This window comes from Vibrio celticus, from assembly GCF_024347335.1.
In the GTDB taxonomy this organism is placed as follows: domain Bacteria; phylum Pseudomonadota; class Gammaproteobacteria; order Enterobacterales; family Vibrionaceae; genus Vibrio; species Vibrio celticus.
This window is the reverse complement of the sequence record NZ_AP025463.1, coordinates 3,284,575-3,399,917: the sequence shown is the minus strand read 5'-3', so window position 1 is coordinate 3,399,917 and position 115,343 is coordinate 3,284,575. Positions and strand designations below refer to the sequence as shown.

General features: G+C 43.8%; 100 protein-coding genes, 16 tRNA genes and 5 pseudogenes (2 of these 121 only partly in view). 87 read left to right on the top strand and 34 right to left on the bottom strand.

Translation table 11 applies throughout. From position 1 onward, the window contains the following. Together OCV19_RS15250 and OCV19_RS15245 are read left to right on the top strand one after the other, a co-directional pair. Positions 1 to 1,014, top strand: the 3' portion of a protein-coding gene (locus OCV19_RS15250) for a nucleotide sugar dehydrogenase (RefSeq protein WP_065675997.1). Its footprint begins 150 nt before the window's first position; the window shows 1,014 of its 1,164 coding nt (coding positions 151-1,164); its start codon lies off the left edge, out of view; it ends in the stop codon at positions 1,012 to 1,014. 108 nt (positions 1,015 to 1,122) lie between these two features. Beyond that, a complete protein-coding gene (locus tag OCV19_RS15245; protein ID WP_065675998.1) occupies positions 1,123 to 1,761 on the top strand; it encodes a TetR/AcrR family transcriptional regulator in 639 nt (212 codons plus the stop codon). 61 nt (positions 1,762 to 1,822) lie between these two features. Here OCV19_RS15245 and OCV19_RS15240 read toward each other — a convergent pair whose 3' ends face one another. The 5 genes from OCV19_RS15240 to OCV19_RS15220 all read right to left on the bottom strand — a co-directional run bounded on the left by OCV19_RS15240 (position 1,823) and on the right by OCV19_RS15220 (position 6,198). Further along, the gene (locus tag OCV19_RS15240) at positions 1,823 to 2,974 is read right to left on the bottom strand and encodes a murein hydrolase activator EnvC family protein (RefSeq protein WP_065675999.1); all 1,152 of its coding nucleotides are present in this window, start codon (positions 2,972 to 2,974) and stop codon (positions 1,823 to 1,825) included. A gap of 61 nt (positions 2,975 to 3,035) precedes the next feature. After that, positions 3,036 to 3,857: a serine O-acetyltransferase gene (gene cysE, locus OCV19_RS15235; RefSeq protein WP_065676010.1), complete on the bottom strand. Its 822-nt coding sequence runs from the start codon at positions 3,855 to 3,857 to the stop codon at positions 3,036 to 3,038. Between the two features lie 47 nt (positions 3,858 to 3,904). Continuing rightward, entirely contained in the window at positions 3,905 to 4,960 is a 1,056-nt protein-coding gene (gene gpsA, locus OCV19_RS15230; protein WP_065676000.1) for an NAD(P)H-dependent glycerol-3-phosphate dehydrogenase, read from the bottom strand. Between the two features lie 178 nt (positions 4,961 to 5,138). Continuing rightward, positions 5,139 to 5,606, bottom strand: a complete 468-nt coding sequence (secB, locus tag OCV19_RS15225; RefSeq protein WP_009847959.1) for a protein-export chaperone SecB — start codon at positions 5,604 to 5,606, stop codon at positions 5,139 to 5,141. Between the two features lie 157 nt (positions 5,607 to 5,763). Then, complete coding sequence (locus OCV19_RS15220) at positions 5,764 to 6,198, bottom strand: rhodanese-like domain-containing protein (RefSeq protein ID WP_017061445.1); 435 nt, start codon at positions 6,196 to 6,198, stop codon at positions 5,764 to 5,766. Positions 6,199 to 6,448: 250 nt separating this feature from the next. Here OCV19_RS15220 and yjbE point away from each other — a divergent pair, with 250 nt between their 5' ends. The 7 genes and pseudogenes from yjbE to OCV19_RS15185 all read left to right on the top strand — a co-directional run bounded on the left by yjbE (position 6,449) and on the right by OCV19_RS15185 (position 15,046). Next, a complete protein-coding gene (gene yjbE / locus OCV19_RS15215; protein WP_065676001.1) occupies positions 6,449 to 6,664 on the top strand; it encodes an exopolysaccharide production protein YjbE in 216 nt (71 codons plus the stop codon). Positions 6,665 to 6,765: 101 nt separating this feature from the next. After that, positions 6,766 to 7,449, top strand: a complete 684-nt coding sequence (locus OCV19_RS15210) for a YjbF family lipoprotein (protein WP_065676002.1) — start codon at positions 6,766 to 6,768, stop codon at positions 7,447 to 7,449. Between the two features lie 20 nt (positions 7,450 to 7,469). Further along, positions 7,470 to 8,279: a capsule biosynthesis GfcC family protein gene (locus OCV19_RS15205; protein WP_065676003.1), complete on the top strand. Its 810-nt coding sequence runs from the start codon at positions 7,470 to 7,472 to the stop codon at positions 8,277 to 8,279. 188 nt (positions 8,280 to 8,467) lie between these two features. Continuing rightward, positions 8,468 to 10,573 (top strand): annotated as a pseudogene (locus tag OCV19_RS15200) (YjbH domain-containing protein); the annotation flags it as partial. A gap of 450 nt (positions 10,574 to 11,023) precedes the next feature. Continuing rightward, positions 11,024 to 12,160, top strand: coding sequence for a polysaccharide export protein (locus tag OCV19_RS15195; protein ID WP_065676005.1), 1,137 nt, complete (start codon positions 11,024 to 11,026; stop codon positions 12,158 to 12,160). A 101-nt stretch (positions 12,161 to 12,261) separates the two neighbouring features. Then, complete coding sequence (locus OCV19_RS15190; protein ID WP_017085171.1) at positions 12,262 to 12,702, top strand: low molecular weight protein-tyrosine-phosphatase; 441 nt, start codon at positions 12,262 to 12,264, stop codon at positions 12,700 to 12,702. A 172-nt stretch (positions 12,703 to 12,874) separates the two neighbouring features. Beyond that, complete coding sequence (locus OCV19_RS15185; RefSeq protein ID WP_065676006.1) at positions 12,875 to 15,046, top strand: polysaccharide biosynthesis tyrosine autokinase; 2,172 nt, start codon at positions 12,875 to 12,877, stop codon at positions 15,044 to 15,046. Between the two features lie 139 nt (positions 15,047 to 15,185). Here OCV19_RS15185 and OCV19_RS15180 read toward each other — a convergent pair whose 3' ends face one another. From OCV19_RS15180 to OCV19_RS15165, 4 genes and pseudogenes are all read right to left on the bottom strand, one after another. Beyond that, a complete protein-coding gene (locus tag OCV19_RS15180) occupies positions 15,186 to 15,521 on the bottom strand; it encodes a hypothetical protein (protein ID WP_004733275.1) in 336 nt (111 codons plus the stop codon). Positions 15,522 to 15,735: 214 nt separating this feature from the next. Next, positions 15,736 to 16,834, bottom strand: a pseudogene (locus OCV19_RS15175) (ISAs1 family transposase). Positions 16,835 to 17,129: 295 nt separating this feature from the next. Then, positions 17,130 to 17,693 (bottom strand): N-acetylmuramoyl-L-alanine amidase, encoded by a 564-nt coding sequence (locus tag OCV19_RS15170; RefSeq protein ID WP_083994252.1) that lies wholly within the window; start codon positions 17,691 to 17,693, stop codon positions 17,130 to 17,132. Between the two features lie 11 nt (positions 17,694 to 17,704). Beyond that, positions 17,705 to 18,091 carry a hypothetical protein gene (locus OCV19_RS15165; protein ID WP_083994253.1) on the bottom strand — a complete coding sequence of 129 codons (387 nt, stop codon included), beginning with the start codon at positions 18,089 to 18,091 and terminating at the stop codon, positions 17,705 to 17,707. A 287-nt stretch (positions 18,092 to 18,378) separates the two neighbouring features. Between OCV19_RS15165 and OCV19_RS15160 the strand changes: the two genes are divergently transcribed. From OCV19_RS15160 to OCV19_RS15055, 21 genes and pseudogenes are all read left to right on the top strand, one after another. Further along, complete coding sequence (locus tag OCV19_RS15160) at positions 18,379 to 19,584, top strand: helix-turn-helix domain-containing protein (RefSeq protein WP_065675401.1); 1,206 nt, start codon at positions 18,379 to 18,381, stop codon at positions 19,582 to 19,584. A 167-nt stretch (positions 19,585 to 19,751) separates the two neighbouring features. Further along, on the top strand, positions 19,752 to 20,072 hold the full coding sequence (locus OCV19_RS15155; RefSeq protein WP_065675402.1) for a hypothetical protein: 321 nt from the start codon (positions 19,752 to 19,754) through the stop codon (positions 20,070 to 20,072). 383 nt (positions 20,073 to 20,455) lie between these two features. After that, positions 20,456 to 21,424 (top strand): FAD-binding oxidoreductase, encoded by a 969-nt coding sequence (locus OCV19_RS15150; protein WP_065675403.1) that lies wholly within the window; start codon positions 20,456 to 20,458, stop codon positions 21,422 to 21,424. Between the two features lie 22 nt (positions 21,425 to 21,446). Further along, a complete protein-coding gene (gene rfbF / locus OCV19_RS15145) occupies positions 21,447 to 22,220 on the top strand; it encodes a glucose-1-phosphate cytidylyltransferase (protein WP_065675404.1) in 774 nt (257 codons plus the stop codon). Positions 22,221 to 22,223: 3 nt separating this feature from the next. After that, entirely contained in the window at positions 22,224 to 23,303 is a 1,080-nt protein-coding gene (gene rfbG, locus OCV19_RS15140; protein ID WP_065675405.1) for a CDP-glucose 4,6-dehydratase, read from the top strand. Between the two features lie 2 nt (positions 23,304 to 23,305). Next, complete coding sequence (rfbH, locus tag OCV19_RS15135) at positions 23,306 to 24,619, top strand: lipopolysaccharide biosynthesis protein RfbH (protein WP_065675406.1); 1,314 nt, start codon at positions 23,306 to 23,308, stop codon at positions 24,617 to 24,619. 27 nt (positions 24,620 to 24,646) lie between these two features. Then, the gene (locus OCV19_RS15130; RefSeq protein WP_206377680.1) at positions 24,647 to 25,222 is read left to right on the top strand and encodes a dTDP-4-dehydrorhamnose 3,5-epimerase family protein; all 576 of its coding nucleotides are present in this window, start codon (positions 24,647 to 24,649) and stop codon (positions 25,220 to 25,222) included. Next, positions 25,219 to 26,082, top strand: coding sequence for an NAD-dependent epimerase/dehydratase family protein (locus OCV19_RS15125; RefSeq protein WP_065675407.1), 864 nt, complete (start codon positions 25,219 to 25,221; stop codon positions 26,080 to 26,082). The genes OCV19_RS15130 and OCV19_RS15125 overlap by 4 nt, the downstream gene beginning before the upstream one ends. A 56-nt stretch (positions 26,083 to 26,138) precedes the next feature. Then, the gene (locus OCV19_RS15120; RefSeq protein ID WP_065675408.1) at positions 26,139 to 27,239 is read left to right on the top strand and encodes a glycosyltransferase; all 1,101 of its coding nucleotides are present in this window, start codon (positions 26,139 to 26,141) and stop codon (positions 27,237 to 27,239) included. Beyond that, a complete protein-coding gene (locus OCV19_RS15115) occupies positions 27,239 to 28,666 on the top strand; it encodes a lipopolysaccharide biosynthesis protein (RefSeq protein ID WP_065675409.1) in 1,428 nt (475 codons plus the stop codon). Before OCV19_RS15120 ends, OCV19_RS15115 begins: the two co-directional genes overlap by 1 nt. A 74-nt stretch (positions 28,667 to 28,740) precedes the next feature. Further along, positions 28,741 to 29,827: pseudogene (locus tag OCV19_RS15110) on the top strand (ISAs1 family transposase). 22 nt (positions 29,828 to 29,849) lie between these two features. Continuing rightward, positions 29,850 to 30,749 (top strand): glycosyltransferase, encoded by a 900-nt coding sequence (locus tag OCV19_RS15105; RefSeq protein ID WP_139093560.1) that lies wholly within the window; start codon positions 29,850 to 29,852, stop codon positions 30,747 to 30,749. Continuing rightward, positions 30,724 to 31,104 carry a hypothetical protein gene (locus tag OCV19_RS15100; RefSeq protein WP_261875681.1) on the top strand — a complete coding sequence of 127 codons (381 nt, stop codon included), beginning with the start codon at positions 30,724 to 30,726 and terminating at the stop codon, positions 31,102 to 31,104. Before OCV19_RS15105 ends, OCV19_RS15100 begins: the two co-directional genes overlap by 26 nt. Next, on the top strand, positions 31,092 to 31,742 hold the full coding sequence (locus tag OCV19_RS15095; protein ID WP_261875680.1) for a glycosyltransferase: 651 nt from the start codon (positions 31,092 to 31,094) through the stop codon (positions 31,740 to 31,742). Before OCV19_RS15100 ends, OCV19_RS15095 begins: the two co-directional genes overlap by 13 nt. A 165-nt stretch (positions 31,743 to 31,907) precedes the next feature. Next, complete coding sequence (locus tag OCV19_RS15090; protein WP_139093561.1) at positions 31,908 to 33,017, top strand: hypothetical protein; 1,110 nt, start codon at positions 31,908 to 31,910, stop codon at positions 33,015 to 33,017. Between the two features lie 30 nt (positions 33,018 to 33,047). Continuing rightward, on the top strand, positions 33,048 to 34,214 hold the full coding sequence (locus OCV19_RS15085; RefSeq protein ID WP_065675413.1) for a nucleotide sugar dehydrogenase: 1,167 nt from the start codon (positions 33,048 to 33,050) through the stop codon (positions 34,212 to 34,214). Positions 34,215 to 34,358: 144 nt separating this feature from the next. Continuing rightward, entirely contained in the window at positions 34,359 to 34,982 is a 624-nt protein-coding gene (locus tag OCV19_RS24980) for a DUF6444 domain-containing protein (RefSeq protein WP_370736608.1), read from the top strand. An 11-nt stretch (positions 34,983 to 34,993) separates the two neighbouring features. Beyond that, positions 34,994 to 35,299 carry an ISAs1 family transposase gene (locus tag OCV19_RS15070; RefSeq protein ID WP_083994255.1) on the top strand — a complete coding sequence of 102 codons (306 nt, stop codon included), beginning with the start codon at positions 34,994 to 34,996 and terminating at the stop codon, positions 35,297 to 35,299. A gap of 536 nt (positions 35,300 to 35,835) precedes the next feature. Further along, on the top strand, positions 35,836 to 36,510 hold the full coding sequence (locus OCV19_RS15065; protein WP_261875679.1) for a reverse transcriptase domain-containing protein: 675 nt from the start codon (positions 35,836 to 35,838) through the stop codon (positions 36,508 to 36,510). Next, positions 36,464 to 37,081, top strand: a complete 618-nt coding sequence (locus OCV19_RS15060) for a group II intron maturase-specific domain-containing protein (RefSeq protein WP_261875678.1) — start codon at positions 36,464 to 36,466, stop codon at positions 37,079 to 37,081. Before OCV19_RS15065 ends, OCV19_RS15060 begins: the two co-directional genes overlap by 47 nt. Before the next feature lie 79 nt (positions 37,082 to 37,160). Then, positions 37,161 to 37,369: pseudogene (locus OCV19_RS15055) on the top strand (transposase); the annotation flags it as partial. A gap of 33 nt (positions 37,370 to 37,402) precedes the next feature. Here the strand turns inward: OCV19_RS15055 and OCV19_RS15050 are convergent. Both OCV19_RS15050 and OCV19_RS15045 read right to left on the bottom strand, forming a co-directional pair. Beyond that, positions 37,403 to 38,212: a glycosyltransferase gene (locus OCV19_RS15050; protein ID WP_065677173.1), complete on the bottom strand. Its 810-nt coding sequence runs from the start codon at positions 38,210 to 38,212 to the stop codon at positions 37,403 to 37,405. A 2-nt stretch (positions 38,213 to 38,214) separates the two neighbouring features. Continuing rightward, positions 38,215 to 39,204, bottom strand: a complete 990-nt coding sequence (locus OCV19_RS15045; RefSeq protein ID WP_065677174.1) for a sugar transferase — start codon at positions 39,202 to 39,204, stop codon at positions 38,215 to 38,217. 173 nt (positions 39,205 to 39,377) lie between these two features. Here OCV19_RS15045 and galU point away from each other — a divergent pair. The 6 genes and pseudogenes from galU to OCV19_RS15015 all read left to right on the top strand — a co-directional run. Further along, positions 39,378 to 40,256: pseudogene (galU, locus tag OCV19_RS15040) on the top strand (UTP--glucose-1-phosphate uridylyltransferase GalU); the annotation flags it as partial. A gap of 372 nt (positions 40,257 to 40,628) precedes the next feature. Further along, positions 40,629 to 41,639, top strand: coding sequence for a UDP-glucose 4-epimerase GalE (galE, locus tag OCV19_RS15035; protein ID WP_065677175.1), 1,011 nt, complete (start codon positions 40,629 to 40,631; stop codon positions 41,637 to 41,639). Between the two features lie 191 nt (positions 41,640 to 41,830). After that, on the top strand, positions 41,831 to 42,235 hold the full coding sequence (locus OCV19_RS15030) for a VanZ family protein (RefSeq protein ID WP_240508223.1): 405 nt from the start codon (positions 41,831 to 41,833) through the stop codon (positions 42,233 to 42,235). 231 nt (positions 42,236 to 42,466) lie between these two features. Further along, positions 42,467 to 43,999, top strand: coding sequence for a 2,3-bisphosphoglycerate-independent phosphoglycerate mutase (gene gpmM / locus OCV19_RS15025; protein ID WP_065677176.1), 1,533 nt, complete (start codon positions 42,467 to 42,469; stop codon positions 43,997 to 43,999). 339 nt (positions 44,000 to 44,338) lie between these two features. Continuing rightward, positions 44,339 to 44,785, top strand: a complete 447-nt coding sequence (locus OCV19_RS15020; protein WP_017093683.1) for an HI0074 family nucleotidyltransferase substrate-binding subunit — start codon at positions 44,339 to 44,341, stop codon at positions 44,783 to 44,785. Beyond that, positions 44,775 to 45,098: a nucleotidyltransferase family protein gene (locus tag OCV19_RS15015; protein WP_017093684.1), complete on the top strand. Its 324-nt coding sequence runs from the start codon at positions 44,775 to 44,777 to the stop codon at positions 45,096 to 45,098. Before OCV19_RS15020 ends, OCV19_RS15015 begins: the two co-directional genes overlap by 11 nt. A 36-nt stretch (positions 45,099 to 45,134) precedes the next feature. Here the strand turns inward: OCV19_RS15015 and OCV19_RS15010 are convergent, their stop codons facing one another. After that, on the bottom strand, positions 45,135 to 45,386 hold the full coding sequence (locus tag OCV19_RS15010; protein ID WP_050652399.1) for a type II toxin-antitoxin system Phd/YefM family antitoxin: 252 nt from the start codon (positions 45,384 to 45,386) through the stop codon (positions 45,135 to 45,137). Between the two features lie 107 nt (positions 45,387 to 45,493). Next, entirely contained in the window at positions 45,494 to 45,976 is a 483-nt protein-coding gene (locus tag OCV19_RS15005; protein WP_065677177.1) for a methylated-DNA--[protein]-cysteine S-methyltransferase, read from the bottom strand. Between the two features lie 125 nt (positions 45,977 to 46,101). On the opposite strand from OCV19_RS15005, the gene OCV19_RS15000 reads away from it, so the two are divergent. Together OCV19_RS15000 and OCV19_RS14995 are read left to right on the top strand one after the other, a co-directional pair. After that, complete coding sequence (locus tag OCV19_RS15000; RefSeq protein ID WP_017067997.1) at positions 46,102 to 46,380, top strand: type II toxin-antitoxin system RelE/ParE family toxin; 279 nt, start codon at positions 46,102 to 46,104, stop codon at positions 46,378 to 46,380. After that, entirely contained in the window at positions 46,380 to 46,676 is a 297-nt protein-coding gene (locus tag OCV19_RS14995; RefSeq protein ID WP_017067998.1) for a HigA family addiction module antitoxin, read from the top strand. The genes OCV19_RS15000 and OCV19_RS14995 overlap by 1 nt, the downstream gene beginning before the upstream one ends. Positions 46,677 to 46,738: 62 nt before the next feature. Here the strand turns inward: OCV19_RS14995 and OCV19_RS14990 are convergent, their stop codons facing one another. Then, positions 46,739 to 48,088: an MATE family efflux transporter gene (locus tag OCV19_RS14990; protein WP_065677178.1), complete on the bottom strand. Its 1,350-nt coding sequence runs from the start codon at positions 48,086 to 48,088 to the stop codon at positions 46,739 to 46,741. A gap of 412 nt (positions 48,089 to 48,500) precedes the next feature. Here OCV19_RS14990 and OCV19_RS14985 point away from each other — a divergent pair, with 412 nt between their 5' ends. Together OCV19_RS14985 and groL are read left to right on the top strand one after the other, a co-directional pair. Next, positions 48,501 to 48,791 (top strand): co-chaperone GroES, encoded by a 291-nt coding sequence (locus OCV19_RS14985; RefSeq protein ID WP_017061289.1) that lies wholly within the window; start codon positions 48,501 to 48,503, stop codon positions 48,789 to 48,791. Positions 48,792 to 48,984: 193 nt separating this feature from the next. Further along, complete coding sequence (gene groL / locus OCV19_RS14980) at positions 48,985 to 50,631, top strand: chaperonin GroEL (protein WP_065677180.1); 1,647 nt, start codon at positions 48,985 to 48,987, stop codon at positions 50,629 to 50,631. A 134-nt stretch (positions 50,632 to 50,765) separates the two neighbouring features. Here groL and OCV19_RS14975 read toward each other — a convergent pair whose 3' ends face one another. Then, positions 50,766 to 53,186, bottom strand: coding sequence for a hybrid sensor histidine kinase/response regulator (locus tag OCV19_RS14975; protein ID WP_065677181.1), 2,421 nt, complete (start codon positions 53,184 to 53,186; stop codon positions 50,766 to 50,768). Between the two features lie 444 nt (positions 53,187 to 53,630). Here OCV19_RS14975 and OCV19_RS14970 point away from each other — a divergent pair, with 444 nt between their 5' ends. Both OCV19_RS14970 and OCV19_RS14965 read left to right on the top strand, forming a co-directional pair. Then, positions 53,631 to 54,188: a VC2662 family protein gene (locus OCV19_RS14970; protein ID WP_017068001.1), complete on the top strand. Its 558-nt coding sequence runs from the start codon at positions 53,631 to 53,633 to the stop codon at positions 54,186 to 54,188. A gap of 192 nt (positions 54,189 to 54,380) precedes the next feature. Continuing rightward, positions 54,381 to 55,859 carry a sensor domain-containing diguanylate cyclase gene (locus tag OCV19_RS14965; protein WP_065677183.1) on the top strand — a complete coding sequence of 493 codons (1,479 nt, stop codon included), beginning with the start codon at positions 54,381 to 54,383 and terminating at the stop codon, positions 55,857 to 55,859. An 86-nt stretch (positions 55,860 to 55,945) separates the two neighbouring features. Here the strand turns inward: OCV19_RS14965 and OCV19_RS14960 are convergent, their stop codons facing one another. The 3 genes from OCV19_RS14960 to epmB all read right to left on the bottom strand — a co-directional run bounded on the left by OCV19_RS14960 (position 55,946) and on the right by epmB (position 58,121). Continuing rightward, the gene (locus tag OCV19_RS14960) at positions 55,946 to 56,434 is read right to left on the bottom strand and encodes an MgtC/SapB family protein (RefSeq protein WP_048607785.1); all 489 of its coding nucleotides are present in this window, start codon (positions 56,432 to 56,434) and stop codon (positions 55,946 to 55,948) included. Positions 56,435 to 56,539: 105 nt separating this feature from the next. Further along, the gene (locus OCV19_RS14955) at positions 56,540 to 57,085 is read right to left on the bottom strand and encodes a prepilin-type N-terminal cleavage/methylation domain-containing protein (RefSeq protein ID WP_065677184.1); all 546 of its coding nucleotides are present in this window, start codon (positions 57,083 to 57,085) and stop codon (positions 56,540 to 56,542) included. A gap of 13 nt (positions 57,086 to 57,098) precedes the next feature. Further along, positions 57,099 to 58,121: an EF-P beta-lysylation protein EpmB gene (gene epmB, locus OCV19_RS14950; RefSeq protein WP_065677185.1), complete on the bottom strand. Its 1,023-nt coding sequence runs from the start codon at positions 58,119 to 58,121 to the stop codon at positions 57,099 to 57,101. Between the two features lie 33 nt (positions 58,122 to 58,154). On the opposite strand from epmB, the gene efp reads away from it, so the two are divergent. Both efp and OCV19_RS14940 read left to right on the top strand, forming a co-directional pair. Continuing rightward, positions 58,155 to 58,721, top strand: coding sequence for an elongation factor P (gene efp / locus OCV19_RS14945; RefSeq protein ID WP_065677186.1), 567 nt, complete (start codon positions 58,155 to 58,157; stop codon positions 58,719 to 58,721). 399 nt (positions 58,722 to 59,120) lie between these two features. Then, on the top strand, positions 59,121 to 64,877 hold the full coding sequence (locus tag OCV19_RS14940; protein WP_240508222.1) for a hypothetical protein: 5,757 nt from the start codon (positions 59,121 to 59,123) through the stop codon (positions 64,875 to 64,877). A 70-nt stretch (positions 64,878 to 64,947) separates the two neighbouring features. Here OCV19_RS14940 and frdD read toward each other — a convergent pair whose 3' ends face one another. The 4 genes from frdD to frdA are packed head-to-tail and all read right to left on the bottom strand — an operon-like array spanning position 64,948 to position 68,319. Next, positions 64,948 to 65,334, bottom strand: a complete 387-nt coding sequence (frdD, locus tag OCV19_RS14935) for a fumarate reductase subunit FrdD (protein WP_065677187.1) — start codon at positions 65,332 to 65,334, stop codon at positions 64,948 to 64,950. 12 nt (positions 65,335 to 65,346) lie between these two features. Continuing rightward, entirely contained in the window at positions 65,347 to 65,730 is a 384-nt protein-coding gene (gene frdC / locus OCV19_RS14930; protein WP_048607793.1) for a fumarate reductase subunit FrdC, read from the bottom strand. A gap of 1 nt (position 65,731) precedes the next feature. Next, complete coding sequence (locus OCV19_RS14925) at positions 65,732 to 66,496, bottom strand: succinate dehydrogenase/fumarate reductase iron-sulfur subunit (protein WP_009847917.1); 765 nt, start codon at positions 66,494 to 66,496, stop codon at positions 65,732 to 65,734. Beyond that, positions 66,496 to 68,319 carry a fumarate reductase (quinol) flavoprotein subunit gene (gene frdA / locus OCV19_RS14920; protein WP_065677188.1) on the bottom strand — a complete coding sequence of 608 codons (1,824 nt, stop codon included), beginning with the start codon at positions 68,317 to 68,319 and terminating at the stop codon, positions 66,496 to 66,498. Before frdA ends, OCV19_RS14925 begins: the two co-directional genes overlap by 1 nt. Positions 68,320 to 68,770: 451 nt before the next feature. Between frdA and epmA the strand changes: the two genes are divergently transcribed. Next, entirely contained in the window at positions 68,771 to 69,742 is a 972-nt protein-coding gene (epmA, locus tag OCV19_RS14915; protein ID WP_065677189.1) for an elongation factor P--(R)-beta-lysine ligase, read from the top strand. A gap of 58 nt (positions 69,743 to 69,800) precedes the next feature. On the opposite strand, the gene OCV19_RS14910 is transcribed toward epmA, so the two are convergent. The 5 genes from OCV19_RS14910 to rsgA all read right to left on the bottom strand — a co-directional run bounded on the left by OCV19_RS14910 (position 69,801) and on the right by rsgA (position 76,850). Then, positions 69,801 to 70,688: a DMT family transporter gene (locus OCV19_RS14910; protein WP_065677190.1), complete on the bottom strand. Its 888-nt coding sequence runs from the start codon at positions 70,686 to 70,688 to the stop codon at positions 69,801 to 69,803. A 165-nt stretch (positions 70,689 to 70,853) separates the two neighbouring features. After that, complete coding sequence (locus OCV19_RS14905; protein WP_065677191.1) at positions 70,854 to 72,734, bottom strand: methyl-accepting chemotaxis protein; 1,881 nt, start codon at positions 72,732 to 72,734, stop codon at positions 70,854 to 70,856. Positions 72,735 to 73,027: 293 nt separating this feature from the next. Next, the gene (locus OCV19_RS14900; RefSeq protein ID WP_017061303.1) at positions 73,028 to 74,443 is read right to left on the bottom strand and encodes an SLC13 family permease; all 1,416 of its coding nucleotides are present in this window, start codon (positions 74,441 to 74,443) and stop codon (positions 73,028 to 73,030) included. Positions 74,444 to 74,757: 314 nt separating this feature from the next. After that, the gene (gene asd / locus OCV19_RS14895; RefSeq protein WP_050052348.1) at positions 74,758 to 75,669 is read right to left on the bottom strand and encodes an archaetidylserine decarboxylase; all 912 of its coding nucleotides are present in this window, start codon (positions 75,667 to 75,669) and stop codon (positions 74,758 to 74,760) included. Between the two features lie 125 nt (positions 75,670 to 75,794). Next, positions 75,795 to 76,850 carry a small ribosomal subunit biogenesis GTPase RsgA gene (rsgA, locus tag OCV19_RS14890; RefSeq protein ID WP_017061306.1) on the bottom strand — a complete coding sequence of 352 codons (1,056 nt, stop codon included), beginning with the start codon at positions 76,848 to 76,850 and terminating at the stop codon, positions 75,795 to 75,797. A gap of 150 nt (positions 76,851 to 77,000) precedes the next feature. Between rsgA and orn the strand changes: the two genes are divergently transcribed. The 17 genes from orn to OCV19_RS14805 all read left to right on the top strand — a co-directional run bounded on the left by orn (position 77,001) and on the right by OCV19_RS14805 (position 79,762). Next, the gene (gene orn / locus OCV19_RS14885; protein ID WP_010434065.1) at positions 77,001 to 77,546 is read left to right on the top strand and encodes an oligoribonuclease; all 546 of its coding nucleotides are present in this window, start codon (positions 77,001 to 77,003) and stop codon (positions 77,544 to 77,546) included. A gap of 180 nt (positions 77,547 to 77,726) precedes the next feature. After that, positions 77,727 to 77,802: transfer RNA gene (locus OCV19_RS14880), tRNA-Gly, on the top strand. A 53-nt stretch (positions 77,803 to 77,855) separates the two neighbouring features. Further along, a tRNA-Gly gene (locus OCV19_RS14875) sits at positions 77,856 to 77,931 on the top strand. Between the two features lie 70 nt (positions 77,932 to 78,001). Next, a tRNA-Met gene (locus OCV19_RS14870) sits at positions 78,002 to 78,078 on the top strand. A 56-nt stretch (positions 78,079 to 78,134) separates the two neighbouring features. After that, positions 78,135 to 78,210: transfer RNA gene (locus tag OCV19_RS14865), tRNA-Gly, on the top strand. Positions 78,211 to 78,280: 70 nt separating this feature from the next. Continuing rightward, positions 78,281 to 78,357, top strand: a tRNA-Met gene (locus OCV19_RS14860). Positions 78,358 to 78,413: 56 nt separating this feature from the next. After that, positions 78,414 to 78,489 (top strand) — tRNA-Gly (locus OCV19_RS14855). 36 nt (positions 78,490 to 78,525) lie between these two features. Continuing rightward, positions 78,526 to 78,602: transfer RNA gene (locus tag OCV19_RS14850), tRNA-Met, on the top strand. Between the two features lie 56 nt (positions 78,603 to 78,658). Beyond that, positions 78,659 to 78,734 (top strand) — tRNA-Gly (locus OCV19_RS14845). A gap of 36 nt (positions 78,735 to 78,770) precedes the next feature. Then, positions 78,771 to 78,847: transfer RNA gene (locus OCV19_RS14840), tRNA-Met, on the top strand. A 56-nt stretch (positions 78,848 to 78,903) separates the two neighbouring features. After that, a tRNA-Gly gene (locus OCV19_RS14835) sits at positions 78,904 to 78,979 on the top strand. Between the two features lie 53 nt (positions 78,980 to 79,032). Further along, positions 79,033 to 79,109: transfer RNA gene (locus tag OCV19_RS14830), tRNA-Met, on the top strand. A 56-nt stretch (positions 79,110 to 79,165) separates the two neighbouring features. Further along, positions 79,166 to 79,241, top strand: a tRNA-Gly gene (locus OCV19_RS14825). A gap of 51 nt (positions 79,242 to 79,292) precedes the next feature. Beyond that, a tRNA-Met gene (locus tag OCV19_RS14820) sits at positions 79,293 to 79,369 on the top strand. Between the two features lie 56 nt (positions 79,370 to 79,425). Further along, a tRNA-Gly gene (locus OCV19_RS14815) sits at positions 79,426 to 79,501 on the top strand. A gap of 52 nt (positions 79,502 to 79,553) precedes the next feature. Then, positions 79,554 to 79,630, top strand: a tRNA-Met gene (locus tag OCV19_RS14810). Positions 79,631 to 79,686: 56 nt separating this feature from the next. Further along, positions 79,687 to 79,762, top strand: a tRNA-Gly gene (locus tag OCV19_RS14805). A gap of 632 nt (positions 79,763 to 80,394) precedes the next feature. On the opposite strand, the gene queG is transcribed toward OCV19_RS14805, so the two are convergent. After that, positions 80,395 to 81,537 (bottom strand): tRNA epoxyqueuosine(34) reductase QueG, encoded by a 1,143-nt coding sequence (queG, locus tag OCV19_RS14800; protein WP_065677192.1) that lies wholly within the window; start codon positions 81,535 to 81,537, stop codon positions 80,395 to 80,397. Positions 81,538 to 81,777: 240 nt separating this feature from the next. On the opposite strand from queG, the gene tsaE reads away from it, so the two are divergent. The 9 genes from tsaE (at position 81,778) to OCV19_RS14755 (ending at position 92,840) form a co-directional block, all read left to right on the top strand. After that, the gene (gene tsaE, locus OCV19_RS14795) at positions 81,778 to 82,242 is read left to right on the top strand and encodes a tRNA (adenosine(37)-N6)-threonylcarbamoyltransferase complex ATPase subunit type 1 TsaE (protein ID WP_065677193.1); all 465 of its coding nucleotides are present in this window, start codon (positions 81,778 to 81,780) and stop codon (positions 82,240 to 82,242) included. Continuing rightward, on the top strand, positions 82,236 to 83,951 hold the full coding sequence (locus OCV19_RS14790) for an N-acetylmuramoyl-L-alanine amidase (RefSeq protein WP_065677194.1): 1,716 nt from the start codon (positions 82,236 to 82,238) through the stop codon (positions 83,949 to 83,951). The genes tsaE and OCV19_RS14790 overlap by 7 nt, the downstream gene beginning before the upstream one ends. A 102-nt stretch (positions 83,952 to 84,053) precedes the next feature. Beyond that, positions 84,054 to 86,240, top strand: coding sequence for a DNA mismatch repair endonuclease MutL (mutL, locus tag OCV19_RS14785; RefSeq protein ID WP_065677195.1), 2,187 nt, complete (start codon positions 84,054 to 84,056; stop codon positions 86,238 to 86,240). A gap of 97 nt (positions 86,241 to 86,337) precedes the next feature. Then, positions 86,338 to 87,270, top strand: coding sequence for a tRNA (adenosine(37)-N6)-dimethylallyltransferase MiaA (gene miaA, locus OCV19_RS14780; protein ID WP_048612708.1), 933 nt, complete (start codon positions 86,338 to 86,340; stop codon positions 87,268 to 87,270). Between the two features lie 193 nt (positions 87,271 to 87,463). Further along, on the top strand, positions 87,464 to 87,727 hold the full coding sequence (gene hfq, locus OCV19_RS14775; RefSeq protein ID WP_017059927.1) for an RNA chaperone Hfq: 264 nt from the start codon (positions 87,464 to 87,466) through the stop codon (positions 87,725 to 87,727). 44 nt (positions 87,728 to 87,771) lie between these two features. Beyond that, on the top strand, positions 87,772 to 89,079 hold the full coding sequence (gene hflX, locus OCV19_RS14770) for a ribosome rescue GTPase HflX (protein ID WP_017059928.1): 1,308 nt from the start codon (positions 87,772 to 87,774) through the stop codon (positions 89,077 to 89,079). 27 nt (positions 89,080 to 89,106) lie between these two features. Beyond that, positions 89,107 to 90,309 carry an FtsH protease activity modulator HflK gene (gene hflK / locus OCV19_RS14765; RefSeq protein ID WP_019825650.1) on the top strand — a complete coding sequence of 401 codons (1,203 nt, stop codon included), beginning with the start codon at positions 89,107 to 89,109 and terminating at the stop codon, positions 90,307 to 90,309. A 2-nt stretch (positions 90,310 to 90,311) separates the two neighbouring features. Continuing rightward, entirely contained in the window at positions 90,312 to 91,289 is a 978-nt protein-coding gene (gene hflC, locus OCV19_RS14760; protein ID WP_065677196.1) for a protease modulator HflC, read from the top strand. Between the two features lie 174 nt (positions 91,290 to 91,463). Then, a complete protein-coding gene (locus tag OCV19_RS14755) occupies positions 91,464 to 92,840 on the top strand; it encodes an IS4 family transposase (RefSeq protein ID WP_065677198.1) in 1,377 nt (458 codons plus the stop codon). 137 nt (positions 92,841 to 92,977) lie between these two features. Here OCV19_RS14755 and OCV19_RS14750 read toward each other — a convergent pair whose 3' ends face one another. Then, the gene (locus tag OCV19_RS14750) at positions 92,978 to 93,166 is read right to left on the bottom strand and encodes a DUF2065 domain-containing protein (protein ID WP_010434105.1); all 189 of its coding nucleotides are present in this window, start codon (positions 93,164 to 93,166) and stop codon (positions 92,978 to 92,980) included. 172 nt (positions 93,167 to 93,338) lie between these two features. On the opposite strand from OCV19_RS14750, the gene OCV19_RS14745 reads away from it, so the two are divergent. Both OCV19_RS14745 and motX read left to right on the top strand, forming a co-directional pair. Continuing rightward, positions 93,339 to 94,655: an adenylosuccinate synthase gene (locus tag OCV19_RS14745; protein ID WP_010434108.1), complete on the top strand. Its 1,317-nt coding sequence runs from the start codon at positions 93,339 to 93,341 to the stop codon at positions 94,653 to 94,655. 463 nt (positions 94,656 to 95,118) lie between these two features. After that, positions 95,119 to 95,754 carry a flagellar protein MotX gene (gene motX, locus OCV19_RS14740; RefSeq protein ID WP_017063177.1) on the top strand — a complete coding sequence of 212 codons (636 nt, stop codon included), beginning with the start codon at positions 95,119 to 95,121 and terminating at the stop codon, positions 95,752 to 95,754. 143 nt (positions 95,755 to 95,897) lie between these two features. Here the strand turns inward: motX and OCV19_RS14735 are convergent, their stop codons facing one another. Next, positions 95,898 to 97,307 (bottom strand): amidohydrolase, encoded by a 1,410-nt coding sequence (locus OCV19_RS14735; RefSeq protein ID WP_065677856.1) that lies wholly within the window; start codon positions 97,305 to 97,307, stop codon positions 95,898 to 95,900. Between the two features lie 247 nt (positions 97,308 to 97,554). Between OCV19_RS14735 and rnr the strand changes: the two genes are divergently transcribed. From rnr to rplI, 5 genes are all read left to right on the top strand, one after another. Further along, positions 97,555 to 100,056: a ribonuclease R gene (gene rnr, locus OCV19_RS14730; RefSeq protein WP_065677855.1), complete on the top strand. Its 2,502-nt coding sequence runs from the start codon at positions 97,555 to 97,557 to the stop codon at positions 100,054 to 100,056. Positions 100,057 to 100,228: 172 nt separating this feature from the next. Further along, entirely contained in the window at positions 100,229 to 100,969 is a 741-nt protein-coding gene (gene rlmB, locus OCV19_RS14725) for a 23S rRNA (guanosine(2251)-2'-O)-methyltransferase RlmB (RefSeq protein ID WP_017063180.1), read from the top strand. Positions 100,970 to 101,238: 269 nt separating this feature from the next. Beyond that, positions 101,239 to 101,628 carry a 30S ribosomal protein S6 gene (gene rpsF, locus OCV19_RS14720; RefSeq protein WP_004741278.1) on the top strand — a complete coding sequence of 130 codons (390 nt, stop codon included), beginning with the start codon at positions 101,239 to 101,241 and terminating at the stop codon, positions 101,626 to 101,628. A 112-nt stretch (positions 101,629 to 101,740) separates the two neighbouring features. Continuing rightward, positions 101,741 to 101,968, top strand: a complete 228-nt coding sequence (gene rpsR, locus OCV19_RS14715; RefSeq protein ID WP_000090472.1) for a 30S ribosomal protein S18 — start codon at positions 101,741 to 101,743, stop codon at positions 101,966 to 101,968. 38 nt (positions 101,969 to 102,006) lie between these two features. Continuing rightward, positions 102,007 to 102,459, top strand: a complete 453-nt coding sequence (gene rplI / locus OCV19_RS14710) for a 50S ribosomal protein L9 (RefSeq protein ID WP_010434182.1) — start codon at positions 102,007 to 102,009, stop codon at positions 102,457 to 102,459. Positions 102,460 to 102,634: 175 nt separating this feature from the next. Here the strand turns inward: rplI and OCV19_RS14705 are convergent, their stop codons facing one another. Beyond that, positions 102,635 to 103,510: a DUF481 domain-containing protein gene (locus tag OCV19_RS14705; RefSeq protein WP_065677854.1), complete on the bottom strand. Its 876-nt coding sequence runs from the start codon at positions 103,508 to 103,510 to the stop codon at positions 102,635 to 102,637. Between the two features lie 176 nt (positions 103,511 to 103,686). Here OCV19_RS14705 and OCV19_RS14700 point away from each other — a divergent pair, with 176 nt between their 5' ends. From OCV19_RS14700 to OCV19_RS14690, 3 genes are read left to right on the top strand one after another with little or no spacing between them, the layout of a single operon-like run. Continuing rightward, positions 103,687 to 105,078, top strand: a complete 1,392-nt coding sequence (locus tag OCV19_RS14700; protein WP_016767560.1) for a replicative DNA helicase — start codon at positions 103,687 to 103,689, stop codon at positions 105,076 to 105,078. Positions 105,079 to 105,084: 6 nt separating this feature from the next. After that, positions 105,085 to 106,170: an alanine racemase gene (gene alr, locus OCV19_RS14695; RefSeq protein ID WP_065677853.1), complete on the top strand. Its 1,086-nt coding sequence runs from the start codon at positions 105,085 to 105,087 to the stop codon at positions 106,168 to 106,170. A gap of 23 nt (positions 106,171 to 106,193) precedes the next feature. Then, positions 106,194 to 107,399, top strand: coding sequence for a BamA/TamA family outer membrane protein (locus OCV19_RS14690; RefSeq protein ID WP_065677857.1), 1,206 nt, complete (start codon positions 106,194 to 106,196; stop codon positions 107,397 to 107,399). A 117-nt stretch (positions 107,400 to 107,516) separates the two neighbouring features. Here the strand turns inward: OCV19_RS14690 and OCV19_RS14685 are convergent, their stop codons facing one another. Continuing rightward, positions 107,517 to 107,936 (bottom strand): secondary thiamine-phosphate synthase enzyme YjbQ, encoded by a 420-nt coding sequence (locus OCV19_RS14685; protein WP_065677852.1) that lies wholly within the window; start codon positions 107,934 to 107,936, stop codon positions 107,517 to 107,519. 326 nt (positions 107,937 to 108,262) lie between these two features. Here OCV19_RS14685 and pgi point away from each other — a divergent pair, with 326 nt between their 5' ends. Then, complete coding sequence (gene pgi, locus OCV19_RS14680) at positions 108,263 to 109,915, top strand: glucose-6-phosphate isomerase (RefSeq protein ID WP_065677851.1); 1,653 nt, start codon at positions 108,263 to 108,265, stop codon at positions 109,913 to 109,915. Between the two features lie 141 nt (positions 109,916 to 110,056). Here pgi and OCV19_RS14675 read toward each other — a convergent pair whose 3' ends face one another. Then, complete coding sequence (locus tag OCV19_RS14675; protein ID WP_004735847.1) at positions 110,057 to 110,518, bottom strand: chemotaxis protein CheX; 462 nt, start codon at positions 110,516 to 110,518, stop codon at positions 110,057 to 110,059. A 17-nt stretch (positions 110,519 to 110,535) separates the two neighbouring features. Further along, the gene (gene zur / locus OCV19_RS14670) at positions 110,536 to 110,994 is read right to left on the bottom strand and encodes a zinc uptake transcriptional repressor Zur (protein WP_060983108.1); all 459 of its coding nucleotides are present in this window, start codon (positions 110,992 to 110,994) and stop codon (positions 110,536 to 110,538) included. 313 nt (positions 110,995 to 111,307) lie between these two features. Between zur and dusA the strand changes: the two genes are divergently transcribed. The 5 genes from dusA to OCV19_RS14645 form a co-directional block, all read left to right on the top strand. Then, positions 111,308 to 112,288 carry a tRNA dihydrouridine(20/20a) synthase DusA gene (dusA, locus tag OCV19_RS14665; protein WP_017063186.1) on the top strand — a complete coding sequence of 327 codons (981 nt, stop codon included), beginning with the start codon at positions 111,308 to 111,310 and terminating at the stop codon, positions 112,286 to 112,288. 206 nt (positions 112,289 to 112,494) lie between these two features. Beyond that, complete coding sequence (pspG, locus tag OCV19_RS14660; protein ID WP_065677850.1) at positions 112,495 to 112,716, top strand: envelope stress response protein PspG; 222 nt, start codon at positions 112,495 to 112,497, stop codon at positions 112,714 to 112,716. A 135-nt stretch (positions 112,717 to 112,851) separates the two neighbouring features. After that, entirely contained in the window at positions 112,852 to 113,523 is a 672-nt protein-coding gene (locus OCV19_RS14655) for a TIGR04219 family outer membrane beta-barrel protein (RefSeq protein ID WP_065677849.1), read from the top strand. 192 nt (positions 113,524 to 113,715) lie between these two features. Continuing rightward, positions 113,716 to 113,946: a hypothetical protein gene (locus OCV19_RS14650; RefSeq protein ID WP_004735813.1), complete on the top strand. Its 231-nt coding sequence runs from the start codon at positions 113,716 to 113,718 to the stop codon at positions 113,944 to 113,946. A 123-nt stretch (positions 113,947 to 114,069) separates the two neighbouring features. Further along, on the top strand, positions 114,070 to 115,343 hold the 5' portion of the coding sequence (locus tag OCV19_RS14645) for an assimilatory sulfite reductase (NADPH) flavoprotein subunit (RefSeq protein WP_065677848.1). It continues 592 nt past the right edge of the window; the window shows 1,274 of its 1,866 coding nt (coding positions 1-1,274); the start codon lies at positions 114,070 to 114,072; its stop codon lies off the right edge, out of view.

Here is a 115,343-nt window from a genome sequence, read left to right as displayed (position 1 = left end):
GAGCACTTTCTATTAACTAAGACGCTGAATTTCAGGGCGACAACAGATAAAGCGGCTTACAAAGATGCTGAGTTTGTCATCATTGCTACTCCAACCGATTATGATCCAAAAAATAATTATTTTGATACCAGTTCTGTAGAATCGGTCATTAAAGACGTCATGGATATCAATCCAAATGCTGTCATGGTGATCAAATCAACGGTGCCTGTTGGTTATACTGAGCGCGTTAAGCAAGAACTGAACTGTGAAAACGTTATGTTCTCACCTGAGTTTTTACGCGAAGGCAAAGCCCTGTACGATAACCTACACCCATCACGTATTATCGTTGGTGAGTGCTCTGAACGCGCTAAAGTGTTTGCTAATCTTCTTGTTGAAGGTGCAGAAAAAGAGAATATCGACGTGCTATTTACTAATTCCATAGAAGCGGAAGCGGTAAAACTATTCTCAAATACCTACCTAGCGATGCGTGTTTCTTATTTCAATGAGCTCGATTCTTACGCCGAAGCGCACGGCTTGGATTCTCGTCAGATCATCGAAGGCGTTGGTTTAGACCCTCGAATTGGCAATCACTATAATAACCCATCATTTGGCTATGGTGGTTACTGCTTACCAAAAGACACCAAACAGCTGTTAGCTAACTATCAAGATGTACCAAACAACATTGTCGGTGCCATTGTCGATGCTAACCGCACTCGTAAGGACTTCATTGCGGATTCAATTATTAAGCGCTCGCCTAAAATTGTCGGTATTTATCGTTTGATCATGAAGGCTGGTTCGGACAACTTCCGTGCTTCTTCGATTCAAGGCATCATGAAGCGTTTGAAAGCTAAAGGTATTGAAGTGGTCGTATTCGAACCTGTGTTAGAGGAAGAGCATTTCTTTAACTCGAAGGTTTATTCTGACCTAGAAGAGTTCAAAGCCGTATCCGATGTGATTGTTTCGAATCGAATGGTTGAAGAGATCGCAGACGTTGCAGATAAGGTTTACACACGAGACCTCTTTGGCAGTGATTGATCTGGTTTTATTTTAGCTAATGCTAATTAGACCAGATGTTAACAGCTCGATCTATCCGTTTAGTGGCGATATACTGAACCTCTAAACGGATAGGGATACTAATAACTAATGAAAACACGTGACAAGATTGTTTACGCTGCTCTAGAGCTTTTTAATGAGCACGGTGAGCGTAGTATTACGACCAATCATATTGCTGAGCATATCGAAATTAGCCCTGGTAACCTCTACTACCACTTCCGCAACAAGCAAGAAATTGTCCGTGACATCTTTACTCTCTATTCGACAGAGTTACTTGAAAGGTTCACGCCGATTCAAGGCCAGCAAGAAAGCCTGACGCTACTAAAGACCTACTTAGATTCTATTTTCACACTGATGTGGAAGTACCGATTCTTCTATGCGAATCTGCCTGAAATATTGTCACGTGATGAAAAACTCCACCTTGATTACATGGCCGTGCAAGAAAGATTACAAACCAACCTTGTCGATATCATGAGAGCCTTTGTTGAGTTGAACTTGCTCAAAGCAACGGATTCGGAAATGAAATCGATGGTCACTTCTCTTCACTTGATCGCATCGGGTTGGTTAGCTTATCAGTCTGCGATGTCTCCAAAAGCTCAAATTACTGAGCAAGTCGTTCACCAAGGAATGCTGCAGATGATCGCGACTGTGAAGCCCATTGCGACTGCTCAAGGTTTTGAACAGCTGACATTATTGGAAGACGGTGTGAGAGCGTTGAACTCTAAGTAGAAAGAGACTAGTAAGCGAGATACGGGCAACGAAGAACGATACTCGCATCCCGCATCTGCCCTTATCTGACTAACCAACTCTTCGGGTTCTGAGCTTGGCTGTTTCTGCGAATCTCAAAGTACAATGATGGGCGGGTTTGACCGCCAGTGTTACCCGCAAGCGCGATGGCTTCGCCTGCTTTCACTTTGTCACCTTCCTTCTTCAGTAGTGCTTGGTTAAAGCCGTAGAGCGTCATATCACCTTTACCGTGGTCAAGCAGTACCACTAAACCATAGCCTCGTAAGTACTCGGCAAATACCACAGTGCCTGAGTACACCGATTTTACCTGCTGCCCGTACTTGGCGTTGATAACCATGCCTTTCCAATTTACTTGGCCAGTTTGGCGTGAACCATAGTTATGCAGAACTTTGTCTTTGATTGGCCAAGGTAGTTTGCCTTTGCGTTTAGCTAAACCATCCATAGGAACGGCGTTACGTCTTTCGCGAGCCGCTTTCTCTGCTTTTGCGATTTCAGCTTTCAGGCGAGTCTCATTTCGCTGAAGCTCTGCTAAGTAATTCTTGTCACCCGAGATGTTCTTCTTGATGCTACCAACGGTTTTCTTACGTTGTGTTTGGGTTTTGGCTAGCGTATCGCGCTTGGTGGTTTGCTGTTTTAACAGGATTGCTATCTGTTCTTGTTCAAGTTGACGCTGTTTATGGCTCTCTTCTAATTCAAGTTGCGTCTGTTCAATCGTTTTGATTGTTGCGGAGCGAGCTTTGGCAAGGTGTTGGTAATAGTGACTGATACGATCTTCTTCGACTCCCGTGTTGAGGATGTGAAAAGAAGCTTTAGCTCGACTGGTCATGTAGTAAGTCTGAATCAGTTGCTCTAACTTATCGGTATGGATTTTTTTCTGCTCGGTGAGCGTTTTTATGTTCGCATCTAAGGTGACCACATTCGCATTGGCTGCCTTAAGTTGTTTCTTGCTCTCGAGAATGGCCTTTTCAAGCGCAGCGATAGCCAGCTCTTGCTGCTTGAGGTTAGCTTGTAAGTTGTCGAGTTTTTTTTGCTGTGAGGAGAGGGCTTTTTGTTGTCGAGATATTTCGCTTGATACGCCTTTCAGTTCTCCCTGAGAGGCGGAAAATGACGATGTAGATAAAAGAGCAGCGCAAAGGCTAGCAGATATTAGAAGAGTCCGGCTAATGGCTCGAGTTTGTTTCATCATTATCGTCATTTAGTTGTATTCATTTGCTCTGAATTTTTAGAATTTAGCTGAATCGAATCTACATCTGCTCTTAAATCCCATCACCATGGATGAAGTTCTGAGAGCGACCATTGAACCCTTGGTCCATATCTAGAGATGGTTTATCTGTCTTTGGCTTGCCAACAATCTTGGCCGGGACACCCGCGACTGTTGTATGAGGTGGAACTGCCTGAAGAACCACAGAACAAGAGCCAATCTTAGCACCTTCGCCAACTTCAATATTGCCGAGGATTTTAGCGCCAGCGCCAATCATCACGCCTTCGCGGATCTTAGGGTGACGATCGCCCCCTTCTTTACCGGTACCCCCAAGGGTCACATCTTGAAGAATCGATACATCATTCTCAACGACGGCTGTTTCACCAATCACAATGCCAGTCGCGTGGTCGAGCATGATCGCTTTACCAATACGAGCAGCAGGGTGGATATCCACTTGGCAAGCAACCGAAATTTGATTTTGCAGATAGGTAGCAAGTGCTACTCGTCCTTGTTTCCATAGCCAGTTAGCCACTCGGTAACCTTGCAAAGCGTGGTAGCCTTTCAGATAAAGCAGAGGCATCGAGTACATCTCGACCGCAGGATCTCGATTTACCGTCGCGCAGATATCACAAGCGGCAGCATCGATAATCGATTGATCCTGCTTAAATGCTTGTTCAACCACTTCACGCACCGCCATTGCGGGCATTGAAGCCGTCTTGAGCTTGTTTGCTAGAATATAACTTAATGCTGCGCCTAAGCTTTCGTGGTTGATAATGGTGGCATGGTAAAAACTCGCAAGCATAGGTTCTTGCTCTGACTGCTGTCGAGCTTCCTTCACAATGCATTGCCAAACCTTTTGCTGTTCACAGTGTTTCATTTTGCCATCCATTTTATCTATTTCATTCCACGACTTAATAAGCGATGTTATCGCTCTGACTTCTTGTCTCGCGCAAGTAGATCTTGTGCTGCTAAGTGTGCATCTTTCCCTTGATACAACACTTGATAAATTTGTTCAACAATTGGCATCTCAACGCCCATGCGTTCTGATAATAACCAAACTTCTTTGGTGTTGCGATAGCCTTCGACCACTTGGCCGATCTCTTCTTGTGCAGTATCGACGTCTTTACCTGAACCTAAAGCCAATCCAAAACGACGGTTACGTGATTGGTTATCGGTACATGTCAGTACTAAGTCACCCAACCCTGCCATGCCCATGAAGGTTTCTGGTTGTGCGCCGAGAGCTGCACCTAATCGGCTCATCTCAGCTAAGCCGCGAGTGATAAGTGCGGTACGTGCATTGGCACCAAAGCCAATACCATCCGACATGCCTGCGCCAATTGCGATAACATTCTTGACTGCGCCGCCAAGCTGCATACCAATGAAATCTGAGTTTGCATACACGCGGAATGTTTTGCCGCAGTGAATTTTTTCTTGCAGCTCTTCTAAGAATACTTCATCAGGTGAAGCGACAGAGATAGCCGTTGGCATGCCCATCGCTAACTCTTTGGCGAAGGTAGGCCCTGATAGAACCGCTAACGAGTAACCATCACCCAGCACATCATGCGCGACATCTTTAAGCAGGCGGCCTGTTTCTGGTTCTAGGCCTTTGGTTGCCCAACAGATGCGAGAGTCTGAGGCTAAGTAAGGTTTAACGCTGTTAAGCACAACGCCAAATACGTGGCTTGGGATAACAAGCAAAAGGTCTCGGCTTGAAGTCACTGCTTTTTCTAAGTCAGATTCAATGATCAGACTTTCTGGGAATTCTATATTTGGTAGAAACTCATTGTTTGCACGCTCTGATTCAAGGCGATTCATATGAACAGGGTCATGTCCCCAAAGAACAACATTGGCACCGTTACGCGCTAGAGATATCGCTAAAGATGTCCCATAAGAACCTGCGCCAATCACTGTCATCGCAATGTCTTTACCGTAAGCGCTGTCTTTACCGTAAGCGGCTGTCGCGCGAGTTGTTTCTGTCATGCTTCCACCTAAAAATAATGAGGGAAATCGAAGAGTTCTGAAAAAGCTATCCACTAAAATAAGAAGAGCTTTCAATCTTAGTACAGTGTAAAGAAAAAATGCACATCGCAGAAGTTGCGATGTGCATTTAAAAGCTAACTAGCGCTTGAATCGTTAGAGTTAAGTTCTACTTTGAGACTTAAGCCTGTTCGCCTTCAGCTTGCTGTGCTTGGTTCTGTAGGTAGTTCATGAACAATGCATCAAAGTTTACTGGTGCTAGGTTCAGTTGTGGGAACGTCCCTTTAACTACTAGGCTAGAGATTGTTTCACGAGCGTACGGGAATAGGATGTTCGGGCAGAATGCACCTAGGCAATGAGCCAGTTGACCTGCTTCCATCTCGCTTGCAGAGAAGATACCGCCTTGCTGAACTTCACAAAGGAATGCTGTGTCTTCTGCGTTCTTAACTGTAACAGTTAGACGTAGAATTACTTCGTACACGCCTTCGCCAAGTTCACGGCTTTGAGTGTCTAGGTCCAGTTTTACATCTGGGTTCCACTCTTTTTGAAACATGTCTGGAGAGTTTGGCGCTTCGAAGGATACATCTTTTAGGAAGATACGTTGGATTGCGAAGTTTTGTTGTGCGTCTTGTTGTGCTGCTTCAGCCATTTTCTTGTCCTTAAAAATTTAAATTAGGTTTTGTTCGTCATATCTGCCGGACAAAACCTTAAAGTCATATTCGTGTAATCAGGTCAGCTTACTTCTTGTCGTTAACGGCTGTTTGTCTTTAAAGGCTTTTCACCTTTAACGACTTCTTGCCTTTAACTTATTTCTTACCTTTAACCAAAGGTAAGTTAGCTTCGCTCCAAGCCACTAAGCCGCTTTTCAGTACGCTTACGTTTTCGAAACCGGCTTTAACCATTAGGTTAGCGCTTTCTTGAGCGGTTTGACCTGTCTTGCATACTACGATGATTGGGTCTGCTTTGTGGCTTTCAAGGCTACCAAAGCTATTTGCTTTGATATCTGACGGTAAAATGTGAACTGCGTCCGTAATATGGCCCTTTTTGAACTCATCCTTAGTACGAATATCAACCACAACACCGTTTTCACGGTTAATCATGTGTGTGGTTTGCGCTGCCGTGATCTCTTTGTAGGCTGCGTTTGATGTCTTGATAACGTTCGCAATGATGGCAACAACCAAGCCGATCCATACGATGGCTAAAATCATATTCTCTTGAACAAATGGAACTAACTCTTGCATATCTTGAACTCTTATTCGTTATTGGGCGAAAAATTATAGGGTAGGAGTATAGCGAGAAAGGTTAGGAGAATACAGAGGGAGCATAGGGTTGTGATAAGAGGTGAGATATAAAATGATTTCTGTCTACAAATTATGCATTTACTTGAACACGTTTATTCACTAATATTATTAATTGATTGTTTAAGCTGAACAATCGGCTGAGGGCATTTTTAGCCTCAGCATATAAACGTTTATATCAATGGGAATCATTATGAAAAAAATGGCTTTAGCGGCAGCACTAGCTGTTAGCTTCTCTGGCGGTGTTTTTGCAGCAGCAGAAGGTGCAGCAGCAGGTACTGGCGCATCAGCAGCAGCAGCGGGTACAGCAACAACAGTAGCAGTAACAACTGCAGCAGTCGCAGTAGGCGTAGCAGTTGCTGTTGCTTCTAACGACGGCGGCGCTACAACTACAACTACAACTAACTAATTTATAGTTGCAGTCGGTATAAAACCATTTTATGTGAAAGCATAGAATGGTTTTTTTATATCAGAGTGTCCTAAATCGCCTCGCTAGGAAGCAAAATAATCATGATCAAACCGCTTATCGTATTTTTAGGGCTGCTAGTTACTGGCTGCTCACAACAGTTCCAAGATCTTAATTCCACATTCAATGAAGCTATCTTTGGTGATGCCGACGTCAGTACCACTGCGGAATATATTCAAGATCTGCCTTACGCCAGCATTTATGCTGAAATTAACGACCAAGGTAAGATTTTTATGGTGTTGGCTTTTGTTGGTCAAAACCCCGTAACCGGGGCTGAACAACTCAAATGGATGTCATCAGATAAAGCCATGATCGTGACGGAAAATGGACGAGTGGTTCAAACCTTACTCCTGCCTTATGAAAATCTATCTGGCTTAACAGTTAAACCGGCCAATACATTGGTGCCGGGTTTTGATTTGTCGGCAACGCCCAAGGCTCAAGAGTGGCAAGCTACCTACGATTGGCAACCCGATTACCGATTTGGCTACAGTGCAAACATCGTTCGAACATATCTTAATGAAGAAACCGTACAAACTCCGATTGCAAACATTGAGGCGCGCAAGTTTGTAGAGCAGGTCAGTTACCCTGCCCTAGGGCAAGATATTGAGAATCAATATTGGGTAAACAAACAGGGACAAGTCGTCAAAACCGTTCAATACCTTGGCCCTGAAATGACCCGTTTAGAGCTGACATTGTTAAAACCTTATCAAGCCAACCAACCTAAGTAACAAAGTTGTGAGTGAATAAAATGAATTATTTAAAAAAACTAGGATGCACAGCAGTACTTACGGTTTGTAGCGTTCTAGCGCCACCACTTGCCACGGCTCAAAGCCAAGTTCCAGTGCTTACGGTCGAGTTACCGGTACAAGGTATCTCGCTGCAATATTCGCAACCTACGCGCTTAGAACAAGTATTAACGGATGCCAATGCGAATGGCGCGTTAGGGTACTTCCCGCTGTCTGCCCAGTTATTTGATCGCAATGCTCAACCGCAGGTAGACAACATAAAGCAACAGGTGTTGGATAAGCTCAAGCATTTTTCTTCACAAGAGCCACAAGCAAAACCTGTGATTAAGCAGCTCGAATCTTTTGATTATCAAGCACGCTACTTTGTCGAGTTAGACCAAAACGCAGTGATGTCTCAGGCAGATAAAAATCCCTTATTGGTTTCAAAAAAGCCAGCTGCGCAAGGGATTAGCGTTGAATCAACGGAACAACAGCACTTTGCGTTATATCTAACCGCTCGCCCAACCTCTGTAAATGTCGTCGGGGCAGTAAAGCAAGCTCAGACGCTACCTTTGGTTGAACACGCTCAGCTAGATAACTATTTAACGCGGTTGCCAAAAGGGCAGCTGCTCGATATTGCTGATAACAGCACGGCATTTGTCATCCAACCCGATGGGCAAGTGAATGAAATCAGTTACGCCTACTGGAACAATAAGCCTGCTTATTTTGCTCCCGGTGCTATTATTTTTATCGCCTTTGATTCGCTCCCTTCTGAGTTTTCCACTTTGAATCAAGACATTGTCGAACTTCTACGTCATAAGGTTAATTTGTAATGTCGGCTACTCAATCATTTCCATTAACTCTGCTCGCAAGTTCGATTACGGGTGCCTTACTGGCTGTCAGCAGTGTTGCTGTTAGTGCGCAAGACTTTTCGACCACCATGCGAGACTTTTCTGCCACCACGCAAGAGCTACCTTCTCAAGTCGAGGTTTCTGGCTTTAGTACGCCAACGCTAAAGCACTCTCAAACCAATTTTGGTGGGGTGGGTTTAATGCAAATGCCTACCGCACGTATGGCTCCAGAGGGCGAATTCAACCTAAGTGCATCGTTCAATAACGAGTATTATTTTTATAACGTTAGCCTGCAATTGATGCCTTGGTTAGAAACCACCATTCGCTATACCCAGGTTCAAGATCTGCTTTATAGCGGTAATGGCAGCGCAGACTGCTCGCAAAACTCATTCAGTGGCTGCACTAAGTACACTGACAAAGGCATCGATTTTAAAGTTCGCTTAATGGAAGAAGGCTACTATTTACCCGAGCTTTCTGTCGGAGTGCGTGACTTTGGCGGTACAGGATTATTTGATGGTGAATTTGTCGCGGCGAGCAAGCGATTTGGCCCACTTGATGTCACGTTAGGCATGGGCTGGGGCTACATGGGCACCAGTGGCAACTTCACCAATCCATTCTGTAAAGCCAGCGATCGATTCTGTGAACGACCGTCTGATTTCAAAGGTAATGGGGGCAGCGTTGATTTTGAGCGTTGGTTCAAAGGCGATGCAGCAATTTATGGTGGCTTAGAATATCAAACACCTTATAAGCCATTAACGCTGAAGCTTGAATACGACAGCAATGACTATTCACAAGATTTCCCTGTTATGCGTGGTGGTGTCGACATGACACAACATACGCCATGGAACGTGGGCGCTTTATATCGCTTTAGTGATTGGGCAACGGCAAAAGTCAGTTATGAGCGTGGTGACACCCTAACCATGGGCTTTGACTTAACCACCAACTTTAATCAAATAGCCTCGGTGTGGCGAGATACCGAAGCGGCGACTTTGCGACCAAGCGAAGCAAGCAGCATGGATGAGGTTGAACTGGCCAAGTTGACTCAAGAACTTGAGACCGTTGCGGGTTATGAGCAAGCGCAGATCTTGGTCGACGACAATACGCTGATTGTGAAAGGCGAGCAGGTCAAATACCGCAATCGAGAGGTCGCGCAGGAACGTGGCGCAACGGTTATTGCTAACTATGCCCCCGACTATATTGACACCTATAAGATCGTTGAAACCAGCAGCGCCGGTGAGTTAAATCAAACCACTATCGATGCCAATCAATTTAAGCAAGTTGCTACATACCAGTATTTGGACTCGGATATTCAAGACGCTACACAGCCAAGTGATGTTGAATCGAAATCGGCGATCGCTTATCACGATGGTAGAGAACGTTTTGACGTGTCTGTCGCGCCTAACTTGGCGCAATCTTTTGGCTCAGCGGAAAATTTTTACCTATATGCTCTAGGCTTATACACCAATGCGTCTTTCTGGGCGACCAACAACATTGAGCTGTCTGGTTCTTTGTATATCAACTTGATCGACAACTACGATAAGTTTAATTATGAAATTCCAACAGATGGCACTGCGCAAACGCCACGAGTGCGAACGCTTTTCCGTTCTTACGTTGACGAGCCTGTTCGTTTAGACCGCTTGCAGCTGACGTGGTTTGAAGACTATGGCAGCGGTATCTACACTCAGGCTTACGGTGGTTACCTAGAGAGCATGTTTGCAGGTGTAGGTGGTGAAATACTTTATCGCCCATACAACAGCAACTGGGCAATCGGTGCCGACGCGACAGCCATCAGTCAACGTGACCCAGAAAGTTGGTTTGGTACGTTTGACGAAGAACTGCAATACCATGAAAAAGATAAGGCTTACTACAAGGTGATTGATAAAGGCACAACCGGATTTGTTACCGGTTACTACATGCCGCAGTGGGATTTCTTAAGTGATACCTTATTTAAAGTGGGTGTGGGTAAATTCTTAGCGGGAGATATTGGTACTCGTATCGATTTCTCTAAGCAGTTCAAGAGCGGTGTTATCGCAGGGGCGTTTGTCAGCTTAACCGACATGACCACCGAAGAATACGGTGAAGGCAGTTACACCAAAGGCTTTTACGTATCGATTCCATTTGATCTAACCACGGTTAAGCCGAGCTCAAGCCGAGCTCAGTTCACATGGCAACCGCTGACTCGTGATGGTGGACAAGTGCTGAATAAGCAATACAACTTGTTCGAACAAACCGACGCTCGCTCGCCTTGGTTCCAAAGGCCAAGTAGCGTGAAGTAGATTTAGGAGCAGATACGAGTAACGAGATAAGAAGAGCAGGGAAAGAGCGCTTCGTTTACTCATATCTCGTTACTCTCACCTGCTCTTTAACCATTCAACTAGGTTGATAATAAGCATAAATTGTGGATAATGTTCACGGATTGAACTAAGCGTGTGCGGTGGCATTTTTACAACATTTACTTGCTCAGTTAATTAGATAATCCTACTCAATTCTAAGTGTCTTTAGGGCCACCTAAGTGAGTAGGATAAAATAAGTTACGCAGTGTGATGTCGCGGAGTATCAAAGGGCGGTAGCGTCCCCGTTTATTAATTGTAAATGGGAGTAAGATCTTACTATTTTTTATTACTTTCTCTAATCTCCTCTTGTGTAACTGATAAAATTACAAAACCTCTATTCTTTGGATGTCCTTTTAGGCGCCAGACACATTCCGTTTCTATGACTTGGTAAACATGAAGATTAATAAAAATCGCCTCATTTTAGCGCTCCTGCCAGCATTATTAGCAGGCTGTACCACTCCAGGGACCCACCTTTCCACTGACAATAAGAATGTGATTCAGCCTTCAGAAGAACAGCAAGAATCTGACATCTCTGATGTGGTTAATGTGTATCCGCTGACGGCACAGCTAGTATCGACTTATCAAACGGGTACATTGTCGGTTTCACAAGCCAACCCTGAGCTTGACGTAGACATCGCAAAGTATGAATACCAAGTTGGCGTCGGTGATATCTTAAATATCACGATCTGGGATCACCCTGAACTGACGATTCCTGCCGGTTCTTATCGTAGTGCTGAAGAGGCGGGTAATTGGGTTCGTTCAAATGGAACTATCTTTTACCCATACATTGGTAGCGTTGATGTATTAGATAAGACTGTCGATGAGATTCGTACTGATATCACGAAGCGTCTGTCTAAATATATAGAAAGCCCTCAAGTTGATGTTAACGTAGCGGGTTTTCGTTCTCAAAAAACCTATGTTACAGGCGAAGTTGAGCAACCAGGACAACAAGCGATCACTAATATTCCATTAACGTTGTTGGACGCGATAAATCGTTCGCAAGGATTGTCGGAAGATGCGGATTGGCGGAATGTTTCGTTAACTCGCAATGGAGTGCAAGAGTATATTTCTTTGTATGCCCTGATGCAGAAAGGCGATTTGACTCAAAATAGGTTACTGCAAGCCGGTGATATTGTTCATGTACCTCGCAATGACGCTCAAAAAGTATTTGTGATGGGTGAAGTGAATGACCCACAACTGTTAAAAATTGATCGTGCGGGAATGAGTTTAACAGAAGCGTTAAGCTATGTAGGGGGCATCAACCAACTTTCAGCCGATGCAACGGGTGTGTTTGTGATTCGCACTTCGGATGATAAGTCAGAACGCATGGCAGACATCTACCAGCTGAATATGGAAGATGCCTCTGCATTGGTGATTGGCACTGAGTTTGATCTGAAACCTTACGACATTGTTTATGTCACGGCAGCACCTATTAGCCGTTGGAACCGTGTAATTGGGCAGTTGCTGCCAACTATTAACGGATTTAATAATTTAACCGAAGGTGCGTTACGTGTTCGTAATTGGCCTTAGGCTAAGATAGAGCAATCATCAGGTCACATTTACGTGTGACCTGATTTTTATGTTTATAAGTACTTGAATCTCGTTAAGCCTATTACAGTTAGAAGTCCGTTATGTTTAATAAAATTTTAGTCGTCTGCGTGGGTAATATTTGCCGTTCCCCGACGGGAGAGCGCGTTCTTCAAAAGTTGCTTCCCAACAAAGAAGTGGCCTCTGCCGGTATTGCTGCCGAGAAAAGTCGTTTAATTGGTAAGCCAGCAGACGATACCGCGATTTTAATCGCCGCAGAAAACGGGGTCGATGTTGAAAATCATCAGTCTCAACAAGTGACACCACAGCTTTGTGCTCAGTATGACTTGATCTTGGTGATGGAGAAGGGCCATATGGAGGCGCTCACTCAAATATCACCGGAAGCGCGTGGTAAAACCATGCTGTTTGGTCAGTGGATTGGCCAAAAAGACATTCCCGACCCGCACCGTCAGAGCCGCGAAGCGTTTGAATACGCTTACAAGCTGATTGACGAAGCTGCACAAGCTTGGGCGAAAAAGCTCTAGAGAAGAAGTTAAGCGTTAGCTAAAGCTCGTTAAGTTTTCTATATAGCCAGTTGAGCTTTAGAGATACCCAGTTAAGCTATACACACAGCCATTAATCGAATCATATAAAAGAGAAGCCAATAAGCCGTACTTAACTTCTCTTCAAAATACTAGTTTAGGAAGTCGTAATCTGATGACAACACAACCATCTCAGCAATCACACACAGATAACTCTGATGAGATAGATCTAGGGAAGCTGCTTGGTATCTTATTAGATGCTAAATGGTTAATCATACTGACCACATTTGTTTTTGCTGTGCTTGGTATTGCGTTTGCTCTGCTTTCAACGCCGATATACAAAGCAGATGCCCTGATTCAAATTGAACAGAAGAGCTCTGGCGGCATTTCATCCATGGTCGGTGATATGGGAGAGCTGTTCTCTCAAGAATCTTCTGCCACAACAGAAGTGGAGATCATCAAATCTCGTATGATCTTGGGTGAAACAGTCGATAAGTTTAACCTGACTACGGTGACATCGCCTAACTATGCACCCATCGTCGGTAAAGGTTTTGCCCGCTTAACTGGCGACATCAACCACATTGCAGTAAGCCGTTTTACTTTGCCAAGCTACGCGAGCAGTTATGCACACACCATTCAGATTGTTGATGCGGAGCAGGGTACTTACCAATTGGTTCGTGACGATGAGCGCGTTATCTTGCAAGGCAAAGTGGGTGAGCTAGCCACCGCTGACGATTACAGTTTGTTTGTGGCAGGTTTTGAATCACACAACGGTTTTGAATTTTCAATAGGTCAGCGTAGCCGACTAGAAGCAATCGAATGGTTGAAAGCTTCTTTGTCTCTGTCTGAGCAAGGCAAGCAAACCGGTATTTTGCAGCTAAGCTTTGAAGGGGAAGACAAACAACAGATTTCTGAAATTCTTAATCATATTAGCCAGATCTACTTCTTACAAAACGTGAAGCGTAATTCAGCAGAAGCAGAGAAGAGCCTAGACTTCTTAGAAAGCCACCTTCCGGGCATTAAATCTGAGCTAACCGGCTATGAAGACGTACTGAACAATTACCGCCAGAAGAACGAGTCGATCGACTTGGGCTTAGAAGCACAATCAACCTTGAAGGTAATGGTAGAGCTTGAAGCGCAATTAAATGAGCTAACGTTTAAAGAGAGTGAAATCAGCCAACGCTTCACTAAAGATCACCCTGCATACAAAGCCTTGCTTGATAAGCGTAAAACGCTATTGGGTGAGAAAGAGCGCCTAAACAAGCAAGTACAAAAGCTACCGAAAACACAACGTGAAGTACTGCGTATGACACGTGATGTAGAAGTAAACCAACAAATCTACATCCAGCTTTTAAACAAAGTTCAAGAGCTGAGCATTATTAAAGCGGGTACGGTCGGTAACGTTCGTATCTTAGATGACGCTCAAGCGTATGCTCGCGCCGTTAAACCTAAGAAGCCACTGATTGTTGTATTGGCGACGCTACTGGGTGGCATGCTAAGTGTCGCGTTTGTATTAGTGAAAGCGGCGTTCCACCGTGGCGTTGAAAGCCCAGACCAAATTGAACAAATCGGCCTTCCGGTTTACGCAGCGGTACCAAAATCGGATTTACAGGTTGAGCTAACTAACCGCTTTAAATCGAAAAAACAGCAAACCAAGGGTGCCCAAGCTCTGCTTGCTGAATCTAACCCTGCGGACCTTTCGGTTGAAGCACTGCGTGGCCTTCGTACCAGTTTGCACTTTGCGATGCTAGAAGCGAAAAATAACGTTTTGATGATCTCTGGCCCTGCGCCGGGCATTGGTAAATCATTCATCTCGACCAACTTTGCCGCGGTCGCTGCGAAAACTGGCCAAAAGGTACTGTTGATTGATGCCGATATGCGTAAAGGTTACCTACAGCAAAGCTTTGGTTTGAAGTGGGAAAACGGCCTTTCTGATGTATTGAGCAACAAGCAAGAATTCGCTCAATCAGTTAAAACGACACCAGTAGAAAACCTAGAAATCATTACCCGTGGTCAAGTGCCACCCAACCCATCTGAGCTGCTAATGCACCCGCGCTTTGCAGAGCTCATGGAATGGGCATCAAAAGAATATGATTTGGTGATTGTCGATACTCCACCTGTACTGGCAGTAACCGACCCAAGCATTGTGGGTGCCTTCGCTGGTACCACATTAATGGTGGCACGCTACGGCCAAAACACCATTAAAGAGATCGATGTAGCTCGTAACCGTTTCGAACAATCAGGTATCGAAGTGAAAGGCGTTATCTTCAACGCCATCGAGAAGAAAGCATCAAGTTCATACGGCTACGGTTACTACAACTACACGTATTCTAGCGACAAGAAATAACTAAAAGCAGTAACGAGATTCGAGTGGCGAGATACGAAAAGCGCCACTCGAATCTGCTCTTCGTTACTCGTTTACTCGTATCCCGCATCCGCTCTTAAGCCTTTCGCATCCCGTTTACCCGCTACCCGCATCTGCTCTTCTACTTCTTTACCACCCCTCCCGTTAAATACAATCCAATCGCCGCTAACACCGGATAGCCAAACGCTTCATTGGTCATTTCCCCCAACGGTTTCCAATCGTAACCGTGCATACAACCCAGAATTACCATCACATGTAATGCCACATAAGGAATAGTGAACAACAACACAATGTAGCGCTGTACTAACTTAAAAGGTTCATACGCTTTAAGCAGTGCCAGCTTGTGCTTCGCTTTTTCTTCATCCGTAAAAAACATCGCATCTCCTGTGTTGGTGAGTGCATCTAACCCCTTGCTAATCGAAGACTGGCTCCCGAATATTCTTCCGAACAATGTCATACTGCTCCTTGGTTTATTGAATGGTTATATAGCGCCTTTCTCGTCATTCCCGCTCTTAAGCCTTTCGAATCTCGCTACCCGTTACTCGCATCTGCTCCTCTAGCTTTTCGCATCTCGCTTACTCGAATCCCGCATCTGCACTTCAAATGATTCGAAGACTTAGCTTTTGGTCCTCCCCCTTGAACACCCAGGGCGGGAGCATACTTTGATGGATTTATAACCCAAAGAATACTCTAGCCCGATAATCGTCGTTCCATGCCGCTTTTTTCAATTTCACTTTTTGGCTTGGCGCACCACAGTCACATTGCTTGAGCATATTCATCACAAAGCGCCTGAACAACGCTATGTTTTCCACTGCACCATCTAAAGTGATGCGTGAACTATCCTCTTTAAAAACAACATCTAACACGTAATGCTGACTGTTCTCGATCCGCCAATGCTGGCGAATATAATGACCCAGGAGTTTGTTGTTCGGCGACAAAGAACTAATGTAGTAGGACGTATCTACAGTGCCTTTACCGTTGATCACTCGATGGCGCTCCACTGCTATGATGCTTCTTACCGTTGGCCACTTCTTAGCTAAGTCATCGGGCAATTTAGCCTTGAGCTGAAACACGTATCGCTCTTCACTGCGACCATGTTTTTTCTCTTTGATTTCGGTGACTATTTTCTCTTTGCCAGCATCAAAAACTGTTTGGAACTGCTCCACAACAGCCGCTCGAAGCTTGGGCTGATTATTCTTAACCTGGACGACGACATGTGCCTGTTTGTCTTTGATTTTCTCTAGTGTTTCACGCTGGCAATGTAAGGCGTCAACCGTGACAACGCTACCCTTTACATTAATAACATCAAGCATTTGGCGTACAATGTTTATCTCACCATTCTTGTTCTCAGTCGGCTTCTGGCTCAGAACTAGACCACGCTCGGTATCGTAAGCGGTGACCAACTGCAACGCAGTTTTCTGTCGTTACGATAGGAGCCCGCAACACCTTACCGTCAAATGCGATAATGGGCTTGTTATGGCTAGTTCGCTGCTCGTTTATCCAAAGGGCTAAAGCTTCGAGCAGTGACTCAGCAACAACGGAACGCAAGATGCGAGCTATTGTGTGTCTACGAGGGATACCATGTTCGAAAGGTCTATATTTCCTTAACCAATCGAGCTTTTCTTCTCCATAAAATTCAATGTCTTGCCAACCTTCACATCCCGATGCGATAGCGCTAATCACTAGAAACATGACATCGATGAGGTTGTGTTTCTGATTGATGTCCGAGCGAGTGTCTTCGACGACAGATAAGTATTCAATAAGGTTCAAAATTGCTGTGTATCTGAGGATTTGCCACTATTAGATCACATTAGTTAACAAAGTGCGATCCCGCCCTGCTTGAACACCGGACTATTGTGAGTGGTGATGTTAATAAAAGGGGGAGTTAGAGGGGTTGCTAGTTAATGCCTAACCAACCCCTCCCAGCCTCCCCTTATATTGGATATTTCTTGCCAAGTAACAGTCGTGATAAAGGGGAGGAGCTAAAAGCACCACTCTCACTTTATTGTTCTCACTTTTCGCATCCGCTCTTCGTATCCCGATTACTCGCATCCCGCATCTGTTCTTAAGCTTTTATCTTCAAAACCGGACATGCCTTATTCACGTCCCAATCTTTATGCCCCTTTACATTCTCATCTGAAATCAAGAACTGCTCTTGTAACGCCGCCATCAAACCAAACAGTGCCTTACGCTGCGCAAGTGTGAAGTTATCTTCTGGTTGCAGCTCGGTATTACAGCCACCGACCAAACAAACCCCAATATTGCCCTTGTTGTGTCCTTTCACATGCGCGCCGGTTTGCGACAGCGGCCTGCCAAGTTCGACATCCCCGTTGCGACGAATAACAAAGTGATATCCCACATCGCGCCAGCCTTTCTTTTTATGCCATTTGCGAATCTCGGCTACGTCTACATCTTGCTGTGGTTGCGTGGCGCTGCAATGCACCGTAATAAATGAGAATGCCGGGCACTGAGGCAAACGGAGTAAAACCGAAACCAGACTGAAAGAGTAGGATGCTGAAGGTAAACAAGGCTCTAACGAGGGGATAAGCTCCACCTTGCTAGCCTGCTCTTCTGAGTCTGCCCGATCTCGTGAACCAGCTGGCTCTTGCGAACAAGTCTGCTCTTGCAAAACAGGTGCTTCTAACGGCTGGTGTGGAACTCGATCAGTTGCTGGTGGAGTGTTTGACAAAATAAATCCTCGTGTTGTTGTAAATAGGCGATTAAAGACGTTGATAACGATTCTTTTAAATTTGGGTGCAATGCGATGTGTTGTCTCAAACTGGCGGCTACGGTTTTTGCATAACCAGAGTGGTAGCTGACATAGCGTAAATACATCACGTAATACCCCAGTGGCTGCCTGCGCCGCGCTCGGCTGATCATCCAACAAATATCCTCATAGCTGTGATCTTCCAAGAGCAAGTCTTCGAAATAAGCTTTTTCAAAGTGCAAGCCTTCAAAATAACGGCATTCGATGCTTGCCATGCCGGGTTGATACGCTGAAATAAAAAGAGAAACTATCGCCTTCATTAAGCACCTTATTGCTGTATGGGGAGGGCAATGTACTTCAAGATTCTTGATTGGGGTTGGCGGTAATAACGCCAAAACAGAGGAACACAAAAAAGTGAGAGGTGCTTCGAAGGTAATCATCTTAAGTAGTGTTCTTGTTGCATAACAGTGAGAGCAAGTAGGAGAAACACTTTTTGTTACTTTTTATCTCGCCTTACCTTTGCCCCCAAAGCGCCAAAAAGTGTTGTTAATGCCCTTTATATCAATGGATTTCAGTACGAATGGTCATTTAACAAGGAGCGTTACCCATGTGTGTTTCTCTTATTCTTTCTTTCATCCCATTAAAAACCGGCTCGCCGATAAGTAAGTTGGTGCTATTAAAATTGGCCGACAATGCAGACGCGCGTGGCGTGTGTTTCCCTTCCCTAAATTACTTAGCGCAATATTGCGAAGTGTCGGTAAGAACCGTGAAACGACACGTTAACGAATTGGAAAAACAAGGCTTTGTGAAGCGGATAAAGCGGTTTGATGATTCAGGACGCCAGCGCAGCAATATATATCAGCTACGCCTACCCAGCGACAGCCACATTCAGCAGGCCGATCTAGACCAAGCAGCCAGAGCTCTAGATCAAGAAGACAAAGCTCTCGATCAAGAAGACAGAGAGCTAGACCTAAATGACCAAACCGACCTAGATAACGCCAAGGTAGAACAAACAGACTTACCGCCAACCTCGCCAGAACATACTCAGAAGACAGAGCGTGAAAAGAAAAAAGAACAGGCGCAGAAAACCGATCATTCAGACACCCACCTGGGTGACCCAAGATCCACCACGGAGAGTGATCATCCGGCACACATAATCTTTCATAAAGAACATAAAACAGAGATTCCTTGTAAAACAGCCCCAGATCTTGAAGCTGCCTTGCCCCTCGAGAAAGAGCCAGCAACACCGCAAGCCAAATCGACCAAACCCACAAACCAAAAGAATGAAGCCGTGATTCACCTGCTCACCCAAGAGGGCAGCGCGCCGATTTATCATGAGTTCACCACCATATTAGAACGCACCTACCCAAAGTTAGATGTGCTGCAAGAACTGCATGCCATGCAAGCGTGGCTGTACATCAACCCCGATAAGCGTAAACCCTTTGAGCACATTGGACACTTTGTGAATGGCTGGCTAAAAAGAAGCGCCCAAGCCAAGGCGAAGCGAGACTCATCACCAGCCTTTAAACCAACAAGAGCGACTAAACAAGCTAAGCAAACACAAGCGGTGAAATCCTCAAAGCAAGCTCAATCGATAAAAGGTGTAGGATCAACAAAAGTAGATGAGCCTACAACAGCTTCAAACCAAGCGCAGCCAATCAAAAGCAATCAAGCTGAAAGCACATCTCAACAACCCACTCCTGTCTCTCAGGCCTTAGCGGACTACAAAGCCAAAAGCACCACCAACCCGTTCGAAGCACGTATCAAGGCCTTACTTCAATCCAAATCGCCCGGCACGGATTCTAAGCAGTGACCATGCGATTATTCACAGAATAAGCGCTTGTTCACATAGCCCCAAGTTTTTGAAAAAACAAGACCTTAGGAAACCAAGAGCTAAGAAAAAACAAACGCTAAGGCAGACAAAAAGAGAATCTAGCCAAAAAACGTCAAGAAACAAAAAGTACAATTAGGAGAGGGAAAATGGACGATACCAGCCTAAAGAAACTGACAACGAAAGAAAAAGTAACCATTTTAGAGAAAGAGATAGCACGAGTGGAAGGGCGCATTGGCGAGTTCTTGAAATTGCTGGTTAGCCACTACCCACAAGGGCTAACACGCACCGAGATCAAAGCGTTATTGGCGGTAAACAACAACCCAAGCTTCGTCTCGCTATACCGCAACGGCAACATTTTCATTGATATAGAAAAGCGCTATTGCAAGGCAGCACAAGAAAACCGCTACCACATAGGCACTCAGTACCTGCAAGACGTACAATGCTTCCGCTGGGTAAATGCTTGGTGAGAGGTCTGTCCAAACAGGGGCAATTTCAAACTGGTTAATATGCACTGACTTTGCTAAAATGCGCAGTATATTTAAAATCGTATGAAAACCGCATAAAGCGTACAAATTGTAACTATTGCCTTTAGGAGCCAAACCTAAGGGCGGTAGCGTACCCAAATTCAGCTTGCTAGCAAGTAATTGCAAGTTAAAAGATGCGGGAAGCCTAAAAGGTTTGATTAGCCGTTTTTGCGGCCTATTGGGGTCCTTTTTTAAAAGTAAGTAAAATCTAGGTTTTATAAGGGATAGTCGAAAATAAACTGTCTCAAAATGAATAGAAAGTGTCTCAGTGGCTCGAAGTTGACTGAGATTGAAATTTAGAAAGTTTCAAAATAGAAAATAATAAAATGCAATATAATATTGAGATTCAGCCTGCAGGTGTGAGTTATAAAAGCGAAGATAATCTACTTGAAGATGCGTTATCGAACTCACTTCCTTTAGAGCATAGCTGTAAAACTGGCGACTGTGGTGTTTGCTCGGCAGAGGTGTTGTCTGGCTCTATTAAGAACGAAGATGGAGAGATTGTTACATCAGGACAGATCTTGACGTGTCAATCTAAAGCACAATCAGATGCAGTATTGAAAGCTCACTACTATCCTGAGCTTGCTCACATTAAGCAGCAAACCGTCCCTTGTAAGGTTGCTAGTGTTGATTATCCTACCTGTGATATTGTTATTATCACATTCCGCTTTCCTCCAACTGTCAGCTTTGATTACCTTCCGGGTCAATATGTAGATTTAAGCTACAAGGGTATAAAACGTAGTTATTCTATTGCAAATGCAAAGAAAGCAACAAGAGAGATTGAGCTTCATATTCGTAAAGTTCCTGCGGGTAAAATGTCGGATGTTATTTTTGGTCAAGTGAAAGAAAATCAATTGATGAGAATGGAAGGGCCGAAAGGTACGTTCTTTGTTAAAGACAACGTTAAACCTTTAATTCTGATTGCAACAGGTACGGGCATTGCTCCTTTGAAAGCAATAGTAGAAGAGCTTATTGAAAAGCAAGACTCCCGTGATGTTCGCATCTATTGGGGCATGCAATACCAAAGCGAGCTGTATTGTGAAGCTCTAATCAAGTTAGTCGAACAGCATCAAAATATTAAATTTATCGCTGCACTTTCTAGAGAAGAGTCTGAAGGTGACTTTTATAAAGGTTATGTACAAGATGCTGTCATGCGTGATTTCAAATCTTTAATAGAACATGAAGTGTATGCTTGTGGTTCGGTTGCTATGATCAACGAAGCTAAAAACCTATTTATTAATCATCATTTACCATCAGAGTCATTCTTTTCTGATGCATTTACCCCCGCAAAATAATTTTTATAGCTTGGAGCTAATAATGAAAGCAGTCATCTTAGCTGGTGGTTTAGGAACACGTTTAAGTGAAGAAACCTCAGTAAAACCGAAACCAATGGTTGAAATTGGTGGAAAACCAATTCTATGGCATATCATGAAGCAATATTCAGCACACGGTATTAATGATTTCATTATTTGCTGTGGCTATAAAGGCTATGTGATTAAAGAGTATTTTGCTAACTACTTCTTGCACATGTCGGATGTGACATTTGATATGAAAGAAAATGAAATGAAGGTGCATCGTAAACGTGCAGAACCTTGGACAGTTACGCTAGTCGATACCGGTGACAACTCAATGACTGGCGGGCGTTTAGGTCGAGTTGCTGAGCATATAAAAGATGAAGACGCATTTTGTTTTACTTATGGTGACGGTGTTGGTGATATTGATATTGCTAAAACAATTGAATTCCACAAATCACACGGAAAGAACGCAACGTTAACCGCGACTTTTCCCCCAGGTCGTTTTGGTGCATTAGATATTAATGCTGGACAAGTAAATAGCTTTAAAGAAAAACCGAAAGGTGATGGAGCTATGATTAACGGTGGATTCTTTGTGTTATCGCCCAAAGTACTTAAGTACATTGATGGTGATAGTTGTACTTGGGAACAATACCCACTGAACAAATTAGCCGAAGATGGTGAATTAATGGCTTATGAGCATCATGGTTTTTGGCAACCAATGGATACTCTTCGTGATAAGGTTTATTTAGAAGAGTTATGGCAAGAAGGTAAAGCACCTTGGAAAATTTGGGAGTAACCTATGAATCCAAATTTTTGGCAAGGAAAGAAAGTTTTTGTTACCGGGCATACTGGCTTTAAAGGTAGCTGGTTATCTTTATGGCTTCAAGAAATGGGTGCGATTGTAAAGGGCTACTCTCTTTTAGCACCAACAACGCCTAGCCTTTTTGAAGAGGCTGAAGTATGGGCTGGAATGTCATCAGAAGAAGGTGATATTCGAGATTTTACTCACCTTCGCCAAGTGATGAATGATTTCAAACCTGAAATCGTTTTTCATATGGCAGCTCAACCATTGGTACGATTATCTTATGATGAACCAATGGAAACTTACTCTACCAATGTTATGGGTACGGTTTATTTACTTGAAGCTGTGAAACAGATAGGAGGTGTTAAAGCTGTCGTTAATATCACTTCTGATAAGTGTTATGAAAACCGTGAGTGGGTCTGGGGCTACCGTGAAGATGAAGCTATGGGTGGTTATGATCCATATAGCAATAGTAAGGGTTGTGCAGAGTTAGTAGCATCGTCTTATCGCCAGTCTTTTTTTAATAAAGAGAAATATCACGAGCATGGCTGTGCCTTAGCATCGGTTCGAGCAGGTAATGTTATTGGTGGTGGTGATTGGGCTGATGATAGACTTATTCCAGATATGTTAAATGCCTTTACGGAAGGCAAAAAAGTTGAAATTAGAAGTCCACACGCTATTCGACCTTGGCAACATGTATTAGAGCCGTTATCAGGTTATATAACTGTTGCTGAGCATCTTTATAATGAAGGGCCTCAGTTTGCGGAAGGTTGGAACTTTGGTCCTAAAGAAGAGGATGCTCAGCCTGTTCAATGGATCGTTGAAACCATGACGAAAGAATGGGGTGAAAGCGCTGAGTGGTTCTTGAGTGAAGGTGAACACCCACATGAAGCGCATTACCTTAAGTTAGATTGCTCAAAAGCAAAAATGCGTTTGAATTGGCAACCTGTTTGGGATTTAAGCACAACATTGAATAAGATCGTGAATTGGCAAAAAGCATGGATTAATAAAGAAGACATGAAGCAATACACGATTAAAGAAATTAAAGAATACATGACAGCACGAGTAGGTAAATAATAATGTCCAAAGAACAATTAAGAAGTCAAATAGCTGAACTTGTTGAGCAATATGCAGCGTTAGAGTACGCACCAAAAGAATTCGTTGGTGGTGAGAGTGTTGTACCACCATCAGGAAAAGTATTGGGAGCAAAAGAGCTTCAGTTAATGGTTGAAGCGTCTTTGGATGGCTGGCTAACTACAGGCCGTTTTAATGACGCATTTGAAAAGCGTTTAGGCGAATACCTTGGCGTACCGTATGTATTAACGACAACGTCAGGCTCTTCAGCAAACCTTTTGGCATTAACAGCATTAACGTCACCAAAGCTTGGCGACCGTCAGTTAAAACCCGGTGATGAGGTTATTACTGTAGCCGCTGGTTTCCCAACGACTGTAAACCCTACTATTCAAAATGGTTTAATTCCAGTGTTTGTAGATGTTGATATACCTACATACCAGATTAAACCAGAAATGATCGAAGCAGCTGTAACTGATAAAACTAAAGCTATTATGGTTGCTCATACACTTGGCAATGTCTTTGACTTAACAGAAGCTCGCCGTGTAGCGGATAAGTATAACTTATGGTTAGTTGAAGATTGTTGTGATGCATTAGGCTCGACTTACAATGGTCAAATGGTTGGTACATTTGGTGATATTTCGACACTTAGCTTTTATCCTGCCCACCATATCACAATGGGTGAGGGAGGAGCTGTATTTACGAAAGATAAAGAACTTCGTAAATTAATTGAATCATTCCGTGATTGGGGCCGTGATTGTTACTGCGCTCCAGGTTGTGATAACACATGTAAAAAACGGTTTGATATGCAGCTAGGTTCTCTACCTCAAGGTTACGATCATAAATACACTTACTCACATTTAGGCTACAACTTAAAAATTACAGATATGCAAGCTGCTTGTGGATTAGCTCAAATGGATCGAGTAGAAGACCTAGTACAAGCACGTAAAGATAACTACGCATACCTAAGAGAGGGTTTAGCTTCTTGTGAAGAGTTTATCATTCTTCCTGAAGCGACAGAAAATTCAGACCCATCATGGTTTGGCTTCCCGATCACTATTCGCGAAGAGTCTGGTATTGATCGTGTTGAACTTCTGAAGTTCATGGATCAATACAAAATTGGTACCCGTCTTCTTTTTGCAGGCAACCTGACTCGCCAGCCGTACTTCGAAAACGTGAACTACCGAGTGGTGGGTGACCTGACGAATACTGACCTTATCATGAACAATACTTTTTGGATTGGTGTCTACCCAGGCCTTGATCAAGATCACCTAAATTTCGTTATTGAAAAGTTTGAAGAATTTTTCGGTGTGAGCTTTTAGAGCGCAACAACAAACAGTGAGAAGCCAATGAGAAATCATTGGCTTGATTTTATGAATGTAACTCAACTCGATATTGCAGGGTGCTTTCTGATTGATCTTCCCAAATTTGAAGATCATCGCGGTGCTTTTATTAAAACCTTCCATCCGAGTCATTTTGAAGGGACGCCGATTGCTGGGTTTAACCTTCAAGAAGAGTTCTATTCGGTCTCAAAGAAGCATGTGTTACGTGGTCTTCACTTCCAAGGGCCACCGGCTGCACACGACAAGATGGTCACGTGTTTAGACGGAAAAGTGCTCGACTTTTTTGTTGATATTAGAAAATCATCAAACACATATGGAAAGTTGATTAAGATTGAATTGGACGCCGAAAGACCTCAACTTTTATACCTTCCTAAAGGACTGGCGCATGGTTTTCTGACTTTGTCTGAGCAGGCGACGCTGTTGTATAAAACCGACCATGCTTACGCGCCTGACTCGGATAAAGGTATTTTATGGTCAAGCGTGGGTTTGAGATTTGATGAACTAAATGTAAATGAACTCATCATTTCTGAACGTGATCAATCATTTCCAACATTAGCTGATTATGAGAGTCCATTTGAATGAAGATATTAGTGACAGGAGCAACGGGTTTTGTTGGTCAACAATTTATTACCTCTATGTATGAATATTATGAAATACATGCATTAGTAAGAAACCAAGGTGTTTCTATAGCAGGTGTCCATGTTCATTATTACGATGGCACAATAGGGTCTATAAAAAACGCACTTAAAGATATTGATGTTGTACTGCACTTAGCAACGTGCTTTCGTGCGCTTCATACAGAAGATGACATCGATCCTTTGCTTGAAGCTAACATCGTTTTTGGAACACATTTACTTGAAGCTATGAAGCAAACAAAGACGAGTAAAATTGTCAATGTTGGAACAACGTGGCAGCGATTCAATTGTGAATACTATCGATATGCCAACCTTTATGCTGCTACTAAACAAGCGTTTCAAGAGCTGTTAGGTTTCTATTCCGATGCTTATCAATGGCAGAGCCTAAATTTACACTTCAACGATACCTATGGTAAAGAAGATCATCGTAAGAAGATTATTCAGCTACTAATCGAAACGGCAATAAACAAAGGTACTCTAGATATGAGTTTAGGGGAACAAAGGTTTGAAACTTGCTATATTAGCGATGCTGTTAACGCTCTAAATATTGGACTAGAAAGAGTATTATCCACAAGAGTTCCCCTAAACGAAGAGTTTTCGATTCTAACTGGGAATGACACTTCTTTGAAGGAGTTAGTGGTTATTATAGAGGATGAGATTGGCTTGCCAATAAATATTAATTGGGGTGCTAGAGCCTACCGAGAGAGAGAGGTGATGAAAATACCGTTTTCTAGTTATCAATGCCTACCTAATTGGAATAAAAAAGTCTCCCTGAAAGAGGGGATTAAATTACTCATTGAAGATTAGATCTAATATGTAATGAATTGTTCCTAGTTTAATTAGACCAAAAGATGAGGAGTAATATGGTTTTTGTTTCAGGACATATAAATGGTTCTTATAGAGCGCAGAATATTATGAAGGCTCTTTCGGATAACAACATTAAATGGTGTTATTTACCTTGGTATTTACCATATAGTGGTCGAAAATCGATTAAAACGATATTTTCACTTATAACACTAATTATTCTATTTCCTATCCGATTTTTTTTGATAGCAAACAGCAAGTCCTTAGTTATGTTACCAATGAACTTTGGCTGGTTAGTACTGCTTGATATATCAATAGCAAAAATATGTGGTACCAAAGTAATCTTAGAATTTTATATTAGTGAATACGATGCACTTGTGAATGATCGGAAAATAGTTAACCCTCTGAGTAAAAAAGCAAAGTTTTTAAGTTTTATTGAGCGAAATATCACTAAATTAGCAGATGAGATAATTTGTTTAAACAACTCTGAAGCAGATTATTACCAACGATTCATGTGTGAAAATGCTCAAGAAAAAATTAAAATTATACCGTTAGTTATAGATCGAGTTAAAGTACGTGACCTGAAATTTGAAGTTACTTCTGAAAATTTTAATATTTGTTGGTGGGGAACATATATACCTCTGCACGGCCTAGATAAGGTTATCGAAGCATTTTCGATGCTTAAGAGGGATAATGTTTATCTTTATATATTTGGAGATTCTGTCGATAAGTCAAATGACTATGTAGAACAAGTTAATAGGCTAGGCATTACTAGTAATGTTATATTTAATCATAGCTCGACTTTTAGAAATGGTAAGTTGCCAGAATTCCTAATTAATAATTGCGATTTAGCTCTTGGTAATTTTGGAGATAGTGAAAAAGCAAAAACAGTCTTAGTAAATAAGATTGTTGATACTTTAGCTTTAAGCATTCCTTGTCTGTCAATGGAGACTGGTGCCTGTAATGAGTTTCTTGAAGATGGGAAGAATATATATTTAACCGAGTCATCACCCACTCCTAAACAAATTTTAATGAAAATAGAATTCATATTAAATAATAAAGAACAGCTAAAGGAGTTAGGTAGACGTGGTTATGATATATATAATGAAAATTTTAGTCCTGAGGTTTTTTCAGAAAGATATATTAAGAACTTACGCTAATGAGAAAGTTGTTATATTCAGCTATTAAAAAAAGCATATTAGGAAAATTTTTAATATATGCAGTGCAGTTTTCAGCTTTAGCCATTTATGCTCGGTTATTTTCGCCGGAACAATTTGGGGTAATTGCATCTATTCAAGTTTTCGTTATTTTCTTTCAAATGCTTTCGGATGTTGGAATAGGGCCTGCAATAATTAATGAGAAAAGTTTTAATTCTAACCAAAGGGATGGTGTATTTACCGTTACCTTTGTTTTAGGTTTAGCCCTAGGCATGTTATTTTACTTTTGCTCCTATTTTTTAAATTCACTTTATGGTGGGTATGAATATCAATCGATTGCAATGATAGTTAGTGTTTCAATTGTTTTTTACTCCTTAAGTATCGTGCCTATAGCGTCGTTAAATAAGGATGCACAGTTTGTAAGGATAGCTAAATCTGAATCAATAGCTGAGTTAATTAGTTTATTTTTCGTTTATTTTCTTTTTTTGGCTGATTTTGGTGTACTTGCACTTGCGGCAAAGAGCTTGTTACAAAGTTTATTTAGATTCTTTTTAATACACCATCAATCAAAGAATACGTCAATGGGGCGAGCAAGGTTAGGAAGAGAGGTACAACATATTAAACAACTGGCTAGTTTCGCCGGATATCAATTTGGTTTTAATTTTATTAATTATTTCTCCCGAAATTTAGATAACGTGCTTATTGCCAAGTATTTTGGTATGTCGGCAGTTGGTGTATATGAAAAATCATACCAGTTAATGCGTTATCCATTAATGGTTACTACATTTGCTATGACACCGGCTATTCAGCCAATCTTGACAAAGGTAAGAAATGATAAGGAAAAAATCATTAAGGAGCATGATCGATTAACGTCTAGATTACTTGCTTTATCATTGCCAATAAGTGTGTTTTTGTTCTTTAATAGTGAGATTGTTATTCTGATTCTATTTGGTGAACAATGGTTAGAGATAGAGCCATTAATAATGATTTTCGCATTCATGATACCTACACAGGCAGTGTTATCAACTTCTGGGTCATTTTTTCAAGTTGCAAACAAACCGAGGTTGTTATTTTTTTCAGGGATTCTTTCGGCAATTGTAAATGTGACTGCAATTTTTTTAGGTGTTAGTTTAGGTGAAATTAAATATGTGGCTATGTGCCTAGTATTATCTTTCAGCATTAACTATTTTCAAACATACTTTCTATTATTTAGATACTGTTTTAACACTAGATTGCGATATTTTTTTGTATCTCAGATTAAGTCAGTTTTTATAATGCTACCCTCTATAGCTATGTACTCTTTATTAGATAAGTATCTTTTGTCAAGTTTTGAATTTGGTAATTTTGAAGAGCTATTAATCAATGGAATGCTGGGTGCAGTTTCAATAGCGATGTTTTTTGCTCCTATAAAGAGGTTTTTAAATGGTTGATGAGCAATAGTAAACAGGGCAAGATCATGAAACCTTTTATGGAATAAGAGGTGACGTGAAGTAGTGTTTCATTTATGCATTTCGATGTCATTCCAGATACCAACAACGAGGCAAAGTCGAGTATAATTCTGTTAACAATTTGTGCTGTTTTTTCCGGCCAAGATGATTGGAAAGCCATTCATCTTTACGGCAAGCACAGTTAGATTTTTTAAAGCGGTTTGGTGATTTTAGTCATGGTATACCTTCTACATCGACAATAGCAAGAGCGATGGGAATGATTAATGCCACTCGCCTACAAAAGTGCTTTATCGAATGGATGAAGGATTGTACTGAGCTAACTAAAGGTGAAGTGATTGCCATTGACGGTAAAACCGTTAGAGGCTCTTATGATGACTCTTGCGGTCTTGGTGCTATTCACATAGTAAACGCTTTTGCGACTGAAAATGGTGTTAGCCTCGGGCAACATAAAGTTTACGAGAAATCGAACGAGATCACCGCTATCCCAGAGTTACTCGAACTGCTTGATATATCAGGTTGTTTGGTCACTATTGATGCAATGGGATGCCAAAAGGAAATTGCTCAGAAAATACTTGATAATAATGCTGATTACTTACTGGCGGTTAAAGGAAATCAGGGACGTTTAGAGCAAGCGTTCAATAACTATTTCGATATGAGTATACTGCAAAAGCACGATGGTGATTCGTATAGCACGCAAGAAAAATCTCGTGGTCGCCAGGAAACGAGACTGGCCTTAACGAATACTGATTTGAGTGTTTTAGGTGATGTAGGACTTGAATGGGCAGAGCTAAAAACAATGGGTATCGTTGTTTTTTACGACAAAAGGAAGAGGTCGCGAAAGAGTCAGAATTCACGGTTAGATGCTATATTAACTCGAAGGAATTAAGTACTAAAGAATTGTTAAATGCCACGTGTTCACATTGGTTGGTTGAGTCGATGCACTGGTCGTTAGACACCGCTTTTGGTGAAGATGCCAGCCGAAAACGAGTAGATTAAGGTGCAGAAAACTTCGCAAGGATCAGGCAGATGTGCTTAAACATGCTGAAGAGTGAAACGACACTCAAAGCGAGCATTAAACACAAAAGAGCGATGTGTTCGATGAATTGTGAGTACCTTTTAAAGGTTCTAGCAAGCCTTTATTGACGGGGAAGTTCATGATTTTTCCGTGGATATTAAACCTTTAGATAAATATTGTTTTTCTAAAAATTACCGAGATTCAAAAATGAACAGAGACAAAATTACAGTTTATATCCCTACTCACAATCGGGTTGATTTGTTGAAAAGGGCATGTGAATCTGTTATAAATCAATCGTATACCAATCTTGAATTAATAGTTGTTGATGATGGGTCAAGCGATGATACTTGGTCGTATTTGAAAAATTTAAAAAAATCTGATGAAAGAGTTTTGATATTTAGAAATGAAATATCAAAAGGAGCTTGTGTCTCTCGTAATATAGCAATAGATCACGCTACTGGTAAATATATAACAGGTTTAGATGATGATGATTATTTTGCGCTATCTCGATTAGATAATTTTTATTCGTCTAGAGATAACCTTAATCAGTACTCATTTCTTTCTTCATCAGTCATACCTATTTGTGACAAAAATATCTTAAGAAATGAATTGTATAATTCGAAACGCGAATTGCTCCTCTCTGAACTATCAAATGGAAATAACGTAGGTAATCAAGTATTTACTTTAACTAAAAGACTAAAAACAATTAAAGCTTTTGATGCTAACTTGAATTGTTGGCAAGATTATGATTTATGGATAAGACTTTGCTGTAAGTATGGTAATGGGTTGAATTTAAGCAATGCTGATTACTACTTAGATGTTGATCCTAAAAGGGAAAGAATTACAAATTCGCCACGAAAAATTAATGGGATGAATTTTTTTATCGATAAACACTACAATTTACTTAGCCAAAGTTTTAAAAGCAGGTATAAGGCATATATCTACGTTTATGGTGGTATAAGAAAACAAGGTAAATGCGATCTGTTATTCTTATTTTTTTCTGTTGCTTATGGAGTGAAAAAATATGCGAATCTTGCATATAAGCACTAAAGTTAAAGACAACTTTTGTGGTGTTTCGACGGTGGTTGATAAATTATTTGAATATCAATCCCAAAGTAATGGAGTTGTGTTAGAACTTGAATACATAGAAGAAAAAGATGTTTTATTTAAATTTTTATATTTATTGAAAAAGTTAAATAAGTCAGATGTTGTAGTGTTTCACAAAGTTTTTTCACCTTTGTCTTGGGTGTTGATGGCTTTCTGCTTGCTAATAAGGATAGATTACTGTGTTCATTTACATGGTGCATTTATGCCTAATGCAATGAGAAAGTCATATTATAAAAAATATTATAAGGAAGATTTTTTAAATTATTTGATTTCAAAAGTTCTTGTTTGTTTCTGTTAAATACGGAAGAAAAAAAAATTCTTAACATTAAAGTAAAACGGTGTGAAGTAATACCTAATGGTGTTGATGATACGACGTACTTTTTAATTGAAGGCCATAAAGAAAATTACATATCATTTTTGTCTAGGTATGATTATTTTGGGAAAGGGATTGATGTTTTACTTGACTCAATTGGAGAGATAAAAAACTTTTTAACTGAGAAAAAGGTTAAAATTAGGATGCATGGAAGTTTTCCTACTAGTCTAGACCGTGAACTAATATTTAAACATGTGAAAAAATTAAATTTGGAAGAAATTGTTTTTATTGGTGGTGCTATATATGGCAACGATAAGTATGAATTTCTGGCTAACTCCCGATTAATGCTCCTTCCATCTAGAAGTGAAGGAATGCCAATGGTTGTATTGGAAGCTCTTAGCGTAGACACATATTGTTTAGTTTCACCTCATTGCAATGTGGAAGAAATATTATCTTCTTGTGGAGGTGGTGATGTTTCTGAATTAACTTCTGCTGAATTTTCAAAATCAATTAAAAGAAAGGTTGTTTCCTGTCGTGATATAAGAACGCGAGAATATATTTTTGATAATTATTCTTGGGGTTCGATTTCGGACAAGTATATTAATATTTACAGGTCATTATAATAACATATGAGCATTCTATTTAACAAATTGTTTCGGTTTGTTTTTGTTTTTATTTCAGCATGTATATTGTATGGGGTTAAATTTAAATATTTTCCTATTGATTTGTTTCGTGTGTTTTACCTTTTATGTGCTGGTGTGGTGTTTCTTTATTCAACGAATTTTAAGTTGGATAAAAGACTTCTCTTCGTATTGTTACCATTTTTATTGTGTTTGATACTTTTCTTACTACCTCTTTTAATTAATCAAACAAGCGATGTTGTTTTGATTCGAAGTGTTTTAGAGGTAGTGATAACTCTGGTTTTGTTTTACTTGTCTATTAAAATATTTGACCGTCGTATATCTAGGTTATCCTTGGACTCTGTTTTGAAGTTTGTTTTTAATATTGTTTTCCTTCAGTCTTTAATTATAATCTACATGATTTTTTCCCCTGGTTTTTTTGATATGATTCATTTTTTTATAGATGCTGAAGGGAAGGGGTTCGATGTTATCGACTCGGGGTATCGATTTCGACAAGTTGGATTAACTGGGTGGACAGGCTATAGTATGGCAGTTGTTCAATCATTTGGGCTTTTCTTAGTGCCTTTATTACTTAGGGATAGAAAAAGTGTAATTAAGTATTCAGTATTTTCACTAGTCATCATATCATCGATATTACTTTCTGCACGTACTGGATTGATTTTTATATTTGCATATTTTCTATTTGTTTCCCTTTACTGTGTGTCTTTTAAAAATAGAAATATGATACGTTTAGTTAGATTGCACATTATGATTTTATTATCAATGTTTTCTATTTTTATTTTGTGGTTTATACAGACTGAACAAGCTATCGTTGTAGGATTGAGAGAGTGGGTTTTCGAAATTTTTAATAGTTATATCGAAACTGGTAGTTTTGATACAGGTTCTACATCTGTAATGAAAGAAATGTTTTTTTTTCCAGATATGTACACTATTCTTCTAGGGGATGGTTTGTATTTAAATATGAATGGTGGTTACTATATGAGTACAGATATAGGGTATCTTAGAGTTATTCTATATAGTGGTATAATCGGCAGCCTAATATACTACTTTTCCTTTCTTATTTTCTTTACTATGTTTTCGATTGAGGTTGATAAAATCCAAAGAAATAGATTGTCCTATATTTTTGTTTTTTTTACTTTTTGTGTTTTAATTGTTCAGGTCAAAGGTTCTATACTGGTAGATGGGGTTGTGCTTATCAGATTTTTTTCAATAATATTGGTGTCTTCTTTATTGTTAAACAACCGCTCCCGAACGTAACGAGACTAGAAATAACTATTTGGTATATATATGAAAATTGCAATTGCAGGTACAGGTTATGTTGGCCTATCTAATTCTATGCTACTAGCACAAAACCATGAAGTGGTTGCTGTAGATATTATTGAAGAAAAAGTAGAGATGTTAAACAAAAAGCAATCTCCGATTGTTGATGCTGAAATATCATTTTTTTTGGCCAATGAACCCTTGAACTTTACAGCAACCATGGACAAAGAACTCGCTTATAAAGGGGCAGACTACGTAGTGATTGCTACGCCGACGGACTATGACGCAGAGACGAACTACTTTAATACCAAGTCTGTTGAAGCAGTTATTCTTGATGTTATGGCTATTAATCCAAATGCGGTAATGGTTATTAAATCTACTGTACCTGTAGGCTACACAACTCGTGTCAAGAAAAAACTAAATTGTGAGAATATTATCTTCTCGCCAGAGTTTTTGCGTGAAGGTAAAGCATTGTACGATAACCTATATCCTTCTCGTGTTATCGTTGGTGAACGCACTGAACGTGCTGAAATTTTTGCGAACCTTCTCGTTGAAGGCGCAAAGAAAGAGAATATCGAAGTGCTGTATACCGATTCAACGGAAGCCGAAGCAGTAAAGTTGTTCTCCAACACTTACCTTGCATTACGTGTAGCCTACTTTAATGAGCTAGATACTTATGCCGAAACACATTGCCTAGACAGTCGCCAAATCATCGAAGGTGTTGGTCTTGATCCTCGGATAGGTAATCACTACAACAACCCATCGTTTGGGTATGGTGGTTATTGTTTACCAAAAGACACTAAGCAGCTACGTGCAAACTACGAAGACGTGCCAAATAAAATTATTGGTGCGATAGTTGATGCGAACGCTACTCGTAAAGATTTTTTGGCTGATTCGATCATCAAGCGTAACCCAAAACGCGTGGGTATCTACCGGCTGATCATGAAGGCGGGTTCAGATAACTTTCGTGCGTCGAGTATTCAAGGTGTAATGAAGCGTATTAAAGCTAGAGGCATTGATGTTGTAGTATATGAGCCAGTGCTAGACGAATCAGAATTTTTTCACTCACAAGTTATTAAAGATCTAGAAGAGTTTAAAGCCAGTTGTGATGTGATTGTCTCTAACCGTATGGTCAATGAGATCAAGGACGTTGCAGATAAGGTTTATACTCGAGACTTATTTGGTAGTGATTAATTTTTTATCTATTTGTATATCCGTTATTCCGCTGCCAATTCGTAACTATTCACCCGCGAGGCCTTGACACTAAAGTTATGTGACCGGGTTAACTTGATCCCACATTCAACTTGAATGATCTTTTTGCGGTGGCAATCTGGAGGTATGAATAAGAAAACATTACCACCTCCGCCAGATTTCGATTCGCCTGAAGAAGCGAAAGATATCATCCATTTTTTATGGAATAATTTGGCTGAACTTGAAGACCGACTAAATCAAAATAGTCGAAACTCTTCTGTACCATCATCACAGCAGCCTTTGCATAATAAAGCTAAGAATACTTCGCCTAATCGGAGGGACTCTGGAAAAAAGCAAGGAGCTCAACCAGGTCATAAAGGTCATCGCCGACTGCTTCACCCTATTGAAAACAATGCCTCGGTTGAGCAATACTTACCAAGCAAAACATGCCACTGCGGTGGTTGTGTTGTCCCAAATCGAAAACCTTACAAACGACATCAAATCTTCGATTTACCTGATATTTCGTACACACTTATTGAACATCAAGTCTTCAAAGGTGAATGCTCGTGGTGTGGCGACAAGCATCAAGCGGATCTTCCCGAGTCTGTGCCTGATGTTCAGATGGACACAAACCTACATTATAAGACATATTGCTTTAAACCTGCTGATGGAAGAAACCAGCTTCAAAGCTGGGATCAAAAGAAAGCAGAAAAAGCAAACCGTAGCAACAGTTACCTTTCGCAAGTCCTTGCAGGGCAAGGGGCTTCGTAACCTTGCCCTGTATGCTTAATAGTTTTGAAGGTGATAAATACGTCACTCAAGAGAAAGGACATGGTCGTACAGAAACGCGTTTGAGTATGGTGGTTCACAATACATATTTCTTAGGCGATATAGCGCTTGATTGGGCGGGACTCTCCACTATTGGTATGGTCGTTTCAATTCGTCAAGAAGGTAATAAGCCAGCAGAAAGAATGCAAATCAAGCACTACATAAGCTCAGCAAAACTGACGGCTAAAGCTTTACTAGAGAGCACGCGAGCACATTGGAGCATCGAAAGTGTGCCGCAGGCACATAGGTTAGCAGCATAAGGATGTGTTTCTAGTCTTGAGCATAAGCTCATGAAGAGATGGTGGTAGGTCCACCGAAGTCTGCTGTCGGAAGCTGGCTTCAAACCACTTCAAGTGGCTGTCATTAAGAGTGATGGTCATAAGCGTTGAAGTAAAAGTACGAACTCAAGTTCGGCAGGTAGGGTACAAAGAGATGAGTTATAGCGAACCTATGTTGACGCGTCGTAATCCAGAGACTGACATCAAAATCGAGGGCGTTTCTATCTCTCGAGATAAGTTTGCAGGTTAATTCCGAATGCTGTGTAAGCGGTGTCCGGCGTATAGTGGGCATGACTTTGTATCGGGCTCTTTGTGGGAACTGCGGGAACCAGTCATCACAATGCTAAGGAAGAAGTACAAGTAACTGAATTTATGAGTATGAGAGTACCGATGTGTGATACTGGGACGGAGCAACTCGTAGTAGTGTTGAAGTGTTTGTAATGAACATGGAGCGAAGGGGTTGCGTCAAGCTGCTTGCATGTTTAGCTCAACTACCAAATGGTAGGAGGAAGCTATAGATGGAAGCAAAACCATTTACCATTTCAAAGTGGGCAGTGAAGCACGCCTACGAATTAGTTAAAGCTAATAAAGGAAGTGCAGGAGTTGATAATCAATCTATTGAAGGTTTCGAAAGAAATCTAAAAGGTAATCTTTATAAGATCTGGAATCGATTATCTTCTGGCACCTATTTTCCACCTCCAGTTAAAGCGGTAAGTATACCGAAGAAAAGTGGAGGAGAACGGATTTTAGGTATACCAACGGTAAGCGATCGGATCGCACAAATGGTCGTAAAACTTGAATTTGAGCCAAAGGTTGAGCGGATCTTTTTGCCAGACTCATATGGGTATAGACCTAATAAATCAGCGCTTGATGCTATAGGTGTCACTCGTAAGCGATGTTGGAACTATAACTGGGTACTTGAGTTTGATATTAAAGGGCTGTTCGATAACATTCGGCATGATCTGTTACTTAAAGCGGTATATAAACACACCAATCTCACTTGGGTAAGGTTGTATATAGAGCGCTGGCTAGTAGCACCGATGCAAATGGAAGATGGCGACCTCAAAACTAGGCAGATGGGGACACCGCAAGGTGGCGTTATTAGCCCTGTATTAGCGAACCTATTTCTACATTATGTTTTGATAAATGGCTACAAAAGCATTTCCCAAAACATTATGGTGCCGTTATGCTGATGATGGTTTGGTTCATTGTAATACTGAAAGCGAAGCTCAGCAGATGCTTGAGGCTCTGAAAGCTCGTTTTGAGGATTGTGGACTTGAGCTCCACCCCACAAAAACCAAAATAGTATATTGTAAAGATGGGAGTAGAAAAGGTGATTCGGAACATACCAGTTTCGACTTTCTTGGCTATACCTTTATGCGTAGGGTTTGCAAAAACTGGAAACGCAATAGCTTATTTTTAAGCTTCTCGCCGGCAGTGAGCAAATCAGCATTAAAATCAATGAGATTGAAAATTAGAAAGTTACGAGTGCGGATGAAAACAGAACTTAGCATAGCGCAAATGGCTAAGTGGTTAAACCCAATGATAAACGGGTGGATCAACTACTATGGTCGCTACTATCGCTCGGCACTGTATGGCATGTGCAGGCACGTAAATAAAGCTCTGGTTCGTTGGGCGAGACGAAAGTTTAAGCCATTACGACGTCACAAAACACAAGCAATGAGATTCTTGGAAAGGATTTCAGAGCAGAACCCCCACTTGTTTGCCCATTGGAAGCAAGGAATGTTAGGTGCGTTTGCTTGATGGGAGCGGTATGAATTGAGAGGTTCACGTACCGTTCTGCGAGAGGCTGTGGGGGAAGCTCCCACGGTCTACTCACCATCAGATGCACTGGCGATTAGACGTAGGTTTTAAAGAAGATGAATGTCGGATACGCTGAGAGCAAGCTGGTGAGAACTTAGCTGTGATAAGGCATATTGCTTTAAAACTGCTGACGGAAGAAACCAGCTTCAAAGCAGGGATAAAAAGAAAAAAGCGAACCGTAACAACAGCTACCTTTCGCAAGTCCTTGCAGGGCAAGGGGCTTCGTAATCTTGCCCTGATACTATTCGCGTATTTTTGTTATTATTTTCTGCTAAAATTGTATATATTTGATAATAACGAGGTTGGAAGTAAACGTATGGATGCTCGCGCAAGGAAGTAAAAAAATGTTGACGGATTCTTAGTTAGCTTTAAATCGTACATCAAATGCATTATTCTTAATTCACTTTTCGCATAGTCTATTCCTCTACGCCTTTCTAACATACCATTTCCTACTCTTGCACTAACCAACGTTTCCTTTAAATTGTGTAATTTGTAACCTTTAGCTTGGATTCGAATCCATAAATAATAATCTTCCATAAAATGAAGGTGTTGATAACTACCAACATCGATTATTGCTGTTTTTCTGAATATTACAGCCATATGATTCATAGGATTACGTCTAAGAGAGTAAGCTTCAATATTTTCTGATTTAGGCACAGCTCTAATTCTAGAAGGTAAATTTGGGTCTGTTTCAAATTCGTTTATGTCGCAACTTAAGGCGGCGATATTTTTATTTAAATCCATATAAGTGATCTGTTTATCGAATCGATCTAAGTGGTTAATATCATCGGTATCAACCCTCGCTACCAAATCATAGCTGCATTTTTTTAACCCTGCGTTTAAAGCTTCTCCTAAGCCTACATTGCTAGGTAAAATAACTTCTTTGATAGGAAGCTTTTTTTTCCATTTATCTAACGTTTCGTATAGAGCATCAGTTAAAGGGCCATCATGAACTACAACTACTTCGTTGGCTTCAAGTGTTTGCCAAGCTAAGCTCTCGAAGCATTGCTCTAGATAAGCGGGCTCTTCTTTAAAGTATAGAGAGCATAATACGGAGAATTTTGAACTCACTTCTATCTCCCCATACCAAAAACAACGGTCTTAACAGTTAAGAATAGAATCTTCAATTCCATACGCCAGTTCTGGTGCTTAATGTAGTAAATATCAAATTTATGCTTCCAAACTGCGTCTTCAACAGAGGCGCCGTATGGGTACTTAACTTGAGCTAACCCAGTGACTCCAGGTTTTACTGCGTGGCGAAAACGGTAGTATGGGATCTCTTTTTCTAGATCCTCAATAAACACCTCACGTTCAGGACGTGGGCCTACCATCGACATCTCACCTTTATATACGTTGATTAACTGTGGCAGTTCATCAATACGTGTCTTACGAATAAAGTTACCGACTTTAGTTACTCTAGCATCATTCTTCGTTGCCCACTGAGCACCATTCTTTTCTGCATCGTTACGCATTGAACGGAATTTGATAACTTCAAACTCTTGATTGTATTGGCCAGTACGTCGTTGTTTAAAAAAGATAGGGCCTGGTGATTCAAGTTTGATTAATGCAGCGGTTAAAAGCCCGATAGGGATGGCAATTAAGCCAATCATAAAAACAAACAATAAGTCTATGAAGCGTTTTTCATTTTCGTTTTTCTTGTTGGAAAGAATTGAAAAGGCTTTTTGGTGTAGAAAGTACCCGCTGTGGAGCAGTTCCGTTTCAGTATAGCCAAGCGTTCTATCAAAGTAGCTCACTAGTGGCTCAACCCACGCACCAAGTTCTGTAGCACCAATTAAAAATGTACGATGCTCTTCAGTAAGCTCTACACTTTTAAAGTGACATAACGTTTCACCTTTAAAGTCCCTGATTGTGTAGTTATTGATATCGTAGTCTAGGTCATGTCTAGATAAAACAGAGTTTAATGTTTCAATACATTGCTCAGGACAGTAGATATGTATGATTTTCGTCGTGGGCTTATCGATTGGCACTCTACTTTTTTCATCTGTACTAACACTTTGAGTCTCAGCATCTAGAGCTTGTCTGTTTAACACTGTTGTTTTCATGTTCTAGCCATTTATAAATGAGTTAATACGTAAATTTGACGTTTTGTATCAAGATTATATTCGATTTCCTATTACGAATAAACACACATATTTATTTGCACTGTTGGGGAGCATTTTCAATTGACGTGTAATATAAACCAAGTCAGTTACTAAAAGATTAATAAGCATGATAAAAATGCCTTTTCCCTGCGGCTGGTTACGGAACTCGCTTCCTTCCTGCTACCAAATCTATGCCAAAAGAAATGATGCCAGTGGTGAACAAACCGCTCATTGAGTACGGAGTAGAAGAAGCGATCCAAGCCGGTATGAGTGATATGTGCATCGTAACGGGTCGTGGTAAACACTCGTTGATGGACCACTTTGATAAGAATTACGAACTTGAACACCAAATCATGGGTACCAGTAAAGAGTCTTTGTTGGATGATATTCGTGGCTTGATTGACTCTGCAAGCTACACCTATATTCGCCAGCGTGAGATGAAAGGCTTAGGTCACGCTATTTTGACGGGTCGTGAACTTGTGGGTGATGAACCATTTGCAGTAGTATTGGCTGATGATTTGTGTGTTAACGAACAGCAGGGCGTTTTGGCGCAAATGGTCGAATTGTACAAGCAGTTCCGCTGCTCAATTGTCGCAGTGCAAGAAGTACCAGAATCAGAAACGCACAAATATGGCGTGATTTCCGGAGAGATGATTAAAGATGATATCTTCCGTATCGATGATATGGTCGAAAAACCTGAACCTGGCACTGCACCAAGTAATTTGGCGATCATTGGTCGTTATATCCTTACCCCTGATATCTTTGAGCTGATTGAACAAACAGAGCCGGGTAAAGGTGGTGAAATCCAAATTACCGATGCATTACTAAAACAAGCAAAATCAGGCTGTGTTATTGCGTATAAGTTTAAAGGTCAACGTTTTGATTGTGGTAGCGTAGAAGGGTATATCGAAGCAACTAACCATTGTTTTGAAACCTTCTATAAGAAAGCGCCAAGTGCAGAACTAGCTAAAAAGCCAACCGTGAAAGTGATTGAAGAAACAGAAACGGCTTAGTGGTTTTTTGGATTGAAATAAGAAGGGCTAGTTACTTTTGTATCTAGTCCTTTTTTGATTGTACGTACTTACTTAATGTGAAAATAACTACAATTAAAATTATTGATAATTACCGGCATAAAAGTGACGTCTGAGTTGTTAAAGCGACTTGAACCTCACGTATATCTTTAACCTGATGTTTAAGCATAAGCATAAGCATAAGCATAAAGGCTTTTAAAAGCATACTGCCGTCGTATACAGTTTGGTTTTTCTCGTCGTGCCTAAATACATTAAAGGGCTTTGACACTAAATTATGTGCGATTGAATGCTTAAAACTTGTTTTATCATCGGCAGGCTTCGCGGTGAAAAGTGATAAAAGGATAGGAAACGAACATGAAAATCTTAGTGACTGGTGGTACCGGTTATATTGGCAGTCATACTTGCATTCAAATGATTGAGGCAGGTATCACGCCCATTATTTTGGATAATCTCTACAACAGCAAAGAGATTGTGTTAGATCGTGTAAAACACGTCTCAGGTGTTAAACCCGCCTTCTATCAGGGTGACATTCGTGACTCGGCCATTCTTCAAACTATTTTTGCTGAGCATGACATCGCGGGTGTCATTCACTTTGCAGGCCTTAAAGCGGTCGGGGAATCCGTCAAAAAACCGTTAATGTATTACGATAACAACGTCTCGGGGACATTGAACCTGGTGAGTGAGATGGATAAAGTTGGCGTGAAGAGCATTATTTTTAGCTCGTCGGCAACGGTGTATGGTGATCCGGCTTCGGTGCCGATCCGAGAAGATTTCCCAACGTCAGCCACTAACCCTTACGGGCGCAGTAAGCTGATGGTGGAAGAGTGCCTAACGGATTTTCATAAAGCGAACCCAGAATGGAGCATAACGCTCCTTCGTTATTTTAACCCTGTCGGCGCACATGAGTCGGGTTTACTGGGGGAAGATCCTCAAGGCATTCCCAATAATCTGTTGCCATTTGTCGCGCAAGTGGCGGTGGGCCGCCGCGATAAGCTCGGTGTGTTTGGTAATGATTACCCCACGCCAGACGGCACTGGTGTACGCGACTATATCCACGTGGTTGATTTGGCTGAAGGTCATTTAGCTGCGCTAAATAAGGTGGGTAGCCAGCAAGGTTTGCATGTCTTCAACTTAGGAGCAGGTCAAGGTAACAGCGTGCTTGAAATGGTCGCGGCGTTTGAGCAAGCCTCACAACGAGCTGTGCCTTATCTGGTGTTGCCGCGTCGCGCAGGAGATATTGCGGAATGTTGGGCTGATCCAAGTTATGCTAAGCAAGTACTTGGCTGGAAAGCCACGCGATCACTGAAAACGATGGTCGAAGATACATGGCGTTGGCAATCGAAAAATCCTGAAGGATATCAATAATCGATCTTTCGTGGGTATAGATTTACGATCGTGAAAGGGTCGGCTAAAGCCGCCCCTTTTTTGTCTGATGAATCATAGATCATGATGTCTGGAAATTTTTTCGTTACCGTGAGCAATCATGACGTTCAATGCACTTACCAATTAACCAATTAACCAATTAACCACTAACTAATTAACCAGTAGAAATATTTATGTCAATGAATGACACATCGGTTGTCTTCAGCCGCTCTAGATGGCTTTCTCCACGAATGGTCCCGATAACCACCAAGTTGGCTTTATTGTGTGTGTTGGTCGGTATTTTTTATTTATCGCTTACGCCGAATTACTCCGCCACAGTGATGAGCTTTGAGGGCGCTGATAAAATCAAACATGCGTTTGCGTATTGTGTATTAGGGCTTACGACTTTCGTTGCGCTTCCTCAGCGTTATTTTGTCATGACGTTAACTGGCTTTTGGGTCATGAGTGGGGGCATTGAATTATTGCAAGGTACCCAAGTAGAGCGTCATGCGTCTTTTTACGATTGGCTTGCTAATCTCACGGGGTTAGGGCTCGCGTATGGGGTGTCTTTGGTGTACAAAAAATATCGCACGGCTTAACGTGTGTTGTGTACCACGCTGATGGGGGAGCTTTATTTTCAAGGAAGCAGTGAACAGTAGGCAGATAATATCTGCGAAAAGTTGTTCATCAAATGACATTTTTTTTCATATCCGATCCGCCTACCTGCGCCCTTTCTTGATCTTCCACTACAGTTTTGACTGTAAACTGTAGTAAAATTACGCTAATTTGTTTTTATACCGATTTATTTTGAATTGAACGAGGTCAGTCCTATGTCAGCTAAGAAGCCAATGGCTCTAGTGATCCTTGACGGTTACGGTTACCGTGAAGACAACCAAGACAACGCTATCGCGAACGCTAAGACTCCAGTTTTAGACGGTCTTATTGCTAACCAACCTAACACGCTAATCTCGGCTTCTGGCTTAGATGTAGGCCTACCTGATGGCCAAATGGGTAACTCTGAAGTGGGTCACACCAACATCGGTGCGGGTCGCGTGGTATACCAAGATCTTACTCGTATTACTAAGTCAATTTCAGATGGCGAGTTTGGCCAAACTGAAACGCTAGTGAATGCTATCGACAAAGCGGTGAAAGCAGACAAAGCGGTTCATATCATGGGTCTTATGTCTCCAGGTGGCGTTCACTCTCATGAAGATCACATCTATGCAGCTGTTGAAATGGCAGCAGAGCGTGGCGCAGAGAAAATCTACCTGCACGCATTCCTAGACGGTCGTGATACGCCGCCACGTAGCGCAGGAAACACACTAGCACGCTTCCAAGAACTGTTCGCTAAGCTAGGCAAAGGCCGTGTTGCTTCGCTTATTGGTCGTTACTACGCAATGGACCGTGATAACAACTGGGATCGCGTTCAAGAATCGTACGACCTGCTGACTCAAGCAAAAGCAGAATTCACATTCGACACTGCAGTAGCAGGCCTAGAAGCGGCTTACGCTCGTGATGAAAACGATGAGTTCGTTAAAGCGACTGAAATCAAAGCAGAAGGCGAAGAGTCTGTCGCTATCGTTGATGGCGATGCAGTTATCTTCATGAACTACCGTGCCGACCGTGCGCGTGAAATCACACGTGCATTCGTGCCTGATTTCGACGGCTTTGCTCGTAACGTATTCCCAGCGATCGATTTCGTGATGCTGACTCAATACGCAGCAGACATTCCACTGCTATGTGCATTCCCACCGGCTTCTCTAGAGAACACTTACGGTGAGTGGCTATCGAAAGAAGGCAAAACGCAGCTACGTATCTCTGAAACAGAGAAATACGCGCACGTGACGTTCTTCTTCAATGGTGGTAAAGAAGACGAGTTCGAAGGCGAAGAGCGTCAACTTGTTGCTTCTCCAAAAGTAGCAACGTACGACCTACAGCCAGAAATGAGCGCACCAGAGCTAACTGAAAAGCTTGTTGCCGCAATCAAAGGCGGCAAATACGACGCTATCGTTTGTAACTTCCCTAACTGTGACATGGTTGGCCACACTGGCGTTTACGATGCAGCAGTTAAAGCGGTAGAGTCGCTAGACGAATGTCTTGGCAAAGTGGTTGAAGCAATCAAAGAAGCCGATGGCCAGCTGCTAATCACAGCGGATCACGGTAACGCGGAAATGATGGTAAACCCAGAAACGGGCGGCATCCACACGGCGCACACTAACCTACCAGTTCCACTTATCTACGTAGGCAGTAAAGACGTTGAGTTCAAAGAAGGCGGCAAGCTGTCTGACTTAGCACCAACGATGCTTTCTCTATCTGGTATCGCAATCCCAGCTGAAATGTCAGGTGACGTGATCGTTAAGTAATCATTTAACTTTCATCGAATACTAGAACGGCTGCACGCGAGTGTGGCCGTTTTTTTGTATCTGGAATTTGAGCATAGATACGGGATGCGAGTAAACGAGATTCGAAGAGCTTAAGAGCAGATGGGTGGTATGGGTAAACGAGATTCGAAGAGCTTAAGGCAGGTATTGGGTGAGAAAAACATGCAGGATACAGGTAGGGGAGAACAGAAGGACACGACCTTAAACAAAAGACGAAAAGAACGGCCTTGATATATATCGAAAGAGTGACATTTCTTGAATGATTAGGTAGCTTAAGGCTCATACTATACTTGTCTTTTACCTTATCCCTAGGCTGTTTATATGAACTCAAACCCAGACCGTTGGAAGCAACGACTGCAAAACTTAATGAAAGCGCAGCAAAGGCTTGAGAGAGCGTGCTCACAAGATAGCTACAATGAGTTAGAGCTCGCTGGGTTAGTGCAAACTTTTGAATTTTCTTTCGAACTTACATGGAAGACCCTTAAAGACTTACTTGAGTTTGAAGGGTTTGATGTGGCTTCGCCGAGGAGCGTTTTTCGTACAGCCTTAGAAGCTAAGCACCTATCTTCGGAGCAGTGTGAGATCATGCTTGAAGCACTCATAAAACGAAATTTATTGTCCCACACCTATGATGAGGAAAATGTCCTTGAAGCTCAGTCACTGATCTTAGAGTCATTTTCACCAGTGATAGGGCAAGTCACACTCTATTTAAAGCTTAAATGTGATCAAGAGGGTCAATGCGAACAAGAGGTTAAATGTGATCGATAGTTATTTGGTTAGCCCAGGCTCTGTCGGCCTTAAGCCTCATCAATATCAGCTGATTGAGGATGTTGTTTTGAACCATGCTTCAGTCATTCATGCCTGGGTGTTTGGTTCTAGAGCCCTTGGAACTTATAAAGATAACTCTGACATCGATATTGTTATCGAGGGGGACGGTATTTCGTTAAGTGTCGTCGCAGGCTTGCAAGATCGTTTAGAACAATCGTCACTTCCATTCAAGGTTGACTTGCTCGTTAAGCATAGAATTACATCGAATGAGCTACTTGCCCATATTGACACCTATGGGATTAAACTCAAATAATCGAGCGTATTTTTATTAGCGTATCGATGATGTTGATTATTGAACCGATTGTTTACGCTTTGCCAGTTTATCTCGAACCTGAGTACCTGAATTGACTCGGCCATGTTTTTCATCATCAATAGAAAACGATAATAGTTTCATTAGCGCTATAGCTTCTTCTCTATGCTTTCTATCGTCATAAGATTCAATCGTATAAGCGGGCTTACCATTTTGAGTAATGGTCATAGGTTCAGATAAATCGAGGTTGGCTGCGTGCTTTTTTAAGTAACCTATCGTTTCAGTGGACATTATCATTACCTCTTCATATGAAATTTTAAATATAGACTATATGTTGTCTGGTGATAATGGCGCTTCTTGATGGCGAAACGTTTATATTTTTGCTCTAGTGAGACAAATTATTGCGTTTTATCTATAACCGAACGTTCAAAATCCAACAACCACTCTTTGCGGTTCATACCACCGGTGTAGCCCGTTAATGTGCCATTTGCACCGATGACTCTATGGCAGGGAACAACAAGACTAAATGGATTCTTGCCATTTGCGCCACCCACTGCTCTTACGGCTTTTGGGTTGTCCATTCTCTTTGCTTGCTCACCGTAACTGATGGTTTCGCCATAAGGAATGGTCGTTAAAGCTACCCAAGCTTTGAGCTGAAAATCAGTACCTTGTGGCTTTAAAGGCAAATCAAAGTTTGTACGTTTTCCGGCAAAGTATTCATCTAACTGTTTCGTCGCCAGTTGGCAAAGGTCATCTGGATTGCTAGTCATTAGCTCTTCATGATTTACATGGTCAATTTCAATAAGCGACACACCATTACTCACAATGATCATCTTGCCTATCGGTGCGTCATAAAGCATTTTGTAAATAGTGTCTTCCATGTCATCTTCCTTTTTTTAGTTTTTTCTGCTCTCAAGCTCTTCGAATCTCGCTTACCCGAATCTCGCATCTGCTCTTAAGTTGCTTGAAGTTTGATTCATGATGCGCAACGCGCTACACTCTCTGTATGATTAAAACATTCAAGCATAAAGGCCTCAAAAAGTTTTTTGAGACTGGCAGTAAAGCCGGTATTCAAGCTAAGCATGAGCGTAAGCTTAGGATGCAGTTGGCAGCTATAGATACTGCAACCATTATTGATGATGTTGATCTACCTGGCTTTAAGCTTCACCCATTAAAAGGGGATAGAGATGGTATTTGGTCAATCACAGTAAATGGTAATTGGCGTATTACTTTCGAATTTATTGATGGTAATGCCTATATTTTAAATTATGAGGATTATCACTAATGAGTATGCACAACCCTCCTCACCCAGGTGAGTTTATTTATGACCTATATATGGAACCGTTTGGTTATAGCTGTCGCTTTGTGGCAAAGCAGCTTGATGTATCACCTTCTACGCTGAATCGTGTTCTTAAAGGCCAAAGTGCAGTTTCTCCTGAAATGGCTTTACGTCTTTCTAAGTCACTGGGTAGAACCCCGGAGAGTTGGTTAACAATGCAGGATCACTATGATCTGTGGCAAGCAAAACAGAACGTTAATCTAGCGAAGGTAAATACGATCAACTTTGCTCTAGCGACATAAATATAACGAAGATGGACTAAGCGCTGCGCAGTCAGCGTTTGTCTTTCAGTTTTTGGTTTGTACTATCCCTCTTCGTATCCCGCATCTGCTTTAGCTCTCACACGAAGTGCAAAACAATACCCTGAAATACCGCCGACAATGTTCCCCAAGGCTAAGCCTATAAACAGTCCTTCGGCACCATCAATTTGGCTGCCTATCCAAGCGAATGGCAAGGTAAAGACAAACAAACGCATGAAGCTCCATTGAAAGGCTTTGAGTGGTTGATGCATGGCATTCATCCCGCTGATCAGCATCATCACAATGCCTTGGAATCCATAGCTAAAGGGAACGACTAACAGGTAATGCCACAATATGCCTCGGACGGATTCTTCTTGAGAGAACAGGGCAGCCAAAGGAATGCTCAGTGGCACCATCATCAAGAAAATCAAACCTTGGAACATCACAGCAAAACGCATACTCAGAAATAGTGCTTTAAAGCTGCGTTGAGGGTTGTTTGCACCAAAGTTCTGCGCCATAAAAGGCGTAAGGGCAGAGGTCAGAGACATCAACACAATGATAAGAATGGATTCAATACGCTGGGCAGCGCCATAAGCAGCAACGGCTTCAGTTCCTTGTTTGGCCAACATCATCATAATAATGGCGCCGGCTAATGGATTGAGCGCGTTAGACAAAGCCGCTGGGGTGCCTATTTTTAGAATCTGTCGCCAGTCACTGACGATGCTTGTCAGCTTAGGAGGCGCAAGCAGTTTTTCTCGCACCATCAGTACGTACAGTGAGCCACACAAAGCGCCAAACCAACTGAAACCACTGGCAATCGCAGCGCCTTGAATCCCCAGTTCAGGGAAAGGCCCATACCCGAAGATAAGTAGCGGATCTAAAACGCCATTGATAAGCCCAGCCAGTAGCATGATCTTGGCGGGCGTTTTTGTATCACCGGTCGCTCGAATCGCGCTGTTGCCTGCCATGGGAATAACAAGCAACGGTATCGCTAAGTACCAGACCGACATGTATTCGGATATCAGTGGCAGTAACTCAGGCTCTGCTCCTAACAGGGTAAACATAGGCTCTAGTGTTACTAGCCCCAGAGTTGATGCAAAACCAACAAGAAGCACCGCAAGTAATAAACCGTGACAAGTAAAGCGTGCTGCATTTTGTGCGCTGCCTTGGCCAAGCAATCGACCGATACATGTCGATAAGCCAATACCAATCCCCATGGTGATGCAGTTGATGGCAAAGGTGACAGGGAAGGTAAAGCTCACCGCAGCAAGGGCTTGCGTGCCCAGCAATGAGATAAAGAAGGTATCGACGAGATTAAACATCAAGATCGCCACCATACCGAATATGGTCGGTATGGTCATGGTACGCAATGTACTCTCAATTGGGGCAGTTAATAGCCCGTGCTTATCTTGCATGTAAAGCGCCGATAGAATCTAAAAGCGTAGGATAAACAGATGCGGGCGGGAAGGGAAGAAAAGCAGATACGGGATGTGAAAGAGCAGATACTAGTAAACGAGATTCGGGATGCGAAAAGATTGAAGAGCAGATACAAAGAGCTAGATGAGGGTAACGGGATGCGAGATACGAAAAGCAAAAACAAAGAAGGCGATTCTCTTGTCTTCCTCTCTTCGCTACTCGTTAACTCGCATCTGCTCTTATCTTTAAGCTCTTCGCATCTCGTTTACTCGCATCCCGAATCTGCTCTTTCGATCACAATTTTTATCTTTTCCCCCTTGGGTTCTTCCACATCGCCCCAACATATTGGGTAACCCCATGCCAATCGTGGCAACTATCAAATTAAATGGAAATTATCAGGAGATCTGACCGATGAATATCCGTCCTCTACACGACCGAGTTATCGTTGAGCGCCAAGAAGTTGAATCTAAATCTGCTGGTGGCATCGTTCTAACTGGTTCTGCCGCTGAAAAATCAACTCGCGGTACAATTCTAGCTGTTGGCAAAGGCCGCATTCTAGAAAACGGTTCAGTACAACCATTGGACGTTAAAGTTGGCGACACTGTTATCTTTGCTGAAGGCTACGGTACTAAATCTGAAAAAATCGACGGCAAAGAAGTTCTGATCATGTCTGAAAACGACATCATGGCGATCGTTGAGTAATCCACACTCCGACCATAATCAGATAGCTTTCATATTCGATAGAATCTAAACGTCATTCCCTACAGCGAGGTACGAGCGTGATAGGGAATCTGAAACAGATAATGATGAAGAGAATACTGAATTTTCTCATTGTTACTTCTCAGAACGATGAAAATGAAAGCCAACAACAAACAAGAATTTAAAGGAAATAAAGATGGCTGCTAAAGACGTTAAATTTGGTAACGACGCACGTATTAAAATGCTAGAAGGTGTAAACGTTCTGGCTGACGCGGTAAAAGTAACGCTAGGTCCTAAAGGCCGTAACGTTGTTCTAGACAAATCATTTGGCGCACCAACGATCACTAAAGATGGTGTTTCAGTTGCACGTGAAATCGAACTTGAAGACAAGTTCCAAAACATGGGCGCACAAATGGTTAAAGAAGTGGCTTCGCAAGCGAATGACGCGGCGGGCGACGGTACTACTACAGCAACCGTTCTTGCTCAAGCAATCATCACTGAAGGCCTAAAAGCCGTTGCTGCTGGCATGAACCCAATGGATCTTAAGCGCGGCATCGACAAAGCGGTTATCGCAGCGGTTGAAGAGCTAAAAGGCCTTTCGGTTCCATGTGCAGATACAAAAGCTATCGCACAAGTAGGTACTATCTCTGCAAACTCTGACGCAACAGTTGGTAACATCATTGCTGAAGCGATGGAGAAAGTAGGTCGTGATGGCGTTATCACCGTTGAAGAAGGTCAGGCTCTGCAAGACGAGCTAGACGTAGTAGAAGGTATGCAGTTCGACCGCGGTTACCTATCTCCTTACTTCATCAACAACCAAGAAGCGGGTTCTGTTGATCTAGAAAGCCCATTCATCCTTCTAATCGACAAGAAAGTTTCAAACATCCGTGAACTTCTTCCGACTCTAGAAGCAGTTGCTAAGGCATCTCGTCCACTTCTAATCATCGCTGAAGATGTAGAAGGCGAAGCGCTAGCAACTCTAGTTGTGAACAACATGCGTGGCATCGTGAAAGTGGCTGCTGTTAAAGCACCTGGTTTCGGTGACCGTCGTAAAGCAATGCTTCAAGACATCGCTATCCTAACGGGCGGTACGGTTATCTCTGAAGAGATCGGCCTAGACCTTGAGAAAGTAACGCTAGAAGACCTAGGTCAAGCTAAGCGTATTACTATCACTAAAGAAAACTCGACTATCATCGATGGTGCGGGCGACGAAGTGATGATCCAAGGTCGTGTTTCTCAAATTCGTCAACAAATCGAAGATGCAACGTCTGACTACGATAAAGAAAAACTTCAAGAGCGAGTAGCTAAGCTAGCTGGCGGTGTTGCAGTAATCAAAGTAGGCGCTGCGACTGAAGTTGAGATGAAAGAGAAGAAAGACCGCGTTGAAGATGCACTTCACGCGACTCGCGCTGCAGTTGAAGAGGGTGTGGTTGCTGGTGGTGGTGTTGCACTTATCCGCGCTGCATCTAAAGTTGCTGGCCTTGAAGGCGACAACGAAGAGCAAAACGTAGGTATCCGTGTTGCACTGCGTGCAATGGAAGCTCCGATTCGTCAAATCACTAAGAACGCTGGTGATGAAGAATCAGTAGTTGCTAACAACGTTCGTGCTGGCGAAGGTAACTACGGTTACAACGCGGCTACTGGCGAATACGGCGACATGATTGCTATGGGTATCCTAGATCCAACTAAGGTAACTCGCAGCGCACTTCAGTTCGCAGCATCAGTTGCCGGTCTTATGATCACAACAGAAGCGATGGTGACAGACAAGCCTCAAGATTCAGCGCCTGCAATGCCTGATATGGGCGGCATGGGCGGTATGGGTGGCATGGGCGGCATGATGTAATCATCCCTCGCTATCCATAGTGAAATTGAAAACGGAGACTTCGGTCTCCGTTTTTGTTTTTCGCATCTCGTATATTCGAATCCCGTATCTGTATTTCAGCTTCACCATCACTCTTTTTTTCCAAAGCTCCTTGGTCAGCCTGCCTTGTGCGTAAACTGTTGTTCATCAATTTTTTGCAGCATCATGTCACGCTTAAATGGTTTTGGAAGATAATCGTTCATTCCACACTCGAAGCAATGTTTAATATCATCATCGAGCACGGATGCCGTTAAAGCGAGGATATGTGTTGCCTGAAGTTGCAGGTTTTCTTCATAGCGCCTGATTCGCTCTGTTGCCTCAAAGCCATCTACATTCGGCATCATGCAGTCCATCAAGATAAGGCCGATGTCTTGATGATGCTCTTTATATAAATCAATCGCTTCTTGTCCATCATTGGCAACCCAATATTCAATCCCTAACTTATCTAAATTGATACATACCACCTTCTGGTTTACGCGGTTATCTTCAACTACGAGGACTTTTTGACGTACAGTCGCTTCTATCGGCTCTGGTTGATGTTGAGGGGGGTGTGGCTGTGACCTTTCAAGCACGGAGTTCAACATGCTACTTAAGCGGGAACCGAGCATAGGAAGAGTCACATAGCCTGAGATAAAATGACACTCACTCATAGGATCACTAAGATTATCTTTCACTATGATGATTTTCACCTCTGGTGCTAAGCGATGCAGTGTTTTGGCTTGGTTAATATCTTCCATCAAAGCGATCTCTGGGAGGTCAGTTGCCACCAAGTTTGTTTCGATTGATTTTAGTTGTGGTGAGTAACCAAGGCGGAACAAGTCATCGAGTAAAAGTTTCGATGGCGCATCTGAATAATAGACAACGGTTTGTTTACGATTTTTATGTTCAGAATGATCTGATGGCACTACGGTTAATTGGAAATGAAAGCAACTGCCCACGTCTTTCTCTGACTCAACGCTTATCGAGCCTCCCATCATTTCCACCATACGTGACGAAATACTAAGCCCTAATCCGGTCCCCGCAATATTGGAGGTGATGTTGGTATCTTCTTGGCAAAACGCTTTGAAAATGTGCTCTTGTTGGTCTGCTGCGATACCAATACCTGTATCTCGAACAGAAAACTCGACCACACACTCTGTTTCCAATGATGGAAGCCGTTTAGCGGTGAATACGATAGAGCCTTGTTCTGTAAATTTGATCGCATTTGAGGCTAAATTCATCAACACTTGGCGAATCTTATTCCCATCAACATGAATGTACTCTGGGAGCTCGCCATCAATTTCAACTTCCAACTTAATCTGCTTTTGATAAGCTTTAGAAGAAATCAGAGTCACGCTATCAAACAGCAGCTCTCTTAAGTCTGTCGTATGTGGATTAATTTCCAGTTTACCCGATTCAATTTTGGACAGATCGAGAACATCGTTGATCAACATAAGTAAGGTTTGAGAAGAGGTATAGATAGTCCCAAGGCAGTCTTTCTGTTCTGCGGATAGTTTGGTTTCTGCCAGTATTTCTGACATACCAATCACGCCATTAAGCGGTGTCCGTATCTCATGAGACATATTGGCAAGAAAGGCACTTTTTGCACGGTTTGCTTGTCGTGCTTTCTCTTGTGAAACAATCAATTGAGTTTCAAGTTGACTGGCACGCCACACAACATAAAGCAGCACCAGTAACGTCACCCCTCCTAATGCGGCTGTCGATAAGTAGCTGTACAACTTTATCTGCGTCAGGCTCTCTGCGATCTGCTTGGGTGTTTCGGTGAAAAGTAAGTTGAGCTCATCTTCAACATGATAAATACTGCTGGTGAGTTCTCCTTTGAGGCCGCTATCAGAGCTGTACCCGACACTCTTTAACCCTCGCTGCAATCGCCAAAAGTGGCGTTTAAAATTATTAAACGAAGCTAATGCACTGATCGTTGGGGAATTCTGTTCTATTTCATCTTGGATTTTGAACAATGAATCGACAATCTTATCTAATGTTGTCTGATCAAAATCGGTAAAGAACTGATACATGAGATCTTGTGTTTCTAAAGTCAATTCTTCAAGCTGCACATTATTGGATTCATGTACGAAGCGCTCAAGTATCAACGCTGCATTTTTTAGTTTCTCAATGAGCCCAATTTGGTCCCTCTTGCCATGTATGCTGACTAACTCAAGGGCTAATAATGTAAAGGCGGTGTGGTACTCGTCGAGATACTCGACAACTTTGGCATAATTAAAAGAAATATTGAGGTCGCTTCGTACGATTTTCCCATCGATCTCAGCCAGCTTTTCGATCAGCTGACTTCGCTTTATATTGAGTTGTTCTTGAATCTCTGGTTGCCTTGTGGAAACAAACTGCTGCTCTTGTCGTCTGACAGAGAGCATAACGCCATAAGCTTCAGAAAGACTGAGCTGGAGATTAATCATGTCCTGCTCTTTGTTCTTCAGAACATGGCTAACATAGATATAAAGGCCTAAAAATAACATGATAGCCAAAAAACCACGCGAAATAATCGCTTTAATGGTCTGTTTATTCGTAGGTTCCTTAACCATGATACTCCCACTGTTTCATATTGTTCTATTCCTATATTAAAATTTAGTTTATTTTCAGAATTTAACGAACATTAGTTTTTGAATACCTGAGGTCTGTTGAGCTTTTATCAATAAATTTTTTAGGATGACATCGCTTTAGATGCGGCAATAAGTGTGTGGGCTATAAGCTTGTGAAACATGCTGATTTTCTCGCCTAGATTTTTGTTTGGAATAATAAGCGTTAGAGCGGAGGTTTCGGTCTCTGTTTTTTTCTCTTCTTCTCTCGTTACTCGCATCCCGTATCTGATCTTCGGCTTTTCCATTGCTCTTTATGATTTAGCGGCTTATATTCAATAGTACAGTTATGACATTGATTTAACATGGGTAGCTGTTGAATAAAGGACAATAAATGCTTGATTAAAAATGGATTAATCAAGTGAACAATAAGTCAGTGGAGATTCCCCAATGAAAAAACTACTTTCAGTACTTGCTGTGTCAGCAGCAGTAATGGCACCGGCAGCATTTGCTTCTTCGCCTGTTATGTTTTCAACGATTAACGGTTTCAACGCACCTGATTCAGATGCGGTTGGCGGTGTGCGTTTGGCTCTGCTTCACGGACAAGTAAACGACCTTAAAGGTGTCGATCTTGCCGTTGTTGGTATGTCTGAGACGCAAACGACCACAGGTGTGAACCTGGGTATTTTTGGTGCATCAAAAGTGAACCAAGAAATGACCGGTGCATCTCTGGGTTTCTTCAACTGGAATACGGGTAAAACAACCGGTGTTAACCTTGGTGCTGTGAACATTACTAATGATGTGAAAGGCGCGAACGTGAGTTTTGTAAACTACTCAGAAGGTAACACTATGGTTGATGTTGGTGCAGCGAACCTTTCAGAAGTGTCTACGGTTCAGGTTGGTATCTTCAACAAAACCAACAAAATCGAAGGCGTACAAGTTGGTCTGATCAACTGTGCTGACAACGGTTTCTTCCCGTGCTTTCCGATTGTAAACTTTGCTAAGTAAGGCTTAGTGTTACTATAGTGATTCATAACGCCTAAGTGCATCTGACTTAGGCGTTATTGCAACTCAACATTTTCTTATAGATTTCCAAACGCCCCTCCAAAATAGATAAGCATATTGTTTTATATTTTCTATTGCAGTATTTTTACTTATAAGTACAATGTGCGATAAATTCCTAATGATGATTTATATGCTTTGATTAACAACCATACCGTCGATTTTAAAAAGGCTTTCTTAGGCCTGACCGCCAGTTTTTTAGTAGTTTTGAGCTTGTTGCTCGTTGATTCAGCGGAAGAATCAGATAAGCAGTATGGAATGGAAAACCAAGGCGTGACACGCTCTTTAGCGGAGCTCACACAGATCATAAATGCGCTTGAGTACAACATCACTGCGCTTTATCCACTGCATGGGGATACCTACGTATTCTCGCATGACAAAAAGATCGAGGGTGAGACGTGTTACTTCACCAGTGAGGAGCAACATGCCCCTCGTTTTGATTTTATGTTCTCTGGCCCTCGCGAGATGTGCAACCCGAAATCGGACCTTTATACCGAAGCGGGTAAGCGCCTGTTCATCGCGCCGACCATGGCTTATTTTGCCAATACCATCGATACCATTTCTGCGATTTACTTCATTTCAAAAGAGAAATTCATTATCTCTTCGCCTTCTGATTTTGCCAGTTACATCAAGGGCGACACCTTTGATTCGGTTGTGAATAGCAGGCCTTATTGGGTGAATACGATTCGCTTTGGCTTAGCTCAAGGGCAAGACCAAGTGGTGTATACCGGCCAATATGATGACTACCTGACAGGTCAGAAAGTGGTGACCTTAACCAAAGGAATCTACGTTAATGGTGAGTTTAAAGGGGTGTTGGGTGTCGATGGCTATGTCTCTAACCTAGTCTCAAACCCTACCCATGGCTACAAAGTCACCAGTACGCGAGGCGCAAACAAATATGGGTTTATGGACTTTACTTATTCCAAACCTCTGTATGTTGATGACATTGACACCCAGTTATATCTGAGTATTGAAGAAGACAAGAGCGAGCACTTTCTGCATATCTTGGAAATGGAGAAGATTCAGCTTTCGATACTGTTGGTTTTGTATCTGCTCTCGGTTTTATGGCTATGGCGCTTCTATACAAGACAAGAGCACCAGCGTCTAAATGAGCTAGCAATGCGCGACCCATTAACGGGCTTGCTGAATCGACGTGGTTTTGAGGCTCGATTACTGGCGCAAGATGAAGAGCCGATTATTGGTGTTGGCGTGTTTGATATCGATGATTTCAAAGTCGTTAATGATCAGCATGGCCATAAAGTGGGGGACGAGGTGATTTGCCATGTTGCTCGCTTGATGCTGAACAGCGTTAGACAGCAAGATATCGTGGCGCGGTTTGGTGGCGAAGAGTTTGTTGTCGCGATTACGGGTGAATCGTCTGAGTTGCTTTCATCGATCTTTGAGCGAATTCAAAACGACATTAGCCTACAGAGTTATCGATGCCCTACGGGTGACAAGATTAGTATCTCAGTGTCTGGTGGCGCGACGCTCTACTCTCTTTATAAGTTCGACAGCGTCGGGCACTTGTGGGAAAACCAAAGCATTCGCTCCTCGGATGAGCAGCTTTATAAGGCAAAGGCTGCAGGTAAGAATCAGGTGTGTATTCAGGTGTATTAAGTTCTCCCAAAATAATGCGAAGCCTAATCGTTTGACTAGGCTTCTTTGTATCATTGGCATTACCACTAAGGCTATCAAGTGCTGCGCTATTTCTTCACGCGCCCTTTTCTCATCCACTTTTGGTGAACGCCACGACGCAGGCTTTGGAAGCTGTTTTCCACCTTATCGACACCAAGCAGAATCACGAGCGCCATTAGCGTGATAATGACCGATTGCGAAAGGTGACCAAGTGCGATCATCATACCTAATGCAGCGAGTACCCAGATAATCGCGGCTGAAGTCACGCCATGAATCTTTCCATCCAGAGTCATCATTACCCCAGCGCCAAGGAAACCTACCCCAGTAATGATCTGACCAAGCACACGAGCTTGATCTAGCGTGTTAGGGGAAAGGCTAATCGCCATCGTAAGGAAGAAATAGGTACCACTGATGATCAGAATCGATGTTCTGATCCCTACCGGTTTACCGCGTGTTTGTCGCTCGATACCGATTAACGAACCACACAGCATGCATACTGCAAGACCTGCCCAGCTAAAGGGGGCAAGGTTGAGAGTTTGTTCTATAAATTGTGTCATATCACCCCTCCTAAAAATTTAGAATAGAGCCGAGTATGCTAATAATAGACCGGACGATCGAACAAAAACTTTTTGTCTTAACGATTGATAAAGATTACTTAAAACCTAGCAGCCGTCTGTTGTTAAGGTGAAGACTGGTGTCGTGGTCTCTGTCGCTTCTTGGTACTCAAGATAGCAGTTTTCATCTACCTTTTTGCGACTTGCTGGAGCGTAGATGATTTTTCCATCTGCGTGATTACTATTCGTAAAATACCAATCTGCATTACCCACGCCCCATTCTGCATCCAGAAACGTGGATTCGATTAGCATTGACCAAGCGTCACTGTTGATTGCCGCCGGGTAGCCATAGACAACTGAGATATCGTCGCCCTCAACATTCACTGACGCACTAGCAGCTTTATCTAAGCCTAATGCCGATGTCTTACCATAAAGCATAGCACTTGCGCCCTCCATTCCGCCTTTAAGGCCGTTTAATGTCGAGATACGAGCATCGGTTTGAAGGTTGAGGAACTTAGAAGCTGCAGTGACCGACACAATACTTAGAATCACGATCACCACGACCAGCTCGATGATGGTGAAACCTCTTGAGCTGAACCTAAGCGCTGGTTGAGATGTGGTTGCTGGTGGAGCAACTGAGGTATTGTGTTTCATTGATACAACTTCTCTATTCAATGTGTAGGTCGAGCGGTGTCTTGCTGCTGCGTCCGCCAATCTCACGGGTTAACTTAGGTACTAGGTAGCCAGAAACCTCAGAGATTAATCCTTTAAAGTGATGCTTCGCCTCTTCATCTGAAATATAGAAGTGCGCTGCGCCCTGAACCTTATCAAGTACATGCATATAGTAAGGTAAAATACCGGCGTCGAATAGCTTTTCGCTTAATTCTTTCAATGAGTTAGCGCTGTTGTTTACGCCTTTAAGCATCACGCCTTGGTTGAGCAGAGTAGCACCACTTAACTTAAGCTTGTGGAAGGCTTGTTTGAGCTCTAGGTTGATTTCGTTAGCATGGTTAATGTGGCTGACCATCACCACATTAAGGCGAGTTTGAGCTAGCAATTGGCACAGTTCATCCGTTACTCGAGCGGGAATCACAACTGGTAATCGGCTATGAATTCGAACGGTTTTTACATGTGGAATTTGTTCAATAGAATGAATCAGCCACTCGAGTTCGCTGTCTTTCGCCATCAGTGGATCGCCTCCCGACAAGATAACTTCGTTGATCTCTGGGTGAGCCGCCACATAGTCGAGGCTGGTTTGCCACACAGACTTCGAGCCCTTGTTATCTTGATAAGGGAAGTGACGACGGAAGCAGTAGCGGCAGTTAATCGCACAGCCGCCTTTCACAATCATCAGTGCACGATTTTTGTATTTGTGCAGTAAGCCCGGAATTGCGTTTTCTTGTTCTTCCAGTGGATCAGCGGAATAGCCTTGGTGTACCTCAAACTCTTCGCTTAGCGGTAAAACCTGTCGTAGCAATGGATCGTGTGGGTTGCCTTTTTCCATTCGTTCGACAAAGCTAAGAGGTACCCGAAGTGCAAATAACTCACGAGCAGCGAAGCCTGCTTGCCACGGTGTTGGGTCTATTTCCAATGCCTCAAGCAGTTTTGTCGGGTCAGAGATCGCATTCGATAGTTGTTTGAGCCAGTTTTGCTCAACAGATTCGACTTTTCGGGTTATGATATGCGGCATTGAAATTAACTCAAAGATGTGGAAGAGAAAATCATGGCGTCAGTAAGCACCAATGAATTCAAAGGCGGTTTAAAATTCATGATGGATAACGAGCCTTGCTCAATTATCGACAATGAATACGTTAAGCCAGGTAAAGGCCAAGCGTTTAACCGTGTTAAACTTCGTAAACTGCTGTCAGGCAAAGTGTTAGAGAAAACATTTAAGTCAGGCGATACAGTAGAACTAGCGGACGTTGTAGACGTTGAACTAGGCTACCTATACAGCGATGGCGAATTCTACCACTTCATGAACAATGAAACATTCGAGCAAATCGCTGCTGACGTAAAAGCAGTTGGCGAAACAGCTAAATGGTTAGTTGAAAACGACGTATGTACTCTAACGTTGTGGAATGATAACCCTATCACAGTAACTCCACCAAACTTTGTTGAGATCGCAGTAACAGAAACCGATCCTGGCCTTAAAGGCGACACACAAGGTACTGGCGGTAAGCCTGCAACTCTAGCAACAGGCGCGGTAGTTCGCGTACCTCTATTCATCGCTATCGGTGAAGTTGTTAAAGTTGATACTCGTACTGGCGAATACGTTGGTCGTGTGAAGTAATTTACTTCAAGTATCTGAAAAAGGTCGCTTAGGCGGCCTTTTTTTGTGCCTTAAGAACAGATGCGCGTAAACGAGATGCGGGATACGAAGAGCTGGAAAATCAAGAGTGAGTAAGCCAGATGCGATTCACCTTGGTTACAAGGCTACATTATGTGACTAGTGTCATATTTTGGTTGTATTCTGGATGAAAATCAAAAATTTTATCTAACTTATAGATTTACAAGGTGTTGTTGGCGTTTATATATCGCAACAAAAATCTCTCAATTCAATATGTGACTGTTTAATATTGATTTTGTGAATGTGAGTGGTGGGAAGGGAAGCTGATTACAATATTGTTAGAATGAGTAGAGTCTACTAGCTTTATACGCGATGTTATTAAGCAACTACGTGGATATTAATATGAGACTTAATGCAATTACGTTGGCTCTTGGTTTGGTTAGTATCGTCGGGCTTTCAGGATGTGATGACGATGATACAACCGTGTCAACCACGACTCCGAGTGAGACTCCCTCGACTCCCAGCTCCCCAGCTGAAACGACTAAATACAGTGTGACTGCAATTGATGGTTATTTACGTCATGCTCGAATTTGGTTAGACCTTAACGGTAACTACGTCTTAGACGACGGTGAGCCTAATGCTATTTCTGGTGATGGCGGAGTTGCAGATTTAGACGTCACCGATGTCGACAACCCTGAACAGTACCCTGTCGTTGTGCAAGCGATCTCCGGGCAGACGATTGATGAAGATGAACCTGATGTTACGGTGTCTGACGACTATATTATGTCAGCCCCTCCAGGTGAAAAAGATGTCACCCCTTTGAGTACGCTAGTTCACGTATTGATCGAGCAAAACACTACAGATTCTGACGATGCTGCTGCGGTTGAAGCAGCAAAGCAAGCTGCCATTCAGCAAGTCGCTGATCAGCTAGGCTTAGATGAAGATGAAATCTTAGGTGATTTTGTTGAGTCAGGTGTTGAGGCTGCCGCTTATGCCGCTGAAAACTTGGTTGATTCAAATGTTTTGCCTTCATCTCCTCAAGAGTTGCAAGAAGTTGCTGAAAGTGAAGATAAAGGGACTAAGTTTATCTCTGTGACTGCATCTGTGAATAATGAAATCAAAAAGAAAATTGAAGAAGTTGCAGGTGATAGCGATAAGACATTTGATAATGTTGGTGGTGCGACAGAGGGTGTCGATTTTTCTAATGACACAGATGATGACGGCGTCCCCAATGACTTAGATGACTTTCCGAATGATCCCGATGAAAGCCTGGACTCCGATGGTGATGAGATTGGTAATAATGCCGACCTAAATGATGATACGGTGGACGGAGAAGATGACATCTATCCTGATGTCAATGATGCGTTTCCAACGGATCGTTCTCGTGCTGGTGACCATGATTCGGATGGGGTAGACAGTATTGATGATGTCTTCCCACAAGATCCAACTGAGTGGGCTGATAATGACTCTGATGGCTATGGTGACAATCAAGATGTATTTGATAATGACCCAACCGAATGGGCAGATACGGACGGTGATGGTGTTGGTAATAATGCCGATGAATTCCCAACCGATGCGACCGAATGGGCAGATACGGATGATGATGGCTTAGGCGATAACGAGGATGACCCGTATCCAAACGATACGGATAACGACAGTTACAACAATGATGTTGATGAATTCCCAACCGATGCGACCGAATGGGTCGATGTGGACGGTGATGGCGTTGGTAATAATGCCGATGTTCATCCAGAGGATGGAAATAAGTCAATTGCTGATGTTGTGGCCAATGTTAGTGCAACTGATGTAGCAGTTTTAAACATAACAGATCGCGATATCATTACACTGGATATTGAGGTCGAAGAAATGGTTGAGACACTGAATAGCGGAGAGATTGTTACCACCATAACTACTCAATATATCACTGCTGATGACGTGGTATATGGCACGACACAAAGTGTCGATCACCTGTTAAATGATGACTTTACTCGTATCCAGACCTTTGCGTACGACTATAACCTCGATGGTACTGCACGTTACGAAGGCATGTCTCTTGAAATTGGTACTAGAACCGAAACAAGCGAGACGTATTGGCGCTATATCGATGAGGGTGATGCATCTCTTGAGGGCGGTTTCGGCGGTAATGGTCGTGTCTATGAACAAGGCGTAGCCTTAACATCTAGAGTTCACCCAAATGACTTATCTCAAATAGATACAATACATAGTGTATCAGTGGAATTTGAGGACGTCGCAGAGGGCGTTCAAGCGGTCGAAACGTTAACCGAATACACGGTAAATGGCTTTGATATCGACGATGTTCAAACCCATCAAGCTCAATGGGCTCAGACTTTAACCACTGTAACGCAGGATTACGTGCAGAGTTTCGTGGAGTCTAAGCAGGACTGGGGTGCAGACGGTTACATCAATGTTGAACTTCGATTTAATAATATCCCTGATGGTAGCTATGTCTACGAATATTCGACACCAATATGGGCAAACCCACAAGATGGTGAATTCCATGAGTACGCAGACTTTAACTTTAATGATGGCAAATGGGACGATCTCACAGCGTACTGGAATTACTACCGCAAAGAGGTACTGATTAATGGTGATGTTCTTGAAAGTGGAGAGCGTACGGTTCTAGACGAGGAGACGAATACTCAACTTATTGTCGATAGTGATCCAAAAAATACTTTGTTCAATGAATGGAATGCAGTGTCTCGCTCTGTTAGTGATGTGGAAGAAAATAAACACATAGAGTGGCAGCACTACCCATTAACTGATTATTCATTTACGACTGACACAGATAACGTCGGACAGGCCTATCGCGTTTACCAGAAACAATCTAATGGCCTTTGGGTTGCTACCTCATTTGATGAGTGGGGAACACAAGCTGTTGTGGATCTACCACAACAGGTAGAGGATGCCCGTGTTGCTGGCACAGAGTTGGAGCTTATTGATGACCAAATCATTCCAGGCCTGAGCCGATACGCTACGCTGTTACCTACAAGCAGTTTCCAATACGATGACAATGGGGCAATTCAATGGCACGTCGTAACACAAGACTATCTGTTCACTGATACTGGTATTCCAACACTGGTTACACTGGATCTTGGTGATAGTGGTGTGGTTCCTGGTTCGTTTACCGGAGTGAATGATGTTGATATGGTGCTTATGGTTCCGGTCGTCGATAATCCTTGGTCTTGGTACGATGCCTACTATCGTAGGGGCATAGATACATGGGGCATGGATCTAACGGAGGAAGCGTTTAGTTGGAACAATAGCCTAGGAATGTTCTTTTTAGACGAGACAGCAGCTCAAGACTATCTTACACAGGTTCTAAACCAAGATAGTGACGACGATGGCTTTAAAGACTACGAGGATGCTTTCCCTAATGATCCAAATGAATGGGATGATAGTGATGGTGACTATGTTGGCGACAATAGCGATGCCTTCCCTTATGACTCATTAGAGTGGGCGGATTCTGATAGTGATGGTTTAGGCGATAACCATGAGAATGCAACCGAAGGTTTAGATCCGAATAATGCTGATTCAGATGAAGACGGCGTTTATGACGGTGAAGACCTTTATCCAACCGACCCAAATAAGTGGACTATTACCGCCCAAGAGTTTGCGGAGCAAGAGGGGACTCTTTACGGATTCTTCAGCGATAGGAGCGAACTATCGTTCGTAGATATTCTGTTTAAAGAAACCTTGAGCTATGGCGGCGATGCGTTAGCCCTTACGGAACTCATACAGTACCGTGGTGATCAATCTTTTATCTCGCTACCGCTTGAAGCTGAGGGGGACGTACAGCTCACTGAAAATGGCTGGCAAGTTCCGGCAGGTTATACGATAGATTTCTCTGGTGAGCATGTCATTGCTTATCCAGAAGACAATTCCAGTTTCTATTATTCAGTAGAATCTGAGGTGGTAAACCTATCGGATATGGCATTGTATGAAGTCTACTTTGAGTGGTTCGACTTCATGGAAGAGGCGAGGTTCGCTGAAGGCTCACAAGCGGTAATGTTTACCTTCTCTCCAGCCGTAAACCAGTACTTCCTATGGGAGGGTGGTAGTCCGTACGTGAGGTTCTCTGACGTCGGTTATGATACGGATGGTAGCTCTATTACAAGTCTGGACGACATTATTGTGTCGCAGTCGGTCGGTGAGTCGGTTTCCACAGATCTTACTACCTCTGTTGGCCTCTATCTAGACTTTGATATCGAGTTAGTGAGTGATGGCACGGCGCATTATTACTTCTTTGATTGGGACGCAGGAACGGCAAGTCGCGTCGCTACTGCGGATTACTTACGTTACACATTACACGGTGAAGATATCGTCGAATTTACCGTACCGGTCGAGGCTATGCCCTACATGGGAGAGGGGGATACGCCTACCATGATCTTTAGTATGTACAATGGTGAACTTACGGTAGGTGAGATTGAGGCGCCAAGTGCTGAACCATCGGACGATACTATGTACGCTTTCAATGGTATTGCCGCACAGTCTATAGACGATGGTTTAGTGTTGAGCGATTACCTATTTACCTGTTACTTGGGTGATAGCGATGATCAGTCAAGCCCAATCATGGCTGACTATGAGCTTGCGATTGCGGATTGTGGCGGTCGAACTCACATTACCAATGAAATGGTCGAGGGTCTAAACTTCCAACGCGTTAAAGGCAATGGAAATACTCGTGACTACTTGTTCAATGCTGATGGCACAGTGCATGTATTGAAGGGAGAGGGCGGTAACTATACTGACGATTGGGTCATAGAAGATGGCTTGGTTAAGATCAGCTATTCTGATGAATCGGAGAGCTTCACGACTTACTGGGCACTGTTAGATTCGTTGGATGATACGTGGTCAATCAAGTTCTATGAGAACGAAGTTGTGGACGGTCAATCAAGTAGCTATATCTGGATGGATACTATTGTTCAACAAGATCGTCCGATTGTGCTTGAAGAGTGCTACATCGGTGATGCAGAACCTGTTGAGGGGCAACCTATCCCGAGTATGAGTGACTACGAAACTGCAATTGCACTTTGTGGTGGTCGTAGCGATATCACGACTGAAATGATAGAGGACTTGAACTTCCAGCGAGTGAAAGGTGATGGTAATACACGTGATTACTTGTTCAATGCTGATGGTACTGTACATGTATTGAAGAGTGAGGGTGGTGACTATATCGATGACTGGGCCATAGAAGATGGCTTTATTAAGGTTAGTTATTCTGATGAATCGGAGAGCTTCACGACTTACTGGGCGTTATTAGAGTCAATGGAGCAAACTTGGTCAATTAAGTTCTTCGAGGAAGAAACGTTAGGCGGTGTGACTGAAAGTTGGATATGGGCAGATACCGTGGTGCAACAAGATAGAAACGCTCTGCAGTTTGACCCGACTAACTTGGTATTGATGGAGTACGATGGTAACACCCTCTTTTTCCATGATAACGGCAGTATGAGCTATATTGGCAATGATGGCACTGAGACCTATGGGAACAGTTGGATGAAAACTTCAGCTAATACCATGATGATAACTTATGAAGATACCTCAACCGAGCAATGGGTACTTTTATCACAAACTGATGATGAATTAACTATCTCTAGGGATGGTTCAGAGGAGGTGTTTACAAATGTTACCTACGAGGGAACAGTAACGGTCTGTGAGGATGGTGATTCACCATGGGATGATTTTACGGACCAACCCTCTGACTTTGGCACTCGTTCGGACTATGACAGCGCAGTCGCCAACTGTACCGTTGGTGGTGCTCAGTTTATAGAGTCTGATTTCACAGGTAATGGCAGTGAAAGTTCTCGTTGGGAGCTCATCGATCTTTGGGAGATAAATGGCACCGTCATGGCTGTAGTTGAAGAACAGGTTGTGTTCCATAGTAACGGTACTGGCTACTTTGACGATGATGAGGGATTGTTCGGGTTCGATTGGGTGATTTTGAATGGTGAGGTGACCTTAACCATAACCGAAGAGGAATTTATAGGAGCCAAAGACATCTGGAATAAGGTTGATCAAGATGGAGAGTATATTACGACTAAATCCTTCTGGAGCGATCCAACCTGGAGCAACCCTGCGCCGGCAGAGGGAGAAGCTGAGATATTCTCGGGTGTGATGCGATTTGTGGGGTTTGAATCGCCGTAACGCATATAGACTTATCATCTAGCATAGAATAAACGCCTAGGGTCAAACCTAGGCGTTTTCTATTTAACTGTTAAATCATAAAAATGAAGATAATAGACAGTGCGCTGATTAGGCCTGCAACGAAGTAGCAACCCACTTTACCCGCAACGCCGACGTGGAACTTAAGGTCGTGCATGCCGTGGTGAAGACGGTGCATTGCATGCCACATTGGCAGTGCTAGCGTACCGATGATGAATAGCGCACCGATAATGCTGGTGGCAAACTCAGACACACGCTCGTAGCTCATTGCGTCCGCATCGATAATGCCCATTGGCACTAAGATACCCAGCACTAAGATCGTGATTGGTGTGATCATCGCGAACCAAGTACCGCCAGCGCCGAATAGGCCCCACCAGATTGGTTCATCAGAGCGTTGTGGATTGTGGTTAACAGGTTTTACTTTGTAATTTGTGTTCATAACGAAAGCTCCTTAAACCACAACAAGAACGATTAAAGAAATAAAAGCCACCGCTGCCCACTGGGTCAGTACGATGATTCTTTTATCAACCAATTTGCCTTTAAGACGGATTGGCATTACTTGAGGCATCATGCTGAAGAAGGTCTGAGCGTGCAGCAAGCTGCCTAGCAGTGCCACGATGTTGATACCAACGACGATAGGGTTGGCCATAAAGCTTAACCAACCAGCCCAAGCTTCAGGGCCTTTCACTAGTGCACCCAAACCGAAGGTTAGGAACAGAGTGAATAGAATCAAAGGCAGTACAGTCGCTTCACGTAGCATGTAGAAGCGGTAGAACGGATGGTTGCTCCACCATGTTCTCTTCATCTCACGAACATAAGGCTTACGATTGCTCATATTATGCCTCCTCTGCTGTTTTTACTTGCGATCCGTCTGGCTTGAACATCGAGATAACGAAGTCCATTGAAGACTCAACTTTACCTTGGTTCACTGCCGCTGCTGGGTCTACTTTCTTCGGACATACGTCAGAACAGTAACCTACAAACGTACAGCCCCAAGCGCCATTGTCGCCATTGATAAGCTTCATACGCTCAGCTTTACCATTGTCACGGCTATCTAGGTTATAGCGGTGAGCAAGAGCAAGTGCCGCAGGGCCGATGAACTCAGGGTTTAGACCAAACTGAGGACACGCTGCGTAACACAAACCACAGTTGATGCAGCCAGCGAACTGTTTGTACTTCGCCATTTGCTCTGGAGTTTGGATGTTAGTGCCGTCTTCTGGCTTACGGTCGTTACCAATGATGTAAGGCTTGATTGCTTCAAGGCGTTCGATGAACGGCGTCATGTCGACAATCAAATCTTTTTCGATTGGGAAGTTAGCCAAAGGCTCAATCTTGAAGCCATTCGGGTAGTCACGTAAGAAGCTCTTACACGCCAGTTTTGGCACGCCATCAACCATGATGCCGCAAGAACCACAAATCGCCATACGACAAGACCAACGGTAAGACAGGTCTTTATCTAGGTTGTCTTTGATGTAACCGATCGCATCAAGTACTGACATGGTTTCATCAAATGGCACTTCAAAGGTTTGAAAGTGAGGTTCTGCATCGTGCTCAGGATCATAACGCAGGATTTCAATTTTCTGGATTCGATTCGCTGACATTATGCTTGCTCCTCTTCGCTCTTCTTAGCATTCTCTTCTGCTGCTTTTTCAGCGGCAGCGGCTTTCTCTGCAGCTTCACCGTACAGACGAGCTTTAGGTTGAGATTTAGTAATCTTAACGCCGCTGTAGTCGATGGTTGGTGCTGCATCTTCGTTGTAGAAAGAGAGAGAGTGTTTCAGGAAGTTCACGTCATCACGTTCTGTGCAGTTGTCGTCTAGACGTTGGTGTGCACCGCGAGACTCTTTACGAAGGATCGCTGAGTGAACCATCGCTTCTGCAACTTCAAGGCCGTAACCCACTTCGATAGCGTAAAGTAGGTCTGTGTTGAACACTTTGCCTTTGTCTTTAATGCTGATCTTCTTGTAGCGCGCTTTCAGTTCAGTGATTTTGTCGATGGTCTTTTGCATCAAGTCTTCTTGACGGTAGATACCACAACCCGCTTCCATGGTGTGACCCATTTCAGTACGGATATCAGCCCAGTTCTCATCACCTTCTTGGTTTAGTAGACCGGCGATGCGATCTTCAACCGCTTTAACTTGCTTAGCGATAGACTCTTCATTCCAGCCTTTGAATTCAGCTGCACGTTTCACGGCTTCTTCACCGGCTACGCGACCAAATACCACGAACTCAGCTAGAGAGTTAGAACCTAGGCGGTTTGCACCGTGTAGGCCAACAGAAGCACATTCACCAACAGCGAATAGGCCTTTAATGCGAGTTTCACAGGTACCGTTAGTTTCAATACCACCCATGGTGTAGTGAACGGTCGGGCGAATCGGGATTGGCTCTTTTGCTGGGTCGACGTTTACGTACGCTTTTGCAAGCTCACAGATGAACGGAAGACGCTCTTGCAGGTACTCTTCACCAAGGTGGCGAAGGTCAAGGTGTACGACATCACCAAGTGGGTGCTTGATGGTGTTGCCTTTCTGCTGCTCGTGCCAGAATGCTTGAGAAACTTTGTCACGAGGACCCAGTTCCATGTATTTGTTTTTCGGCTCGCCCACTGGAGTTTCAGGGCCCATGCCGTAATCTTGCAGGTAACGGTAGCCGTTCTTGTTGACGATGATACCGCCTTCACCACGACAACCTTCGGTCATCAAGATGCCAGTGCCCGGTAGGCCTGTTGGGTGGTATTGAACGAACTCCATATCACGCAGTGGTACACCGTGGCGATAAGCCATTGCCATACCGTCGCCAGTTACGATGCCGCCGTTGGTATTACAGTGGTAAACACGACCTGCGCCACCGGTTGCTAGAACAACAGATTTTGCTTTGATGGTAACAAGCTCACCTTCAGACATGTGAATCGCGATTAGGCCTTGTACTTCGCCATCTTCAACGAGCAAATCCACCACAAAGTACTCATCAAATCGTTTGATTGTGTCGTACTTCATCGAAGTCTGGAACAGAGTATGAAGCATGTGGAAGCCGGTTTTATCCGCTGCGAACCACGTTCTCTCTACCTTCATACCGCCGAATCGGCGTACGTTTACTTCACCGTTTTCTTTACGACTCCATGGGCAGCCCCATTGTTCCATTTGGATCATTTCGCGAGTCGAGTTTTCAACAAAGTATTCAACAACATCCTGTTCACATAGCCAGTCGCCACCACCAACAGTATCGTTGAAGTGGTTATCTAAGCTATCTTCGTCTTTAATTACTGCTGCTGAACCGCCTTCTGCCGCTACCGTGTGCGAACGCATTGGGTAAACTTTAGAAATCAGTGCTACTTCCAGTTCAGGATTAGCTTCAGCCGCAGCAATAGCTGTACGAAGACCAGCGCCGCCTGCGCCGATGACTGCGATATCTGTGGTAATTGTCTTCACAGTTATTCTCCAGTGTGATGCGGAGTATTCCGCTTGTAATTATAAAAAGCCTATTTAGGAGGTTCTAAATCGTAGGAACCATTTAGCGCCCCTAAGCCTTAAGTGGTAGGTTCAGTGTAAGAGAGGAAGGTATTCGAAAAGTTGATGCATTTGGGTTTTTAGGTCGGTAATGCATATGGAGGCATAGAAATTATAGGTTATGTGACTGCAATCACGGCAATGAATTGTTGATAACGATTAACCCACAGTACGGGTGTTAACGGCTTGTTGAGTATGATTTTTGTTATCAATGTTGATGTGAAAGCTGTATTGATAATTGTATTGTAGAACGTAATTTTCTGGCTTCATTAAAACAACATTTTGCTTTCACGAATAGAAAGATAGAAGCTTACAAAAGAGGCGAAAGGTGGTAATTTTCGTCGCCTAGAATTCAGTAATATGGGACTCAATAATGCACTCTACATGGCAACCGGCCGCAACCATTAAACAGTTAAAGCAACGTGCTGATATCCTTAATCAAATTCGTCAGTTCTTTGCTGAGCGAAACGTGATGGAAGTGGATACGCCTGCGATGAGCCACGCCACGGTGACGGACGTGCATTTGCATACTTTCAAAACTGAATTCGTAGGGCCGGGTTATGCACACGGTCAGCCACTGTTCTTTATGACTAGCCCTGAGTTTCATATGAAACGTCTATTAGCGGCGGGCAGTGGCTGTATTTACCAAATTTGTAAGTCTTTCCGTAACGAAGAAAATGGCCGTTACCACAACCCTGAGTTCACCATGTTGGAGTGGTATCGCGTTGGCTTTGATCACCATGACCTGATGGATGAAATGGATTTGTTGTTACAGCAGGTACTTAAATCGGGCTCAGCAGAGCGAATGACTTACCAACAAGCCTTTATTGACGTGTTAGGTGTGTGTCCCCTGGAAGATTCGATGGCTACGCTAAAGCAAGCTGCGGCGAAACTTGGGCTCAGCGACATTGCAGAACCAGAAGAAGACCGCGACACCTTGCTGCAGCTGCTGTTTAGTATTGGGGTTGAAGCTAAGATAGGGCAACAAGTGCCTGCGTTTGTTTATGACTTCCCAGCATCACAAGCGGCGTTAGCCAAGATTAACCCGAATGATCCACGAGTGGCGGATCGCTTTGAGGTATATTTCAAAGGGATTGAATTGGCAAACGGCTTCCATGAGCTGGATAAACCACAAGAGCAGCTCAAGCGCTTTGAAGATGACAATGCCAAACGCATTGAGATGGGCTTATCGCCTCAACCGATTGACCATCATTTGATTGAGGCGTTAAAAGCGGGCTTACCAGACTGTGCGGGTGTTGCTCTAGGTATCGACCGTCTGATCATGCTGGCGTTAGGTTATGACCACATCGATGACGTGACCGCTTTTCCGTTCCCGCGCTCTTAGCTCTCTGTTCAGTTAGTCTTACTTACTGTTTGACTAACTGACTTGAATCCCAGTACCACTATTCTACTAGAATACCTGTACCCACTACGGCAACAATAGCCCCGATCCAAGCGTAGGCGTTCGGTCTCTGCTTGGTGTACAGCCAGAGTATCGGTAACAACATGATTGGCGTGGTTGAAGATAACAGAGCGACCATGCCGACATTACCTTCCTGCAGCGCATACAAAATCAGCGTCATTCCCACCGCCATCGCTAAAAACCCGTTAACTGCGGTAATCGCAAATATTTGACCATTCATTGGGTTGATTGCGCGTGAGAGCTTGGCGCCCGTTAAGCGAAATGCGGAGTGAGCAACAAAAGCGGTAATCATACGAATCGCTGAAGCGGCAACAGGGTCTATGCTGGTTTGCATCACGGGCTTGGCAATAATCCCACCTAATGCTTGGCAGATAGCCGCTGTGATTCCCAGTGCAACGCCAATCCACACAGTGCCTTTGATGGTTTCGAGTTGGTTGTTGGCTTGTCCTCGACGACCAAAGAATATCGCGGTTAATACACCACTGAACACCAACGCTGAGCCAATCAGCTCAACAGAAGTCATGCTTTCGCTAAATAGGAAGTAACCAAGAATCGCCGAGAACACGGCATGACAAGAGAACAGCAAACCTGCTTGGCGCGGTCCCATTCGATTCAAACAGGCAAATAGGGCGGTATCACCAATGAAGATGCCAATTAGCCCAGACAGCATCATCGGCGTGACGAGGTCAGCTTCGACCGTTGACCAACCGCCAGTAAACCAAGCCATGCTCGATAAGATGATAGCAGTGCAACCCATGCGCCATCGGCTATAGGCGAAAGAACCTAAGTGTTGAGCAGGCTTTACTGACATCAGGCTCGCGATGGCCCAAAGAAAAGCGGCAGCAAGAGCCAACCATTCGAATCCCATCTGAATAACATCCTTGTGTCTGGGATAAATAAGCTCATCAATATGCATTAAACCGGACTGAGAGCAAAGTGATTCTTATGAAAAGAACCACTTTGTTTCAGTTATCGGTTTACGTCACCTGCCGCTCGGTGGTGAGGTTTAACTTATTACTTTGTTTGAGATGAGTTATACCTTAAAACGCTCCACATCTCGGCGCATCGACTCGGCAGCGCTACTCATTTCATTTGAGCTATTGCGACTGCTTTCAGCTTGTTGTGCAAGATCGTCGGAGGCATCTTTGATCCCTTGCGTATTACGGCTGATGTCTTCGCTTACTGCGCGTTGCTCTTCCGCAGCACTCGCTATTTGCAGCGCCATATCGTTGATTTCAGAGATTGCCTGAGTGATTTTAGAGAGGCTGCCATGAGCTTGCTCTGCGAAGCCAACGCTGTTCTCAGCCAGTTGAGTGCTAGTAGTCATGCTTTCTACGGCATGTTCGGTATTCTTTTGCAGCGTATCAATCATCACGCGGATTTCTTCGGTCGAGCCATGCGTTCTTTGGCTGAGCACTCGAACCTCGTCTGCAACCACCGCAAATCCACGACCTTGCTCTCCCGCGCGCGCCGCTTCAATCGCGGCATTCAATGCCAACAGGTTGGTTTGTTCGGCAATGCTTTGAATGGTGGATAGTATCTGATTGATGCTTTGCGCGTTGTTTTCCAGTTCTCGAATAACATTGGCAGCGTCTTCAACCTGAGTTGCAAGGCCAGTAATCGCATCGCGGTTTTGTTGAATAACCTCTTGGCCTTCGTTACAAGCGGTGGCTGACGCTTGAGAAGCGGATGCCGTGAGTTCGGCATGGCTAGCCACTTCAGCTGCCGTGGCTGACATCTCATGAATCGCGGTCGCTATTTGATTGATATCGTTTTGCTGATTCTCAACTCGAATGGAGGATTGGGTAGCCAGTTGATTGGCTTTTTCTGCATGATTGTTGAGATCGTGGCTGTGCTCTATTACACCCTTCAACATGCTTTGCATCTGGCTCAAGAACTGGTTTACAAGCTCGGCCAGTTTGCCAATCTCATCCATACGCGTGATATCAATACGTTGAGTGAGGTCGCCTCTGCCTTGAGCAAGCTGAGTCAGTGCTTCTGATAAGGTTTGTAATGGGGAAAGCAGTCGGTTGATTACCATTGTGCTCGCAATCGAAATCACGATGTACAGAATCAAAGAGGTCAGGGAGATGAACTGAATCGCGTCAGATACCGCAGAGAACGCCATTTCTTTATCGATAACAATACCCAGTGACCAATCGGTATTCGGGACGTTGGCAATGTAGACCATTTTATCCCCTTGGCCAGGCCAAGTTAGCGTAGTGATCATTTGGCCTTGGAGCAGTTGCGACACTTTGTTGGCCGTTAGCTCCGGATTCAAACTGGTCAGTGGTTTCTGACTTAGCTCTTCATCACTGTAGGCAACGATATTGTTGTTACCGTCGACTAAAAACGCGAAGCCATCGTTATCGAGTTTCACGTTGAGCACGGTGTCGATAATGCTGGTTACGGTTAAGTCTGCCGCGAGGACACCTTGTTTTTCACCGTTGAATGCTTTCGCAAAGCTGATGACAATGCTGCCGTCAAAGTCTTGATAAGGTTCGGTAATGATGAGGTCTGATGTTGCGTTGGCGTCTTTATACCAAGGGCGGGTGCGTGGGTCGTAGCCTGCTGGCCAATCTTCACCTTTGTCGCCATACGCGATAGTGCCGTCGCTGAATCCGGCATAAACAGACAAGAATTGTCCAGCTTGTTTGGTGATTAGCAACTCGCGGTCAGAGTTACTGTTGCTTGAAATGGTCGGTTCATTAGCAAGCATCATATCGCTGCGAGTCGAGAGCCAATCGGCAATATAATTCGTCGTGCCAGCACTGACATTTCTCATTTCTTGGTTGATCGCGACTTCAGTTTCTTGAGTCAGTTGATTAACCGATATCCAGGCTTGAGCGCCACTCACGACGGCAATAATGACCGCAATTGCGATCTGAATTTTAAATTTAATAGTATGTCTCAAGGTCTATTCCTCTCTTATTAGACAAAAACCTAACTACAGTGACGTACTTGATGGTGAATTGATGTGTCTCTGATGCGTGTATAGTGCCGCTGTCTTAGGCTGAATGACTGTGTTTGAAATCATAAATTCTTAATATATTTGCTCTGCTTTTTGTAAAACAGTGAAGTAAAATCACAGTTATCTGTTGATTGAAATGTCAGTTAATTACTTGGTATGGAGTGGTATAGATGGAAAAAAGCGCCAAATTTACATTCAGCGCTTTAGTTAGGATTAAAGGGGAGCGTTAACGCTTACTAGGTGATGATAAACAGGGCGAGGTAAACCATCAGCAAGCCCACAATACCTAAGATGATGCCCATCTTCGCCATGTCTTTGCTTTCGATAAGCCCGGTCGAGTAGGCCAGTGAGTTTGGTGGTGTCGATACGGGTAAAATCATACCAAGTGACGCAGAGAAGGCGACCACAACCAGCAAGCCTTGCAGGCCACCAATCGCAACTAGGCTTTCCATGGAAGCACCAATTGCAGCGGCTATCGGCATCAGCAAGTTGGCCGTCGCAGTGTTTGACATGAAGTTCGCCATTAACCAACACACAATAGATAACGTCAGTACCACAGCCGCCGGTGACAGCGACTCATAGTCAATCGCGTGTGCGAGTGCAGCGGCTAAGCCTGTTTTATCAAGGCCGATACCAATCGCGATACCACCTGCGACCAGCCACAACACATCCCAGTTGATCAGCTTGAGCTCTTCTTTGCCCATGATGCCTGTGAGCGTAAACACAGCCAGTGGAATAATAGAGACCACATAGGTGTTCATGCCATGCAGTTTGGTGGTCATCCACAATAAGATTGTCGCAGCGAAGGTGATGTAAACCACAATCGCTCGCCAGCTCTTTCTAAATTGTCCATCGAGCTTGAGCACCATGTTTCTTTCTTTAGAAGGGAAGAGTTTTTGTAGAAGAAACCAAGCGATGGTGAGTTGGATGATCACAAAGGGTAAGCCCATCATCATCCAGCTGAGGAAGTCGATGGTATTTTCACCCGTTAGGTATTGCAGCGCGATGGCATTGGGTGGTGTACCGATTGGGGTTGCGATACCGCCAGTATTGGCAGCAATTGGAATACACAACACGAGCGCTTTGATACCCATATCGCCTTTTGGTGCAGATGCCACGATAGGACCTAACAGCGCAAGCATCATTACCGTTGTTGCTGTATTCGACATGAACATTGAGAACACCGCGGTGATAAGCATTAAACCCAGCATAATGAAGCGCGGTTCTGTACCAAATGGTTTGAGAAGCACTCGAGCTAGGTTGTTATCGAGTTCGTACTTGGATGCGGATATCGCAAGAGCAAAACCACCCATGAAAAGGATGATGATCGGTGACGAAAATGCACCGAAGATGTCGGTATATTTGATTAACTCACCGAGATCGTGCCCCGCTGGTGGATTTCGAAATAGGTGTAAACCTTTGTCAGATATCATCACCAGTTCAAGCGCAATGATCAAAATGGAAGTGGCGAATACCGGAACAGGTTCAAGCACCCACAGTAGAGCGGCCAACAAGAATATCGCCAACAAGCGGTGTTGAATCAGCGTGAGATCATCGATTGGTATTGAATCTATCGGCATGAATAACACGCCTAAGGGAATCGCAAAACAAATCAACAGCTTGACCAGAACGCCAACATTGAGTTTAGGCATGTACAAAGACCCTATAAATAAAATATCTTCAAATAGAGTAAGTTATCTGGATTTCTGGTACTTGGAGACGGGTTGGAAAATCAAAAAGTTGTTTAAGGTTTCGACAGTTGTTTTGTTTTTGGTCAATCTTTTATCTGGGCAATTAGAGACAAGAGTGAGAAGCAGCAGGTGGCTGGGCAGGGTTTGAAAGCTTGGGTTGTTAGAGCTTGAGTAGCAAATGAATCGGTAGAGTTAAGAAAAAGGCGCGTTCTTTTCTAAAATAGAAATAGAAAAAGTAACGCGCCTTGAAAGCTTAAATGAGTTAACTCAAATCGTTAAGCTTGGTCAGTGTTCTCTGCTGAATCAACAGCTTCAGTCTCAACTTCTTTACCTGCAATGTGTGCGAAAGGTGTACCTAACACAGTTTTCTCACCATTTTGCATCGTGTCGTCAAACTTGATCGCATCTTTAGCGAACAGGTTGATAACGGTTGAACCAAGCTTAAAGCGGCCCATCTCTTCGCCTTTCTTCAAGATGATTGCTTTGTCACCTTGTGCAGGGTAATCCCATTTGTAAACCGAGTTACCACGAGGTGGGGTGATGGTACCTGCCCATACTTGCTCGATGCTGCCAACGATAGTTGCGCCAACCAGCACTTGTGCCATTGGGCCAAACTCAGTATCAAAGATACAAACCACACGCTCGTTACGTGCGAATAGGTTTGGAACGTTCTCTGCCGTTAACGGGTTAACTGAGAAAAGGTCACCTGGAACGTAGATCATCTGGCGCAGTGTGCCGTCGCATGGCATGTGCACGCGGTGGTAATCACTTGGAGACAGGTAAAGCGTTGCGAATTCACCGTCTTTAAATTCATCCGCTAGAGCAGCATCACCACCCAATAGCTCGCGAGCTGAGTAGTTATGGCCTTTCGCTTGAATCAGTTGACCGTCAGTAATTGGGCCAAATTGGCTCACACGTGCATCTGCAGGGTGAACAATAACAGACTCCCCTTCAGCGATAGGGCGCATGCCTTCTTTCAATTCACGCACGAAGAATTCATTGAATGTTTTAAAGTGTTTTGGATCGCTATGCAGAGCTTCATCCATGTTCACTTTGTATTGCTTGATGAACCAGTTGATGATCGCTGTCGTTAAGCCGCCCGCTTTAGCAGACGCAAGTTTGCCGACTAGGCGAGTTAATCCATGTTGTGGAATCCAGTACTGCAATCCAACTTTAATCTTATCCATTGTATTAATTTTCCAATGCTAATTGTTTTTCAATTAAATCTGTCGATGACGGTTTAGGGCGCGAGATGTTACTTAAATTCGCGCCAATTGTCAGTAAATGCACACATTTGTTCACAAAAACGCGATTAGAGATCGGCTTTTTTGTTGCGTGAATACTGACGGTTATCTTTGTTACTCGCCATGCTTTCAATGATGCGGTGGTAGTTGTCGAAACGTAATCGACTGATCTTTCCGTTTTCTACCGCTTCGCGCAGGATGCAGCCTGGGTCATCAATGTGTTTACAGTCACGGAACTTACAACCGCCAAGGTAAGGCTTGAACTCGATAAAGGCTTCAGTGATTTCGTCAGCTTCTAGGTGCCATAGGCCGAATTCACGTACTCCTGGAGAATCAATCAGATCACCACCAGAAGGGAAGTGGTACAGACGAGCTGCCGTGGTTGTGTGCTGACCAAGACCTGAGTTCTCAGAGACTTCGCCTTCTTCAATGTCTAGCGTAGGCATTAATGCATTCACTAGGCTTGATTTACCCACACCCGATTGACCAACAAAGATGTTGATACGGTCTTTGAGTTCAGCTTCCAGCTCTTTGATGCCGTAGCCAGACTCTTTACTCACGAACATCACTTTATAGCCGATCTTCTCGTACTCTTTAAGTGTTTCACGGTATTCAGCAATCTGCTCATCAGTCAGTAGATCGACCTTGTTCAGTACAACAAGCGGCGCGATGTTTACCGTTTCTGAAGCAATTAGGTAACGGTCGATAATATTAAGTGATAGCTCTGGTAGCACAGCCGATACGATAACCATTTGGTCGACGTTCGCAGCTACTGGCTTTAGGCCATCGTAGTAATCAGGGCGAGTCAGCATTGAAGTTCTCGGTTCAACCGCTTCCACAACGCCAGAAATACCGGCCATTGATTCTAAGCCTGCGCGCCAAGTCACTCGGTCACCAGAAACTAAAGTCTCGATACTACGGCGTAAGTTACAACGATGAACTTCGTTAGTTTCAAGATCTTCGATATCAGCATGTTGGCCAAAGCGCGTAATCACGAGTCCGCTTTTGGTTCCGCCAAGCATGTTCTCATCCCATTGGATTGAATCTTCTTTCTTGAGTCGCTTGTTCTGGTTGCTACGTACACGACGTACTTGACCTTTGGTTAACTTCTTTTTTTTAGCCACAATTTTTCACTTAACACATCTAACTTGATGATTGGGGACTCAAACAGGATGTTGCTGGTACCACGTGATTTCGATGGTCCTAAAGCTAGTTTGAGTATAGTTATTTGGGTATAGTACCTCTTTTACACATAAACAAATAGGCGACGCCTTATGTCCTTTAGCGATCAGAACCTTATTTGGGTTGATCTAGAGATGACAGGACTTGATCCTGAAACTCATAAAATCATTGAAATTGCTACTATCGTTACTGATAGTGAGCTTAACATCCTGGCTGAAGGACCTGTTTTGGCTATTCACCAACCTCAGAGTGAATTAGACAAGATGGACGAGTGGTGTACAACGACGCACACTGGCAGCGGCCTCGTGAAGCGAATTCAAGAAAGCACGGTTTCAGAGCAAGATGCCATCCAACAAACGATTGAGTTTCTTGAAAAATGGGTACCAAAAGGCAAGTCACCAATTTGTGGCAACAGCATTGGTCAAGACCGCCGTTTCCTATACAAGCACATGCCAGAGTTAGAAGAGTACTTCCACTACCGCTATGTTGACGTAAGCACTCTGAAAGAGCTGACTCGTCGTTGGAAACCTGAAGTGTTAGATGGTTTTTCTAAGTCGGGAAGTCACCTTGCGTTAGACGATATTCGAGAGTCGATTGCCGAGCTGCAGTACTACCGAAAAACGATTATTAACATCTAGTCGGATAAAATGATCACGTTTATCTAACTTTTCAGGGACATAAGAGCTAATTTTTTTGCAAATCTGTGTGCTTTTACAGCAGTTGAGTAAAAAGTTTCGTAATTTTGCATTAAGGACTTGCATCACAAAAAAATGCTCTTATAATTCGCAGCCCTGAACGGCGAAAGACGTTTTCAGATTGCGATACTAGCTCAGTTGGTAGAGCGCAACCTTGCCAAGGTTGAGGTCATCGGTTCGAACCCGATGTATCGCTCCAATTTGTAGGTTACGGCGAAAGCGGTAATCGAAAGGTGAAAGACCTTTTATAATGCGATACTAGCTCAGTTGGTAGAGCGCAACCTTGCCAAGGTTGAGGTCATCGGTTCGAACCCGATGTATCGCTCCAAATTCTATTCTTAGAGCTTTGCTCAGAATGAAAATGGTTTAGTCTCATTGTCTTAAACAATGCATCCGGACGCGGGATGGAGCAGTTTGGTAGCTCGTCGGGCTCATAACCCGAAGGTCGTCGGTTCAAATCCGGCTCCCGCAACCACATTACAGTTAAGCGCCGTTTATTGTCCAAGGCAGTAAGAGCCGCGATTAACTAATGCGATACTAGCTCAGTTGGTAGAGCGCAACCTTGCCAAGGTTGAGGTCATCGGTTCGAACCCGATGTATCGCTCCAAATTCTATTCTTAGAGCTTTGCTCAGAATGAAAATGGTTTAGTCTCATTGTCTTAAACAATGCATCCGGACGCGGGATGGAGCAGTTTGGTAGCTCGTCGGGCTCATAACCCGAAGGTCGTCGGTTCAAATCCGGCTCCCGCAACCACATTACAGTTAAGCGCTATCTGTTGCCCAAGGCGGTAAGAGCAGCGAATAACTAATGCGATACTAGCTCAGTTGGTAGAGCGCAACCTTGCCAAGGTTGAGGTCATCGGTTCGAACCCGATGTATCGCTCCAATTTAAAGCCTCATTGTCTTAAACAATGCATCCGGACGCGGGATGGAGCAGTTTGGTAGCTCGTCGGGCTCATAACCCGAAGGTCGTCGGTTCAAATCCGGCTCCCGCAACCACATTACAGTTAAGCGCTATCTGTTGCCCAAGGCAGTAAGAGCAGCGACTAACTAATGCGATACTAGCTCAGTTGGTAGAGCGCAACCTTGCCAAGGTTGAGGTCATCGGTTCGAACCCGATGTATCGCTCCAATTTAAAGCCTCATTGTCTTAAACAATGCATCCGGACGCGGGATGGAGCAGTTTGGTAGCTCGTCGGGCTCATAACCCGAAGGTCGTCGGTTCAAATCCGGCTCCCGCAACCACATTACAGTTAAGCGCTATCTGTTGCCCAAGGCAGTAAGAGCAGCGACTAACTAATGCGATACTAGCTCAGTTGGTAGAGCGCAACCTTGCCAAGGTTGAGGTCATCGGTTCGAACCCGATGTATCGCTCCACTTTCTTTTCGAAGATAGTGGGAAGTTTCATCAACTTAATTGATGCATCCGGACGCGGGATGGAGCAGTTTGGTAGCTCGTCGGGCTCATAACCCGAAGGTCGTCGGTTCAAATCCGGCTCCCGCAACCACATTACAGTTAAGCGCTATCTGTTGCCCAAGGCAGTAAGAGCAGCGAATAACTAATGCGATACTAGCTCAGTTGGTAGAGCGCAACCTTGCCAAGGTTGAGGTCATCGGTTCGAACCCGATGTATCGCTCCAAATTCTCTCTTTTTAGAGAACAGAGTCATTAACTTAAATAATGCATTCGGACGCGGGATGGAGCAGTTTGGTAGCTCGTCGGGCTCATAACCCGAAGGTCGTCGGTTCAAATCCGGCTCCCGCAACCACATTAAAGTTAGGCGCTATCTGTTGCCCAAGGCGGTAAGAGTAGCGATTAACTAATGCGATACTAGCTCAGTTGGTAGAGCGCAACCTTGCCAAGGTTGAGGTCATCGGTTCGAACCCGATGTATCGCTCCACTTTCTTTTCGAAGAGAGAGGAAGCCTCATTGTCTTAAACAATGCATCCGGACGCGGGATGGAGCAGTTTGGTAGCTCGTCGGGCTCATAACCCGAAGGTCGTCGGTTCAAATCCGGCTCCCGCAACCACATTACAGTTAAGCGCTATCTGTTGCCCAAGGCGGTAAGAGTAGCGATTAACTAATGCGATACTAGCTCAGTTGGTAGAGCGCAACCTTGCCAAGGTTGAGGTCATCGGTTCGAACCCGATGTATCGCTCCAGCTTTCTTCTAAAAAGCTATTAAGACTCTTTAAACCACCGTGTTTTTCTTTAGATCACAGAGTTTAAAGACGACCTTAAGGGTCACGCTCTTTCTTTAATGCTGCGAAGCATAATCCCCCCAAAAAGCAAATAATCCTCCATCATGGTGGATATTTTTTTGTCTTAAATTTTTCTTAGCAACTGGAATGCTAGTAAACATCAGGTCTCTGAAGCAGATACTTGAGGTTTTTCACATCTATAAACAGACTTATCCACAAAATGTTAGGTGTGGATAACTTGGTTGATAAAGTTGTTTCAGGCTTAATTCTTTACCTATCCCTAAAAGATCTTTCTTGTTTTCAATATATTAGATGAATTGCAGCGATCGTAACTTGTTGTTTTTTATCAAGTTGAATGCTTATCTTGAATTTGATAAAAGATCGTTAACTTGTTGTTTTTTGATCTTAATCATTTATCGGTACTGTGTTTAACTTTGCGCGGGTGTCGGAAGTTTACGAGAGTTCTGAATTTTTTCCACATTGTTAGAATTGAGAACAAGGTCAAACATTGTTCTAAAATCATGTGCAACGAGTTGTCTTAAATGTTGGATTGTTAGTGGGGGCTCGCTTGCCATACATTTGTATATAAAGCGTTAAGCGTCTCTTGGTAGTCCTTTCTCTACTATACGTATCAGTCTGTGCTTTTTGGTGGAGATTTTGCTGTTACTTTTTTGCACACAGCTAGCGTTGGGTAACTGCTGTAGTTGTTTTTGCAAAGCCCACTCAATATGCACATCCAACATATCGTTTTTTCCTTGATGAGATTCGAGCGTTTCAACAATGCGTTGTTGGAATGGTGCATTGCCCATCGCAACAAAGATATTGCGTAACCATTGGGTGTGGCCGATACGTCTGATTGCTGAGCCTTCCATTTTCTTTAGGAAGGTTGCTTCGTCCCAACTTGAAAGTGAAACCAGATCGGCTTCTTGGAAATCTTCTCTGCGGTGAAAGTCTGTTTGCTCTGTGAGTTCGGCATGACGATTCCACGGGCAAACTAACTGACAATCATCGCAACCGTAGATACGGTTACCAATGGCATCTCTATATTCTTCAGGGATCACACCATCATATTCAATGGTTAAGTACGAAATACATTTGCGCGCATCAACCACGCCATCAGCAATAATGGCACCCGTTGGGCAAGAAGTGAGACATGCGGTGCATTTGCCGCACTCATCGACACTGGGTTCATCCGTTGGAAGAGGGATGTTAACCAACAGCTCCCCTAGAAAGAACCAAGAGCCAGCGTCTTTATCAAGAATTAATGAGTGTTTACCTGTCCAACCCAACCCTGCTTTCTGAGCGAGCGGTCTTTCTAAAATAGGCGCTGAATCGACGAAAGGGCGTGAGTCTAAACCCTCGACCTCTTTTTCAATTCTTTGTCCCAGCTTTTTCAACTGGTTACGGAACAATTTGTGATAGTCGCGGCCTAAAGAATAACGGCTGATGTAGCCTTGAGTGGTATCGCTTAGGTTAGAGGCAAACTGAGCTTCTGGTGGTAGGTAATTCATTCGAGCGCTGATCACTCGAATTGTGCCTGGGTGAAGTTCATCAGGACGTGCACGCATCATCCCATGTCGAGCCATCCAATCCATTTCACCGTGATTGCCAGCATCTAGCCATGCTTGAAGAGGGGCTTCGTGTTCACTTAAGTCAACATCGCAGATGCCAACTTTTTGAAAGCCTAGCTCTTTTCCCCAGATTTTAATTTTTTCAGCAAGATGGTCTAGATTCATGGCTTAATTCTTATTTTCTCTGTTTTACAATTAGAGATAAGGCTAATTAAAATTAGGTTCGGCAAAAATGGGGGCGGATCTTAACGGATCTTAGTGGTGTTGACCAGAACAGACGCGTTTTGAGCAGTATTTTTCATAGAACTTACACTTGAGTGCTTGTCTCCCAAAAGCATCACGGTTTACTATTCTTGTTCTTTTGATTTTTATATAGTCAACGATCGATTTTTAGAGAACGTATTCATGAGCACGAAACAATTTACTTTGAAAGATGAACAAGCAACGATTCAATTAGGAACGGAGCTTTCTAATCTTTGCTCACAACAGACGACTATTTATCTGCATGGTGATCTTGGCGCAGGTAAAACGACCTTCAGTCGTGGCTTTGTAAAAGCACTTGGCCATCAAGGAAATGTAAAGAGCCCAACGTATACTCTAGTTGAACCTTATCAACTTGCCGATTGGCAGGTGTACCACTTTGACCTTTATCGCCTAGCCGATCCTGAAGAGTTAGAGTTCATGGGAATTCGTGACTACTTTACTCCGGATGCTATCTGTTTGGTTGAATGGCCTGAGAAAGGTTATGGGATGCTACTAGAAGCCGATTTGGATATTGATATTCGTTACCAAGACGATCACCGTATTGTTTCTTTAACCGCTAATAGTGAATACGGACAGCGCTTACTTAGTCAGTTGGAGTTATGTTGATTTCTAGACGCCTTATTTCAACAGTGGCCATGATGGCTGCTGTTTTTTCTATACTGTTTTCTTCACTTGTTTCTGCAAACTCACTGAAAAGTTTAAGGGTTTGGCCTTCTCCAGAAGAAACTCGTGTGGTTATCGACTTAAAATCAGAAGCGGACTTTAGCTATTTCACCCTGAGTAGCCCGAGTCGTTTAGTGGTTGATTTAAAAAATACCAGTCTTGCGACTAAGCTACCGGTCGTGGTGAAAGATAGCCCTGTTCTATCTAAGATTCGTAAGAGCTCACCGCCAGACAAAAACACTTATCGCTTGGTTTTTGAGTTAAAGAAGTCGTCTAAAGCTGATTTGTTCAAACTGAGCCCGACTCCGGGTGGTCAGTATGGACACCGTTTGGTGATCGACTTACCTCATGGTGCGGCAAGTAAAGCGACATCGACGCCGAGTAAGCCAACGGTAAGTAAGAATATTAATCAGGTTAAACGTCAGAAAGACATTTTGATCGTGATTGACCCTGGCCACGGCGGTGAAGATCCTGGCTCAATCGGTCCATCTCGTAAATATGAGAAGAATGCGACTCTGAGTATTTCTAAGAAGTTAGCAGCTCAATTGAATGCGACTCCGGGGATCAAAACTCGTATGACTCGTAATGCTGACTATTTTGTGAACCTAAATCGACGTGTCGCGATTGCGCGTGAAAACGAAGCTCATCTGTTTATTTCTATTCACGCCGATGCTTTTACGACCCCTCAACCAAGAGGTGGTTCGGTGTTTGTGTTGAACACTCGACGCGCAAATACCGAGATCTCTCGATGGATCGAGAACAAAGAGAAACAGTCTGAATTACTCGGTGGCAGCGGTGCGGCTTTTACAGGCAATATTGATGATAAGAACGTAAACCAAACCTTGCTTGATCTGCAGTTCAGCCACTCTCAAAAAGAGGGCTATAAACTTGCAACAACCATTCTGTCTGAGATGGGTAAGGTTGCGAAACTGCATAACAGTAAACCAATCAATACCAGTTTGGCGGTATTACGTTCACCACAGATCCCATCGGTACTGGTAGAAACGGGCTTTATTTCAAACCCAACCGAAGAGAAGTTGCTTTTCCAACGTTCGCACCAAGACAAGCTGGCTCGTGCTGTGACTAAAGCGGTCGTTAAGTATTTGAAGGCTAACCCGCCTGAAGGGATTATCTTGTCTAATGCAACGTCATCAACGGGTAGCGTGAGCCAACATAAAGTGTCTCGTGGTGAGTCTTTGTCTGTGATTGCGAGCAAGTATGGTACGTCGACGCAGACCTTGATGAAACTCAACAATCTGAAATCGAGCAGCCTAGCAATTGGCCAAGTACTTAAGATTCCAGGCAGCACTTCAAGTTCATCATCAAGCAGTGCGGTTAAAACGAAAACCATAACTCACACGGTTAAGTCTGGAGAGTACCTAGGTAAGATCGCCAGCCGCTATAAAGTGTCGGTGGCTGATATTAAACGTGAGAACCGTTTGAAATCAGAGACGGTGAGAGTGGGTCAAAAGTTACGTATTACTGTTGAAGTGAAAGATATCCCTCTGCGCAAACATAAAGTTGCAAGAGGCGATTACCTTGGCAAGATTGCGTCGAAATATGGCGTGAGCGTCAACAGCATTCGCCAAGCGAATAAGCTAAGATCTGACAGTCTAGCTATCGGCCAAGTGTTGATTATTCCTCACAAGTAGTTATGGGAATACTAAGCGGCTTCAGGTATATCAATGTTAAAAAAGAAGAACTAGTGCAAACGTAACAGCGTTTCCATCAATGGCAGTAAGGTAGCTATAAATATGACGATAAAAATACTGCCAGCTCGGTTAGCTAACCAAATCGCAGCGGGTGAGGTGGTAGAAAGACCCGCTTCTGTTGTAAAAGAGTTGGTTGAGAACAGTTTGGATTCGGGTGCCACTCGTATCGATATTGATATCGAGAAAGGTGGCGCTAAGATGATCCGCGTTCGTGACAATGGTAAGGGCATCGTCAAAGATGAGCTTGCCTTAGCACTGAGCCGCCATGCGACCTCTAAGATCCATACCCTTGATGACCTAGAGGCGATCGTCAGCCTCGGTTTCCGTGGTGAAGCGCTGGCGAGTATTAGCTCTGTTGCGCGCTTAACCATGACTTCACGTCCTGCCACTCAAGATCAAGCTTGGGCAGCACACAGTGAAGGTCGTGATATGCAGGTCAAACTGCAGCCTGCGGCGCACCCTATTGGTACTTCGGTTGAGGTGTTGGACCTGTTCTTCAATACGCCAGCACGCCGCAAGTTCTTACGCACCGAGAAAACCGAATTCACCCATATTGATGAACTGCTTAAACGCATCGCATTGAGCCGTTTCGATGTGACGATCAATCTGCGCCATAACGGTAAAATGATTCGTCAGTACCGCGCTGCCAAGACAGAAGTTCAAGCAGAAAAGCGCATCGCTGCGGTATGTGGCAATCCTTTTGTTCGTCATATGCTTAAGATCGAGCTTGAGCACCAAGGTCTAAAACTCCATGGCTGGATCACCACGCCAGAAGGAGCAAGACAACAAAGCGACCTGCAATACTGCTATGTGAATGGTCGTATGATGCGTGACAAGCTGATCAATCATGCGATTCGTCAAAGCTACGAAACCAGCCTGCGTCCAGACCAATTCGCGACGTATGTGTTGTTCATTGAACTTGACCCGCATCAGGTGGACGTGAATGTTCACCCTGCAAAACACGAAGTACGTTTTCATCAAGCGCGCCTTGTGCATGATTTTATTTACCAAGCATTGAGCGATGGTTTAGCACAGAGCAAGCAGATCGATGCTGCGCCAATCAATCAGTCAGCTTTTCATCAATCAGAAGTGATTCATCATCAGCAAGATAGTACGAGCTCTGCAGTTGATGGTGTTGCGAGTTTCGCTGAGCCAGAAAGCGTAATGCCTAGCAGTTCGGATCAAACCCAAGTTTCGGATAGGGTGCGACACGCTATTGAGCAAACGCCTGCCTACCCGAGAAAAGCAGAATCAGAGCACGCTTTTGATAAGCCTCAACACAGCGTTAATGATGGTGGGCGACACTATGCTCCATCAACCAGCTCAAGTTCATCTGCTGGCCGAAGCTCGTCTGCTAGTGAAAGCAGTTTTACCGGTTCTCCTCGCCAAGAGTGGATAGAGTCTCGACCTGAACCTAAAAAAGAGAAAGAGCAATACCAGCATCATGGTGAACCCGCGCCATCTAAGCGAGAAGTGAAAGCTTATAAAGAGCTTCTGAAAACGCCTGATTTTGATGATCAAGTTGTACAGCCATCATCTCCTAAAGAGCACGTGGTACCAGTAGAAACCAGAGATAACATAGACAAAGAAGCTAAGCCTTCTCAACAGAATCCCGTTAACTTGAAACCAAGAGCACCTGTAACGGACTTGGGTAAAGCGGTCTCGATTGTGGAACGTCAATATCTGGTGATGGGCAATAAGAACGGCAGTGTGTTGGTTTCTTTGGCTAAGGCTGAGTTATTGCGTATTGTTGGTCAGCTTGATACTCGAGGGGGCGCGTTAAAAAGCCAGCCACTATTGGTGCCCTTATCGATTAAGCTGGGCAGTGAACTTGTCGAAGTTGCTAAGGCGCTGAGTCAAACTTTGGCGTTACTGGGGATTGAGCTTAAGGCGCGAAACAGCGAGGCGGTAATGGTGATGGGCGTGCCTTCTCCTTTAAGGCAGCAAAACTTACAAATTTTGATCCCAGATCTGTTATCTTACGCGGCTTCATTAAACGCTCAGATTGTTGATAATCACTCGGCTAATGTTTCCAGCGATCTGTTGCCATCATTGGTCAACTGGATCGGGATTCAAACGGCACAAGTAAAAAGCGACTACACTTTATCTGAAGCGGTTCAACTAGTTGGGGAACTTGAACAACTTTGGCATGGTCTACTTCCATTAGATGATCCAGAGTTTGTTAATCCTATCGACTTTTCAGCGACTATAGCCGCGTTTACGGTTTAATTTTTTCGCGACGACATTTGTCTTTTTAGCTGGATACGTCGCGACACAAAGCCCTTTGCTAAAAAGCGCTAAAACAGAGAAGCAAATACAAAATATCATGACTGAAAAATTACCTTTAGCGTTGTTTTTAATGGGCCCAACGGCATCAGGGAAAACAGATTTAGCTATCCGCTTACGTCAGAAATACCCTGTAGAGATCATCAGTGTCGATTCGGCATTAATCTACAAAGACATGGATATTGGTACCGCTAAACCGGATGCGGAAGAGCTTGCGCTCGCGCCTCATCGCTTGATTGATATTTTGGACCCAAGCGAAGCGTATTCTGCGGCAGATTTTCGTCGTGATGCGATCAATGAAATGAATAAGATTGTAGCGGAAGGCAAAATCCCGCTACTTGTTGGTGGCACAATGCTGTACTACAAAGCATTGTTGGAAGGTTTATCGCCATTACCAGCAGCGGATCAAGAGATTCGTAAGCAGATTGAAGCGGAATCTATCGAACAAGGTTGGCAGGCATTGCACGATCAATTAAGAGAGATAGATCCCGTATCCGCTGAAAGAATACACCCAAATGATCCACAAAGGCTTTCAAGGGCATTGGAAGTTTACCGAATTTCGGGTAAAACATTAACAGAGCTAACTCAAACGAAAGGCGATAGCCTGCCATTTCGTGTAAAACAATTTGCTATAGCTCCCAAGGAAAGGACTGAACTCCATCGCCGCATTGAGCTGCGTTTCGAGAAGATGATAGAAGCGGGATTTGAAGATGAAATGAAGGCGTTGTACGCCAGAGAAGATCTTCACCCTGAACTGCCATCGATCCGATGCGTTGGTTATAGGCAGATGTGGGATTATTTAGACGGTAATTGTGATTTAGACGAAGCGGTTTTCCGTGGTGTCTGTGCAACCCGTCAGTTGGCCAAGCGACAAATCACCTGGTTGCGCAGTTGGGATGATTTAACTTGGTTAGATAGCGAAAACATTGATCAAGCGTTAGAAACTCTTTCAGATGCAATAGCATCTGATTAGTATTGCTGTGTATAATGTGATCGCTTTTGCGTGAATATACTCTGGAAAGGATCCGTTATTGAGGCTTTTAAAAAATCACAGCCTTTCAATAACAACGGAGTTTTTTTATTCATTTAGCTCAGATGCAAAGGCCGCACCTTTTTGTGCACCACTAGCTAAATAATTACAACAAAATACAAATAAGGAAAATAAAATGGCTAAGGGGCAATCGCTACAAGACCCATTCCTAAATGCACTCCGTCGTGAGCGCATTCCAGTCTCTATCTATCTTGTTAACGGCATTAAGCTGCAAGGTCAGATCGAGTCTTTCGATCAATTCGTGATCTTATTGAAGAACACAGTAAACCAAATGGTCTACAAGCATGCGATTTCTACTGTGGTACCTGCTCGCGCAGTGAGTCACCACAGCGGCGAGCAACGCACGCCATCTGATCGTCCAGAGAAGACTGAAGATTAATCGTTCAATTGATACAGCTTGCGCTGTAATAAGGAGTTGGTTGCTTGTTTGACCGTTATGAATCCGGCGAGCGAGCCGTACTTGTTCATATCAACTTCACGCAAGAGGGAGAATGGGAAGATCTAAGCGAATGTGAAATGCTGGTCTCCTCAGCGGGGGTAGAAACGCTACAAGTGATTACTGGTAGCCGACAATCCCCACTCCCTAAATACTACGTTGGAGAAGGTAAAGCCCTAGAAATCGCACAAGCTGTTCAGCTAACCGGTGCTGAAATTGTGATTTTTAACCACTCCCTCTCTCCTGCCCAAGAGCGAAATCTCGAGCAATTGTGTAAATGTCGTGTGATTGATCGCACGGGTTTGATCTTAGATATCTTTGCACAACGTGCGCGAACTCATGAAGGTAAGCTACAAGTTGAGCTCGCTCAGCTTCGTCATATCTCTACTCGATTGATTCGTGGTTGGACTCACCTTGAAAGGCAGAAAGGTGGTATTGGTCTTCGTGGTCCAGGTGAAACTCAACTGGAAACCGATCGACGTTTGTTGCGTGACCGTATAAAGGCAATACTACGTCGTTTAGCGAAAGTTGCTAAACAGCGTGAACAAGGACGACGTGCTCGTAATCGAGCTGAAATCCCAACAATTTCTTTGGTTGGTTATACCAACGCAGGGAAATCAACACTTTTCAATCGCATCACAAGTGCGGGTGTTTATGCGGCAGACCAACTGTTTGCAACTCTAGACCCAACACTACGTAAGATTGATTTGGCAGATGTCGGGCCTGCAATTCTCGCAGATACCGTAGGTTTTATCCGTCATCTACCACACGACTTGGTCGCTGCGTTCAAGGCAACATTACAAGAGACGCAGGAAGCTGACATTTTGTTACATGTTGTTGATGCCAGTGATGACCGTTTTCGTGAGAACATTCAGGCTGTTCATGAAGTATTAGAAGAAATCGATGCTCATGAAGTGCCAACCCTTGTAGTCATGAACAAAATTGACTGCATGGAAGACCAAAAACCTCGAATTGAAAGAGACGAAGAGGGCGCACCTCGCGCTGTTTGGGTTTCTGCAATGGAAGGAGAAGGTATTGAACTGCTGTTTGAAGCTTTAACTGAGCGTTTAGCTAGCCAGATGGTTCAATTCCGGTTGTGTATTCCACATCAACATCAGGGCCGTATTCGCAGCTTATTCTTCGAGATGAAATGTATTCAACAGGAAGAGTATGATGAAAATGGTAACTTGTTGATAGATATCCGAATGCAACAAATAGATTGGTCTAAACTTGAAAAAAGAGAAGGGGCGCTCTTAGGTGACTTTATCGTTACCAAAGAGACTGCTACAGTATAACGTCATATCAAATGATGGAGCTTTCTAATGGCGTGGAATGAGCCTGGAAATAACAACAACGGCGATAATAACGGCCGCGATAATGACCCTTGGGGTAATAAAAATAATCGCGGCGGCCGAGATCAAGGACCGCCAGATCTAGACGAAGTGTTTAGTAAACTAAGTCAAAAGTTAGGTGGCAAGTTTGGTAAAAAGGGTGGCAACGGTAACGGGCCATCTATTGGCGGTGGCGGTGCAATTGGCTTTGGTGTCATTGCCGTTATTGCTATTGCTATCTGGTTCTTCGCTGGTTTCTACACCGTTGGCGAAGCAGAAAGAGCAGTAGTACTTCGACTGGGTCAATTCGACCGTATCGAAGAACCTGGTCTTAACTGGCACCCACGCTTCATCGATGAAATCAAAGATGAGCAACTAGTAAACGTTCAAGCGATTCGTTCTCTACGTGCTGCTGGCACGATGCTGACGAAAGATGAAAACGTTGTGACCGTTGAAATGGGTGTTCAATACCGCGTTTCTGACCCATACAAGTACTTGTATCGTGTAACGAATGCAGACGACAGTTTACGCCAAGCAACCGATTCTGCCCTTCGTGCGGTAATTGGTGATTCACTAATGGATAGTATCCTGACAAGTGGTCGTCAGCAGATTCGTCAAAGCACTCAAGAAACGTTGAACCGTATTATTGATAGCTACGACATGGGTATTCTGATTGTTGACGTGAACTTCCAGTCAGCACGTCCACCTGAGCAAGTAAAAGATGCATTTGATGATGCTATCGCGGCTCGTGAGGATGAAGAGCGTTTTGAACGTGAAGCTGAAGCTTACCGAAATGACATTCTTCCAAAAGCAACAGGTCGAGCTGAGCGTTTGAAGAAAGAAGCGGTAGGTTACTCAGAGCGCACAGTTAATGGTGCTCTAGGTCAAGTAGCTCAGTTCGAGAAACTGCTACCTGAATACCAAGCTGCTCCTGAAGTAACACGTAACCGTATGTATCTAGATACAATGGAAAAAGTGTACTCAAGCACATCGAAAGTCCTGATTGATTCTGAATCAAGCGGTAACTTGCTATACCTACCAATTGATAAGCTAGGCGCACAAGGTGGTTCTCAGTCGGGCACTCGCCCTGCAAAAGCATCATCGACTTACGACCAAATTGAGTTAGAAACTCAAGCGGATCCTAAGCCTAGCACTCAAACTCGTTCAGACAGTTCACGCCAAGGGAGATACTAATAATGCGTAAATTAATGATCCCTGTATTAGTTGTGACGATTGCCCTTCTATTGATGTCACTGTTTGTGATTCAAGAAGGCGAGCGTGGCATGGTAATTCGTTTTGGTCGAGTTCTCGACGACAACGGCGTATCACGAATCTATGAACCAGGCCTGCACTTTAAACTGCCGATGTTTGATCGCGTAAAAGTACTTGATGCTCGTATTCAAACGATGGATGGCCGTTCTGACCGTTTCGTAACATCAGAGAAAAAAGACGTTCTAATTGATACTTACGCAAAATGGCGTATTGCTGATTTTGGACGTTTCTATCTGAGTACCGGTGGCGGTAATATCATGACGGCAGAAGCACTTCTTGAGCGTAAAGTGACAGATGTTCTTCGTTCTGAAATTGGTTCTCGTGAAATTAAGCAGATTGTGTCAGGCCCTCGTAATAAGGACATCCTGCCAGACTCTGCTGATAGCGAAGTCGTCACAACGGTAGCGGCTGCAGAAGCACTAGAAGTTGATGGCGAACGCGATAAGATCATGGAAAACGTTTTGTCTGGAACGGCAGAAAGTGCGATGACTGATTTAGGTGTTGAAGTTGTTGATTTCCGTATGAAGAAGATTAACCTTCCTGACGAAATCAGTGAATCTATCTACCGTCGTATGCGTGCAGAACGTGAGTCGGTTGCTCGTAGACACCGTTCTCAAGGTCGTGAGAAAGCGGAAGTTATCCGTGCTCAAGCTGAGCTAGAAGTGGCAACAGTTCTTGCTGAAGCTGACCGTACAGCTCGAATCACTCGTGGTGATGCAGATGCAGAAGCTGCGAAGATCTACTCTGATGCGTTCAGCAAAGATGCTGAGTTCTACGGCTTCATGCGTTCATTGCAAGCTTATGAGACATCATTTAGCGATAAGAGCGACATTCTAGTACTGGATCCGAAGACTGACTTCTTCCAATACATGAATCAAGCAAGCGGCGCTCCAGCAAAATAAGCTGATGCGTTAGCGAATGCTTAGCTTAATAAGCAAAATACGTTAAAACTTAAAAGGCTCCCATTGTGGGCTGTCTCTTATACACAAATCCCTAAGCCACGGTTTAGGGATTTTTTTTGAACTAATTTTATGTTTCATGATCTGATCATCTAAACAATGACAAGGATGATTATCATGACTTATATAGAGCCAACCCTTTGGGCACAAAAGCAATTTGGTCAAGCCCGCCTCAATGACCCCAGACGTACTCAAAGACTCGTTGCTCTTGCAGCCTCATTGGCCGAGCAACCTGGCGCTCCTGTTTCTAAACTCATCATCTCCCCTGCTGATATGGAAGGGGCTTATCGCTTTATCCGTAATGAGCAAATCAAAGCAGAAGATATCGCAGAGGCGGGCTTTCATGTCACAGCACAAGAGGCTTTAGAGCAACAAACACTTCTTGCGTTAGAAGATACCACCTCTCTAAGTTACTCCCATCGCAGTATACGAGATGAGCTCGGGCACTCTAATCAAGGTAATCGACAGCGAGCGATGTTCGTTCACTCAACCTTGCTTTTTGCTCCCAAAACTCAAATGGTTGTTGGCTTAATTGAACAACAACGCTGGACCCGAGATATTGAAAAGCGTGGTCAAAGACGCCAGCACGCGACTCGACCGTACAAAGAAAAAGAAAGTTATAAATGGGAACAAGCATCTCGCCATGTCGCAGAGCGACTTGGCGAGAAAATCTCAGATGTTATTTCTGTGTGCGATAGAGAAGCAGACTTATTTGAATACCTCACTTACAAGCAAGAGCAACAACAAAGATTTCTCGTTCGCTCAATGCAAAGCCGCTGTATTGAAGAGCACGATAACCGCCTTTATAGCTATGCCTCTACCCTGTTATCAGCCGGAGAGAAAGTACTCGAAATACCGCAAAAAGGGGGGCGTAAAGCCCGAACAGCTCATCTAGACATAAAATATGCCCCCGTAACACTGAAGACTCCCGCTAATAAAAAAGAGTTCGATAACATCCCTCTCTACTACGTGGGGTGCATCGAGCAAGGAGAGAGTTGCGATAAGCTCGCTTGGCACTTACTCACTTCAGAGCCAGTAACGAGTAAGGAAGAGGCACTTAAAATCGTCAGTTATTATGAGCAACGTTGGCTAATTGAAGACTTCCATAAGGTCTGGAAAAGTGAAGGCACTCAAGTTGAGCAACTGAGAATGCAGAGTAAAGATAATTTAGAAAGGCTTAGCGTGATTTTAGCTTTTATCGCGATTCGGTTACTCCAGTTGAGGTTTATGAATAAATCAGATGAGCTATCTAAGACCAGTTGTGAGCAGATATTAAAAGGCAAAGCATGGAAGCTAATGTGGCTAAAGTTGGAGGGCGAAAAGCTACCAAAGGAAGCACCGAATATATCATGGGCTTACAATGGTATTGCACGGTTAGGTGGTTGGAAGAATACCAAGCGAACGGGTCGTGCTTCTATCAAGACGTTATGGCAAGGATGGTTTAGGTTACAAACCATCCTTGAAGGGTATGAACTCGCTAAGTCTCTTGATTAACCAGACTTGTGATCAAGAGACAGCCCATTGTGGGAGCCTTTTTGTTTTCTATGACTTCTTTCAGGAGGAGACATGTTTGTGGATTCACTATTGGGGCGCGAGGGAAGGCGCTTACACAGCGTTCTACTTATAGAAACCTAGCGGTAGGTCATGAAAGCGATAACCGCTCCAGCCACCACAAGACAGCCTCCAATGCGGCGAAGTTGCGTGTCTGGTTGCTCGCTCAGTTGCGCGACCATGTTTCTCCAGCCATTGGGTGCAATCAAGGGGCCGAGCCCTTCAACAATAAGTACGAGCCCAATAGCGAGCCAAATTGATTGAGACATGGTTCTGCCTTTTGTCTGTAAAAAAGCAATGATATCAGTATCTTTACACATCTGCCCCCAGTTATGTCTGGTTTATTTTTGTACAGCGTTAACGTTTATGAACAAAAAGTGACTGCAAGAAGTGTGATTCAGTGCTAGAATCCATTTTTAATTAGCAACAGAAATTGGAAAGATGGGAAATAACGTAGTCGTTCTAGGCACCCAATGGGGTGATGAAGGTAAAGGTAAAATCGTTGACCTTTTAACTGAAGATGCAAAATACGTGGTTCGCTACCAAGGCGGTCACAATGCAGGTCACACACTTGTAATTGACGGTGAAAAAACCGTTCTTCACTTAATTCCATCAGGCATCCTACGTAATAACGTTAAATGTGTTATTGGTAACGGTGTAGTATTATCGCCTGACGCACTTCTAAAAGAAATGAAGCCTCTTGAAGATCGCGGTATTCCAGTACGTGAACGTCTTTTCATCTCTGAAGCTTGTCCCCTAATTCTTCCGTACCACATTGCAATCGACAACGCGCGTGAAATCGCTCGTGGCGCTAAAGCTATCGGTACAACGGGTCGTGGTATCGGTCCTGCTTACGAAGATAAAGTTGCTCGTCGCGGTCTACGCGTTGGCGACCTTTTCGATAAAGAAGCATTTGCTGAGAAGCTAAAAGAAGTGATGGAATTCCACAACTTCCAACTAGAGCACTTCTACAAAGCTGAAACAGTAAGCTACGAAGAAGTTCTTGAGCAAGCGATGAGCTACGCAGACATGTTAACTGCGATGGTTATCGACGTAACTGACGAACTAGACGCAGCACGTAAGCGCGGCGACAAGATCATGTTCGAAGGTGCTCAAGGTACGCTACTAGATATCGATCACGGTACTTACCCATACGTAACGTCTTCTAACACTACAGCTGGTGGTGTTGCTGCAGGTTCTGGTTTCGGTCCTCGTCACATCGGTTACATCCTTGGTATTACCAAGGCTTACTGTACTCGTGTTGGTTCAGGTCCATTCCCAACTGAGCTATACGATGGCCTTGAGAAGCAAGACCCAGTTGGTAAACACCTAGGCGATGTTGGTCACGAGTTTGGCGCAACAACTGGTCGTCTACGTCGTACTGGTTGGTTCGATGCTGTTGCTATGCGTCGTGCAATCCAAATCAACTCTCTATCTGGTATGTGTCTAACTAAACTAGACGTTCTAGATGGCCTAGAAGAACTAAAAATCTGTACTGGTTACAAGATGAAAGATGGTTCTATCCTAGAAGTTTCTCCAATGGCTGCTGAGTCATTCGAAGAAGCGACGCCAATCTACGAAACAATGCCTGGTTGGTCTGAAAACACATTTGGTGCTAAATCTATCGACGCGCTTCCACAAGCTGCTCTAGATTACATCAAGCGTATCGAAGACCTAACTGGCGTTCCAATTGATATCGTATCAACTGGCCCAGATCGTAACGAAACTATCATCAAGGTTCACCCATACGGCGCATAATGCCCGCTGAGTGATTACCAGGCACGAACAGTGCTTTGATAATGAAATAGTTTTCTAAAAGCCGACTTTATTAAGTCGGCTTTTTAATACCTGCAATTTGAGAGTCGAATACCAATCACAGTAAGTAAGTGATCAAAAATAGCGCCGGAAAAATGCTTGAGAACAAGGCAGAATTTTTCGATAAGTAGTTATTCTACAATCAAAAATTCTAACGAAGTTATCGAGTATTTTAACAAGCTAGAGTGAGCAGTTATTTACTACGATTGGTATATAGCTTTGGGTGATTATCTTTTGAACGCCATCTGGCAAAATATTGCCCATTAGCGGCAAGTTTTGTCTAAAGCCGCCGGGGTTATTGCCGATACAGATATCATGGAAAGTGAAGTTCACCCTGTTTTGTGCGTGTAGAAATCCTCTGCGGCCCTCAATAGATAACTTTAGCGACAGATAATAGAGTGCAGGTATGAAGCTACGAATTGTGGCAGCTTCATTAATAATGGCGCTGAGCTCACCCTTGAGTCATGCAAATTTGGCTGATGTGGGAGAGCCCGTTCCAATATATACAGAAGCTGAACTGATTAATTTAATCGAAAATAATCAACATCTAGAGCGAGTGAAAGCTGATAAGTGCCAGTTAGTTGAAGATATCGTTGCTCGCGCAACGCGTATTAGCTTGCCTTCTTATGAGTTTTTATACGGTGATATGTTGGCTTGGGGTGTATGTGTTCCACAAGATGTAGAGCTTGGCCTTTACTATATGGAAAACGCGGCACATCAAGGTTTACCCGCTGCATTAGAGCAGTTAGGTCGTTATTACTCTCGTGGTACTTTGGTACAACAAGATCAAGAGCGTGCGATTCCGTATCTACGTGAAGCGGCCTCTATGGGTAACTTAAGTGCGAGCATTCACTTAGCGGAACTCTTGTTACGTGACTACGGTAGCCCATTGGATTATGAAGATGCTTACCGTTGGTTGTATAACTCGGTAACCGCAGACCAAAGACAACACAGACGTATCACTGTGCTTCGTAGCGGTCTGGAACAGAGAATGCCAGACAATATTATTGCTCGAGCAAAGCGTCGAGACGTGTTCTGGTAAGACAGATTATTGAATGAGCAATGATGATTAATGACTGCACTCGTTAATCATCTAAAAAACTCGTATTAAAAAGGCCTCGCTGAGATTCATCAGCGAGGCCTTTTTTGATCTGAACGGAAAACCGTTTATCTAATTCGGTAGCGTTATTGAACCACCTCACCAGACTCAATCACCGTTTCACGAACAACCTTGGTGAAATCGAGTGCTTCTTGACGAATCTTATCTTCGTCTACCGTTAGCATGTCGCGATCTTGCATGATGATCTTGCCATCAACGATGGAGTGACGAACATTGCCTGAGTTAGCTGAGTACACCAGTGCTGAGTATGGGTTGTAGACTGGAACCATGTTTGGCGCCTTAGTATCGATCACTATGATGTCAGCCAGTTTGCCTGCTTCAAGAGAGCCGATCTTATCTTCCATGTGCAGCGCTTTTGCTGCGCCCATTGTCGCCATGTCGATCACTTTGATCGGCGGCATCGCAGCACGATCTTTGTTAACTAGCTTGTGAACCTTAGCGACTTGGTTGAACTCATCAATGGTGCTCAGTGTGTTACCAGACATTGGGCCATCAGTACCTAAACCGATACGCACGTTCTCGTCATACATCTTAAGGGCAGGTGATACACCTTTTGCTGACTTGATGTTAGCACTCATGTTATGAGCCACACCCATATCCGATTTCTTCACCAGTTCAATATCATGATCGTCTACGAGGATCATGTGTGCACCCACCAAGTTTTTGTTGAGTGCGCCAATGCTGTCCATGTATTGAACCGGGGATAACCCATCAGAACGCTCAGCGATTTTCTCTTCTTCACGGTGTGATTCTGCAAGGTGAATCATTACTGGAACATCTAATTCTAGGGATAGTTTAGATATTTTCTGAAGGATCTCTGTGGTGTTGGTGTAAGGCGCATGCGGGGCAAACGCTGGTGTGATGCGTGGGTGATCTTTGTATTCTTCAATGAAGTTCAACGCGTACTTAATGCCTTCTTCTGCGTTGGCTGCGTCGGCGACTGGGAACTTAATCACCGTTTCACCTAGGATGGCACGCATACCGATCTTATCGACGGTTTTTGCGACTTCATCTTCGAAGTAGTACATGTCGGCGTAAGTCGTCACACCGCCTTTCACCATTTCAACGTTACCTAGGTTCGCACCAATGCGTACCATGTCTCGCGATACTAGCTTCTTCTCTAGCGGGAAGATGTAACGGTGCAGGCGATCTGGCACATCATCGGCTAACGAACGAAAAACTGTCATTGATACATGAGTATGAGTATTGATGAGACCCGGCATAACGATATCGCCATCCACGTGTAATACTTGCTTAGCTTGGTACTGCTTCTCTAGTGAAGCATCACCAACTGCAATGATTTTGTTATCTTTTACGACAACAGTACCACTTTCATAAACCGTTTTGTCTTGGTTCATTGTCAGAACCATCGCATCGGTAATCATCAGGTCCGCTTTTTCCATTGCCGAACTTGCGAATGGGAACAGCGCTAGGCTCGCCATAGCTGAAGCCAATAAAGTGCGTTTTAGTTTCATATCATACCCAGAACAGGAGTTGGTAAAGTGCGTGGATAATAGTGTATTTCATTCATGGCGCAAACGTTTGTTTTATCGTTTGCTTGAAATTTTGATGATAGTCCACGTCTATGAAGCGATGTTTCACAAAGTGAAGATATGTATCAATCTGAGGTTATTTGAGTGTTTTCTAAAGCATATCTGTAGCTTACCCCTAGCATCAGATATACTAGGGGTATATACCTTCCTTGCTTAAGCAGGCCCGCCTATGTCAAAAAACACACCAACGTCAGAAAACACGACAGCGACAACCACTGTTGATCCTTTTGCCGACCGAGAGTCGAAAAATTACGATAACCCAGTACCAAGCCGAGAGTTCATTATTTCGTTTTTAACAGACGCGAATATTCCGATGAACCGCAACGATCTATTCGAAGCTTTGGGTCTTGCTGGAGAGGAACAATATGAAGGGCTGCGTCGTCGTTTACGTGCAATGGAGCGTGATGGACAGCTTATCTTTACTCGTCGTCAGTGCTACGCATTGCCTGAGAAGATGGAACTGATCAAAGGCTATGTGATTGGTCATAAAGACGGTCATGGCTGGGTTCGCCCAGACGGCAGTGTGGGTAAAGACAATGATATCGTGCTGCCACATCATCAGATGAAAACCATCATGCACGGTGATTACGTATTGGTTCAGCCTACTGATAACAGTAAGCGTGGCCGTCGTGAAGGCCGTTTGGTTCGTGTGCTTGAAGAGCGTAAAACGCCACTTGTTGGTCGCTTCTTCCTAGAGTACGGCCATTCTTACGTTGTTGCTGATGATTCGCGTATTAGTCACGACATCCAGATCCCTACTGAGCATAAAGGCGGTGCTCGAATGGGTAATGTGGTTGTGATTGAGATTACGGATCGCGGTGGTCGTTCTCGTAACATGATGGGTAAAGTAACCGAAGTTCTTGGTGAAAACATGGCGCCGGGTATGGAAACGCAAATTGCGATCCGTACTCACCAGATCCCACAAGAGTGGCCTGAAGCGGTAGATAAGCAAATCGAAAACTTAGGTGAGCATGTTCCTGAAGAAGCAAAAGAAGGACGTGTAGACCTGCGTAAACTGCCATTGGTTACCATTGATGGTGAAGATGCACGTGATTTCGATGATGCGGTTTACTGTGAAGCGAAGAAAGGCGGCGGCTGGCGTCTATGGGTAGCGATTGCTGACGTAAGTTACTACGTTCGCCCAGATACAGCGCTAGACAAAGAAGCGATTAACCGTGGTAACTCGGTATACTTCCCGTCACAAGTTGTCCCAATGCTGCCTGAAGTGCTTTCAAATGGTTTGTGTTCATTGAACCCTCAAGTAGACCGTTTATGTATGGTGTGTGAGATGACTATCTCAGACAAAGGTAAGCTGTCGGGTTACAAGCACTACGAAGCGGTAATGAACTCTCATGCTCGTCTTACTTACAATAAAGTAGGCGCGATCTTAGATGGCAATGAAGAACTTCGTGAGCGTTACGAGCCAGAAGTGCCGCATCTTGAAGAACTGCACAAGATGTACAAAGTTCTCAAGAAAACGCGTGATGAGCGTGGTGCGATTGAGTTTGAAACGGTAGAAACCAAATTTATCTTCAATGCGGATCGTAAGATCGACCGTATTGAACCGGTAATTCGTAACGATGCACACAAGATCATCGAAGAGTGTATGATTCTTGCGAACATCGCATCGGCATCTTACGTAGAAAAAGCGAAAGAGCCTGCTCTGTACCGTGTTCATGAAACTCCGGGCGAAGAGCGCTTAATGGGCTTCAAGAGCTTCTTAAGTGAATTAGGTTTAACACTGGAAGGTGGTCTGTCACCATCACCAGTAGACTATGCACAATTGATGCAACAGATTAACGAACGTGAAGACCGTGAATTAATCCAAACCATGCTACTTCGTTCAATGAAGCAAGCGGTCTACAACGCGGATAACGCGGGTCACTTTGGCTTAGCCCTTAAACGCTATGCTCACTTTACCTCGCCGATTCGTCGTTACCCTGACTTGCTATTGCACCGTGCGATTAAGTACCTTATTGCGAAAGAAGGCGGTCGTAACAGCGAACGTTGGACGCCAACCGGTGGTTACCACTACACTTTCGATGATATGGACTTCTACGGCGAGCAGTGTTCAATGACTGAGCGTCGTGCTGATGACGCAACGCGTGAAGTAAACGACTGGTTGAAGTGTGAATACATGCAAGACCATGTCGGTGAAGTGATGGATGGTGTAATTGCCAACGTGACTGGCTTCGGCTTCTTTGTTCGTCTAACTGAACTGCACATTGATGGCTTGGTACATATCTCAGCGCTAGCGAACGATTACTACCAATTTGATGCTGTTGGTCAGCGTCTCGTGGGTGAAAGCTCTGGTAATATCTACCGCTTGGGTGATTCGGTTAAAGTGAAAGTTTCTGCGGTTAACTTAGAAACTCGCCAAATCGACTTTGACTTAGAAGACACTGATCGTCAGCCGCGTGGTAAAGGCAAAACAGCCAAGAAGCGTGCAGCAGAAGCGATGAAAAAGGCGAAAAGCAAGAAGCGCTCAGTAGTGAAGAGTAATAAGCCAGGTGTATCAGCGAAGCCTATGGTTGAGCCAACTAAGCGACCTGACGGAAGCAGCGAAGGCCCTGCTAAGAAGAAAAAGCCAGCGAATAAAACCGGTGCTGCTAAAGCTCGCGCTAAGAAAAAGCGTGCTGCAAGCCGTAAGCCAAAGGCTGATAAATCTTAAGGTCAATAAGGCACTAGGCTAATCAGGTTTAGCGCCTAACTGATTTAATACGAAATGACTTTAATGCGAGAGTATCAGGCGCAAGACGCATGCTCTCGAAATGAACAACACAGAGAGGGATGCATCGGCATTGATGTCATTCTTCTCTGAGCAATAAGAGTAAGTTGAGACAATGAGTAACGAATTTATTTACGGTATTCACGCGGTGAAAGCCGTACTAGAAAAAGATCCTGCACGTTTTATCGAAGCGTATGTACTGAAAGGTCGCCAAGACGAGCGTCTTCTTCCATTACTGAACCAACTACAACAGTTTGGTGTGTCGATTCAACAGATGGGTCGTAAGCCGCTGGATGAAAAAGCACAAGGTGCGAATCACCAAGGCCTTATTGCTAAGGTGAAGCCTGCTAAGCAGCTTAATGAAACTCACCTAGACGATATCCTAGCGCAGCACGAACAGCCTTTGCTGTTGGTTCTAGACGGCGTAACCGACCCTCATAACCTAGGTGCTTGTCTGCGTAACGCGGATGCCGCAGGTGTTGCTGCGGTTATCGTACCGAAAGATCGCTCTTCACCGTTAACAGCAACGGTAAGCAAGGTAGCGTGTGGTGCGGCTGAAACAGTTCCTCTCGTGCGTGTAACCAACTTAGCTCGCACAATGCGAGCACTGCAAGAACAGGGTGTATGGTTTGTGGGTACGGCAGGTGAAGCAACGCATGATATCTACCAAGCGAAACTAACAGGCCCTCTTGCGGTAGTTATGGGTGCAGAAGGTGATGGTATGCGTCGTCTAACGCGTGAAACCTGTGATGATCTGATTAAGATCCCGATGGCTGGTAGCGTATCGAGCCTAAACGTTTCGGTAGCATCAGGTATCTGTCTGTTCGAAGCGGTACGTCAACGCTTAGCTCAGTAATAGATTGAAAATATTCAAATATTAAACGCTCATTACTTAGGTGGTGGGCGTTTGTTTTATCTGCTCAAATAGGGTGGAAATTGCGATTACTGGATGGCTAGATGGCGAAAGAAAAACTGTTTCATTATTCGCCAAATATCACTTGCCAATACAGGGTTCTTTCTATAATATTTGCCGTCCTTAAAACTCGGTCATTTATCTTTAGTTCCTTGCTTCCTCTGGACGACCGGGCCACTCGTGGAAGCTAATAATCCGTAAGGAGCAACCAAATGCGTCATTACGAAATCGTATTCATGGTTCACCCTGATCAAAGCGAGCAAGTTGCTGGCATGATCGAGCGTTACACTGGTTCTATCACTGAAGCTGGCGGTACTATCCACCGTCTAGAAGACTGGGGTCGTCGTCAAATGGCTTACCCAATCAACAAGCTTCACAAAGCTCACTACGTTCTTATGAACGTTGAAGCTGGTCAAGAAGTGATTGACGAGCTAGAAACTGCTTTCCGTTTCAACGATGCAGTTCTACGTAACATGATCATGCGCACTAAAGGCGCTGTGACTGAGCAATCTATTATGCTTAAGCAAAAAGAAGAGCGTGCAGAGCGTGCTCCTCGTCGCGAAGAGCGTACAGAAGCTAAACCAGAAGCAGCTGCTGAGTAATTCTTTTTTGGCTTAACGCCTTAAAAAATTCTCAACTTGTTTTAGGTCGTTGATAGTTATTTCGATAATTGTGAAAGACCGCTTTACTAAATTTAAGATCAGGAGATAGCCCATGGCTCGTTTCTTCCGTCGCCGTAAATTCTGCCGTTTCACTGCAGAAGGCGTACAAGAGATTGACTACAAAGACGTAGCAACTCTTAAAAACTACATCACTGAAGCTGGTAAAATCGTACCTAGCCGTATCACTGGTACAAGCGCTAAGTACCAGCGTCAACTAGCTCGCGCTATCAAGCGTTCTCGTTACCTAGCTCTACTACCGTACACTGACAAGCATCAGTAATCGGTAATAGTTAATAATAGTTTAAGAGGACTAAGATAATGCAAGTTATTCTACTTGATAAGATCGGTAACCTAGGTGGCCTTGGCGACCAAGTAAACGTTAAATCTGGTTACGCTCGTAACTTCCTTATCCCACAGGGTAAAGCAGTTATGGCAACTAAAGACAACGTTGCTATGTTCGAAACTCGTCGTGCTGAACTAGAAGCTAAAGTTGCTGAGCAACTAGCTGCTGCTGAAGCTCGTGCAGAGAGCGTTAACACTCTAGAAGGCGTTACAATCGCTTCTAAAGCTGGTGACGAAGGTAAACTATTCGGTTCTATCGGTACTCGTGACATCGCTGACGCTATTACAGCGGCAGGTGTTGCAGTAGCTAAGAGCGAAGTACGCCTACCTGAAGGCGCTCTACGTAACATCGGCGAATTCGAAGTAAGCATCCAACTTCACTCTGAAGTTTTTGCTACTGCGAAAATCGCTATCGTTGCAGCTGAGTAATTTCAGTACCAAGACGAATACTTTCTTTTGAAAGTTTTAAACACCAGCTTCGGCTGGTGTTTTTTTATGTCTGGAATATAGAAATAAGGAAGGGCAACACTAGGTAAAAAGCTTACAGTGATCCATAAGCTGTTATTGCTGAACGGCAGTCCAGTCGTAGTCGCTGTAGCTAAGCTTAGAATTGGAATAGCAGGTTAACCGATAGCACCGAGTCACCTTTACTTAACCCTTCAGGTACCTTGTCGTGGAATTGTCGAGAGTGCGCTATCTTCAAGGCAATATTATCCGTGATATCGTTGATCGCTTCTAATTCGGTATCCACACTCAAGTTACTGTTACCCGAGACCAGTGTCACATCGGCTTTGAGTTGCAAGTTGGGTAGCGCCTGCCAAGACGTATTGATATTGCTACGAAAAATTGCTTCTTCAACAATATCCGGAAAGATGATGTCATCATCGTCTATTTCATCAAGGTTGGGTTCTTGATAGCGATAACCCGGCCCCACTTCCACTTCCAACACAAACTCTTCGGTATTTGAAAACTGATAACCCAGACCACTCGAAACGGTGTAGTCCTTAAAATAGGCGCTGTATCGTGAATCGACCCCTTTAAAACTGCCGTAGAGATAGGTTTTTGGACTTAACTTGTAGTCACTCTGAGCGGTGTAAGTCGATTGTCTTTTATCTTCTTCGCCATCTTTGTAGAGATTGTAATACTTCCATTCACCACTGCTTCTGTGGCGACCCGTTGTGTACTCACCTTTTAGGCGTGCGTTAAGCGCTCGTGAATCAGAGTTACCAGTATGCGACTGATATCCGAATTCGACTTCCGTTTTTAGCGGGCTCGGCAGTTCTGTATCACTCGGTGCGATATCCAACTCTTTTTCTTCAGGTGTCGGTGCAACGACGATCGACTCAGCAGTAGGTCCTGAAACTACTATAGAGTCGAGGATTGCATCAACAGAGGCTTTAGTATCATCAGCTAAGGCCATCGGAGCGCTCAGGAGACCAGTGCTTAAAAGACCAGTGCTCAGAGCCAATAATTTGGACACGCATACCTCTAGTTATACAGTGAGTGAATGGCAGGATCGTAATGCTACCCTTGGTTAATTCCGTCAGCAATAGGTAAATTCTTCCTGAAGAATAAAACAAACTCATAGGATCGGATTACAAACGGATGTTCTTGGGTATAATGAACGATCATTATTAGTTATTGAGTGTAGTCATAGTGGATACCAAAAGTCAGAAATCAGCCAACGATCAGGTGGACGCCATCAAGGTCCCGCCACATTCATTAGAAGCTGAGCAATCTGTTATTGGCGGTTTGTTATTAGATAACGAACGCTGGGATACGGTTGCCGAAAAGGTTGTGGCCAAAGACTTTTATAGCCGTCCTCACCGTCTGATCTTTGAAGCGGTAAAGGATATCCTTGAAGAAAGTTCTCCTCTGGATCTTATTACACTCTCTGAACATTTAGAGCTGCGTGAGCAACTTGAAGAAGTGGGTGGCTTTGCTTACCTTGCTGACCTAGCGAAAAACACACCCAGTGCCGCAAACATCAATGCGTATGCGGATATCGTGGCGCAACGTGCACTTGTTCGTAGTCTGATTGGTGTCGCGAATGAGATTGCTGATTCTGGTTATGACCCTCAAGGTCGTACATCGGAAGAACTTGTTGATCTGGCTGAGAGTAAAGTCTTCGCGATTGCCGAAGGCCGTGCAAGTGAAAACGAAGGTCCACAAAACGTAGATAGCATTCTAGAGAAGACACTAGAACGTATCGAGATCCTGTACAAAACGCCGCAAGATGGTGTGACAGGTGTCGATACTGGCTTCAACGACCTCAACAAGAAAACAGCAGGCCTACAAGGCTCTGACTTAATTATTGTTGCTGCTCGTCCATCGATGGGTAAAACCACATTTGCGATGAACTTGTGTGAAAACGCAGCAATGAAGCAAGACAAACCGGTTTTAATCTTCTCGCTAGAGATGCCAGCCGAACAGCTGATGATGCGTATGCTTGCGTCACTTTCTCGCGTAGATCAAACCAAGATTCGTACTGGTCAGTTAGACGATGAAGATTGGGCTCGTATTTCGTCGAGTATGGGTATTCTGATGGATAAGAAGAATATGTATATCGATGACAGCTCGGGTCTAACGCCAACAGAGGTGCGTTCTCGTGCTCGACGTATTGCTCGTGAACACGATGGTATCTCTATGATCATGATAGATTACCTTCAATTAATGCGTGTACCTTCGTTATCTGATAACCGTACTCTTGAAATCGCCGAGATTTCTCGCTCATTGAAAGCGTTAGCAAAAGAGCTCAACGTTCCGGTTGTGGCACTTTCTCAGCTTAACCGTTCCCTAGAGCAACGTGCTGATAAGCGCCCAGTTAACTCGGACTTGCGTGAATCAGGTTCGATTGAGCAAGATGCCGATTTGATCATGTTCATCTATCGTGATGAGGTTTATAACCCAGACAGTTCCTTGAAAGGCATTGCTGAGATCATCCTTGGTAAGCAACGTAACGGTCCGATCGGTTCGGTTCGTCTTACGTTCCAAGGCCAACACTCCCGATTTGATAACTATGCAGGCCCTGCATTTGATGATGAGTAATCGCTAATGACTTACATGAAAGCGGCGACGGCGAGCATTGACTTAAACGCGCTCGAACATAACCTGAACCAGATAAAGTCGAAGGCTCCTCAGTGCAAGGTCATGTCTGTTGTGAAAGCCAATGGCTACGGACACGGCTTACTGCATATCGCCAAGCATTCAAAAAGCTCTGATGCTTTTGGTGTGGCGCGTATTGAAGAAGCGTTACAACTTCGTGCTGGTGGCATTGTTAAACCTATTTTGTTGCTGGAAGGATTTTACTCTTCGGGCGATTTACCAATCTTGGTGACCAACAACATTCAAACCGTGGTGCATTGTGAAGAGCAATTAAGCGCGCTAGAGAATGCGGATTTGGAAACACCCGTTGTGGTATGGCTAAAAGTCGACAGTGGCATGCACCGATTAGGTGTTCGCCCTGAGCAATACCAAAACTTTGTTGAGCGTTTGCATCAATGTGCGAATGTTGCCAAACCTCTACGTTACATGAGCCACTTCGGTTGTGCTGATGAACTGGATAGAGCAACCACAGTTGAACAGACAGAGCTTTTCTTATCTCTTACCGAAGGTTGTGAAGGTGAGCGTTCACTTGCTGCCTCTGCGGGTTTGCTCGCTTGGCCAGACAGCCACCTTGATTGGGTTCGTCCGGGAATCATCTCTTATGGTGTCTCTCCGTTTGTTGATAAATCAGCGCAAGAGCTTGGATTTTTGCCTGTGATGACCCTGACCTCACACCTGATTGCCGTGCGCGATGTGAAAGCCGGTGAAAGTGTGGGTTATGGCGGAAACTGGACCAGTGAGCGTGATACCAAGGTTGGTGTTATCGCGATTGGTTACGGTGATGGTTATCCTCGCACTGCACCTAACGGCACTCCAGTGTTCGTTAACGGTCGAAAAGCACCGATCGCAGGACGAGTATCAATGGACATGCTAACGGTTGACCTAGGCCCTGATGCGGCAGATAAAGTCGGCGATGAAGCGACTCTGTGGGGTAAAGATTTACCTTCAGAAGAAGTGGCGGAACATATCGGAACTATCGCTTACGAGTTAGTCACTAAGCTGACTTCGCGTGTTGCGATGGAGTATGTGAAGTAGCTATGGATCTTGTAAAGTAAATGATGTTCAAGCGAACGACTCGAAACTGGCTAATGTCTGCAATGACATTACTCGGTGTCAGCTTTTCTTCTCCCGCTGCGAGTGAAGAAAAAGATTCAGCCTTTGTCCCTTTCTATTTTAGTACTGAAACTTTGGGCAATACCTTTGGGGTTGCGGGTGTCGCAAAGGGTGTTTGGCAACCTCAAGCCGCTCTGTTTGGTATGGCACTCTATTCAGACAAAGACAGTTATGTCGGTTTTCTATCGGCCTTTAACTACGCTTTGTCTGAGAATGTTTTATTCAGTACTCAGATGTACCAAGCGCGCTTCAACGACAATCCTTATTACATAGGCTCTCAAGGCGATAACGATTCATCTATTGATGATAAAACCATTGCCGATGGCTTAGAACAGAACTATCAGTTTGAATTCAAGTATTTGCTACCTTGGGGCAATGTTGCAGAACATGGCTTGTTAGGGGCTTTTCAGCCAATCAAAGATGTGAGTTTTGCTTCGCCAGTCGAGTCGGGTGTCAGTTCGATCCTGTTTACGCCTTTTTATACCGCTCGTGAGTTGGAAGGTTTAAATAATACCGAGGAGGCGACAGGCTTTAGTCTGGCATTGGATTGGGATAACCGTGATAGCACACGTAACCCAACCACGGGCTCTCATACTAACCTTGAGTTCACAACAGGCGCAGAGAGTTGGTCTAACGATGACTTATGGCTTAAGTGGACCTTCCAAAATAGCCAGTACTTTGCTTTAGGTCCTTTAGGGGACCTATTCGATCAACAAGTTTTAGCATTTGATTTCTATACGGCTGACACGCCAACGTGGGATAACTGCTCTGGGCAAGATTGTGCTCGCCCACCGGAGACAGAACAAGCTCGATTAGGTGGCTTGTATCGATTACGAGGTTATACCGGAGGTCGTTATCACGGTCGCTCTGCAGTTCATTACTCTGCTGAGTACCGAGTACTCCCAGATTGGCAACCGCTTGGCGATATCCCGTTGATTAACTACTACGACTTGCCTTGGTGGCAATGGGTAGCGTTTGCTGAATTAGGGCGCGTTGCAGATGAATACGACATCAAAAGACTGCACTCGGACATGAAATGGAGCTTAGGTGGCGCAGTGCGTTTCCAAGTGGAAGGCATTGTTGTTCGTGCTGAGTTGGCGCGAGGTGGTGACGAAGGGACCTTTAGGGTCATGATCAATCAGCCCTTCTAAAGCTTTCGGCCTACAGTAGGCCAAATACTATTCTTATAAGAGTGGTTGTGGAAACGCACCACTCTTTTTTATTAACAAGATATTGTTTTTATTAAGGAGATCTTGTTTTCAAGCAGTCTACTCACCTTGCATCGTAGCAATCACAGTTCGGCTTCCACCGCAATCTCGGTGCTCTCCTAAGTAAATGCCTTGCCATGTTCCTAAAGCTAAACGACCATTGCTAATTGGTATTGTCACACTGGTGCCAAGTGTCGATGCTTTAATGTGGGCAGGCATGTCATCATCACCTTCATAGGTGTGTCTGTAGTAGGGTGCTCGCTCAGGTACAAACTTATTGAAGTGCGACTCCATATCGTTACGGACTGTGGGATCTGCGTTCTCATTTAATGTGAGGCTGGCAGAGGTATGTTGGATAAAAAGATGTAATAAACCAACAGATAGAGAATTGATATCGTGTATCTGTTGTTCAATTTCATCAGTAATGAGATGAAATCCACGCTTTCGTGCATTTAGGTGTATAGTCTTCTGAATCCACATACGCCATCCTTTATAATGTATTTGGAAAAAAAGTGGTTTAACGCTATCTTTTGAACTTGAATTTATCAGGTATCGCTCACATTTAATTATGTTAGAGCTAGAGTCTGTACCGATTCTTCTGTCAGGAAATCTAATCCTGATTTATCTCAAGGTACAGCTCTTCATATGCGGCATAATACGTCGTGAAAAAAAATTACAAAGAATCTTTCAGTGGTGACGCGGTTTGGTCATCACAGAAAAATATAAACTTTCGCCTAATCGGGGGTTCTATTCATCACCCAGGTGACGTTTAGAATAAAACCTACAGTAACATCGGGATAGATACCATGTTGAAAAATATCAACCCAACGCAAACACAAGCGTGGAAAGCTCTAACGGCACATTTTGAGTCTGCTCAAGATATGGATATGAAAGAACTGTTTGCTCAAGATGCAAAGCGTTTCGAGAGCTTTTCTACTCGTTTCGGTTCTGACATCTTAGTGGATTACTCTAAGAACCTTATCGATGCTGAAACTATGCAGCACCTATTTGCTCTTGCGAACGAGACTGAAGTTAAGTCTGCAATCGAAGCAATGTTCGGTGGTGATGCAATCAACAAGACTGAAGGTCGTTCAGTACTTCACACTGCTCTACGTAACCGTAGCGACAACCCAGTAATGGTTGATGGCAAAGACGTAATGCCAGCAGTGAATGCAGTACTAGCAAAAATGGAACTGTTTACACACCGCATCGTTTCTGGTGAGTGGAAAGGTTACACTGGTAAAGAGATCACTGATGTAGTTAACATCGGTATCGGCGGTTCGGACCTTGGTCCATACATGGTGACTGAAGCTCTAACGCCATACAAAACTCGCCTAAACATGCACTTCGTTTCTAACGTAGATGGCACTCACATCGTTGAGACACTTAAGCCTCTTAACCCAGAAACAACGCTATTCTTAGTGGCATCTAAAACATTCACGACTCAAGAAACAATGACTAACGCGCACTCTGCACGTGATTGGTTCTTGGCTGAAGCGGGTGACAACGCACACGTAGCTAAACACTTCGCAGCACTATCAACTAACGTAACTGCGGTCGCTGAGTTTGGTATTGATACTGACAACATGTTCGAATTCTGGGACTGGGTTGGTGGTCGTTACTCACTATGGTCTGCAATCGGTCTTTCTATCTCACTATCTGTTGGCTTCGATAACTTCGTTGAGCTACTAGAAGGTGCTCACGAGATGGATAACCACTTTGCTTCAACTGAGTTTGAAAGCAACATTCCAGTCATCCTTGCGCTTATCGGTATTTGGTACAACAACTTCCACGGCGCTGAGTCAGAAGCAATTCTACCTTACGATCAATACATGCACCGTTTTGCTGCTTACTTCCAGCAAGGCAACATGGAATCGAACGGTAAGTTTGTTGACCGTGAAGGCAACCCAGTAGAATACCAAACAGGTCCTATCATCTGGGGTGAACCTGGTACAAACGGCCAGCACGCGTTCTACCAACTGATTCACCAAGGCACTAAGCTGATCCCATCAGACTTCATCGCGCCAGCTATCAGCCACAACCCAGCATCTGATCACCACCAGAAGCTAATGTCTAACTTCTTTGCTCAAACTGAAGCACTAGCATTCGGTAAGACAAAAGAGACAGTAGAAGCTGAATTCCTAGCAGCGGGCAAAACAGCTGAAGAAGTTGCTGAGCTAGTACCTTTCAAAGTATTTGAAGGTAACCGCCCAACGAACTCAATTCTTGTTAAGCAAATCAACCCTCGCTCTTTAGGTAACCTAATCGCGATGTACGAGCACAAGATCTTTGTTCAAGGTGTTATCTGGAACATCTTCAGCTTCGACCAATGGGGTGTAGAGCTTGGTAAGCAACTAGCAAACCAAATTCTTCCAGAGCTTGCTGACGATGCTCAAGTAACCTCTCACGACAGCTCAACGAACGGTCTAATCAACGCATTTAAAGCGCTTAAAGCTTAATTGAGTTGATAGCACCAAAAAAAACGCCAACCTTCGGGTTGGCGTTTTTGTGTCTGTAGAGCAAGTAATGGTTAAATCGCAGGTAATACAAAAGGCTGACGCATGCACGTCAGCCTTTTGTATTTTTTACTGCGGTTGTCTCTATTCGAAACAGATCTCGATGAAGGCATTACCCCACTGAGACGTGAAAGGCATGATGATGATTGCTCCTTCACATTTGTGACGGATAGTATGTCCTTTGCCTGAAACGACGATTGGCGTGGCCATATCGAAGTCAAAGCCGCTTTCTGCAAGAATACGTTTTGCACCGCCAGTCACCATGTTGGTGATTTCACCGACCATATCAGTGACTTCTTCGTTCAAGCCGTTTGGGCGTTCACCTAGCATGTTTTCCATGATTTCAAGAGCGAGACCTTCATCGAAGGTGATCGACATTGAGCCACGAGATTGTGTGCCAACCATACCAATTAGGCCGGATACATCACCACGAGCGATCTCATCTTTCTTAACTCTCGGTTTTTGTGGCTTCAACTCTAGAGAAGCCATCGTTTTTAATACGTTCATCAAAGAAGCTAAAAACGGGTTTACAAATTCAGCGCGCATAATGTTCTTCTATAATCTTATTCTTTCATCTCAGAGGAGCAAGATTGGCAAATGCCATGCGATTCAATGACATGATTGGTCAATTGAAAGCCATGCTTCTCAGCGTTACTAGCGAGTAGAGTGACAAGCGCATCGTCTTGCAATTCTATCACAGTGCCACATTTATCGCAGATCAGTAGTTGAGAGAAATGTTTATGGGCATTACAAGAACAGCAGCATATAAAGCTATTGGTTGACTCAACTCGGTGAATGAAACCTTGTTCCAACAAGAAATCCAAAGCGCGATAAACTGTAGGAGGCTTGGCCTGCGGTTCACTGACTTTCAACTGCTCTAATAATTCATAAGCACTGGAGGCTTTTTTATTAGAGAGAATGAGCTCAAACACTCGCTTTCTTTGAGGTGTTAATCTAACGCCTCGCGATGCGCATATCCCTTCAACTTGCTCTATTAATGTGTGGTCCAAATTTTTCACCATTCAATCGGACATCCCTAATCAAACCTTATTTCTAGGTTACTACGTTTTGGGAGCCAATGATTTCTATTAAAGTCAGGTACAGAGCGTATTGTGACCCACGACTTTGAATAAGACAAGGTAACTCAAAATGACAGTGTGACTCAAGGCATAACTGATTAGTGATGCTGAATTAGAGATTTGGTGAATAGGTTTGTAAAAAACTATGAGGTAAAGTTCATATAGCACAAACAGGGCATAGCATTTACAATAGCCGACCTTGCTTTTGCTGGGTATTCCAGCATATTTTTTTGACTCGCTACTAGGGTACTTTGCCATGACACATTCATGTAGGTTGTCTGTCGCTCCAATGCTCGATTGGACTGACCGCCACTGTCGTTACTTTCACCGTTTGCTTTCTCAACAGACTCTTCTGTACACGGAAATGGTAACAACGGGCGCGATCTTACATGGTAAGGGCGACTTCCTAGAATATAACGAGCAAGAACATCCTCTTGCACTTCAACTCGGTGGTTCAAACCCGGTTGATCTTGCTGCTTGTGCGAAACTTGCGGGTGAGCGCGGTTACGATGAAGTGAATCTTAACGTAGGTTGCCCTTCAGACCGAGTTCAGAATGGTCGATTTGGTGCATGCTTGATGGCTGAGCCCGAGTTGGTGGCAGATTGTGTTTCAGCGATGAAAGAAGTCACTGATATTCCAATTACCGTGAAAACGCGTATCGGTATCGATGACCAAGACTCTTATGAGTTTCTAACTAAGTTTGTTTCGACGGTTTCTGAAAAAGGCGGTTGTGAGCAATTTACTATCCATGCGCGTAAAGCGTGGTTGAGTGGTCTTAGTCCGAAAGAGAACCGTGAGATCCCACCGCTAGATTACGATCGTGCATACCAAATCAAGAAAGACTTTTCTGATCTGGTGATTGCCGTGAATGGTGGCATTACTACTCTTGAGCAAACTAAAGAACATTTGCAACACCTTGATGGCGTGATGATCGGTCGTGAGGCTTACCATAGCCCATTTATCTTGGCTGAAGTCGATCAGCAGATCTTTGGTTTAGACACGCCAATCAAGAAGCGCTCACAAGTGGTTGAAGAAATGTACCCGTACATCGAACGTGAACTTTCAAATGGCGCAAGCTTAGGACATATCTCTCGTCATATGCTTGGTTTGTTCCAAAGCATGCCCGGTGCAAGACAATGGCGTCGCTACATCAGTGAAAACGCACATAAGAAAGGTGCGGGTATCGAAGTGATGCAAACGGCATTGGCTAAGATCCCTAAAGAGCTAAATGTTTAATCTCCCTCTAAGTTAAAAACTTAAGGTTAAATTCGCCATTAGAGGCTAAATTTACCACCGTAAGTTTCTAAAAAGCCATGCATGAAGATGTGTGGCTTTTTATTTATCTGATAAATAAGGATTTTATTGGATTGGCATACTTGGTATGGAAGCTGCAATGTTAGAAAGTAGGAAAGATAGGTCATTAACTCATTAGGGAGACCATTATGTTTGAATTAATCTTTGTTCTTATTTTCGTCGCAACTCTACTTGTCACTGGTATCACCTTTATGACGGTATTGGCTGCAACCGGACTAGCGTTATTAGTCATGTTGGTCTTAGGTATGATGGGCGTCGTGTTTAAGTTACTGCCTTGGTTGATCGTGATTGCAATCGGTGTGTGGTTTTTCAAAAACTTTGTACACAGTTCTAACCAGAGACGTTACTAAGGTCATAGTGCCGTCAAATCTTTACTTGTCAGCGGTTTATCGTTTTAGAATTTAAGATGTGTGGTAGAATTTTCCCCAATAATCTATGAATGTGCATACAATTAGCACTACGATATGGAATTGGAGCTATCTCAAATGAATAAAATGCCATTAATTGCTTTAGTGGGAATGCTATCTTTAAGTTCAGCTGTGTCTGCTGCTGAGGAGTTTTCTTACACGGCTAAAGTCGGTGCCGATATGTGGTGGGGAAGTACAAAGCTAAACGAAGTTAGACAAGATGACGACTCTAACTCACCTTCGTTGTATTTCGCATTTGAGCATAATGCCCCAATGCTCCCAAATGCTAGCTTCCGTTATACCTCTATTGATGCGGACTCGTTGGCTTTTGATAAGTACGACTACACGTTTTACTACACACTGTTAGAGCACAAGTTGATGAACTTCGATGCGGGTGTGACGTTTACTCAATACTCAAACTCTAATTACATTGAGCCAAAAGCGACGGGTGCGAAAACATCGACGTTTGATGAGTTCACGTGGAGCTTCTACGGTAACGCAGAGATCAATGTGCCGGACACCAACTTCGATATCATTGGTACCATGGAGTTCGGTGATAGCAGTGGTATTAAGAGCACTGACTTGATGGCAGGTGTTCAGTACCGAATCCCTGTATCAGAATCTGAAATTGCTCTGCGTGGTGGTTACCGTGTTATCGATCTAGACTCGGATGAATTCTTTAGTTCTGATCTAGGCAAGAGCTTTGTCATGATCGATGGTTGGTTTGCTGGTGCTGAAGTGCGCTTCTAGGGCATATAAAACAAATTTAGAACGAATTTTAAGAACGCCACTTTATTAAGTGGCGTTTTTTTATATCTATTGATTATATCTTTCTGGAATTAGTTAGCACATTCATCACTTTCGACCATCCTTAATACAGAGAGCCAATTTGCGTCTATTCTTATAAGGTCTATGTAGTGAGGTCAAAGCAAGGGATGGAATATGACACTCAATGAATTACGAAATTTATATAGAGAAAACCTGTTAGTTGAAGCCATCATAGAGCCCTCAATTCAAGAAGGGTCTTGGGTTGTGGAGTTTCGTCATATGGGCGGTGGCTTTGTTCTGCTTACGGATGTTCATGGTGAAGAGTGTCATTACGCGGATTTAGACTTGGCATCTAAGTCGGCAATGGCGGTTGGCTTTCAGCAAGTACGCATTGAAAACCAGTAAGACAATTTACGTTTCAATCGGTTTTTACTTCCAAAAAGTTATAAAACATACTTTTCTATTCTTTCTTGTTATTAAAAGGAGTGGTTAATCTATCGTCACGCAATGATTAGGGATGTCGTGACCATGTCTTTAAATAAGAAAGAGTCTTCACAAAACAATAATGCACAGTCTGGGGCTAATGAGTTACCTGGGCTAGCAGCACCACTTAATGACCAACAATTGGGTCATCTTCAGCAAACTGTTTCTGAACTGTCTTCACAGCAACTGGCATGGGTCAGTGGTTACCTTTGGGGAGTGAGCCAAGCTCAGCCTGTCGGTGCTGCTGCGCCAATCGCTCAAGCGGCCGCTGCAGTAGCGGCTAAGCCAGCGGGTAAGCTCAGCATTATCTTCGCTTCTCAAACCGGTAATGCTAAAGGCGTCGCAGAATCGCTAGAGGCAGAAGCCAAGGCCTTAGGAATCGCGGTCGAGCTTTTCGATGCGAGTGATTATAAAGGTAAGAACCTAGCCAAAGAGACACACGTCATTTTCGTCGCTTCAACCAATGGTGAGGGCGAAGCCCCTGATAACGCGATTGAGTTACATGAATTCCTTCAATCGAAGAAAGCGCCAAAATTATCAAACCTACAATACGGTGTGATTGGTTTAGGTGACTCTAGCTATGAGTTCTTCTGCCAAACGGCTAAAGATTTCGATAACTTCCTCGCTAAGCTTGGCGCGAAATCGTTTGTCGATCGCCTTGATTGTGATGTTGATTACGAAGAATCAGCAACGGAATGGCGCGCTAAAGCGTTATCACAAGTTCAAGAGACGCTATCAACAGGTGCCGAGGCTGACATCGTTCAGTTACCAGTAGGCCAAGCGGCTGCCGGTCATTCGCAATACACCAAACAGAATCCATATACAGCGACACTATTAACCAGTCAAAAGATCACCGGTCGTGACTCGGGTAAAGATGTTCGTCATATCGAGATCGATCTTGATGAATCTGGCATTACCTACCAACCTGGTGATGCGCTAGGTGTATGGTATGAAAACAGTTCAGAACTCGCGAACCAGATCCTTTCTAAGGTTGGGTTGTCGGGGATAGAAAGTGTCGATGTCGATGGTGACAATCTATCTATCCATAGTGCGCTAGTGAGTAAATTTGAGATTACGACTTCAAACCCTCAACTTGTGACTAAGTTTGCTGAGTTATCGGGCAGCAAGAAGTTAATCAAGCTGGTGGAAGATAAAGACAAGCTTCGTGAATATGCGGGTAATACACAAATCGTCGATGTTTTAGCTGAGAAGAAAACCAAGCTATCGGCTGATGAGTTAATTGGCCTGTTACGTAAGCTGACTCCGCGCCTCTACTCTATTGCGTCAAGCCAAGCCGAAGTAGATGAAGAAGTTCACTT

What these genes read in the sequence shown, in the direction of transcription:
- OCV19_RS15245 (WP_065675998.1), top strand. Translation starts at nt 1,123, where the DNA reads ATGAAAACACGTGACAAGATTGTTTACGCTGCTCTAGAGCTTTTTAAT.
- OCV19_RS15240 (WP_065675999.1), bottom strand. Translation starts at nt 2,974, where the DNA reads ATGACGATAATGATGAAACAAACTCGAGCCATTAGCCGGACTCTTCTA.
- cysE (WP_065676010.1), bottom strand. Translation starts at nt 3,857, where the DNA reads ATGAAACACTGTGAACAGCAAAAGGTTTGGCAATGCATTGTGAAGGAA.
- gpsA (WP_065676000.1), bottom strand. Translation starts at nt 4,960, where the DNA reads ATGACAGAAACAACTCGCGCGACAGCCGCTTACGGTAAAGACAGCGCT.
- secB (WP_009847959.1), bottom strand. Translation starts at nt 5,606, where the DNA reads ATGGCTGAAGCAGCACAACAAGACGCACAACAAAACTTCGCAATCCAA.
- OCV19_RS15220 (WP_017061445.1), bottom strand. Translation starts at nt 6,198, where the DNA reads ATGCAAGAGTTAGTTCCATTTGTTCAAGAGAATATGATTTTAGCCATC.
- yjbE (WP_065676001.1), top strand. Translation starts at nt 6,449, where the DNA reads ATGAAAAAAATGGCTTTAGCGGCAGCACTAGCTGTTAGCTTCTCTGGC.
- OCV19_RS15210 (WP_065676002.1), top strand. Translation starts at nt 6,766, where the DNA reads ATGATCAAACCGCTTATCGTATTTTTAGGGCTGCTAGTTACTGGCTGC.
- OCV19_RS15205 (WP_065676003.1), top strand. Translation starts at nt 7,470, where the DNA reads ATGAATTATTTAAAAAAACTAGGATGCACAGCAGTACTTACGGTTTGT.
- OCV19_RS15195 (WP_065676005.1), top strand. Translation starts at nt 11,024, where the DNA reads ATGAAGATTAATAAAAATCGCCTCATTTTAGCGCTCCTGCCAGCATTA.
- OCV19_RS15190 (WP_017085171.1), top strand. Translation starts at nt 12,262, where the DNA reads ATGTTTAATAAAATTTTAGTCGTCTGCGTGGGTAATATTTGCCGTTCC.
- OCV19_RS15185 (WP_065676006.1), top strand. Translation starts at nt 12,875, where the DNA reads ATGACAACACAACCATCTCAGCAATCACACACAGATAACTCTGATGAG.
- OCV19_RS15180 (WP_004733275.1), bottom strand. Translation starts at nt 15,521, where the DNA reads ATGACATTGTTCGGAAGAATATTCGGGAGCCAGTCTTCGATTAGCAAG.
- OCV19_RS15165 (WP_083994253.1), bottom strand. Translation starts at nt 18,091, where the DNA reads ATGAAGGCGATAGTTTCTCTTTTTATTTCAGCGTATCAACCCGGCATG.
- OCV19_RS15160 (WP_065675401.1), top strand. Translation starts at nt 18,379, where the DNA reads ATGTGTGTTTCTCTTATTCTTTCTTTCATCCCATTAAAAACCGGCTCG.
- OCV19_RS15155 (WP_065675402.1), top strand. Translation starts at nt 19,752, where the DNA reads ATGGACGATACCAGCCTAAAGAAACTGACAACGAAAGAAAAAGTAACC.
- OCV19_RS15150 (WP_065675403.1), top strand. Translation starts at nt 20,456, where the DNA reads ATGCAATATAATATTGAGATTCAGCCTGCAGGTGTGAGTTATAAAAGC.
- rfbF (WP_065675404.1), top strand. Translation starts at nt 21,447, where the DNA reads ATGAAAGCAGTCATCTTAGCTGGTGGTTTAGGAACACGTTTAAGTGAA.
- rfbG (WP_065675405.1), top strand. Translation starts at nt 22,224, where the DNA reads ATGAATCCAAATTTTTGGCAAGGAAAGAAAGTTTTTGTTACCGGGCAT.
- rfbH (WP_065675406.1), top strand. Translation starts at nt 23,306, where the DNA reads ATGTCCAAAGAACAATTAAGAAGTCAAATAGCTGAACTTGTTGAGCAA.
- OCV19_RS15130 (WP_206377680.1), top strand. Translation starts at nt 24,647, where the DNA reads ATGAGAAATCATTGGCTTGATTTTATGAATGTAACTCAACTCGATATT.
- OCV19_RS15125 (WP_065675407.1), top strand. Translation starts at nt 25,219, where the DNA reads ATGAAGATATTAGTGACAGGAGCAACGGGTTTTGTTGGTCAACAATTT.
- OCV19_RS15120 (WP_065675408.1), top strand. Translation starts at nt 26,139, where the DNA reads ATGGTTTTTGTTTCAGGACATATAAATGGTTCTTATAGAGCGCAGAAT.
- OCV19_RS15115 (WP_065675409.1), top strand. Translation starts at nt 27,239, where the DNA reads ATGAGAAAGTTGTTATATTCAGCTATTAAAAAAAGCATATTAGGAAAA.
- OCV19_RS15100 (WP_261875681.1), top strand. Translation starts at nt 30,724, where the DNA reads ATGCGAATCTTGCATATAAGCACTAAAGTTAAAGACAACTTTTGTGGT.
- OCV19_RS15085 (WP_065675413.1), top strand. Translation starts at nt 33,048, where the DNA reads ATGAAAATTGCAATTGCAGGTACAGGTTATGTTGGCCTATCTAATTCT.
- OCV19_RS24980 (WP_370736608.1), top strand. Translation starts at nt 34,359, where the DNA reads ATGAATAAGAAAACATTACCACCTCCGCCAGATTTCGATTCGCCTGAA.
- OCV19_RS15070 (WP_083994255.1), top strand. Translation starts at nt 34,994, where the DNA reads ATGCTTAATAGTTTTGAAGGTGATAAATACGTCACTCAAGAGAAAGGA.
- OCV19_RS15065 (WP_261875679.1), top strand. Translation starts at nt 35,836, where the DNA reads ATGGAAGCAAAACCATTTACCATTTCAAAGTGGGCAGTGAAGCACGCC.
- OCV19_RS15060 (WP_261875678.1), top strand. Translation starts at nt 36,464, where the DNA reads ATGGCTACAAAAGCATTTCCCAAAACATTATGGTGCCGTTATGCTGAT.
- OCV19_RS15045 (WP_065677174.1), bottom strand. Translation starts at nt 39,204, where the DNA reads ATGAAAACAACAGTGTTAAACAGACAAGCTCTAGATGCTGAGACTCAA.
- galE (WP_065677175.1), top strand. Translation starts at nt 40,629, where the DNA reads ATGAAAATCTTAGTGACTGGTGGTACCGGTTATATTGGCAGTCATACT.
- OCV19_RS15030 (WP_240508223.1), top strand. Translation starts at nt 41,831, where the DNA reads ATGTCAATGAATGACACATCGGTTGTCTTCAGCCGCTCTAGATGGCTT.
- gpmM (WP_065677176.1), top strand. Translation starts at nt 42,467, where the DNA reads ATGTCAGCTAAGAAGCCAATGGCTCTAGTGATCCTTGACGGTTACGGT.
- OCV19_RS15020 (WP_017093683.1), top strand. Translation starts at nt 44,339, where the DNA reads ATGAACTCAAACCCAGACCGTTGGAAGCAACGACTGCAAAACTTAATG.
- OCV19_RS15010 (WP_050652399.1), bottom strand. Translation starts at nt 45,386, where the DNA reads ATGTCCACTGAAACGATAGGTTACTTAAAAAAGCACGCAGCCAACCTC.
- OCV19_RS15005 (WP_065677177.1), bottom strand. Translation starts at nt 45,976, where the DNA reads ATGGAAGACACTATTTACAAAATGCTTTATGACGCACCGATAGGCAAG.
- OCV19_RS15000 (WP_017067997.1), top strand. Translation starts at nt 46,102, where the DNA reads ATGATTAAAACATTCAAGCATAAAGGCCTCAAAAAGTTTTTTGAGACT.
- OCV19_RS14995 (WP_017067998.1), top strand. Translation starts at nt 46,380, where the DNA reads ATGAGTATGCACAACCCTCCTCACCCAGGTGAGTTTATTTATGACCTA.
- OCV19_RS14990 (WP_065677178.1), bottom strand. Translation starts at nt 48,088, where the DNA reads ATGCAAGATAAGCACGGGCTATTAACTGCCCCAATTGAGAGTACATTG.
- OCV19_RS14985 (WP_017061289.1), top strand. Translation starts at nt 48,501, where the DNA reads ATGAATATCCGTCCTCTACACGACCGAGTTATCGTTGAGCGCCAAGAA.
- groL (WP_065677180.1), top strand. Translation starts at nt 48,985, where the DNA reads ATGGCTGCTAAAGACGTTAAATTTGGTAACGACGCACGTATTAAAATG.
- OCV19_RS14975 (WP_065677181.1), bottom strand. Translation starts at nt 53,186, where the DNA reads ATGGTTAAGGAACCTACGAATAAACAGACCATTAAAGCGATTATTTCG.
- OCV19_RS14970 (WP_017068001.1), top strand. Translation starts at nt 53,631, where the DNA reads ATGAAAAAACTACTTTCAGTACTTGCTGTGTCAGCAGCAGTAATGGCA.
- OCV19_RS14960 (WP_048607785.1), bottom strand. Translation starts at nt 56,434, where the DNA reads ATGACACAATTTATAGAACAAACTCTCAACCTTGCCCCCTTTAGCTGG.
- OCV19_RS14955 (WP_065677184.1), bottom strand. Translation starts at nt 57,085, where the DNA reads ATGAAACACAATACCTCAGTTGCTCCACCAGCAACCACATCTCAACCA.
- epmB (WP_065677185.1), bottom strand. Translation starts at nt 58,121, where the DNA reads ATGCCGCATATCATAACCCGAAAAGTCGAATCTGTTGAGCAAAACTGG.
- efp (WP_065677186.1), top strand. Translation starts at nt 58,155, where the DNA reads ATGGCGTCAGTAAGCACCAATGAATTCAAAGGCGGTTTAAAATTCATG.
- OCV19_RS14940 (WP_240508222.1), top strand. Translation starts at nt 59,121, where the DNA reads ATGAGACTTAATGCAATTACGTTGGCTCTTGGTTTGGTTAGTATCGTC.
- frdD (WP_065677187.1), bottom strand. Translation starts at nt 65,334, where the DNA reads ATGAACACAAATTACAAAGTAAAACCTGTTAACCACAATCCACAACGC.
- frdC (WP_048607793.1), bottom strand. Translation starts at nt 65,730, where the DNA reads ATGAGCAATCGTAAGCCTTATGTTCGTGAGATGAAGAGAACATGGTGG.
- OCV19_RS14925 (WP_009847917.1), bottom strand. Translation starts at nt 66,496, where the DNA reads ATGTCAGCGAATCGAATCCAGAAAATTGAAATCCTGCGTTATGATCCT.
- epmA (WP_065677189.1), top strand. Translation starts at nt 68,771, where the DNA reads ATGCACTCTACATGGCAACCGGCCGCAACCATTAAACAGTTAAAGCAA.
- OCV19_RS14910 (WP_065677190.1), bottom strand. Translation starts at nt 70,688, where the DNA reads ATGGGATTCGAATGGTTGGCTCTTGCTGCCGCTTTTCTTTGGGCCATC.
- OCV19_RS14900 (WP_017061303.1), bottom strand. Translation starts at nt 74,443, where the DNA reads ATGCCTAAACTCAATGTTGGCGTTCTGGTCAAGCTGTTGATTTGTTTT.
- asd (WP_050052348.1), bottom strand. Translation starts at nt 75,669, where the DNA reads ATGGATAAGATTAAAGTTGGATTGCAGTACTGGATTCCACAACATGGA.
- orn (WP_010434065.1), top strand. Translation starts at nt 77,001, where the DNA reads ATGTCCTTTAGCGATCAGAACCTTATTTGGGTTGATCTAGAGATGACA.
- queG (WP_065677192.1), bottom strand. Translation starts at nt 81,537, where the DNA reads ATGAATCTAGACCATCTTGCTGAAAAAATTAAAATCTGGGGAAAAGAG.
- tsaE (WP_065677193.1), top strand. Translation starts at nt 81,778, where the DNA reads ATGAGCACGAAACAATTTACTTTGAAAGATGAACAAGCAACGATTCAA.
- OCV19_RS14790 (WP_065677194.1), top strand. Translation starts at nt 82,236, where the DNA reads ATGTTGATTTCTAGACGCCTTATTTCAACAGTGGCCATGATGGCTGCT.
- mutL (WP_065677195.1), top strand. Translation starts at nt 84,054, where the DNA reads ATGACGATAAAAATACTGCCAGCTCGGTTAGCTAACCAAATCGCAGCG.
- miaA (WP_048612708.1), top strand. Translation starts at nt 86,338, where the DNA reads ATGACTGAAAAATTACCTTTAGCGTTGTTTTTAATGGGCCCAACGGCA.
- hfq (WP_017059927.1), top strand. Translation starts at nt 87,464, where the DNA reads ATGGCTAAGGGGCAATCGCTACAAGACCCATTCCTAAATGCACTCCGT.
- hflK (WP_019825650.1), top strand. Translation starts at nt 89,107, where the DNA reads ATGGCGTGGAATGAGCCTGGAAATAACAACAACGGCGATAATAACGGC.
- hflC (WP_065677196.1), top strand. Translation starts at nt 90,312, where the DNA reads ATGCGTAAATTAATGATCCCTGTATTAGTTGTGACGATTGCCCTTCTA.
- OCV19_RS14755 (WP_065677198.1), top strand. Translation starts at nt 91,464, where the DNA reads ATGACTTATATAGAGCCAACCCTTTGGGCACAAAAGCAATTTGGTCAA.
- OCV19_RS14750 (WP_010434105.1), bottom strand. Translation starts at nt 93,166, where the DNA reads ATGTCTCAATCAATTTGGCTCGCTATTGGGCTCGTACTTATTGTTGAA.
- OCV19_RS14745 (WP_010434108.1), top strand. Translation starts at nt 93,339, where the DNA reads ATGGGAAATAACGTAGTCGTTCTAGGCACCCAATGGGGTGATGAAGGT.
- motX (WP_017063177.1), top strand. Translation starts at nt 95,119, where the DNA reads ATGAAGCTACGAATTGTGGCAGCTTCATTAATAATGGCGCTGAGCTCA.
- OCV19_RS14735 (WP_065677856.1), bottom strand. Translation starts at nt 97,307, where the DNA reads ATGAAACTAAAACGCACTTTATTGGCTTCAGCTATGGCGAGCCTAGCG.
- rnr (WP_065677855.1), top strand. Translation starts at nt 97,555, where the DNA reads ATGTCAAAAAACACACCAACGTCAGAAAACACGACAGCGACAACCACT.
- rlmB (WP_017063180.1), top strand. Translation starts at nt 100,229, where the DNA reads ATGAGTAACGAATTTATTTACGGTATTCACGCGGTGAAAGCCGTACTA.
- rpsF (WP_004741278.1), top strand. Translation starts at nt 101,239, where the DNA reads ATGCGTCATTACGAAATCGTATTCATGGTTCACCCTGATCAAAGCGAG.
- rpsR (WP_000090472.1), top strand. Translation starts at nt 101,741, where the DNA reads ATGGCTCGTTTCTTCCGTCGCCGTAAATTCTGCCGTTTCACTGCAGAA.
- rplI (WP_010434182.1), top strand. Translation starts at nt 102,007, where the DNA reads ATGCAAGTTATTCTACTTGATAAGATCGGTAACCTAGGTGGCCTTGGC.
- alr (WP_065677853.1), top strand. Translation starts at nt 105,085, where the DNA reads ATGACTTACATGAAAGCGGCGACGGCGAGCATTGACTTAAACGCGCTC.
- OCV19_RS14690 (WP_065677857.1), top strand. Translation starts at nt 106,194, where the DNA reads ATGTTCAAGCGAACGACTCGAAACTGGCTAATGTCTGCAATGACATTA.
- OCV19_RS14685 (WP_065677852.1), bottom strand. Translation starts at nt 107,936, where the DNA reads ATGTGGATTCAGAAGACTATACACCTAAATGCACGAAAGCGTGGATTT.
- pgi (WP_065677851.1), top strand. Translation starts at nt 108,263, where the DNA reads ATGTTGAAAAATATCAACCCAACGCAAACACAAGCGTGGAAAGCTCTA.
- OCV19_RS14675 (WP_004735847.1), bottom strand. Translation starts at nt 110,518, where the DNA reads ATGCGCGCTGAATTTGTAAACCCGTTTTTAGCTTCTTTGATGAACGTA.
- zur (WP_060983108.1), bottom strand. Translation starts at nt 110,994, where the DNA reads ATGGTGAAAAATTTGGACCACACATTAATAGAGCAAGTTGAAGGGATA.
- dusA (WP_017063186.1), top strand. Translation starts at nt 111,308, where the DNA reads ATGACACATTCATGTAGGTTGTCTGTCGCTCCAATGCTCGATTGGACT.
- pspG (WP_065677850.1), top strand. Translation starts at nt 112,495, where the DNA reads ATGTTTGAATTAATCTTTGTTCTTATTTTCGTCGCAACTCTACTTGTC.
- OCV19_RS14655 (WP_065677849.1), top strand. Translation starts at nt 112,852, where the DNA reads ATGAATAAAATGCCATTAATTGCTTTAGTGGGAATGCTATCTTTAAGT.
- OCV19_RS14650 (WP_004735813.1), top strand. Translation starts at nt 113,716, where the DNA reads ATGACACTCAATGAATTACGAAATTTATATAGAGAAAACCTGTTAGTT.